General features: G+C 42.8%; 62 protein-coding genes, 1 tRNA gene and 1 rRNA gene. 34 read left to right on the top strand and 30 right to left on the bottom strand.

Going from position 1 to position 87018, the window contains the following annotated elements; all coding sequences use genetic code 11:
- Positions 1-212: 212 nt before the first annotated feature.
- The 4 genes from lgt to rppH are packed head-to-tail and all read right to left on the bottom strand — an operon-like array spanning position 213 to position 4707.
- Positions 213-1016: a prolipoprotein diacylglyceryl transferase gene (gene lgt, locus CTN07_RS15875; RefSeq protein WP_005301219.1), complete on the bottom strand. Its 804-nt coding sequence runs from the start codon at positions 1014-1016 to the stop codon at positions 213-215.
- A gap of 44 nt (positions 1017-1060) precedes the next feature.
- Positions 1061-1867, bottom strand: a complete 807-nt coding sequence (locus CTN07_RS15870) for a sulfite exporter TauE/SafE family protein (RefSeq protein WP_005301221.1) — start codon at positions 1865-1867, stop codon at positions 1061-1063.
- Positions 1868-1886: 19 nt separating this feature from the next.
- A complete protein-coding gene (gene ptsP / locus CTN07_RS15865; protein WP_005301223.1) occupies positions 1887-4145 on the bottom strand; it encodes a phosphoenolpyruvate--protein phosphotransferase in 2259 nt (752 codons plus the stop codon).
- Between the two features lie 40 nt (positions 4146-4185).
- A complete protein-coding gene (gene rppH / locus CTN07_RS15860; RefSeq protein ID WP_036764409.1) occupies positions 4186-4707 on the bottom strand; it encodes an RNA pyrophosphohydrolase in 522 nt (173 codons plus the stop codon).
- A gap of 625 nt (positions 4708-5332) precedes the next feature.
- On the opposite strand from rppH, the gene mutH reads away from it, so the two are divergent.
- The gene (mutH, locus tag CTN07_RS15855; protein WP_005301232.1) at positions 5333-6001 is read left to right on the top strand and encodes a DNA mismatch repair endonuclease MutH; all 669 of its coding nucleotides are present in this window, start codon (positions 5333-5335) and stop codon (positions 5999-6001) included.
- Here mutH and CTN07_RS15850 read toward each other — a convergent pair.
- A complete protein-coding gene (locus tag CTN07_RS15850) occupies positions 5998-6876 on the bottom strand; it encodes a LysR family transcriptional regulator (RefSeq protein WP_005301234.1) in 879 nt (292 codons plus the stop codon). The two genes, mutH and CTN07_RS15850, sit on opposite strands and share 4 nt — an antisense overlap.
- 100 nt (positions 6877-6976) lie before the next feature.
- Here CTN07_RS15850 and CTN07_RS15845 point away from each other — a divergent pair, with 100 nt between their 5' ends.
- Positions 6977-7420: a PACE efflux transporter gene (locus tag CTN07_RS15845; protein ID WP_036764411.1), complete on the top strand. Its 444-nt coding sequence runs from the start codon at positions 6977-6979 to the stop codon at positions 7418-7420.
- A 65-nt stretch (positions 7421-7485) separates the two neighbouring features.
- On the opposite strand, the gene CTN07_RS15840 is transcribed toward CTN07_RS15845, so the two are convergent.
- The 6 genes from CTN07_RS15840 to xerD form a co-directional block, all read right to left on the bottom strand.
- Positions 7486-8802, bottom strand: a complete 1317-nt coding sequence (locus tag CTN07_RS15840; RefSeq protein WP_005301236.1) for a sigma-54 dependent transcriptional regulator — start codon at positions 8800-8802, stop codon at positions 7486-7488.
- Between the two features lie 109 nt (positions 8803-8911).
- Entirely contained in the window at positions 8912-10414 is a 1503-nt protein-coding gene (lysS, locus tag CTN07_RS15835; protein ID WP_005301238.1) for a lysine--tRNA ligase, read from the bottom strand.
- Positions 10415-10446: 32 nt separating this feature from the next.
- A protein-coding gene (prfB, locus tag CTN07_RS15830; protein WP_099050445.1) for a peptide chain release factor 2 occupies positions 10447-11545 on the bottom strand; the annotation gives its coding sequence in 2 pieces (ribosomal slippage) (positions 10447-11469 and positions 11471-11545; 1098 coding nt in all).
- Between the two features lie 158 nt (positions 11546-11703).
- Positions 11704-13428 carry a single-stranded-DNA-specific exonuclease RecJ gene (gene recJ, locus CTN07_RS15825; RefSeq protein WP_005301240.1) on the bottom strand — a complete coding sequence of 575 codons (1725 nt, stop codon included), beginning with the start codon at positions 13426-13428 and terminating at the stop codon, positions 11704-11706.
- Between the two features lie 104 nt (positions 13429-13532).
- On the bottom strand, positions 13533-14264 hold the full coding sequence (dsbC, locus tag CTN07_RS15820; protein WP_005301241.1) for a bifunctional protein-disulfide isomerase/oxidoreductase DsbC: 732 nt from the start codon (positions 14262-14264) through the stop codon (positions 13533-13535).
- Between the two features lie 173 nt (positions 14265-14437).
- Positions 14438-15334 (bottom strand): site-specific tyrosine recombinase XerD, encoded by an 897-nt coding sequence (xerD, locus tag CTN07_RS15815; RefSeq protein ID WP_005301242.1) that lies wholly within the window; start codon positions 15332-15334, stop codon positions 14438-14440.
- A 173-nt stretch (positions 15335-15507) separates the two neighbouring features.
- Between xerD and fldB the strand changes: the two genes are divergently transcribed.
- The gene (gene fldB, locus CTN07_RS15810) at positions 15508-16032 is read left to right on the top strand and encodes a flavodoxin FldB (RefSeq protein ID WP_005301243.1); all 525 of its coding nucleotides are present in this window, start codon (positions 15508-15510) and stop codon (positions 16030-16032) included.
- 74 nt (positions 16033-16106) lie between these two features.
- Here the strand turns inward: fldB and brnQ are convergent, their stop codons facing one another.
- Positions 16107-17420 (bottom strand): branched-chain amino acid transport system II carrier protein, encoded by a 1314-nt coding sequence (gene brnQ, locus CTN07_RS15805; RefSeq protein ID WP_036764412.1) that lies wholly within the window; start codon positions 17418-17420, stop codon positions 16107-16109.
- A 376-nt stretch (positions 17421-17796) separates the two neighbouring features.
- On the opposite strand from brnQ, the gene CTN07_RS15800 reads away from it, so the two are divergent.
- Both CTN07_RS15800 and srmB read left to right on the top strand, forming a co-directional pair.
- Positions 17797-18510: a tRNA1(Val) (adenine(37)-N6)-methyltransferase gene (locus CTN07_RS15800; protein WP_005301249.1), complete on the top strand. Its 714-nt coding sequence runs from the start codon at positions 17797-17799 to the stop codon at positions 18508-18510.
- A 223-nt stretch (positions 18511-18733) separates the two neighbouring features.
- A complete protein-coding gene (srmB, locus tag CTN07_RS15795) occupies positions 18734-20053 on the top strand; it encodes an ATP-dependent RNA helicase SrmB (RefSeq protein WP_171027776.1) in 1320 nt (439 codons plus the stop codon).
- Positions 20054-20152: 99 nt separating this feature from the next.
- On the opposite strand, the gene yaaA is transcribed toward srmB, so the two are convergent.
- Positions 20153-20926, bottom strand: coding sequence for a peroxide stress protein YaaA (gene yaaA, locus CTN07_RS15790; protein ID WP_005301254.1), 774 nt, complete (start codon positions 20924-20926; stop codon positions 20153-20155).
- A gap of 171 nt (positions 20927-21097) precedes the next feature.
- A complete protein-coding gene (locus CTN07_RS15785) occupies positions 21098-22525 on the bottom strand; it encodes an alanine/glycine:cation symporter family protein (RefSeq protein ID WP_005301256.1) in 1428 nt (475 codons plus the stop codon).
- A 768-nt stretch (positions 22526-23293) separates the two neighbouring features.
- Here CTN07_RS15785 and CTN07_RS15780 point away from each other — a divergent pair.
- Positions 23294-23476: a DUF3545 family protein gene (locus CTN07_RS15780; protein ID WP_005301258.1), complete on the top strand. Its 183-nt coding sequence runs from the start codon at positions 23294-23296 to the stop codon at positions 23474-23476.
- 64 nt (positions 23477-23540) lie between these two features.
- Here CTN07_RS15780 and CTN07_RS15775 read toward each other — a convergent pair whose 3' ends face one another.
- From CTN07_RS15775 to nfo, 3 genes are all read right to left on the bottom strand, one after another.
- Entirely contained in the window at positions 23541-24071 is a 531-nt protein-coding gene (locus CTN07_RS15775) for a hemerythrin domain-containing protein (protein ID WP_005301261.1), read from the bottom strand.
- Positions 24072-24180: 109 nt separating this feature from the next.
- On the bottom strand, positions 24181-24840 hold the full coding sequence (gene ung / locus CTN07_RS15770; protein WP_005301262.1) for a uracil-DNA glycosylase: 660 nt from the start codon (positions 24838-24840) through the stop codon (positions 24181-24183).
- Between the two features lie 54 nt (positions 24841-24894).
- Complete coding sequence (nfo, locus tag CTN07_RS15765; protein ID WP_005301263.1) at positions 24895-25737, bottom strand: deoxyribonuclease IV; 843 nt, start codon at positions 25735-25737, stop codon at positions 24895-24897.
- Between the two features lie 365 nt (positions 25738-26102).
- On the opposite strand from nfo, the gene grcA reads away from it, so the two are divergent.
- Positions 26103-26480 carry an autonomous glycyl radical cofactor GrcA gene (gene grcA, locus CTN07_RS15760; RefSeq protein ID WP_005301264.1) on the top strand — a complete coding sequence of 126 codons (378 nt, stop codon included), beginning with the start codon at positions 26103-26105 and terminating at the stop codon, positions 26478-26480.
- Between the two features lie 167 nt (positions 26481-26647).
- Here the strand turns inward: grcA and thrC are convergent, their stop codons facing one another.
- Genes thrC through thrA form a run of 3 tightly spaced genes read right to left on the bottom strand, consistent with a single transcriptional unit; the run spans position 26648 to position 31364 of the window.
- Positions 26648-27946, bottom strand: coding sequence for a threonine synthase (gene thrC, locus CTN07_RS15755; protein WP_005301265.1), 1299 nt, complete (start codon positions 27944-27946; stop codon positions 26648-26650).
- Positions 27947-28903 (bottom strand): homoserine kinase, encoded by a 957-nt coding sequence (gene thrB / locus CTN07_RS15750; RefSeq protein ID WP_005301266.1) that lies wholly within the window; start codon positions 28901-28903, stop codon positions 27947-27949. It lies immediately after the preceding gene.
- Position 28904: 1 nt separating this feature from the next.
- Complete coding sequence (gene thrA, locus CTN07_RS15745) at positions 28905-31364, bottom strand: bifunctional aspartate kinase/homoserine dehydrogenase I (protein ID WP_005301267.1); 2460 nt, start codon at positions 31362-31364, stop codon at positions 28905-28907.
- A 371-nt stretch (positions 31365-31735) separates the two neighbouring features.
- On the opposite strand from thrA, the gene aceK reads away from it, so the two are divergent.
- Together aceK and CTN07_RS15735 are read left to right on the top strand one after the other, a co-directional pair.
- Positions 31736-33460, top strand: a complete 1725-nt coding sequence (gene aceK, locus CTN07_RS15740) for a bifunctional isocitrate dehydrogenase kinase/phosphatase (protein ID WP_005301269.1) — start codon at positions 31736-31738, stop codon at positions 33458-33460.
- A gap of 110 nt (positions 33461-33570) precedes the next feature.
- Positions 33571-34038 (top strand): hypothetical protein, encoded by a 468-nt coding sequence (locus CTN07_RS15735; RefSeq protein WP_036764418.1) that lies wholly within the window; start codon positions 33571-33573, stop codon positions 34036-34038.
- A gap of 7 nt (positions 34039-34045) precedes the next feature.
- On the opposite strand, the gene CTN07_RS15730 is transcribed toward CTN07_RS15735, so the two are convergent.
- A complete protein-coding gene (locus tag CTN07_RS15730) occupies positions 34046-34543 on the bottom strand; it encodes a putative 4-hydroxy-4-methyl-2-oxoglutarate aldolase (RefSeq protein WP_036764420.1) in 498 nt (165 codons plus the stop codon).
- Between the two features lie 663 nt (positions 34544-35206).
- Between CTN07_RS15730 and arcA the strand changes: the two genes are divergently transcribed.
- Positions 35207-35926 carry a two-component system response regulator ArcA gene (gene arcA / locus CTN07_RS15725; RefSeq protein ID WP_005301270.1) on the top strand — a complete coding sequence of 240 codons (720 nt, stop codon included), beginning with the start codon at positions 35207-35209 and terminating at the stop codon, positions 35924-35926.
- 78 nt (positions 35927-36004) lie between these two features.
- Here arcA and arcB read toward each other — a convergent pair whose 3' ends face one another.
- From arcB to mnmL, 3 genes are all read right to left on the bottom strand, one after another.
- The gene (arcB, locus tag CTN07_RS15720; protein ID WP_005301271.1) at positions 36005-38371 is read right to left on the bottom strand and encodes an aerobic respiration two-component sensor histidine kinase ArcB; all 2367 of its coding nucleotides are present in this window, start codon (positions 38369-38371) and stop codon (positions 36005-36007) included.
- Between the two features lie 140 nt (positions 38372-38511).
- Positions 38512-40323: a sensor domain-containing diguanylate cyclase gene (locus tag CTN07_RS15715; RefSeq protein ID WP_005301273.1), complete on the bottom strand. Its 1812-nt coding sequence runs from the start codon at positions 40321-40323 to the stop codon at positions 38512-38514.
- A 191-nt stretch (positions 40324-40514) separates the two neighbouring features.
- A complete protein-coding gene (gene mnmL, locus CTN07_RS15710; RefSeq protein WP_005301274.1) occupies positions 40515-41444 on the bottom strand; it encodes a tRNA modification radical SAM protein MnmL/YtqA in 930 nt (309 codons plus the stop codon).
- A gap of 643 nt (positions 41445-42087) precedes the next feature.
- Here mnmL and gltB (CTN07_RS15705) point away from each other — a divergent pair.
- From gltB (CTN07_RS15705) to CTN07_RS15670, 8 genes are all read left to right on the top strand, one after another.
- Entirely contained in the window at positions 42088-46635 is a 4548-nt protein-coding gene (gltB, locus tag CTN07_RS15705) for a glutamate synthase large subunit (protein WP_005301275.1), read from the top strand.
- Positions 46628-48094 carry a glutamate synthase subunit beta gene (locus CTN07_RS15700; RefSeq protein WP_005301278.1) on the top strand — a complete coding sequence of 489 codons (1467 nt, stop codon included), beginning with the start codon at positions 46628-46630 and terminating at the stop codon, positions 48092-48094. The genes gltB (CTN07_RS15705) and CTN07_RS15700 overlap by 8 nt, the downstream gene beginning before the upstream one ends.
- Positions 48095-48317: 223 nt before the next feature.
- A complete protein-coding gene (gene gltB, locus CTN07_RS15695; RefSeq protein ID WP_005301280.1) occupies positions 48318-52778 on the top strand; it encodes a glutamate synthase large subunit in 4461 nt (1486 codons plus the stop codon).
- An 11-nt stretch (positions 52779-52789) separates the two neighbouring features.
- Positions 52790-54208, top strand: a complete 1419-nt coding sequence (locus CTN07_RS15690; protein ID WP_005301281.1) for an FAD-dependent oxidoreductase — start codon at positions 52790-52792, stop codon at positions 54206-54208.
- A 126-nt stretch (positions 54209-54334) separates the two neighbouring features.
- Positions 54335-55033 (top strand): 5'-methylthioadenosine/S-adenosylhomocysteine nucleosidase, encoded by a 699-nt coding sequence (gene mtnN, locus CTN07_RS15685; protein WP_005301283.1) that lies wholly within the window; start codon positions 54335-54337, stop codon positions 55031-55033.
- A complete protein-coding gene (locus CTN07_RS15680) occupies positions 55033-55992 on the top strand; it encodes a cobalamin biosynthesis family protein (RefSeq protein ID WP_005301285.1) in 960 nt (319 codons plus the stop codon). The genes mtnN and CTN07_RS15680 overlap by 1 nt, the downstream gene beginning before the upstream one ends.
- On the top strand, positions 55993-56826 hold the full coding sequence (btuF, locus tag CTN07_RS15675) for a vitamin B12 ABC transporter substrate-binding protein BtuF (protein ID WP_005301287.1): 834 nt from the start codon (positions 55993-55995) through the stop codon (positions 56824-56826).
- A 116-nt stretch (positions 56827-56942) separates the two neighbouring features.
- Positions 56943-57557: a TRIC cation channel family protein gene (locus CTN07_RS15670; RefSeq protein ID WP_005301289.1), complete on the top strand. Its 615-nt coding sequence runs from the start codon at positions 56943-56945 to the stop codon at positions 57555-57557.
- Between the two features lie 83 nt (positions 57558-57640).
- On the opposite strand, the gene CTN07_RS15665 is transcribed toward CTN07_RS15670, so the two are convergent.
- Complete coding sequence (locus tag CTN07_RS15665; RefSeq protein ID WP_005301290.1) at positions 57641-58246, bottom strand: DedA family protein; 606 nt, start codon at positions 58244-58246, stop codon at positions 57641-57643.
- 100 nt (positions 58247-58346) lie between these two features.
- The gene (gene tyrS, locus CTN07_RS15660; RefSeq protein ID WP_005301293.1) at positions 58347-59534 is read right to left on the bottom strand and encodes a tyrosine--tRNA ligase; all 1188 of its coding nucleotides are present in this window, start codon (positions 59532-59534) and stop codon (positions 58347-58349) included.
- Positions 59535-59661: 127 nt separating this feature from the next.
- On the opposite strand from tyrS, the gene CTN07_RS15655 reads away from it, so the two are divergent.
- Positions 59662-60963, top strand: a complete 1302-nt coding sequence (locus CTN07_RS15655; protein WP_005301296.1) for a peptidoglycan DD-metalloendopeptidase family protein — start codon at positions 59662-59664, stop codon at positions 60961-60963.
- Positions 60964-61070: 107 nt separating this feature from the next.
- On the opposite strand, the gene erpA is transcribed toward CTN07_RS15655, so the two are convergent.
- Positions 61071-61412 (bottom strand): iron-sulfur cluster insertion protein ErpA, encoded by a 342-nt coding sequence (gene erpA, locus CTN07_RS15650; protein WP_005301299.1) that lies wholly within the window; start codon positions 61410-61412, stop codon positions 61071-61073.
- Positions 61413-61473: 61 nt separating this feature from the next.
- The gene (gene clcA / locus CTN07_RS15645; protein WP_005301302.1) at positions 61474-62874 is read right to left on the bottom strand and encodes a H(+)/Cl(-) exchange transporter ClcA; all 1401 of its coding nucleotides are present in this window, start codon (positions 62872-62874) and stop codon (positions 61474-61476) included.
- Positions 62875-63234: 360 nt separating this feature from the next.
- On the opposite strand from clcA, the gene hemL reads away from it, so the two are divergent.
- The 15 genes from hemL (at position 63235) to CTN07_RS15570 (ending at position 86702) form a co-directional block, all read left to right on the top strand.
- Entirely contained in the window at positions 63235-64527 is a 1293-nt protein-coding gene (gene hemL / locus CTN07_RS15640; RefSeq protein WP_005301305.1) for a glutamate-1-semialdehyde 2,1-aminomutase, read from the top strand.
- 373 nt (positions 64528-64900) lie between these two features.
- The gene (locus CTN07_RS15635; protein WP_005301309.1) at positions 64901-65989 is read left to right on the top strand and encodes an AI-2E family transporter; all 1089 of its coding nucleotides are present in this window, start codon (positions 64901-64903) and stop codon (positions 65987-65989) included.
- Between the two features lie 199 nt (positions 65990-66188).
- Entirely contained in the window at positions 66189-67208 is a 1020-nt protein-coding gene (gene rsmC, locus CTN07_RS15630; protein ID WP_005301311.1) for a 16S rRNA (guanine(1207)-N(2))-methyltransferase RsmC, read from the top strand.
- A 313-nt stretch (positions 67209-67521) separates the two neighbouring features.
- Positions 67522-70914: a hybrid sensor histidine kinase/response regulator gene (locus tag CTN07_RS15625; protein ID WP_005301312.1), complete on the top strand. Its 3393-nt coding sequence runs from the start codon at positions 67522-67524 to the stop codon at positions 70912-70914.
- A gap of 700 nt (positions 70915-71614) precedes the next feature.
- Entirely contained in the window at positions 71615-73291 is a 1677-nt protein-coding gene (locus CTN07_RS15620; RefSeq protein WP_005301313.1) for an ABC transporter substrate-binding protein, read from the top strand.
- A gap of 146 nt (positions 73292-73437) precedes the next feature.
- Positions 73438-74424 (top strand): ABC transporter permease, encoded by a 987-nt coding sequence (locus CTN07_RS15615; RefSeq protein ID WP_036764423.1) that lies wholly within the window; start codon positions 73438-73440, stop codon positions 74422-74424.
- A gap of 2 nt (positions 74425-74426) precedes the next feature.
- Entirely contained in the window at positions 74427-75452 is a 1026-nt protein-coding gene (locus CTN07_RS15610) for an ABC transporter permease (protein ID WP_005301317.1), read from the top strand.
- Entirely contained in the window at positions 75452-76423 is a 972-nt protein-coding gene (locus CTN07_RS15605; RefSeq protein ID WP_005301319.1) for an ABC transporter ATP-binding protein, read from the top strand. Before CTN07_RS15610 ends, CTN07_RS15605 begins: the two co-directional genes overlap by 1 nt.
- A 25-nt stretch (positions 76424-76448) precedes the next feature.
- Complete coding sequence (locus CTN07_RS15600; protein WP_005301321.1) at positions 76449-77450, top strand: ABC transporter ATP-binding protein; 1002 nt, start codon at positions 76449-76451, stop codon at positions 77448-77450.
- Positions 77451-77546: 96 nt separating this feature from the next.
- Positions 77547-79286, top strand: a complete 1740-nt coding sequence (locus CTN07_RS15595) for a glycoside hydrolase family 9 protein (RefSeq protein WP_005301323.1) — start codon at positions 77547-77549, stop codon at positions 79284-79286.
- Positions 79279-80172: a glucosamine kinase nucleotide-binding domain-containing protein gene (locus CTN07_RS15590; protein WP_005301325.1), complete on the top strand. Its 894-nt coding sequence runs from the start codon at positions 79279-79281 to the stop codon at positions 80170-80172. Before CTN07_RS15595 ends, CTN07_RS15590 begins: the two co-directional genes overlap by 8 nt.
- Position 80173: 1 nt before the next feature.
- Positions 80174-82111 carry a beta-N-acetylhexosaminidase gene (locus tag CTN07_RS15585; protein WP_036764425.1) on the top strand — a complete coding sequence of 646 codons (1938 nt, stop codon included), beginning with the start codon at positions 80174-80176 and terminating at the stop codon, positions 82109-82111.
- 32 nt (positions 82112-82143) lie between these two features.
- The gene (locus CTN07_RS15580; RefSeq protein WP_036764427.1) at positions 82144-84549 is read left to right on the top strand and encodes a glycoside hydrolase family 94 protein; all 2406 of its coding nucleotides are present in this window, start codon (positions 82144-82146) and stop codon (positions 84547-84549) included.
- A gap of 61 nt (positions 84550-84610) precedes the next feature.
- Positions 84611-86023 carry a phosphoglucomutase/phosphomannomutase family protein gene (locus CTN07_RS15575; protein WP_005301330.1) on the top strand — a complete coding sequence of 471 codons (1413 nt, stop codon included), beginning with the start codon at positions 84611-84613 and terminating at the stop codon, positions 86021-86023.
- Between the two features lie 295 nt (positions 86024-86318).
- Positions 86319-86702: a hypothetical protein gene (locus CTN07_RS15570; RefSeq protein WP_036764428.1), complete on the top strand. Its 384-nt coding sequence runs from the start codon at positions 86319-86321 to the stop codon at positions 86700-86702.
- Between the two features lie 79 nt (positions 86703-86781).
- Here the strand turns inward: CTN07_RS15570 and CTN07_RS15565 are convergent.
- A tRNA-Asp gene (locus CTN07_RS15565) sits at positions 86782-86858 on the bottom strand.
- 41 nt (positions 86859-86899) lie between these two features.
- A 5S ribosomal RNA gene (gene rrf, locus CTN07_RS15560) occupies positions 86900-87015 on the bottom strand.
- Between the last annotated feature and the right edge of the window lie 3 nt (positions 87016-87018).

Raw genomic sequence — 87018 nt, 5'->3', positions numbered from 1 at the left:
CATGCTATGGCTGAAAGTTTAATTCTTGAAGGGCGAAGGGAAAGATCTTTTCCAAGGGCAGTTAAGCCAAGACCCCAACGGTATCCCAAGAAAAAGAATGCCGTTCACTCTTAAGTGAACGGCATTACCCAATAATTGGTGTCCAACTATTGGGGGTCAGTTCACTAACGACTGCTTTTAAAATTAAACGATCTCTTATTTTATATGGCTATTTATGCAGCTGAACTTTCTGGTTTCTTTTTATAAGCCCAGATAAGGATTGCAGCACCTAGCAGAATCATTGGGGTTGATAAGATCTGTCCCATCGTTAACCAACCATCAAAGAAACCAAGTTGGGCATCAGGTTGACGGAAGAACTCAACAAAGAAGCGGAATGAACCATAGCAAAGTAAGAACAAGCCAGATACCGCACCTGTTGGACGAGGCTTACGAATAAATAGGTTCAGAATGATAAATAACACCACACCTTCTAATAAAAACTCATAAAGCTGTGATGGGTGGCGAGGAAGTGGACCGCCAGTTGGGAAGATCATCGCCCAAGGAACATCTGTCACACGGCCCCATAATTCGCCATTGATAAAGTTACCTAAACGTCCCATACCTAAACCAAATGGTACCAATGGTGCAATAAAGTCGGCAATAGAGAAGAAAGTACGGCCATTTTTATGCCCATACCAGAACATAGCTGTGATCACACCTAACAAGCCGCCGTGGAACGACATACCACCGGTCCAGACCTTAAATAGATAGAGAGGATTTGCGAGGAAAAGATCAAAGTTGTAGAACAGCACATAGCCAATTCGACCACCAATTACGACCCCAAGAAAACCTGCAAATAATAGGTCGCTAACTTGATCTTTTGTCCAGCCACTTCCTGGTTGATCTGCTCGACGATTTGCAAGCCACATGGCAAAGGCAAAACCGATCAAATACATCAAACCATACCAGCGAATAGCTAATGGACCTATTTGAACCAACACGGGATCAATTTGTGGAAAGGTTAAATACCCCTGCATTTACTTATCTCTTTATCTAGAAAAATAACCCAATGATTATCTTTTTATCCCAAAAACATTTTCACACTAATAAATAGGAGAAATACGGCAAAAATTTTCTTTAGTGTTACAGTGGGCAATCGGCTGACTAAAGCTGCACCATAACGTGTTGTTATCACAGATGTTGTTACTATACCTAATAATGCGGGTAAATAGACATAACCTAAGCTGTATGGCGGTAAAGATTCGCTTCCAACACCTGCTGTAATAAATCCAATCATGCCAGCAATAGCAATCATTGCTCCGGCAAAAGAGGCACAGCCAATCGCTTTTCGCATTTCAACACCGTGCCAGCTTAAATATGGTACTGTCAGTGATCCGCCCCCTATGCCCGCTAAGCTAGAGATAACACCAATCACAGCCCCACTACTTGCACAGGCAACAGTTGAAGGTAAACGTTGCTCTTTGCGACCTAACCGCATCGATAGCAGCATTTGGATTGCTAAAGTAAGTACTATTGTGGCAAATATTTTAGGTAATAGTTCAGTTGGAACAATTTCAGCGATAAAACTGCCACCAAATCCGCCTAAAACCACCCCAGGAGCCAACGCTTTAACAATAGAATAATCTACGTTGCCTAGGCGAATGTGGTTACGTGCCGATGCACCAGAGGTTAACACAATACTGGCAAGCGAGGTCCCTAAAGCAATATGCATCACTAAATTACTGCTAATTCCAGCATGAGGCAGTAACCAAACCAAAGCAGGAACAACAACTAGGCCCCCACCGATCCCCAGTAAACCAGCTAAGAAGCCAACGGAACTGCCTACCAGTAGACACATACCAAAGAGCCAAAGCGCATTTTCCAACATAGTTTGACCTAATAAAAAATTAAAACTTACCTGCGCGTACTAATCCACCCAAGCCATGATGCTCTAAAAATTGAACCGTTTGGGCCCGCACATCTTGGGCAAAATAAACAGAAAGGACAGACTGCGCTAAACTTTCCATATCCGCAATCGTTAAATGTTTCAGCATGTATTTTATTTTTGCCATGCTGCGGGTATTCATACTTAGTGAGCGGTAACCCATTCCAACAAGTAAAACGGCACCTAAAGGGTCTCCTGCAAGCTCACCGCACAAACTCACCGGAATCTGTAACCGATTACTGCTTTGCACAATATGGTGGAGTGCGTGCAATACCGCAGGATGAAGTGGGTCATATACGCTTGCCACCCGAGCATTATTTCGATCAACTGCTAACAAATACTGAGTTAAATCGTTACTTCCCACCGAGATAAAATCGACTCGTCCTTGTAGTGCATCTAGCTGATACAGCATAGACGGCACTTCGATCATAATGCCGATACGAGGATAAGATAATGACAGTCCCCGACCTTGAGCTTGCAGCAACACATCTTGGTAGGCTTTATCGATTAACTCTTTGGCTTCTTCAATTTCGCCAACGCTAGAGATCATCGGAAGTAAAATATCTAAGTTATTCAGCCCAATACTGGCTTGCAACATAGCTCGCACTTGAATCGTGAAAATTTCTGGGTGATCAAGAGTAAAACGAATGCCTCGCCAACCCAGAAAAGGATTATCTTCTTCTATTGGCAAATAAGGTAATGGTTTATCCCCCCCAATATCGAGCGTTCGCATCACCACAGGCATAGGAGCATAGGTTGTCAACATCGTATGATATTGGCTGCGTTGTTCATCTTCAGAGGGAAAACTGTGCTGTAATAAAAAAGGAACTTCGGTGCGATAAAGCCCAACACCATCGATGCCAGCTTTTAAATTTTGGCAAGTTTCAGAGTTTAGCCCCGTATTCAAATACGTTTGAACCTTACATCCATCTGATGTGATTGCTGGTCGAGCTAACTCTTCAGAAACAATTTGCGTCAGTTCTTGTTCTTCTTTAAGGAGGCGTCGATACTCTTTTAGCACTAAACGATTAGGCTGTACGGTAAATTCGCCCCGATAGCCATCAACAATAACTCGCTTGTTGTGCGCTGATTCAGGAACAAAATCGACCCCCATGATCGCAGGGACACCAAGAGTACGCGATAAGATAGCCGCATGAGAGTTAGCAGCCCCCTCTTGAGCAACAACAGCGGCTAATTTATCGGTAGGAATACTCGCTAACATGGCCGCGGTTAGCTCTCGCGTTAACAGGACAATCGGCTCATCCCATTTTTGCTCAACTACTTCATCATGAGAGAGAAAATAGAGCAGCCGCTGCCCCAATTCACGTAAATCTTGGGCTCGCTCTTTTAGGTACTCATCTCTCATTTGAGCAAAACGGGCTGAATAATCTTCAACGACTTGACGCACAGCCCATTCAGCTAAATCACCTGCGTTGATCTTGGCAAACAGATCTTTTCTCAACATAGGATCATTGAGTAGATGATTAAACAGATCAAAAATGGCTAGCGTCTCTTTTTGTAGCTCATTATCAAAACGTTTACGCAAGCGACGAAACTCAGCACTGGCTTTATCGATCGCAATAGAAAGGCGCTCTTGCTCTTGAATAATATCAGCGGCAAAAGCTGGCTGTACCGACTCTAACTGAGGTTGAGTGTCATCCCACCACGCTTTTGCAACGGCAATCCCAGTTGAAGCAACAACACCAGTATAGTGCATGCCCTGACGTTGACGAGGCCACATACCTTGCGCTTTCGCATGAGCAAGAATTGTGGCAATTTGAGCGGCCAAGGTGACCATAAAAGATTCTTCGCTCTCATCAAAAACTCGACAACAGCGTTGTTGAATCACCAAAACTCCAAGAACTTGGCGTTGATGAATAATTGGCGTACCAAAGAAAGAAGCAAACCTCTCTTCGCCAATATCAGGTAGGTGTTTAAACTCAGGATGATTATGAGCATCTGCTACATTAACAGGCTCAGCTTTACGACCCACAAGCCCAACTAAGCCCTCATCAAATTTTAGGGCTACATGAGCACTTTGCTTATGAAGGCCTTTGGTCGCCATTAAGGTATATTCTCGGCGGCCATGATCGGCAATATAGATAGAGCAACACTCTGCATCGAGCGCAAGACACGTTTGAATGACCAATTGATCTAGTGCATCAATAAGATTGGATGCACTGACTACTTTTTCAACAATTTCGCGTAACTGCGCCAGCATGCCAAATTAATTCCTTCTATCGCTATTGCCTCTTCCAAATTTAGTTGCGGCGGTTTTTGCGTTTAAACTTACGTTCTTTTCGCTCTTGAAAAGGCATCGCAAGAGCGGCAAATTCCTTTAATGCACGACGATACACATCACGCTTAAATGACACCACCTGACGCACCGGATACCAATAGCTGACCCAACGCCAACCATCAAATTCTGGTGTGTTTCCTCGCTGCATATTGACCTTGGACTCATCACATTCCAAGCTCAGCAAAAACCACTTCTGCTTTTGCCCGATACAAACAGGTTTTGAGTCCCAACGAACCAAACGCTTTGGTAATTTATAACGTAGCCAATGGCGGCTAGATGCTACAATTCTTACGTCCTTTTTCGTTAGTCCTACTTCCTCATACAGTTCGCGATACATAGCTTGTTCTGGTGTTTCACCATCGTCTATGCCACCTTGTGGAAACTGCCAAGAGTGTTGTCCATATCGTCGAGCCCAGAATACTTGGCCGCGGCTATTGCAGATAACAATTCCTACATTAGGACGGTATCCATCGCCATCAATCACTGGACGACCTCAATTATAAATATCTATTACCTCGATTTTTTCACATAATGTGGGTAAGGGTAAACAAACATTCTAATTAATAACTCTTTTTTCCTACATTCCCCGCACTTTCTGGATAACTTCACACTTCATATAACTTTATGAACATCCAAATGAGACCTATCCCACATTTATTCACTCTTTCTGTGGATAGATTTGTGTAGAAACTCAATTTCAAGCCAAAATTAACGACATCACCATTCAAGAAGCATGAATAAAAAACGCAAGAATACTTAATATTAAAGTTTAAAAACAAGACCTTACAACCACACCAGTCATCTAACTTGATTTAATTATAAAAGATCCTAACGAACAAAAAATAGATCGGTTAAAGATCAACCAACTTTAGCTTTATCCACAACAACACTAAACTTTTGAATAAAAAAAACACAACAACATGCTTAATAACCACGCAAACCACTGTTCAAACAGCCAGTATTCGTTTTTTAATGAAAATTTTTATTTTTGCCTGTGGATATCTTTTTCTTGGGATCTTGAGTCAACAATTCCAATATATCGTACCGTTATTTGTCAGTATCCTATTCGTGTTACCATTATGGTCTTATTTGCTACATAGATTTTTACCATGCGCCCCACCCCTTTGTCTGAAAATGAACTATTACAACGAGCCCAAGAGTTGGCAGGTCTGACCCTGGGAGAATTAGCATATCAAGCAGGAATTGTTGTACCTCCTGATCTTCGTCGAGATAAAGGCTGGGTGGGTCAACTGCTCGAATGGCATTTAGGAGCCAGTGCTGGCAGTAAGCCCGTCCCTGATTTTGCCGAACTTGGCATTGAGCTAAAAACCATCCCGATTGGCTATAATGGCAAACCGCTAGAAACCACTTTTGTATGTGTTGCACCATTAATTGGTGTTCAAGGCCTCAGTTGGCAGCAAAGCCATATTCGACACAAATTAGCGCGTGTATTGTGGATACCCGTTGAAGGTGAACGCGATTTACCTCTAGCAGATAGGCATGTAGGGTCTCCTTTGATTTGGAGTCCATCAGCACAAGAAGAAGCACAATTACAGCAAGATTGGGAAGAGTTAATGGATATGATTGTCTTAGGACAGGTAGAGCAGATCACCGCACGCCACGGCGAAGTTCTACAATTACGTCCTAAAGCAGCCAATAGCAAAGCATTAACTGAAGCCTATGGTGCTAATGGTCAGCCAATCAAAACACTGCCTCGAGGTTTCTATTTAAAAACCAATTTTACCGCTGCTATTTTAGAACGTTACTTTATCTGTTAACTCAGCCTAGCCTCGGTTAAATATAGCCGTAATTGACGTGCAGCTGGACCCGCTGGATGCAAACGAGTCCAAACAATATCAACACCTTGATGCCAAGTTTGCCCCTCAAAACTCAATGGAAGGCGTGTTAGCACATTTGCAGCAATTAGGTCTTTCACCATATCTAAAGGCACCACAGTCCAACCGATCCCTCCCATCACTAAGTTTACTGCGCTAATGGCACTTTCCGTACTCCATATTGAATCAGAAACTTGCCAACGCTTATGTTGATGATGACGACCAGATAGGACAATTTGGCGATGGGTAATAAGATCAGGCCAATCAATTTGTGACTTACGAGCTAATGGATGAGAAGGGGCTACAATACAGACCATAGCCAAGCTACCAATACCGTGCGCTTCAATTTCCTGAGGTAGTGTATCTAGTTGAAGTAGAGCCCCTATTTGCGCCCGACCAGAATTGAGTAAAGAGACAATTTCATCTTCAGTTGCATTTAAAATTTCAATCTCAACAAATGGGTAGTCTTGCTCAAATTTGGCTAAAGCTTGGGTTAGCGGCTGACTCATTGTCATCGACTGCAGCGCAATAGTTAGCTTTGATTCAACCCCTTGCTGTAATTCATCTGCATTGGCAACTAACTGTTGGCATTGAGATAGGATCCGTTTCGCTTTTACCAACAACGTATGTCCATGCTCGGTAAGCTGTGGCTTTCGCGTAGTACGATCAAACAAAGTCACATTAAGATCCAATTCCAAATTGGCTACCGCAGTACTGATCACAGATTGTGCTTTATTTAATTTTCGAGCTCCGGCTGAGAAAGAACCCGTTTCAGCGGCGGCGACAAAAGCCTCCAATTGTTCAATAGAAAACTGCATCTAAAGTATCCATAAAACCGATAGTAACTAACTTTGTATTATCTATTTTATACCTAAAATAACCATCAGAACGTCAACAATAGACAAATAAGGGTTAAAAATGCGTACTACATTGGATCGAATTCGTCATGCCATTGGTTTTGAAGTGATTGCTCTTACACTGATCATACTTGGCTTTAGTCTATTTAGTAGCATGGAAGTACATAAGATTGGAATTTTAGGCCTTGGCTTCTCTTTATTCACAACAGGCTGGAACTTTGTTTATAACATTCTGTTTGATAAAGGTATGCTACGCTTTACAGGCGGATTAGAAAAAACCTTTAAGCACAGAGTTATTCATGCGGTGTGCTTTGAAATCAGCTTGTTATGGTTAACATTACCCGTCATGGCGTGGTTTTTGGATATCACATTGTGGCAGGCTTTGATCATGGATTTGGGATTAGTGATCTTCTATTTCTTCTATACCTATGCGTATAACTGGGCTTATGATTTGTGGTTCCCTATTCCAGCGGTTTCTATTAGCACAAAAGTTCGCCCAATTTAATCACAAAGAGAGCAATATCCTAGCCCGTATATTAAAACCTTTTAGGTATAAGATACGGGCGATACTTATTTATTTTTATTGGGATGCAAATCGTATTTTTTCAGAAGACGATACATAGTTGCTCGCGAGATACCTAATTCTCTTGCTGATGCTGTGATTTGGTTATGATTATTTTCTAATACTTTGATAACGGCGGCTCTATCTGAATCGGCTCTTGCCTGTTTTAGGCTATGTGTATCCTCTTGTGACCCTGGCAATTCAAGTAACTCAGAACCAACACATTGATGATCTGCCAGTAATGCGACCCGTTTAAGCTTACTGACTAATTCGCGCACGTTACCTGGCCATGGATATTGACGTAAAGCATTGAGAGCATCATCGCTGAAACATTGAGCGACTCCATTATATTGACGCGAGTATTGCAACAACAATAGACGCGCTAAACTCACTATATCATCACCGCGCTCGCGAAGTGGTGGAACCGTGATAGAAACAATATTTAATCGATAATATAGTTCTGTCATTAGCTTGCCAGATACAAGCAACTCTTGATGAGAAACCGTGGTTGAAGCCATCATTCGAATATCAATAAATAAACGCTCTTGATCTGAATTCTGATAATACCCAAGCTCTAAAATCTGTAATAATTGAGCCTGATGCTCTAACGATAAGTGGACTATATCATCAAGAAATAACACCCCACCCTGTGCGGCCATTAAACAATTTTTAACACCATCAGCTGTTTCTATATTCCAACCGGCTAACAGTTCACGACAATTGACCCGGATAAACGGATATTTAGCCCGAATAGAGCCACGATGAATGGCTTGAGCGACTAACTCTTTTCCAGTACCAATTTCTCCCTGAATAAAGACGGGTAAATCAGATAATGCCGTTCGGGTAACCTGATTCTGTAATTTACGCATAACCGCACTATCACCCTGAAGCCCTATTTGCCCTAACTGTCGCAATTCAGGCCAAACATATCGCTCAAGAGCCAACATTCCGCATTGATGACCTATTGTTGTTAATAACTGAGGTATCGGAATCGGTAGTGAAAAATAATCAAAGCAAAAATTCACGATAAACTGGCATACGGCTTCATTATTCAGTTGTTTTTCATCAATCAAAGCAATCCAACGAACTTGCTTATGACGATTCAGCAACGAGGCAAAACTGTGCAAGCTAAAATATGATTGGCTTAAATCGACTAAACCTATGCATGGGCCTAATTCCAGTAATACGGATTCAGCCATTCGCATATCGTGACAAAAATGGCACTGCCACTCACTCTGCTCTAGTGCCGTTAAACAAGAGGATTCGATAGAACCAAAGACAAAAAGATGACTGACGTCAGACTCAAACCTAAATGATGTTCGCAATGACCTTACCCTTTACTGTCTTTTATACAACATACCCATATTTATATTTCAATCGATAAAAAAAAACCACCGTCAAAAACGGTGGCTTAGATTTATTCACACAATCAATTTATGCTTGTGGGCGCATTGCTGGGAATAAAATAACGTCACGAATAGTATGCGTATTAGTAAATAGCATAACTAGACGGTCGATACCGATACCCTGACCTGCTGTTGGCGGTAAACCGTGCTCAAGTGCTGTGATGTAGTCAGCATCGTAGTACATTGCTTCGTCATCACCTGCATCTTTTGCATCAACCTGAGCTTTAAAGCGCTGGTCTTGGTCTTGCGCATCATTCAGCTCAGAGAAACCATTTGCTACTTCACGGCCGCCGATGAAGAATTCAAAACGGTCTGTAATGAATGGGTTTTCATCGTTACGACGAGCAAGAGGAGAAATGTCTGCTGGGTACTCAGTAATGAACGTAGGTTGCATTAGTTGAGGCTCTGCAGTTTCACCAAAGATCTCTTCAAGAAGCTGACCACAAGTCCAGAAATCTTCCACATCAACGTGTACAGATTTTGCAATCTTAACCATAAGTTCACGATCCGCTACGCCTTCATAAGTTAGCGCTTGGATTTCTGCGTGATCTGGGTTGTAGTGTTTGATAGCGTCTAGCATGCTCATACGAGTGTAAGGGCCTGCAAATTCCACTTCAAAATCACCGTAAGGCATCTTAGATGAACCTAGAACTTCGATAGCAATGCTGCTTAGCATCTCTTCAGTTAGATCCATAAGGTCACGGTAATCAGCGTACGCCATATAGAATTCCATCATAGTGAATTCTGGGTTATGACGAGGAGATAGACCTTCGTTACGGAAGTTACGGTTGATTTCGAATACGCGCTCAAAACCACCAACCACTAGACGCTTAAGGTAAAGCTCTGGTGCAACACGTAGGTACATATCGATATCTAACGCGTTGTGGTGAGTGATAAATGGACGAGCCGTTGCACCACCTGGGATCACGTGCATCATAGGAGTTTCTACTTCCATGAAGCCTTTAGTTACCATGAAGCTACGGATTGCCGATACCACTTGAGAGCGGATCTTAAACGCTTTGCGAGAATCGTCATTTACGATTAGGTCAACGTAACGCTGACGGTAACGCATTTCTTGGTCAGTTAGACCGTGGAACTTCTCTGGTAGTGGACGAAGTGCTTTAGTTAGCAGCTCGTATTGATCCATATTTACATAAAGATCGCCTTTACCTGATTTGTGAAGCTCACCTTTAATACCGATGATGTCACCGATATCTAGACCTGAATATTTGTCTTTCAGCTCTTTTTGTACATCTTTAGATGCGTAAGCTTGAATACGACCCGTTACATCTTGAATCGCTAGGAATGGACCACGCTTAGCCATAATACGACCAGCGATAGCAACTACTTGCTTAGCTTCTTCTAGCTCTTCTTTAGTCATTTCGCCGAATTTAGCCTGCAGGTCTGCCGCTAGGCTATCGCGACGGAAATCGTTCGGGTGGCCGTTTGCTTTGCAATCTTTACGAATCATATCTAGCTTCGCACGACGTTCAGCAATTAGCTTATTCTCATCTTGTACTTGATCAGTCATAGGTTACCCTTAATTTTTAACCGCAAATCGGGTTAGAGACCTGATTTCAGGCTGGCTTCAATGAAACGGTCTAAATCGCCGTCTAGTACTGCTTGGGTGTTACGATTTTCCACCCCAGTACGTAAATCTTTAATTCGAGAGTCATCCAGAACATAAGAACGGATTTGACTACCCCAACCGATATCAGACTTAGAGTCTTCGTTCGCTTGTTTTTCAGCATTTTGCTTTTGCATTTCAAGTTCAAACAGCTTCGCTTTTAACTGCTTCATTGCTTGATCTTTGTTTTTATGCTGCGAACGGTCATTCTGACACTGCACCACGGTATTAGTCGGTATGTGAGTAATACGTACCGCAGATTCGGTGGTGTTTACGTGCTGACCACCAGCACCAGAGGCGCGGTATACGTCAATACGTAGATCAGATGGATTGATATCGATATCAATATTGTCATCCACTTCTGGATATACGAAGGCAGATGCAAACGAGGTATGACGACGGCCACCTGAATCAAATGGGGATTTACGAACTAAACGGTGAACACCAGTTTCTGTACGTAACCAACCATAAGCGTACTCGCCACTGATACGAATTGTTGCAGATTTTAGACCTGCGACGTCACCTTCAGACACTTCAATAACTTCAGTCTTAAAGCCCTTAGCATCGGCCCAACGCAAGTACATACGTAACATCATAGATGTCCAGTCTTGCGCTTCAGTACCGCCAGAGCCTGCTTGTAGGTCTAGGTAACAATCGGAACCATCATGATCGCCAGAGAACATACGACGGAATTCAAGCTTAGCCAGTTTCGCTTCAAGCTCAGCTAGCTCTGGTTCAATTTCGTCAAACGTTTCTTGATCTTCTGCTTCTACTGCAAGCTCAAGTAGACCTTCAACGTCATCAACGCCTTGATCTAGTTGATCGATGGTTTCAACAACCGCTTCAAGTGATGCACGCTCTTTACCTAACGCTTGTGCACGTTCAGGCTCATTCCATACATCAGGTTGCTCTAATTCTGCATTGACTTCTTCTAGACGCTCTTTCTTAGCATCATAGTCAAAGATACCCCCTAAGGACATCAGTACGTGCTGATACGTCCGCTAGACGGTTTTTAATAGGATTAATCTCGAACATTGCCACTCATCATCGTCGAAATGGACATAACCGCAGGATTCTATCGAATTGTAGATAGAATATACAGGGGGGAGAGATAGGAATCGGAAAATTATTACGAGAGTGGCGATAATTCAGGCTTTTTTCGCCACTCTAAGTTGAGATTAAGAGATGAAGTCTTATTTTGCCGCTAAATGCTCAATCATTAATTGCACACTGCGATTACCGCGAAATTCATTAATATCGAGTCGATAAACTAACTCAACTTGCTGAACTGAGGCGTCGGGCCAGCGTTTAAGATCCACGTTAAAAGCGATCGCATCAATAACACTGCCACCATGTAGCGGCTCAACCATCATTTTAAGATGCTTACCGCCAACCAGTTTTTGATGAAGCAATCGAAACGTTCCATCAAATGTCGGTTCCGGAAATTGCTGTCCCCACGGCCCGCCTGCACGTAACATTTCTGCGGTATCTAAATTAAATTCATTGGCTTCCAATTCACCGTCGGTGAGCAATACACCTTTTAGCTCATCTTCGCCCAATTCATTACGCACCGCTTGATCAAAGGCGCGACTAAAGGCATCCAATTGCTTGGTATCTATTGTTAAACCCGCTGCCATTGCATGTCCACCAAACTTAGCGATCATGCCTGGGTTTTGTGTATCAATAAGATCCAACACATCACGCATATGTAACCCAGGAATGGAACGGCATGAACCTTTGATTTGCTCATTACCCGCATCGGCAAAACAGATCACTGGACGATGAAATTTTTCTTTAATCCGCGATGCTAAAATGCCTATCACCCCTTGGTGCCAATCTTTTTGAAACAGCACTAAGCCATAAGGCATATCGTTGGCACTAAATTTTAGTCGCTCACAAATGGCTAGCGCTTCCTCTTTCATGCCTTGTTCAATCTCTTTACGGGTTTGATTTAACCCATCAAGTTCGGTAGCCATACGACGAGCAGATTGAATGTTGTCACATAAGAGTAGCTCAACACCAAAAGCCATATCATCAAGACGACCTGCGGCATTAATTCGAGGACCTAAAGCAAAACCAAGATCGCTGGTCACTATCTTTTGCGGATCGCGATTAGCAACTTCAATTAAAGCTTGAATACCTGGGCGACAACGACCAGCACGAATACGTTGTAGGCCTTGATGGACTAAAATACGGTTATTACCATCCAGTGCAACCACATCGGCAACGGTACCTAATGCAACTAAATCGAGTAATTCAGCTAAGTTTGGCTCAGGAATATTTTGTTGCGTAAACCAATCGGTTGCTCGTAACTGAGCTCGAAGAGCCAACATCAGATAAAACGCAACCCCCACTCCGCACAATGCTTTAGAAGGAAAACCACACTCATTTAAGTTAGGGTTAACAATTGCGTCGGCATTAGGCAGTATATCGCCAGGCAGGTGGTGATCGGTCACAACAACCGTTAAGCCTTTCTCTTTTGCGTAAGCAACTCCAGACAGTGAAGACACACCATTATCAACGGTCATGATCACTTCAACGCCTTTCGCCAGCGCTTGATCCACCACTTCAGGACTTAATCCATAACCATCATCAAAGCGGTTTGGTACCAAATAATCTACGTTTTGGCAGCCAAGCATCTTAAAGGCGAGCACCGATAGCGCAGAACTGGTTGCCCCATCAGCATCAAAATCGCTTACGATAATAATACGTTGATTATTACGTAAAGCTTGCTCTAATAAATCCACCGCTTGAGCCATACCATGGAGTTGGTTATAGCTCAACAAGCCTTTAGCTCCACGCTCTAACTCACCATCATGGGTAATCCCACGGCTGGCATAAATACGTTTTAATCGGGCTGGAATAGCATCGGAAAAGCCAGAAATATCCGCTTCTGGTCGGCGTTTTATTTCAATCATGAGCAAACTTCTTTTTAATCTTTATCTCGCCATCTTACTTGGTCTACCAGTAATAAAAAAGCCCAACAGTTAAGCTGCTGGGCTTCTATCAATATTACTACAAATTACTTTTTGCTCTGTTGTGCATCCAGCATCTGGCTTAGTGATGCCGCTGGCTGGTAACCAGGAATCATAGTGCCATCTTCTAGTACAATTGCAGGTGTACCATTCACACCCATTGCCACACCTAGCTCATAATGCTTTTTAATTAGATCGGTACGTGGAGTAATGCCTTTTGGATCAAATGAGCCATTTTTTGCATCATCCATCGCTTTTGCTCGATCTTTTGCACCCCAAATCTGAGCCATTTGCATAAAGTTGCCTGACTGCTCACCGCCACGAGGGAATGCTAAATAACGAACAGTAATGCCTTTGTCGTTATATGCTTGCATTTCATTGTGTAGTTTACGGCAGTAACCACAAGTTGTATCAGTGAAAACTGTAATGACATGCTTTTGATTCTTAGCAGGATAGATGATCATCTCATCTTCCATTCCTTGTAGCTTATCTTTATTGATCTTAGCCATTTTCTGCTCTGTCACATTAACAGGCTGAGCAGCTTGGTTGTCATAAAGATGACCAACAATGAAATAATTACCGTCATCTGAGGTGTAAACAATACCACGCTCAGTGACAACCTCATTTAGGCCTGCTACCTGAGAGGCCGTAATTTCTGTTGGCACTAAACCAATCGCGCTCAACTTTTTAGTAATTGCCGCTTTATTTGGCGCAGCAGAAGCAGAAAATGCAGTCGCTGCGATAACAGTTGCCAGTAGGGTCCGGCCGATAATGTGCATGCAATACATCCTTTTTAAATAAACAGTGGTCAATAAGACCGCACTAAAGTGCAAAAATTTCAATTAAGACCACAGAAAGCAGTGATAATTTCAAACTCATTTTGCGAAACTGGAGAATAATCGATCGTTATTCATTTCGCCAATACTATCATCACAATAGCATATTCAATTTATCAACCACGCGGGTGATGCTGTTCATGTAATTGCTTCAAGCGCTCCGTTGCAACATGAGTATAAATTTGAGTTGTAGATAAATCACTATGACCAAGCAACATCTGTACCACACGTAGATCAGCACCATAATTGAGCAAATGCGTTGCAAAAGCATGGCGCATTACGTGGGGTGACAATGTATCAGCGTCAATTCCTGCTAGTACCGCATAATGTTTAATACGGTGCCAAAATGTCTGCCGTGTCATTTGTTGGGCACGTTTACTTGGGAAAACCACATCTGAACTTTTCTCCCCCAACAACATAGGACGTCCTTGAGCAAGAAACTGTTCAATCCAATCTACGGCGTTTTCTCCCATCGGTACTAAACGTTCTTTATCCCCTTTACCGACAACACGAACCACACCTTGACGCAAACTGATATTTTCCATCGTCAGGCTAACTAACTCAGTAACACGAAGACCCGTTGCGTACAACAATTCCAACATGGCTTTATCTCGTAGCTCAATAGGATCATCGACATTTGGCGCATCTAATAACGCATCGACCTGAGCTTCACTGATATCTTTTGGCAGACGTTTAGGTAATTTCGGGCTAATTAACATCGCACTAGGATCATCGACACGTATTTTTTCGCGGTGAAGATATTGGAATACACGACGGATAGCTGACACCATCCGTGCACGAGATGTTTGTTTATAATCTTGGTCAAATAGCCACTGTTGGTAACGTTGTAAATCGTCAGCCGATATCGACTCTAATACCAACTTATGCTCTTTCATCCACATCATTAGCTTGGTTAAATCATTACGATAAGAGGCAAGTGTATTCTCAGATAGCCCTCGCTCCATCCACATTGCATCTAAAAAACGCTCAATAACAACGTCGTCGTTTTCCACAGAAACCTCTTATATCAAACCCAAACACATGGATATAAACACAGTATTTTTCCTATAGTAGTCGATTTAATCGCAAAAGTAACTTGCCAATGCGATCGCAACAAGCAAAGATCGGCGAATAATAATGGAATTGGTATCAGACCAATCGATCAGCATGCCCATAGGATCTCAGTATGAAAATCGGCTTATTTTATGGCTCAACAACCTGCTACACCGAAATGGCAGCAGAAAAAATTCGTGACTGTCTTGGCCACGATCTTGTCTCCGTCTTTAATATCAAAGAGACACCTATTAGTGAGATGAACTCATTTGATCTGTTGATTTTAGGTATTTCAACCTGGGATTTTGGTGAACTACAAGAAGACTGGGAAGCGGTATGGCAACAATTAGATGGTTTAGACCTTAACGGCAAAACCATTGCACTGTTTGGCCTAGGTGATCAAGAAGGTTATACCGAGTGGTATCTTGATGCGATGGGAATGCTGCATGATAAGCTATTACCAACCGGGGTTAATGTCATCGGTTATTGGCCTAATGACGAGAACTATCAGTTTACCGCTTCTAAAGCATTGACAGACGATGGAGAGTTCTTTGTAGGGCTGGCTCTTGATGAAGACAGTCAATATGAACTTAGCGATGAGCGTATCACCACTTGGTGCGGCCAAATTATGGCTGAGTATGCAGAAGCTCTAAGCTAACTCTGATTAAGAATCCAGAACAAAAAACGGGATGCCTAACTGCATCCCGTTTTTATTGTGCTTATGACTTTTTACTAAACCGTTCGAGTTTGATGCTCAGCACCGTTACCACCGATAAAACGAGTCACGACTAAGGCGATAAAGGTTGGTAGAACCCATGCCATACCATAGTCATACAGAGGTAGAACATTCAGTGCCGACATATCAAAACCAAGATACTTAGCCACATCGATTAAGCTAAACAGTAGAGAAACTGCAAGCACTACACGATAAGCCAGTGCAGGATTTGGTAACCAGCGACGGACAAAAGTTAACGCAACTAATGCAATAGCCACCGGATATAGAGCAAACAGTACTGGAATCGATAATGTAATCAGCTGATTTAGACCAACATTGGCAACAACAGCACAGATTACCGCTAAAATGACCGCCCACTTCTCATAAGAAAGCTTAGTTAATGAGCTGAAGTAATCCGAACATGCACTAATTAGACCGATAGCTGTAGTCAAACATGCTAGTAACACAATGGCAGACAGAATAATTTGCCCTGTTGAACCAAATAGTGCCTGAACATACGCAGTTAGAATTTCACCACCATTTGCTGCACCACCTGCAACAGTCGAGCTGGTTGCACCAAGGTAGAATAGAGAAACATAAACAAATGCTAAACCAGCGGCAGCAATCAAACCGGCATAGATAAGATAAGTACAAGTCTCTTTCTCATCAGTAATGCCTTTACTGCGGATCACATCGACAATCAGCATGCCAAACATCAGCGCGGCAAAAGTATCCATGGTGTTATAACCTTCAAGGAAACCTTTAGTAAATGGCTGAGTCACATAATCTGCTTGAGCTGCTTCAATAGCACCTTGAGGGTTAACAAAAACCGCAATCGCAAGAATGGCTAGTACCGCAAATAATGCTGGCGTTAAGAACTTACCGATCATGTCGATCAGTTTGCCTCGCGACCACGCAAAAAACAGTGCGACAGCAAAGAAAATAACCGAGAAAACTGTCAAACTTGTTTGGCCAGCATCGGCACCTAGAAACGGTTTTACTGCCATCTCATATGCTACAAGACCTGTACGCGGCGCTGCAAAAGCGGGACCGATAATAATGAAGATCAGCACTGCCATCAGGGTTGCAACAAATGGAGGAAGATCGCGGGTTAACCCTTTCCATCCACCACCAGCAAGCGCAACAGCAATAATACCAATTAGAGGTAAACCTACCGCCGTTACTAAGAAGCCAAACATTGCAGATCCCATATGTTCACCCGCTTGCAATCCAGCTAGCGGTGGAAAAATGATATTACCTGCACCTAAAAAGAATGCGAAAGTCATAAAGCCTAACGCAAAGATGTCCGTTGCTTTGAGTGATCTTTTCAAACTGCACCTTCCACTCTTAATCATTAATGTTGTTGTGTCTGTTTTGTAATTATTTAGTCTATGTCACAATTTAGATATTACTGGTTGTGACACATCTCTCAGCATAATGACTAAAAAGAGTTCGATAAGCAACAGGGTAGTGAAAAACACCATAATCTAAAGTGTAAAGATTAAAAAACTAGAATTAACTTCCAAATCAGAAAATCATTTCAGAGCTATAGTCTGGATTACATGGGTTTTCAGAAATATAACAAACAGAATTAATATCTATTTAACATTTTTTAAACAACACAAGCTAAAGTATTTGTTCCCTTTCTGACGCAAAATCCATATGGATATTGTGGTTTTGACAAAAATAACGTGATGAGACAGCACAATGAGCAGCGGATTTACTCTTAAACAATTTCATGTAAACCATGGTGGATGTGGTATGCCCGTTAGCACCGATGGCATTTTGTTAGGAGCCTGGGCCAAACTCGAGCAAACACAGCCAATCTTAGATATTGGAACAGGGAGTGGTCTACTGGCATTAATGGCAGCACAGCGAACCGGTGACGCTTCCATTACGGCAATAGAGTTGGATCCAACCGCAGCTCTGGTGGCTAAGGATAACTTTGGTCACTCACCTTGGTCAGCACGCCTTTCATGTATTGAAGCCAACTTAATTCATTGGTTTCCAACTATTTCTAAGCAAACATTTGGTTCTATTGTCTGTAATCCACCTTATTTCAATTTTGGTCAGCAGGCTCAGCGAGGGCAACGGGCACAAGCTCGTCATACCGATACATTAAGCCATAGTGCGTTACTCCAAGCGCTTAAACATTTACTGGCTGATAACGGTCAAGCAAGCCTAATTTTGCCCACTTACGAAGGCGAACAACTGATTAAAGCTGCGGCCGATTATGGCTTATCTTGTTGTCGACTCTGTCGGGTGCAATCTACAGCCAAAAAACCAATCTTTCGTTTATTAATGGCATTTACCGCCAGTGAAAACCGAAATTGTGAAGAGACAACACTTTGTATTCACGATGGAAATGGCTATTCCGCGGAATTTATTGCTTTGACACAATCTTTCTACCTGAATATGTAATATGCTTTTATCTTAAAGCTGGCTGCAACTTGCCTCAATTTGGGGATAATGACTTTTAATTTAGAGCCACTAGATCTTCAAATCGTTGCCTTGCCTGTAAACCAAATTATTCTCGCTGAACCTCGCATCTTGAGGTTACTTGGGTATATAATGCCGCCCCTTAAACTTTGGCTATCCTTAATGAGTCAAAGATCATACTGTTTTAAAGTCTTAGGAGACATAACTGGTGAGAGACTTTTCCGAATTAGAGTTAGATAGCGAACTGCTACGCGCGATTGAAGAGATCGGTTACAGCCGCCCAACCGTGGTACAGGCACAGGCTATCCCTCACGCCCTTGACGGTAAAGATGTCATGGCGTCTGCACCAACAGGAACCGGAAAGACCGCTGCGTTTCTTCTTCCTATGATTCAACACCTAATGGACTTTCCGCGCCGTAAGCCAGGTCCTGCTCGTGTTTTAGTCTTAACCCCAACACGTGAGCTTGCGATTCAGGTTGCAGATCATGCTCGTGCGCTAGCGAAATACACCGATCTGAAGATCTTTACGATTACAGGTGGTATCTCTTACGATGAACACGCAGAACTGCTAGGTAAAACCCAAGATATCGTGGTTGCAACTCCAGGCCGTTTGATGGAATACATTGAAGCAGAGCGCTTTGATTGTCGTGCTATCGAATGTCTGATCCTAGATGAAGCTGACCGTATGCTAGATATGGGCTTTGGTAAGATTGTTGAGCGCATTAATAAAGAGTGTCGCTGGCGTCAACAGAGCCTATTGTTCTCTGCAACATTAGAAGGTAAAGGTGTTCGTGAATTCTCGCAGCACATCTTAAATGAGCCGCTAGAAGTAAACGCAGAGCCATCACGTCGTGAGCGTAAGAAAATCCATCAGGTTTATCACCGTTGTGACAACATGGAGCACAAGTTAGCAATTCTTGAGCACCTACTTCGTAACGATGCTGAACGTACCATTATCTTTGTGAAAACCCGTGAGCGTCTTGCTGAACTGCGTGGTCAATTAGAGACTCGTCAGATCAAGTGTTGCTGGATCCAAGGTGAAATGGCACAGGCTGCACGTAGTAACACTATTCGCCGTTTCCGCGAAGGTGTGATTAACGTAATGATCGCAACTGACGTTGCCGCTCGTGGTATCGATTTACCTGATGTTAGCCATGTAATTAACTTTGACATGCCACGTACTGCAGATGTGTATCTACACCGTATTGGTCGTACTGCACGTGCTGGTAAAAAAGGTAGTGCGATCTCGCTTGTTGAAGCACATGACCAAGCAATGATGGAACGTGTTTGTCGTTACATTAAAGAAGAAGTGCCAGAGCGCTTTGTTGAAGGTCTACGCCCTGCAACTAAGAAAGCGGCAACGGTTAAGAAGAAAAAACCGAAAAATCTAGATAAAAAAGCCAAAGCTGAACTAGCGAAAAAGAAAAAGGCGAAAGCGAAAAAAGTTGCGAAAAAGGCAACTAAGAAAACAGCGCCTAAAACAGCGCCTAAAACAGCGCCTAAAACAGCGCCTAAAACAGCGTAATTTAGATTTTATTTCTTAATAATCAAATAACCAAAAAGCGGGAATATCAATATTCCCGCTTTTTTTATCAATGCTTACTCAACTAAACCCTGAGTATTTTTATTGCTCTTCGCGTTTAAATACCAACTCTGTTGCGGTCGATTCTGCTGCGACAAAATAATATCCTGCCGCATCAAACTCCTTCAGTTTTTCAATTGAATCTATTTGGTTATCAATAATATAACGAGCCATCAAACCGCGAGCTTTTTTGGCATAAAAGCTAATCACTTTGTATTGCCCTTTTTTAGCATCTTTAAAGACTGGGGTAATAATGGTTCCTTTTACCTGCTTAGGCTTAACCGATTTAAAGTACTCATTAGAGGCCAAGTTTACTAAAATATCGTCTCCTTGCTCCGCCAGAGCCAGATTGACCTTATCTGTAATAATGTTACCCCAAAATTGATATAGGTTTGCTCCGCGCGGGTTTTCAAGCTTAGTTCCCATCTCTAAACGGTAAGGTTGCATTAAATCCAATGGACGCAATAAGCCATACAGGCCCGATAACATACGAAAATGTTGCTGAGCATACGCTATCTGCTCATCAGTCATCGTTTCTGCGGCAAGACCTGTATACACATCACCTTTAAAGGCAAACATTGCAGGTCGGGCATTTTCAGGCGTAAATGTAGGGACCCACTCAGCAAAACGAGCAGCATTAAGTCCTGCAATCTTATCGCTCACTTTCATCAAACGAGCAATATCCATCGGCGTTAACTCACGACATACCTCAATTAACTGCTGAGAGTGCTCTGTTAGCTCAGGCAACGTATATTGTTCGGTCACCAATGGTGATTCATAGTCGAGTGTCTTTGCTGGAGAAACAACAATTAACATATTTTTTATCCCTTGAATTCTGACAGTTACACCAATCTTGGTTATTTATTATTAGAATTGGTCTTTTGGATCCACTTGGATATAAGACTATCAGGTTAAACAAAAAAAGCCACGCACTGCTGCATGGCTTTAAGTATTGTTCTAATAGGTAAAAGATAACAACATCAAGGATTAAGATTTACTCTGATCCCAAATACCTTCTTCTAGTTGGGCATGTAACTCAGGATAGTCATTACTATCAAACGTAGGGACTTTCCCTTGAGCCAGTTGGTGATTGTAGTCTTTTGCTAATTTCACCACAGTGCCAGATAACAGCACAATGGCAACTAAGTTGATCAAAGCCATCATACCCATCGACACATCAGCCATTGCCCAGACCGTTGGTAGATCAGCTAATGCACCAAACATCACCATACCTAACACCACAACACGGAAAATGTTCAGACCCATCTTATGGTTATGCTCTAAGAAAATCAGATTGGTTTCTGCATAAGAATAGTTAGCAACTAGCGAAGTAAAGGCAAAGAAGAATATCGCAACAGCAATAAATATTGCTCCCCAATCGCCCACCTGAGAACTCAGAGCTTGCTGAGTCAATTGAATACCTGTGACGTCACCATGAGGGACATATTCGCCAGACATTAAAATAATCGCAACCGTTGCCGAACAGATAACAATGGTATCCATAAAAACACCTAACATCTGCACATAGCCTTGAGAGGCAGGATGTGGTGGATATGGCGTTGCCGATGCAGCAGCATTAGGCGCAGAACCCATACCTGCCTCATTAGAAAACAGGCCGCGTTTAAGTCCATTGATCATACCTTGTGCGATAGTATAGCCAAGAGCACCCGATGCCGCTTCACCAAAACCAAAAGCATTACTGATGATCATCATAATAACATCGGGTAATTTTTCGATATTGGCAAACATGATAAATAGGGCGATGGCAAGATAACACAGAGCCATCGCAGGGACTAAAATCTCGGCTGTACGTGCAATCGCTCGCAAACCACCAAAGATAATAACACCTGTCATTACAACCAGAACTAACCCGACATACAGAGGATTCCAACCAAAGGCAACGTGCATCGCTTGAGTAATAGAGTTGGCTTGAACAGAGTTAAAAACTAGGCCGAAAGCAATAATCAAGAAGATGGAGAACACAATTCCCATCCAGCGCATCCCTAAGCCTTTTTCCATATAGTAGGCAGGACCACCACGGTAGTTACCATCATCATCACGGGTTTTATATAACTGAGCTAGTGTACTTTCAGCAAAGGCTGTTGCCATACCTAGCATCGCAATTAACCACATCCAAAATACCGCGCCAGGACCACCTAACGTCAAAGCAACCGCAACTCCGGCCATATTTCCGGTGCCAACACGAGCGGCCAAACTGGTACAAAGTGCTTGAAAAGAGGAGATACCAGATGGATCCGACTTGCGGCTATTTTTCATAACTTGGAACATATGTCCAAAGTGACGAAACTGAATAAAACCAAGACGATAAGTAAAATAGATTCCCACACCAATTAGGATGTAGATGAGTACAGAGCCCCATAGCAGATCGTTTAAAAAATTAATCTGGCTTGTCACAAACACCCCTTATACATTCAAAAAGCGCTCCTCCAATACGTACAAGTCGCATCGGATAAAACGCAAAACTGAGCCTTAATGGCAAATTAATGTCATACGCTGCTTGTTACTGTTATGTCATGATTATAGAAGTGGATTGAATAAAAAACCCAACTACAAGCAGTGAATAGCAAATGACTACATGTTGTTGCAACAACTCAAAGTGACCGTTATCACTCCGCTTTTGTTGTTATTAGAATTTGGTGAAATAACCCCAATTATTTCAGCCAATATTTGCAATTCATTGGAAGTTAGAACTGCAGATGGACGCTGATCATGCTGATTTTACCAACAAAAATCAATATGCAAACAGATGAACCAGACAGCAATAAAACGGCATAAATAATACAGCAACGATAATACTACCCCTCTTAATTGCAACCGTTTACGCCATCATAAGGAAGATTGGTTTATTTTTGAAAACAAGCAATTAGTTCTAATTTATAGGCTAAATATGTAAAGGCCCAATTTACCGCACATCATGTTTAAAACATTGTTTTAATCTCTAGATATTTCCTTTGTTAATCGCAATAAATTTTTCATATGCATCAAATATCAACCAATAAATTGCAGCTAAAGTGAACAGCCCCCTATTGAAGTGAGAGCAAAGTCAAAAAAGCTTAATTTGTTCATAACAAAGATGAAACACATCGATTCTATTTTGCTCAGTTATATGATATTTAATTGCGGTGGTGAAAGACTCACCCTGTTGTAGGATAGAGGTGCTATATGGATAGCTATGCATTTGATGATTATATGGATTTTGAACCTGCTCCACGTCGTTCACGCAGTAAGCCAGAAAAGCGTAAGTGGCGTGAGATAGAAGCCTTGAAAGATCGTCAAAGATTGAGAAAAGAGCTACAAGAGATGGATCTGCTCCACGATTACTCTCTTGATGATTTGGATTATTAACCTCGCAACAATTTAAGACACGCCTTCAAAGCAGCATCGAAGGCGTATCTTTCGTTTTCTACCATCAAATATCGATGTAATTATGTAAATTACGATAGCGATCGGCAACTTTACGCCCAAACAGTGGATCATCAATATCATCTTGATACTGCTCACTCACGCAGCGCCAGTCATAAGGTGAAAAATCACGACGTAGCAGCGGAAAAATTTCTCGCTCTTCTAACTGTAAATGTGCTTTTTGACGCATGGCAAAATTATGTAATTTCTGCAAAAAAATTTCTTGTGGAATAACCGAATCAAGCAGAATCATATCCACAATATCAGCAAACTCAGCAGTAAGTTGGGTCAATTCTATATGTTCTTGCTCTAAGTTTTTAATCGACTGATTTTCACCATAATGAGCAAGGTAGTAATGATAAAGAATATCTTCTTTCGGATGATGATAACGATCGGCTTGGTATTGCAAATAATGGATAATATCTTGAATAAGGTGATAATCAATTTTCCCCCCATCCTCAACCAAACGTGCTTTTTGCAATAATATCTCTAGCAACAGGTTGATATTTCCGTGCTCTATATGAATTCTATCTAACATAGCGACTCCTTGCCCTTGAGTTCTTCCTGAACCCATAGAATATAGCTAAAAGTCGCCTGTCATGGCATGATCCTGATTATATTTTATCCACACAAATCACGATAAAAGACTAAACTTGCCAAGTAATCGGAGTTTTATTCATCGCTTGCAGTAATGTATTGGTTTGCGAAAAATGCTGACAACCAAAGAAACCACGATAAGCAGAAAGTGGAGACGGGTGAGCTGATTTCAAGACATGGTGTTTCTGAGTATTGATCTTCTTACCTTTTTTCTGTGCGTGCGTGCCCCATAGCAAGAAGATAACGCCTTCACATTCTTGATCGATATGTTCAATCACTTTATCAGTAAACGTCTCCCAGCCGATCTTAGCATGGGAGTGAGCGTTACCTTGCTCAACCGTTAGTACTGTATTAAGTAACAATACCCCTTGCTCTGCCCAAGATTGTAAATAACCATGCTCAGGAATAGTAAAACCATCAATATCCGTTGCTAGCTCTTTATACATATTCGCTAAAGACGGTGGCGTTTTTACCCCAGGTTTTACGGAGAAACTTAAGCCATGGGCTTGGTCTGGGCCGTGATAAGGGTCTTGGCCTAAAATAACGACTTTAACCTGATCTAAAGGAGTGGCGGTGAAAGCACTAAAAACATCTTCTTCTGGCGGATACACCACTTTGCCTTGCTGACGTGCATTAGCAACATAGCTTTGAATCTGCTCAAAATATTCTTGTTGTTGCTGCTGTTGTAAAAAATTTTGCCAAGATTGCACCGAGCTATCTCCATCAATTAAGTCTGTTTATCGCCCTATTCTACCGTGCTTAGATCAGTTACAAAAGCTACGTAACTTAGCAATTTCTTGCTGCCAAATATCGGGATCAATTGTTTCAAGGACCAAAGGAATATTATCAAAACGCGGATCTTGCATTAAATAACGGAAGCAATCCCAACCAATTTCCCCTACCCCTAAACTGTTGTGACGATCTAAATGACTACCTAACTTTCCTTTCGAGTCATTTAAATGCATACCTCGTAAGTAGTGCATACCAACAATTTGGTCAAATTCAGCAAAGGTCTGTTCTGTTGCTTGCTCGGTACGTAAATCGTATCCAGCGGCAAAAGTGTGGCAAGTATCAATACATACGCCAACTCGGGTTTTATCTTCAACTTGCGCAATAATTTCTGCTAAGTGCTCAAAACGCCAGCCCAAGTTCGAACCTTGCCCTGCTGTATTTTCAATCACAGCCACCACATTTGGTACTGCTTGATGTGCCATATTGATTGATTCTGCGATCAAAGCAAGACAGTCACTCTCAGAGATTTTCTTTAAATGGCTACCGGGATGAAAATTCAATAGATGCAGCCCTAATTGTTGGCAACGATCCATTTCATCAATAAAAGCATTACGTGACTTTTCAAGTTTCTCTGCATCAGGGGAACCCAAATTAATCAAGTAAGAATCGTGAGGTAAGATTGCCTCAGGATGGAATCCGTATTGCTGACAGCGCGCTTTAAATGCCGTTATTGCAGATTGCTCTAAGGGTTTAGCAATCCACTGGCGTTGATTTTTCGTAAATAGCGCAAAAGCATTAGCACCAATATTATGTGCATTAAGCGGTGCATTATAGACACCACCAGCGGCAGAGACATGAGCTCCAATTAATTTCATTTTCACCTCTTTTTATATGTGACAAGAATCACACTTTTAGACATGTTTTTTTATAACAAGAATTACAACATAATCACGAAATAAGTCCCTCTTTCTCCGTAATACGCCCCATTATCCACCTGTAAAATGTAGTAAATTTACTACATTTATACTTATAAATTATTTTTTAAAGAATATAACATTCATTGAAGGCTAGTAAAAATGCACTTAATTTGATTTAACGCAAAGAAATAGCCCTATTGATTTTAATGTTTTTTGTGGTAAATTGATCTATATCAATACGTGAAACCACACTTACGGTTATATAATACGTAGCTCAAGACAAAAATTGAAAAAATTAACAACATCCCTGTGGAGAAAAAGTCATGATCACTGGTATTCAAATTACTAAAGCAGCTAACGAAGCACTACTAAATACTATCTGGATCCTAGATAGCGAAACAAATGAAGCGCGTTGTGTAGTAGCAGCTGCTGGTTTCGAAGCAGATCAAGTAGTTCCTGCAGCAGACCTAGGTGACATCGAGTACCGCGAACTAGCAATCGAAGCTCCAGCTAAGATTGAAGGCGGTCAGCACCTAAACGTAAACGTTCTTAAGCGCGAAACTCTAGAAGAAGCAGTTAAGCACCCTGAACTATACCCACAGCTAACTATCCGTGTATCTGGTTATGCTGTACGCTTTAACTCTCTAACTCCAGAACAGCAGCGCGACGTTATCTCTCGTACTTTCACTAACAGCCTATAATATTTGTTAGTTGAAAGCGCATTACTAAGATTGCGCTAATATAAATAGAAACGGCACCTTTCATTAGGTGCCGTTTTTTTATGTCTTTTTTATGCCATTGATAAAAAGTATTAATCAAAAATAGAGAAGCCAAATCGACCTCTCTACACTTGAATTTTACATCTACCCTACTCTTTTTTCTCAGGCTGGACGGAATATAAAATTGCCGCAATGTCAGCAAAATCATTACCACGCTCAAGAGAGAGCAAAGGTAATACATTATGTTTTGCTAGTGGTTCTGGTAGTGGTATATCTATCGCTAGGATATCATCAACAACTTCTTTAAACTTAGCTGGATGTGCCGTACATAAAAAGAGGCCTGTTTCTCCTGGCTGCAACTGCTCATTTAACACTCGATATGCAATCGCTCCATGAGGCTCACACAGATAGCCTAATTGCTGTAATTGATGCAAGGTTTCCGCACTTTGCTGATCAGTAACCGCACCATAACCTAAAGTTTCCAGTCCCCAACCTTGCTGTTGGCATAGCGCTTCAATCCGCGGCCAGTTATTTGGCTGACTCACATCCATTGCATTAGAAATCGTTGGTATGGTTGTTTTAGGCTGCCAAATTCCTGTTTGCAAATAACGGGGGACCGTATCATTGACGTTAGTAGCAGCAATAAAGCGTTTAACGGGAAGCCCTATAGCTTTAGCTAATAATCCAGCCGTCAAATTACCAAAATTACCACTTGGCACTGAAATCACCAGCTCTTGGCGCTCAGTTAGAGGTAATTGTGCGACCGCTTCAAAGTAATAACAGACCTGAGCCAACAATCGACTAATATTAATGGAATTAGCAGAGTTAAGCCCGATATCGGCTCGCAGAGTTGGATCATCAAATGCTTGTTTCACTAATGCTTGGCAATCATCAAAGGTGCCATCTATCGCCACCGTTGTAATGTTTTTACCTAGCGTACAAAATAGCTTTTCTTGTAATGGACTGATTTTGCCTTTCGGATACAAAATCACTACTTGGATGTTGTCCATACCATAAAATGCATGAGCAACAGCCGCACCAGTATCCCCAGAAGTGGCCGTTAAAATAGTAATCTTGCCATCATCCCCCGTCACAGCAGCCAAAGACTGCGCCATAAAACGACCGCCAAAATCTTTAAACGCTAAGGTTGGACCATGAAAGAGCTCTAGGGCATAGGTATTGTCACTGACCTTAGTAATTGGAGCTGAGAATTGAAAAGCGGCATCAACCAATTGACTTACCTGCTGTGAAGATAATTCCTCACCAATAAAGGCAGATAAAATCTTACTACTGCGAGTGACAAAATCGAGTTCAAGTAATGCGTCAATATCATCAAAAATCGGCAATGTATCTGGAAAGAAAAGCCCCTGCTGTCGACCAAGTCCATTTTGTACTGCATACGAGAAAGAAACCTGCTGCTGAGGTTCTTTTAAATTCACTAATTTCATTTATAAATCACTTCCTGTCATTTTTGAGCCTTGCTTATCAAGCCGACAAACATGGACAAATCCTTGTTCATTTTGCACATAATGTTCTTGTAACCACTTAGCAACTCGTTGAGCAACCTCAATATCGTCACAAATGCTAAACAGTGTGGGACCGGACCCAGATATACCACAAGCAAGCGCTCCGGCACTCAAAGCGTATTCCCGGGCTTGACTAAACCCAGGGAGCAAACGCTCTCGATAAGGTTCTGCAACCACATCTTTGATCATACTGGCTGCTAATTTCGCTTGTCCCGAATAACAACCATGGATAAAACCGGCTAAGTGTCTGCCATGAGCAATCACATCTTGGCGCCGATATTGTGCTGGTAAAATAGCTCGCGCTTCTGCTGTTGAAACCGTAATACCAGGATAGGCCATAACCCAATACCAGTGTTCAAAACAGGGAATACTCTGACTTATAATATCTTGGCTCTCTACCATAAATTGCAGACCGCCAAGATAACAGGGAGCCACATTATCATAGTGCAGACTGCCTGATATCTCCCCTTCCATCTCCCCCATTAACGCTAACAACGCTTCTTGATCGAGCGGGTTACCATGGAACTGATTTAACGCATCCAATGCAGCCACAATAGAGCAAGCACTGGATCCCAACCCTGAACCAATTGGCATATTTTTCTCAAGTGTCACAGTTACGGGAAGTAAAACTAGATTTCGTTTATCCAGTTCACGAGCAAACACTTGCCAACAGCGATAAACAATATTATCCGTTGCTTGCTGCGGTAATTTATCAACAAAGCGCCCAACACAATGTAATGCAAATGGCTGTTCCCCCTCAGTTACAGCCACTCTATCACCCAATAGAGTGCCATCAATGGGAGAAACAGCAGCCCCGAGTACATCGAACCCAACACTGACATTACCGATAGATGCAGGAGCATAAACCACGACACTCATGTTACACTCCTAACTTCCAGCCTAATGTACGCATCAAATCAGCAAAAACCCCAGCCGCTGTAACTTCAGTACCTGCACCATAACCACGTAATACCAGCGGAATTGGCTGATAATAACGACTGTAGAACGCCAGAGCATTTTCACCATCTTTAATCTTGAACATAGGATCATTTGGGTCGACTGCAGCGATTCTTACTTTGCAGTGACCATTATCAATTTCCCCTACATAACGCAGAACTTTATCTTCTTTTGCCGCTTCTAAAGAGAGCTGTTTAAAGTAATCATCGCCTTGCGGCAACCGAGCCATGAACTCATCAACAGAACCTGAATCATCAAATCCTGGCGGCAGCGCTTGCTCAACAACCACATCAGTTAGCTCTAAATCTAAGCCAGCTTCACGGGCAAGAATCAATAGTTTACGAGCAACATCCATCCCAGAAAGATCATCTCTAGGATCCGGCTCTGTAAAACCATTGTTTCGAGCAACGGTTGTCGCTTCACTAAAGCTCATGCCTTCATCAAGCTTACCGAAGATATAAGAGAGAGAACCCGATAAAATGCCATTAAAACGCTCTAGTTCATCACCTGCTGCAATCAGATTTTGTAAGTTTTCAATAACAGGAAGACCAGCTCCAACTGTTGTTTCATACATAAATTTACGACGAGTTGCTCGCGCAGCCTGACGCAATTGATGGTAATAAGCCATGCTTGCGGTATTGGCTTTTTTATTTGGCGTAATTACGTGGAAACCGGCAGCTAAGAAATCAACATACTGATCGGCAATACCCTGATCAGAAGTACAATCGATAATAACTGGGTTGATAATATGATTTCTTTTCACCAGCTGCGTCATACGACTTAAGCTCAATGGCTCAGCAACCGCGCCTAATTGATCTCGCCAATCCTGTAAATCCACACCACGACTGTTGAGCAATAAGCCTTTGCTATTGGCTAAACCACAGACTCGAATCACGATTCCACTGTCGGCCAATTTGGTTTGTTGGCGCGCAATTTGATCAACCAGCTCACCACCAACACCACCAACACCAATAACAAAAACATCCAAATAGTGCTGACTATTAAATAAATTCTCATGACACGCTTTCACCGATTCAGAGACTTTATCTTGTGGCACAACGGCAGAGATCGCTCGTTCTGAAGAGCCTTGAGCAATGGCAACAATATTGACTTCCACTTCAGCTAGCGCAGTAAAAAAGCGAGATGCCACACCACGAGAAGTTCGCATACCGTCTCCAACTAGCGTAACAATGGCAAGATCATCAATAAACTCAACAGGCTCTAGTAGCCCTTCTTTAAGTTCTAATTCAAACCCGCTACGAAGTGCTTGTTGTGCTGCCCGTTTATCCTCGGTTTCAATGCAAAAGCTGATGCTATATTCCGATGAAGATTGGGTGATCAGTACAATAGAAATACCCGCAGCCGACATGGTGCCAAAAACACGAGCCGCCATTCCTACCATACCTTTCATTCCAGGTCCGGAAACATTGACCATTGTAAGATCTTTTAACGTCGTGATACCTTTAACCGCTAAATTATCTTCACCATTATCTTGACCGATCAAAGTACCAGGAGCTTGAGGACGGAAACTGTTTTTAATCAGACAAGGGATATGAAATTGAGCAATTGGAGCAATGGTTTTTGGATGCAGAACTGACGCGCCAAAATAAGAGAGTTCCATTGCCTCTTGATAACTTAAAGAGTTCAATAAACGAGCATCAGGAACTAAACGAGGATCACAGCTATAAACCCCATCGACATCCGTCCAAATTTCACAGCAATCGGCACGTAAGCAGGCAGCCAAAACCGCAGCGGAATAATCCGAACCATTACGACCGAGCGTAACTAACTCACCTTTACTGTTACCGGCTGTAAATCCTGGCATGATATGTACAACACCGGCGACTAGAGGCTGTTTGACAAAACTTTGAGTCGACGCTTCAATATCAACACTGGCCTCTAAATAATCATCACTGGCTTTAAGATATTCAACAGGATCGATAAGTGCTGCTGGCTGACCTTTTGTTTCTAACACCGCCTGCATAGTTACAATAGAGAGCCGCTCTCCCTTGCTGATCACTTTGGCATACACATTATCCGGACACAGACCCAGTAATTGCATACCGTGAACATATTGCTTTAGCTGAGTTAAAGAACTGGCCAATTTGGCACGAAGCAAAGCAATATCAAGTTCTGGTACCAACTCTTTTAAGCCAATAAATAATTGTTCAAACGTAGCAATTAACTGTTCGATCTGCTCAGATGCATCCCCAGACTCAACCGTATTATCAATAATTTCGACCAGTTTATTGGTGACCTTCCCAGGAGCCGATAACACTACCGCGACATCCTCTTGCTGAGCATTACTGGCAATAATATCCGCAGCACGTAAAAACCGCTCTGCATCAGCTAACGATGATCCACCAAACTTCAATACTCGCATCAACTTACTCTCCCTGTCTGTAATCTATTTCTTAACAACTCATAGTGAGATGTCTTAAGTGAAGTCCATTTACAAAAAAGCCCGCGCCTCGGTTAAGAGTTGCGGGCTTGATGTTAAATTCTGCGTAAATCAGCCCGCACCGACACCCATTGTGTTAGTGGTAATCATGATTGTGATTGTGCTGAATACGTTAAACATGTTAGTTTTTCTTAACCAAATTGATTTATTCTTTTTACGTTTACCGAATTAATTCGCTTGAGTCAACATTGTTTTGACTTTGATGCAAAAATAATCGAGTAATCTCGTAGTTGGTATGTGGAGTAAATAAAACTCTAACTACACTAAAAATGGACAAGAATCAGGAGAGCGTCATGGCAGCTAAAATGGATTTACTCGCCGCACAAACCATATTGCAAGGTTTTGATGCCATGTACGGTCGCTTTCTCGATGTGACTGCTGGCGCTCAAGCTCGATTTGAGCAGCAACTGTGGCCTGATGTTCACCACGCATTAAAAGCTCGAATCCATTTTTACGATCATCATGTTGGGCTGGTTACCCATCAGATACAAGCTATGGTTGGCGAGCGTTATAATAATCAAAATTTTATTACTCAAGTCAAAGCGGCTTACGAAGACTTACTGATCGATTACCCAAGATACGATATTGCAGAAAGTTTTTTTAACTCGGTCTATTGTCGTATTTTTCAACATAAACATATCGCTCCCGATAAACTGTTCGTCGATAGCTCCCAACAGCAACGCATTCCTATTTATCCAACTAATTTAACTCGGATTTATCATTATCAAGACTCGTTAGAACAGTTATTACAACGCTTATTAAATGACACCCCCTTTACCTTATCATGGCGAGATCAAACCAACGATATCACGCTTTTAATCGAGCATTTACAACAAGAGTTTGGTGAGAGATTAACCTTGTTAAGTCACATAGAATTAATTCGTGAACCGTTTTACCGCAACAAAGCCGCCTATCTGGTTGGTCAGCTGCAATTTTCAGACCATACGACCTCTCCTATTGTTTTGCCAATCCTCAATCATCACGGCCAATCGCTCTATATTGATGCCTGTATTTGTGATGTTAATGATGTCAGTATTATTTTTGGTTTTGCTCGTTCCTATTTTATGGTTTACGCCCCAGCCCCAGCTGCTTTAGTCCGGTTCTTAGCGCAGTTAATGCCCAATAAAACCCTAGCAGAGCTCTACACTGCCATTGGCTGCCAAAAACACGCGAAAACTGAACTCTATCGCGATTTCATTCATCATTTAGCCCAATCTAATGATCAATTTATTCTTGCGCCTGGGGTAAAAGGCATGGTGATGTCAGTCTTTACTCTGCCATCCTATGATTTTGTTTTTAAAATTATTAAAGACACCTTTGCCCCACAAAAAGATATTCGTCATAACACAGTAAAAGAGAAATATTTACTGGTTAAAGAGCATGATCGAGTGGGGAGAATGGCAGATACCCAAGAATACCGAAATTTCAGCTTTCCTAAACATCGATTCAGTGATGAATTATTAGAAGAGTTACAAGAGGTAGCCCCAAGTATTGTCCATATTTGCGATGATGAAATCCTCATTGATCACCTGTATATGGAAAGGCGTATGGTGCCACTTAATCTTTATATTGAAACGGCAACAGAGGTCGATATCTACCACGCGATTAATGAATATGGAACGGCGATTAAGCAGCTTGCCGCAGCCAATATTTTCCCTGGCGATATGCTATTTAAAAACTTTGGTGTTACACGTCATAAGCGCGTTGTGTTCTATGATTATGATGAAATCAGTTATATGACCGAAGTTAATTTCCGTCGTATTCCACCGCCTCGATACCCAGAAGACGAATTAGCAGCTGAGCCTTGGTATAGCGTTGGACCTAATGATGTTTTTCCCGAAGAATTTCCAACTTTTCTGGTTCCTAACCCGCAAGTAAGAAAACTGTTTGAACTTTTGCATGGCGATCTCTTTGAAGCCAGTTTTTGGCAGCAACTTCAACAAAATATTAAACAAGGAAAACTTGAAGATGTGTATCCATATCAAAATCACCATAAGCTTTTACCGAAGTTAACTTAATCACAAAAAGCACAATTTAGTCATTATTCTCATAGTTAGAATTGCCGTTTCTCTCAAAATTATTCTAGTATGAAAAAAGACTGAAATATGAAACAAGGATGGTACTGACAATGCGCTATGGAATATTGCTCCTTTCGCTCTTATTATTTGCGCCATCCTTGAGTGCTGCTGAATTTGATGAATTTATTGATTACGATACAGGAGTGCATCAATCAACTCATGGTTGGTATTTATCCTCCCAATCTGGCGGGGCTAAACAGTTCGATGTGTGGCAAATAGAAAGCGGTTATCAATACCATCTAGGAGCTAATATCCAACTCTATCTGAGCTCTCGACTCACATCATCATCCAAACAACAGCAGGCATCCCACGGCCTACTCTCTGGCATTAAATATCATCTATCCCCGCGAATCAGTATTAATAGTGCATTAACATCGACCTCGACAGAGCAACAGACTCAATTAGGCATGGAACTATCGAGCCAATATCAACTTACAGAGCAGCTTAACTTAAATGCAACGGTTGATTATCAAGATATTGAACAGGTAGTGGCACTGGGATTAGGCTTTCGCTTTTGAGTGCGAATCATTGCTCAACAATATTAGGTAAAGGGTGAGGCGTAACAATGATTCCATTTTGATCCGCATATAAGTGATCACCAGGGAAAATACGACAATCGGCAAAAGAGAGCATCACATTTTCTTCACCACTTTGACGCTTTAACGTTTTTAGGGGACAAACACCAAGAGCTTTTATCCCTAAGTTTAAACCAGATAAAGTCACCACATCACGAACCGCACCATAAACAACAATGCCTTGCCACTCATTTTGCACCGCCAATAGTGCCAGTTGATCACCAAGTAGGGCTCGATTAACAGAACCGTGTCCATCAATTACTAAAACCTTCCCTTTACCCGGCCGCGACAAAATATCTCGAACTAAACTGTTATCCTCAAAGCAACGTAACGTTACGATCTGTCCAGAAAATACCGATTTTCCACCATAATCTTGCCAAGTCACAGGAAGCCACAATATTTTATCTTCATACGCATCACATAAATCAGGTAAGAGATCGTTGTCCATAATTACTTCTCCCATTCTGTTATCAAATTTCGATTACGCTCTATGACTAGCTTGCTGTAACTGCAACAATTTCATCTCTTTTTACGGAAAATTTTTGCCGTAATATCTTTCTAATTATGGCCAAATGTTGAAAATATGCACATTTCTCGTAGTTATCTGTGTTCTTATTTATCAAAAAAGCATTTCTTGCTAAAAAAATGTAAAATCATCGCGAGACAATATTGCAATAAATGATTTGATCGCAGCTCCAATTCCATACTTTTTTACACCAAGAAGCTTTACGGATTGGATTTTGCAGCATATTTTGTAGCGAATGTTAAAGGCTATGGAGAGAGATGAATATTCTTCATCCTGTTTGATATAAATCAAGAAATGCCTAAAAACCAGCCTCGAATTAAAACAGTTATATTGTTATCGAGCTGTTAAGTGAATACAATCGACGCCATCTAAGGGAAATTGTAGCCAGTAGCCCCATTTTTCTCGGGCATTCTAGGATTCTATCTTGTAACTCTAGAAACGGATGGCGTACCAAAACAGGCGAATAATTGCACATCAAGCAAGTTTTCTTTTTAAATACTTTGCCTGTATGTAAATTTTTTTCATAGAATTTAACTATTCTGTGTATTAACACCAGATTCAGTTTTTAAACTTAGGTACAGCCACATGCAAACCCCTCATATTCTAATTGTAGAAGACGAGCACGTAACACGTAATACACTAAAGAGTATCTTCGAAGCAGAAGGATACACTGTATTTGAAGCGAACGACGGCAATGAAATGCACCAGATGCTTTCAGAGCACCCTGTTCATTTAGTGATTATGGATATCAACCTACCAGGTAAAAATGGCCTACTACTTGCTCGTGAACTGCGTGAGCAAGGTGACATGGCACTGATGTTCCTAACAGGCCGTGATAACGAAGTTGATAAGATTCTAGGCCTAGAAATTGGCGCAGATGACTATATCACTAAACCATTTAACCCTCGTGAACTGACTATTCGTGCGCGTAACCTATTAAGCCGTGCAATGAATCAAGGTATGCCGGTTGAAGACAAGAAGCTTGTTGAGCGTTACAGCTTTAACGGCTGGTCTTTAGAAATCAACAGCCGTTCACTTGTTAGCCCAAGCGGTGATCAATTTAAACTGCCTCGTTCAGAGTTCCGTGCTCTACTGCACTTCTGTGAAAACCCAGGCAAGATCCAAACGCGTGCAGATCTTCTGAAGAAGATGACAGGTCGTGAGCTTAAACCACACGATCGTACTGTTGACGTAACAATTCGTCGTATTCGTAAGCACTTTGAATCTATTTCTGATACGCCAGAAATCATTGCCACGATTCACGGTGAAGGTTACCGTTTCTGCGGCGACTTAGAACAAGATTAATCTTTGATTATTCTTGATGCTACAAAGTAAAAAGGCTTCCGGATGGAAGCCTTTTTTGTGGTGGGATCATCAAATAAATTATTGTTTTTCGTACTGAGCTAACCAAGCTTTTAATACTTTTAAATCATCTTGGTAACCATATTTAATCTCATCAACCCAGTCATTTATATTTTCCCACCAAGTTGGCAATTCAGGAGATTGCGCCATCTGAGCAACTTGTTGAATGTGCTTTAAACCAATAGAGCCTGCCGCCCCTTTGATCTTATGGGCCTCAAATTTTATGCCGTCTTGATCTTTTGCCATCATATTCGAATCCAATATTTCCAAATATCCCGGCATCATCTCTTCAAACATCGCAATACTGTCTAATACTGGTTTTGGCCCTACAATCTCAACATAAGAGCTCAGCATCTCTAAATCCAGTAATTGTTCATACATCTGATCTTGAGAATTAGCACTAAATGGTAACGCTTCTTCTTGTTCATCATCTAACGAACAGGTTAAGACTAAACGTTGAATCACCTCAGTAATGGCTTTAACACTCAGCGGCTTACTTAAAGCTTCATCCATTCCTTGCTCTAAATACTCACTCTTATCTTTAATGACATTCGCAGTTAACGCAACTAAAGCTGGCAGGTGCTGATACCGCTCACGCAGTGTTTGAGCAATTTCAAACCCCGTCATATCAGGTAGCTGAATATCCAATAATACTAAGTCGTACTCTTCAGGATCAAACATCTCAAGAGCTTCATCACCACGCATAGCAACAGTTACATGGTGGCCTAAACTTTCAAGTAGCGATTTTGCCACCGTCACATTAAGCTCTATATCTTCTACCATGAAAATATTCAGACCCAATTGTGGCACAGAGGGTAGCTCTTCATCTTCTTCAGCAGAAACCGTATTACAAGCTAAGATTGGAACAGTAATATTAACGGTAAAAGTACTGCCTTCTCCCTCTTCAGAGCTCACAGTAATATCACCATTCATCAATTGCACTAACTGACGCGAAACAGCCAAACCAATACCCGTTCCAACCGCATGTAAATTATCATCTCCCTGTTGAACCTGATAATACATCGCAAAAATATTATCCAGCTCCCCAGCAGGAATACCAATACCACTGTCTTCCACTTCAAATTGGATATGAGCTTGATCGGCTTCAACCTCACAGCTGACCGATAAGATAACGCCTCCCTGTTTAGTGAATTTGGTGGCATTACCCATTAAATTCCACAGTACTTGACGTAAACGCGTGCCATCTACCTCAATCATTTTCGGCAGTTGCGTCAATTGCTCTAAGTCGAACCGCAACCCTTTTTGCTCGGCCATTAATGCTGAGATATTACCAATTTCAGTAATAAACTCAGGCAAATCTAGAGGCTTGGGTAATAATTCTAATCGGCGGCGATCAGACTTATCCAGATCAATAATATCGTTAAAAATGTTCCCTAACGTTATCGCACTGATATGAATAGTGCGGAGGTAATTACGCTGATCTTCAGTTAACTCGCTTTCAAGCAACATTCGACTTAAGCCGACAATACCATTTAATGGGGTTCGCAATTCATGGCTTATAGTAGAAATAAATGAGGTCTTATCTCGACTGGCTTTCTCTTGGGCCTCTTCATAACGTTTACGTTCGGTGATATCACGACCAAAGCCCATCAGACCTAAACGACGACCACTGCGACTATAAAAAGGAACCTTACGCAGTTCAAATACCGCCTTTCGTCCATCTGGATACTCCAACCATTGCTCGTAAGTTAGAGAGACATCTTCATCAAATACTCGCTGATCAGTTTTGGCTATTTTGGTCGCCAACTCAGGATTATAGACATCCCAAGGAGTAAGACCAACCAGCTCTTTTTCACTTTTACCGACCAATTCAGACATTGCCCGATTACAGCCAGAAAACTGATTTTTCTCATTTCGGTAATAAATCAAATCAGGCGAAGCATCCAAAAACGAGCGCAGCAACGCACTCTGTTCTGCCAGTTCTAATTGTGCCTTTTCACGATGGTAAACTTCATTTTCTAAGTCTTCCATCGCCAATTCACGAGCTTCTTCCGCTTTTTGGCGTTCATCGATTTCTTGATTAAGTTTGGTAATGTTCTCTTGCAGTTGTTTATTTAACTGCATATCTCGCGAACGCATCTCTTCAAGTTTAGTGACGAGCTTAGATAACCTCTGGCGCGAATCTTCTAGTTGCTCAACGACCACAGAAAGAAAATAGACTGCCCAAGGGGTGATTAATAAACCAAAGGCAACCGAGCGGGCAATATCAACATCTCGCACCTCGCCATGTAGGACTAAAGTCACACCCACTTGTACTAAAATAGCCAGCGCAACCAAACCTAACGCTAACAATAAACTGAATCTTACTATCCCTAATTTAACCAGCAAGTCGACATAAAACTGGGCTAATACTTTGATTTGCTTCATCAATGAATACCATTACTTAACAGTCAGAGAGAACATTTTCTAATAACACCATAATATACTGAAACCTTAGGAAATGATTGTTTCAGTTAAAAAAGTCAAAAAAAAGCTCAGGAATCAACCTGAGCTTTTCAATACGGTACTTACTGGAAATGTCGATAACAATTACGCCCTGCGGCCTTTGCTTGATATAGTGCTTTATCGGCCTGCTCTAAGAAGTGTTGGAATCCCTCATTAGGTTGAGGAATAACCGTTGTAATACCGATACTTAAGGTTAACGTAGTTGGAATGTCACAAAAAGGCACTTCTTGGGCACGTAGTGCTAATGCCTTTTGCAATTTCTTCGCCACATATTCGCCTCCCTTGCTATCGGTAGTCGGTAATAAAATCGCAAACTCTTCCCCACCATAACGAGCCACTTCGTCCGTTTCACGCTGAATAACCGAGCTTAAAACAGCGGCCACTTCTCTTAACACTGTATCTCCAATTTGATGACCGTAGCTGTCATTAAATGCTTTGAAATAATCAATATCACAGAAAATCAACGTTAAGGGTTGTTGTAAACGAATATGACTGTGCCACATACGGTGCAAGCTATCATCAAAGCTACGACGGTTTGCGATGCGTGTTAGACCATCAATAAAGCTTAGTGCTTGAAGTTCCATGATCGCATCGGCCAACTGTTGCTCTGCTTTTTTGCGTTCAGTGACATCACGAGCAATAATCAACATGCCGCGAGCACCATCGGTAGGATCAATAAAAGGAGACTTCTGCACTTCATACCAGACTAATGTGCCATCATTTTTTAATACGCAATCTTCGGTTTTTGTCGAGCGGCCTAACTCCATCACTTCGCGATCACTTTGGCGAAACATCTCCCATTTATCGGAGGAAATCACCTCTTCAGCACTTTTACCCAACAAGGTTTCTTTGGTGTAACCGAGCGACTGGGCAAATAACTCATTACAACCGATATAAACCCAATACTGATTAACTAAACCAATCGGATCGGTACTGGAGTTAATAATGGTATCTAATAAATTATTTTGTTGGGCTAAGGTTTGTTCCGTCTCTTCTCGGCGCTCAATTTCAGTCCGTAAACTCTCTTGCATTTCATGCCACTCTGTTACGTCATGACTAATATTAAGCGTCCCCATCACATCACCTTTAGCATTAATCAGAGAAGTTTGGTTAGTTTCAAGTAAACGACTGGAACCTTCAGGGTTTGTAGTCCACCAATGGATCGAATTGGTTCCCAGACTATGCTCATGATCTTGCTGATAGTCTAAGACCCCTTCTTCAATTCTTCCTTGCCAGAAGCGATCAAAGGCCTTATTTGAGCCCATAATTCGACCTTGAGGATCTTGGAAATAGACCAACTCAGAAAGAGAGTTCAACACACTTTGAAACATCAATTGCTCTTGGGCTAACTGATTTTCGGAACTGTTATTTTGTGGTGTTTTGGAAATAAAAAGCATCCAGGTTGGATACCAATGATAACGAATTCGTTTACCCGTAATATCAAGCGATAATGACTTATTACCAGGCATTGGCACACTTTCAGACCATTGTTGAAATGAGTTTTGCCCGTGAAAAGTTTGCAGAAAATCACATACGGTCGCAGAAGATATATATTCAGGATAGAGATAAGAGTCGCCAATTTTTCGAATGCTAAGTAATTCCCGGCACGCTTTATTGCAATAGAGTAATTGGCCATCTTTTAGTCGCACTAAAGCGACAGGAAATGGCATTTTGGCCAATATTTGATGGGTTTTTTCAAGAGAGAGAGAGTCAATACTATAGATCAATAGCAGGACAAATACCCCACCGAAAACAATACAGAAAACAACAATTAAAGTCGCAAACTCAGCCATGGTTTCATCGGTTAAAAGAAAGCTCATAGTGGCAAGAACGAGACTGACCAGTGCTGTTAAAAGAAGTAAATATCGCCCCAAAACTACGCCTACTGTGATTATTTAAACCAAAAAATTCAAATTAGCCAATTCCTAAACCATCGTGAAAAAGCACAATTGCGCTACCAACTTCCTTAATTTAGAGGCCATTATACAATAACGGCCTCTATACCAAAGGAGATTTAAACAATCCCACTTAATATTTTATAAAATGCGCAAACATCTATACATTACTATGGCTTTTGGTAGACAAAAGGAGCGCCAACCCCACTACCTTGCGCACCAAACTGTTCTAAGTTTCGCCAAATCTCAGTCATCACTAACCAACGAGTTTCACACCAAGAAGGCGCTAATAGCGTCGGTTTTCGAGCACTAGCCGATACACGGTGATAAACCACATCCGGTGGCGTTAAACGGATCATTTCCGAGGCGATATCGCTGTATTGATCTAGACTAACTTCTTCAATTCGGCCGGCTTTCCAAGCTTGACCAAGCTTACTGCCTTCGACCAAATGGAGCGGATGCAATTTAATTCCATCCACGCCCACTTCTACCACACGCTTAATCGTTTCTAAATTATCTTGCTTTGTATCACCCGGCAAACCCACGATTAAATGAGTACAAACTTTAATTCCTAATGCACGGGCACGACGTGTGATCTCGGCATAACAGGCAAAGTCATGACCCCGGTTGATACGTTTTAAGGTTTTATCATTAGCCGTTTGTAGCCCCAATTCTAACCAAATTTCATAACCTTGCTCGCGATACCCCGCAAGTAAATCTAGAACAGCATCAGGCACGCAATCAGGGCGAGTTCCAACACATAAACCGACAATATCGGCTGCTTGCAGGGCTTCTTCATACATTTTTTTCAATGTTTGTACTTCAGCGTAAGTACTGGTGTATGCCTGAAAATACGCTAAATATTTCTTGGCTCTATTTACCTCACCAGCACGCTGAGTCAGCTGCTCATGAATCGGTAAAAATTGCGCTTTTTCATCTGCAAAAGAAGCTACATTACAAAATGTACAACCACCACGTCCAATTGTGCCATCACGGTTTGGGCAACTAAAACCGCCATGTAGAGTCAGCTTATGAACCTTTTCGCCATAGCGACGCTGTAAATCCTGACCAAAAGTATTAACTCGCTCGTGCAATTGCATGGTGTTACCTGATAAATAGCAAAAATAAGAACAGAGCTAGAGCTCTAATGAACCGCACAAATTAGCACACTTTAACCGTGGTTCTTTGTGTGAAAACAAGAAAACGCCGAATTTACCTGATAATTTCGGTTAAAAAATAACATGATTCGACTTAGTAATTAAAAAACAACAACATAAATATCTTTAACATTTTAAAAACCCGCAGTTATTGAGAATTCTTTTTTCCCATACCAATAAAAACAAGAAGATAGTAAAAAGAGAGAGGGACGTTCTGACATTATTCGTTGAAAAGCAACCCAAAGTGCTGGTATTCCCAACAAATCATGTTAATTTCTATTGGTAATTAATGTATCAAAACTGTAGGATAGTTACACTTGCGCGCAAAATATAAGCAACATTTTTGACATAAATTGGGCGTTTAATAGTGATATCTATCACTTAACTCGGGTGTAAGCAGTGTTTTTGCGTATTTCATCGCACACACCCAACATATCGTTTGCTACAGAACTTTATTTTCTCCCACAGCAAACACGCTTATGTAACCACGGGACATGATGTCCACATCGTCTTACATAAGACCACAATAAGATTAGGGAAAATCAAGCCATAGGATAAGGCTTGCGATAACTGGAAGGATGTATCTATGACGGATCAAGAGCGTAGTACTCAGGGCATGTACGTGCCTGAAATGGAACATGATGCTTGTGGTATCGGCTTCGTCGCCCATCTGAAAAACCGAAAATCTCATCAAATAGTCACTCAAGCTCTTGATATGCTTGCTCGAATGGAGCATCGCGGTGGTCAAGGGTGTGATCCCTGTAGTGGTGATGGTGCCGGTATTTTACTGCAAAAGCCCCATGAATTTTTATTAGAAGAGTCGGTAAAGCAAGGGATTAAACTGCCCTCTTTTGACCAATATGGTGTGGGCGTTGTTCTGTTTCCTAAAGATGAACACAAACGCCAACAATGCCGAGATATCTTAGAGCGTAATGCCAAACGACTCGACCTTGAAATTATCGGTTACCGAGTGCTTCCGGTTGATAATTCCATGATTGGAGAGGATCCATTAAGTACTGAACCTCAGTTTGAACATGTCTTTATTACTGGTGGTGCCAACCTAAAGCCTGAGGTATTAGAACGCAAACTGTATGTACTGCGTAACTATACCGTTCGAGTCTGCCTTGAGAGTGTTTCTAATATTGGAGACGATTTTTACATCAACTCCATGTCTTATAAAACGCTTGTATACAAAGGCCAGATAACTACTGAGCAGGTCCCACAATACTTTTTAGATTTGCAAAATCCAGCTATGGTGACGGCTCTCGCTCTGGTTCATTCGCGCTTTTCTACCAACACATTTCCAAAATGGCGTTTAGCTCAGCCGTTCCGTTATATTGCCCACAATGGTGAAATTAATACGGTTCGCGGTAACCTAAACTGGATGAAAGCCCGTGAAGCTATTTTAGAATCTGAGCTATTTAGCCCACAAGAAATCAGTATGCTACTGCCTATTTGCCAAGAAGGCAGTTCAGATTCCTCTAATTTTGATATGGCGCTAGAGCTATTAGTATTATCAGGGCGTACTCTGCCACATGCTCTTATGATGCTGATCCCTGAAGCTTGGCAAGAAAACAAAGAGATGGATCCTAAGCGCCGCGCGTTCTATCAATATCATGCCAACGTTATGGAGCCGTGGGACGGTCCGGCATCAGTGTGCTTTACCGATGGGGTACAAGTAGGGGCAACCCTGGATCGAAATGGTCTTCGTCCGTCACGTTATACTGTGACAAAAGATGACTTCTTAATTATGGCGTCAGAATCAGGTGTTGTTGAAATTGAGCCTGAAAATATTCAATTTAGAGGACGCCTCCAACCCGGTCGTATCTTTGTTGCCGATCTAGAACAAGGTCGTATTATTTCTGACGAAGAAGTTAAAGACAGCATAGCTCAAGCTCAACCTTATCAGGAGTGGGTGAAGAACAATCTTCTTAGCCTAAAGAAACTGCCTGATGCCGATAACATGCATCACCAGCCAACCCCAGAACGTCTGTTGCATCATCAGCAAGCCTTTGGTGTGAGCAGCGAAGAAGTCGATGAAATTATTGTACCTCTTGCCAGCACAGGTTATGAGCCTTTAGGTTCGATGGGAGTGGATTGGCCAGTAGCTGTTCTATCTCACCAATCACAGCATCTTGCCAACTATTTTAAGCAGCTCTTTGCTCAGGTGACTAACCCACCAATCGATCCGATTCGTGAACGTATGGTGATGTCGCTCAATACCTATATTGGTAAAGATCAAAACTTACTGATCGAAACCCCTCAGCACTGTCGCAAAGTTGAGCTTGAAAGTCCGGTACTCTCAAATGCTGAGCTAGAAAAACTGCGCGCAATTGATAACGAGCACCTCCAAGCCAAAACATTAGATATTGTATTTCGCGCTAGCGGCGAACCCGGCAAACTTGAGCGCGCACTAAAACGTATTTGCCAATATTCAGAAGATGCGGTGATTGACGGTTATTCGATCATCATCTTAACGGACCGTGCGGTCAACTCAAACCATGCGGCAATTCCGGCCATGCTAGCAGTAGGTGCTGTACATCACCACTTGATCCGTAAAGGTCTTAGAGCAAAATGTGACATTGTTGTCGAAACCGGTGATGCCCGTGAAACCCACCATTTTGCAACGCTTGTCGGTTATGGTGCTAGTGCCATCAACCCTTATTTGGTGACTGAAACCATTGTTGATCTGCAACGCAAAGGTAAGCTAGATCGTGAAAAAACCACAGAAGAGTTATTTAATAACTACCGTAAAGGCGTGAATGGTGGCCTATTAAAAATCTTCTCTAAAATGGGGATTTCCACTCTTCAGTCGTACCACGGTGCTCAAATTTTTGAAGCATTAGGGATCAGCAAAGCTGTAGTTGATAAATACTTTACTGGTACGGTTTCTCGTATCGAAGGTCTAACCCTAGATGACATTGCACGAGAAGTGGTAGTACGCCATCGTGTCGGCTACCCTACCCGTGAAATTCCAATCCAAATGCTTGATGTTGGTGGGGTGTATCAGTGGAAACAGCGTGGTGAAAAACATCTGTTTAACCCAGAAACTATTTCATTACTGCAGCAATCCACCCGCAACAAGGACTATCAACAATTTAAGCAATACGCCAATGCGGTTGATGCCCAAGGAGATAACGCAGTTACACTACGAAGTCAGCTCGATTTTATTAAAAATCCAGCAGGTGCTATTGCGATTGAAAACGTTGAGCCAATCGAAAGTATCCTGAAACGCTTTGCAACAGGTGCTATGAGTTTTGGTTCAATCTCATATGAAGCCCACTCAACCCTTGCCGTGGCAATGAACCGAATTGGAGCAAAATCAAACTCCGGTGAAGGTGGTGAAGACCCAATCCGTTTTGAGCCAAATGAAAATGGCGATTGGGAACGCTCTGCTATCAAACAGGTAGCGTCAGGTCGTTTTGGTGTAACTTCTTACTACCTCACGAATGCCGATGAACTACAGATTAAAATGGCGCAAGGAGCGAAACCTGGTGAAGGTGGTCAGCTGCCGGGGGATAAAGTTGATGATTGGATTGGCGCAACTCGCCATTCAACACCAGGGGTTGGCCTTATTTCGCCGCCGCCACACCATGATATTTACTCAATCGAAGATTTGGCACAGCTCATTTATGACCTTAAAAACGCCAACCGTCGTAGCCGGGTAAACGTAAAATTGGTCTCAGAAGCGGGTGTCGGTACCATTGCCTCTGGTGTGGCTAAAGCCAAAGCCGATGTCGTGCTGATAGCTGGATTTGATGGTGGTACAGGTGCCTCTCCTATCTCATCCATTCGTCATACTGGTTTACCATGGGAACTGGGCCTTGCCGAAACCCACCAAACACTACTGAAAAACGGTCTCCGTAATCGTATTGTTGTACAGGCCGATGGGCAAATGAAAACACCACGAGATTTGGCCATTGCAACTCTACTTGGCGCCGAAGAATGGGGCGTAGCGACTGCAGCGCTTGTGGTTGAAGGCTGTATCATGATGCGTAAGTGTCATAAGAATACTTGTCCGGTTGGTATCGCAACGCAAAATAAAACCTTACGTGAGCGCTTTGATGGTCGCGTAGAAGATGTGGTGACCTTCTTCCAATATATGGCACAAGGTCTACGTGAAATTATGGCAGAGCTTGGCTTTAGCACTATTGATGAGATGGTAGGTCAAGTTAATAAGCTGAAAGTTCGCCACAATATCGACCATTGGAAGTATCAAAATCTAGATTTAAGCCCAATTCTATTTAATGAAGCTGCACGTGCTGATGACGGTATCTACAACCAGAAACAGCAGCAACATAACTTAGAACAGGTTCTAGACAGACAGTTAATTGAACTGGCAGCTCCTGCGCTGTATGAGGGCAAAGCAGTCGAGGCTGAATTAGCGATTATCAATACCGATCGCAGTACTGGCACCATGTTGTCAAATGAGATCTCCAAAATCTATAAAGATCAGGGACTACCACAGCCACTGAATGTTAAATTTAATGGTTCAGCAGGCCAAAGCTTTGGAGCATTCCTGGCCAAAGGAGTTAAGTTTACCGTTGAAGGTGATGCCAATGATTACTGGGGTAAAGGTTTATCAGGGGGAACATTAGTTCTCTATCCAAACCAGCAGTCATCCATTATTGCTGAAGATAATATTGTCGTTGGTAACGTCTGTTTCTACGGCGCAACTTCAGGAGAGTCTTATATTCGTGGTATGGCCGGTGAGCGTTTCTGTGTTCGTAACTCAGGTGCAAAAGTGGTGGTTGAAGGTATTGGCGATCACGGCTGTGAGTATATGACAGGAGGCATCGCTCTTATTTTAGGTCAAACAGGTCGTAACTTTGCCGCAGGTATGAGCGGTGGTGTTGCGTATGTTTGGGATCAGTACGGTGATTTTGATAGTAAGCTCAACGCAGAACTTGTCGATCTCGATCCACTTGATGATGAAGACAAAGCTCTATTACTGGATATGTTAACAAAACATGTCGCATATACAGGAAGTTCAGTTGCCGAGCTCTTCTTATCAAACTTCGATCACAACCTGCAGCAGATCGTCAAAGTGATGCCGCGAGATTACAAGGCCGTATTAGAGAAACGTAAAGCAGAAGCTGAAAACAAGGAAGAGTTGGAGGCCATTGATGGGTAAGCCTACAGGATTTTTAGAGTTTGGCCGCGAGTTGCCAAAGAAAGTCGATCCAAGTGTTCGTATTCAAGATAACAAGGAGTTTGTACTTGATAACGAATTTGGTGACAAAATTAATCAACAAGCCTCACGTTGTATGGATTGTGGCGTACCGTTTTGCCACAACGCCTGTCCAATCGGCAACATCATTCCAGAGTTTAATGATGCGGTTTATCGCGATAGCTGGGAAGAGGCGTGGCACATTTTAAGTTCAACCAATAATTTCCCTGAATTTACAGGTCGTGTCTGTCCAGCACCTTGTGAAAGTGGGTGTGTACTTGGGATCAACCAAGATCCTATTACTATCTGTAATATTGAGAAAAATATTGTTGAACGTGCTTATAAAGAGGGTTACGCCAAACCGAAAACACCCCGTGCAAGAACGGGAAAAACGGTAGCAATTATCGGCTCAGGCCCCGCTGGACTGGCGGCGGCAGAGCAGCTCAATAGCGCAGGTCACACAGTAACGGTATTTGAGCGTGATGAAAAAGTGGGAGGACTGCTTCGCTTTGGTATTCCCGACTTTAAATTGGGTATGAACATCATAGATCGTAAGATTGATCTTATGGCCAAAGCTGGCATTGAGTTTGTCGTCAACGCCCATATTGGTGTCGATATCAACGCGCTACAACTGCGCCAAGACTTTGATGTTGTGCTACTTACCGGCGGCTCAACTGTGCCTCGCAATCTCCCAATCCCTGGTCGAGAGCTGACAGGGGTCCACTTTGCAATGGAGTTCTTAGCGCAAAATAATCGCCGAGCCAATAACATGGATCTAAAGGCGACCGAGATCCATGCAAAAGATAAACATGTGGTGGTAATTGGTGGCGGAGATACAGGTTCCGATTGTGTGGGTACCTCCAATCGTCATGGTGCAAGCAGCATCACTCAACTTGAAATCCTGCCTGTACCACCTGAAACACGACCAAGTAACCAACCTTGGCCGTCTTATCCAATGATCATGAAAACTTCAACCTCACATGAAGAAGGATGCGATCGGTTCTGGAATATCCTCACAAAAGCATTTATCGGTGATGATAACGGCAATGTTAAAGCCTTACGTATTGCTGATATCACTTGGGATGAAGCTAAAGAGGGAGAACGTCCAAGCTTTACTGAGGTTCCAGGATCTGAGCGTATTATCCCATGCGATCTCGCCTTTCTAGCAATGGGCTTTCTCCATCCAGAACCAACAGGTGTACTGGCTCAGCTAGATATTGCCTTAGATGATCGCGGTAATGTTGCTACCACAGGCTATGCCACAAACCAAGCTGGGATCTTTGCTGCAGGTGATATGCGTACGGGGCAATCGCTGGTTGTTCGCTGTATCAATGAAGGTCGAGAGTGCGCGCGAGCCATTGATAATTATCTTATGGGCAACAGTCAACTAGAGGCAAAAGCAGACTCGTTGATGCTCTCTTAACTCATCGTTTTATACATTCCTTCCTTAAACTTAAGCCAGTACTCTAGCGTGCTGGCTTTTTCCGTTTTATCTCCGTGAGATCTGGCAACTTAATTGCCCGAACTAGCACAAAACTCTGTGTGACTGCGCTAAATTTTGTTAGCAATATTTGATCTTTTTGTAAAAGCTGATTAACGTGAATTATTGCAGGAAGCAAAATGACTCAGTCAACAGGGAGTGTTTTATGTTGTATGACTCTTCGTTAGAAAAAGATAATTGTGGTTTTGGTCTTATCGCTCATACTCAAGGCGAGCCAAGTCACAAGTTAGTTCGCACCGCCATTACCGCCCTTGATCGTATGACTCACAGAGGCGGCATTGCAGCCGATGGCAAAACCGGTGATGGTTGTGGTCTATTGATGAAAAAGCCCGATAGCTTCTATCGTCATATCGCCGAAGAGTTACAATGGCATCTGGCCCGAGAGTATGCCGTGGGTATGATCTTTTTTAACCAAGATCCAACCCGAGCCAATCAAGCTAAACAGATCATTGAAGCCGAACTTAAAAAAGAGACCTTATCTATTGTTGGCTGGCGTAAGGTCCCGATTGATCCCACCGTTCTCGGCCCAATCGCTCAAGACTCACTCCCGACAATTGAACAAATCTTTGTAAATGCACCAGCGGGCTGGAAACCACGAGATGTGGATCGCCGATTGTATATAGCCAAACGTCGTATCGAACAGCAGTTAGTCGATGATTCCGAGTTTTATATCTGCAGTTTATCGACTCAAGTTGTGGTGTATAAAGGGCTATGTATGCCCGCTGATCTGCCACGATTTTACCGAGATCTGGGAGATATTCGCTTAGAGTCTGCAATTTGCTTGTTTCATCAGCGTTTTTCAACCAATACCCAACCTCGCTGGCCACTGGCTCAACCATTTCGTTATTTAGCTCATAATGGTGAAATCAATACCATTGCGGGCAATCGTCAATGGGCCCGAGCTCGCGGATACAAATTTGCATCCCCTTTACTGCCCGATCTACAAAGTGCCGCCCCTTTTGTCAATGAAACCGGTTCAGATTCGTCCAGTCTCGATAACATGTTAGAGCTATTTTTAGCCGGCGGTATGGATCTGTTTCGTGCAATGCGCATGTTAGTTCCACCAGCGTGGCAAAACCATCCCGATATGGATCCCAAACTGCGCGCCTTTTACGATTTTAACTCCAAGCATATGGAACCTTGGGATGGGCCAGCAGGGATTGTAATGTCTGATGGTCGCTATGCTGCTTGTAACTTAGATCGTAACGGTTTACGTCCTGCTCGCTATGTGATCACCAAAGATAACCTGATCACTTTAGCCTCTGAAGTGGGAATTTGGGATTACGCCGCCGATGAAGTAAAACAAAAAGGCCGGGTTGGGCCTGGTGAGTTATTAGTAATTGATACCAAGTTTGGTCAAATTTGGCATTCGGCAGATATTGACAATGAGCTGATGAATCGCCACCCCTACCAACACTGGATGGAGCAACACGTTCAACACCTTATCCCCTTTGAACAACTGGATGATGAGCAAGTAGGCAGTCGCGCACTCAATAACGAACAACTTAAGACCTATCAGAAGCTATTTAATATCAGCCGTGAAGAGCTGGAACAAGTATTACGAGTTATGGGAGAAAATGGGCAAGAAGCAACTGGCTCTATGGGTGATGATACTCCCATGGCTGTTCTCTCTTCTCAACAACGACCGATCACCGATTACTTCAGACAAATGTTTGCTCAAGTGACCAATCCGCCCATTGATCCACTGCGAGAAAACCATGTTATGTCTCTGGCCACCAGCATCGGGCGGGAGATGAATGTCTTTTGTGAAACCGATGGCCATGCAGCCCGAGTCAGTTTTCAATCCCCGGTACTGCTCTTTTCTGACTTTGAACAACTCAAACAGCTCGATCCAAGTCATTATGGTCATAGTCAAATAGAACTTAATTTTGATCCAACCAAACAGAGTCTAGAACAAGCGATTATCCATTGCTGCGATCAAGCACAAAACGCTATACAGCAAGGTAGCGTGCTGTTGATTTTATCGGACCGTAATATTCAACCGCACAGCTATCCAATTCCTGCTGCAATGGCTGTAGGCGCTATTCAACAGCGTTTAGTGGATACTCATTTACGTTGCGATGCCAATATCATTGTTGAAACAGCAACCGCGCGCGATCCCCATCAGTTTGCAGTACTGCTTGGCTTTGGTGCCACGGCTGTCTACCCCTATTTAGCCTACGAGTCACTGGCAGCTTTAATCGATAACAACACCATTACCAAGTCCTATCGCCAAGTGATGCTTAATTATCGTAACAGCATCAACAAAGGGCTATTTAAAATTATGTCGAAGATGGGGATCTCTACCATCTCATCTTATCGTTGCGCTCATCTTTTTGAGGCAGTGGGATTACACCAAAACATTATAAAACTCTGCTTTAACGGTGTGGTCAGTCGAATTCAAGGCGCTCAGTTTAGTGACTTTGAACAAGACTTGTATAACTTAAATCGTCGCGCATGGCTAAAACGTCAACCGCTCAATCATGGTGGCTTATTAAAATACGTTTTTGATGGTGAATTTCATGCCTATAACCCAGATGTGGTGACCTTACTGCAACAGGCGGTGAAGTCTGGTCAGTATTGCGACTATCAAGCTTACAGTCAGGCTGTTAATCAGCGCCCCATTGCTACCCTTCGAGATTTATTCACCTTAACCGAAAACACAACCCCGATAGATTTAGCTCAAGTAGAGCCGTTGGATGCACTCTATCCCCGCTTTGATTCTGCAGCAATGTCTATTGGTGCGCTCAGTCCAGAAGCCCATCAAGCTCTTGCCATTGCCATGAACCGCTTAGGAGGCTTTTCTAACTCAGGTGAAGGCGGCGAAGACCCAAGTCGTTTTCACTCAGAGCGCAACTCACGTATTAAACAAGTCGCTTCTGGTCGCTTTGGGGTTACTCCACACTATTTGGTCAATGCCGATGTGATTCAAATTAAAGTCGCACAAGGGGCAAAACCCGGTGAAGGCGGCCAACTTCCAGGCCATAAAGTCACGACAGAAATTGCCAAATTGCGCCATGCTGTACCAGGTGTCACCTTAATCTCACCACCACCTCATCACGATATCTATTCAATTGAGGATTTGGCCCAACTGATTTTTGACTTAAAACAGGTCAATCCCGCGGCTCTGATTTCGGTCAAATTGGTCTCCGAACCTGGAGTTGGCACTATCGCCACAGGGGTTGCCAAAGCTTATGCTGATTTGATCACTATTTCAGGCTATGACGGCGGTACAGGCGCAAGCCCTCTAACTTCAGTGAAATATGCGGGTAGCCCTTGGGAGTTAGGTCTGGTTGAAACTCAACAGGCCTTGGTAAGTAATGGCTTACGTCACAAAGTACGAGTACAAGTTGATGGTGGTCTTAAAACCGGGCTCGATGTGGTTAAGGCTGCGATTTTAGGGGCCGAAAGCTTTGGTTTTGGCACTGCGCCAATGGTGGCACTGGGGTGTAAATATTTGCGTATTTGTCACCTCAATAACTGCGCAACAGGTGTCGCAACCCAAGATGAACACTTACGGCAAAAGTACTTTAAAGGTCTGCCAGAACAAGTGATGAATTACTTTATGGGTTTAGGTCATGAAGTGCGTGAGTTACTGGCTCAACTGGGGGTAACTAAGCTGACCGACCTTATTGGGCGAACCGATCTGCTCACATGTTTACCAGGAACCACTCATAAACAAAGTCAGCTTGATCTCTCCGCTTTGCTTATCAGTGCACCAATTCAAGATGGCAAAACACCCTATTGTAGTGAAGAGAACCAGCCATTTGATCAAGGCAAATTAAACCAACACATTGTTGAACAGACCATTTGTGCAGTAGAACAAAAACAGAGCTTACAACTGCACTTTGCTATTCAAAATACAGATCGCGCAGTGGGAGCTCGTCTCTCAGGCGAAATCGCTAAACGCTATGGTAATGGCGGCGTGGCAACATCCCCTATTACTCTGAATTTTATCGGAAGCGCAGGGCAATCTTTCGGGGTTTGGAATGCCGGAGGCTTAACACTCAATTTGATCGGAGATGCTAACGACTATGTGGGTAAAGGTATGGCAGGAGGACGCATTGTTATTGCCCCACCACAAGGGTCGGCTTTTGCCTCACACCAAGCAACCATAATCGGCAATACCTGCCTTTATGGTGCAACAGGAGGAGAGCTATTTGCAGCCGGATGTGCAGGTGAACGCTTTGCCGTCAGAAATTCAGGTGCCATTGCCGTGATAGAAGGCGCTGGAGATAACGCTTGCGAGTATATGACTGGCGGCATTATTGCAATTTTAGGCTCAACTGGGGTTAACTTTGGCGCCGGTATGACAGGTGGTTTTGCTTATATTCTTGATGAAAAAGGCGACTTTGGTGGTCGAGTGAACTCTGAACTGATTGAGATTATAGAGCTCAGTCAGTTACCGATTCATCAAGAGCACCTTCGTGGTCTTATCGACAAACATTACCAACAAACAGGATCTGAGCGAGCTCAGCAGATTTTAAGCCTGTTTGACAATTGGATAGAGCGTTTTTATTTAGCCAAACCCAAATCGGCTGATGTTTCCACTTTACTGGGTCATCAGAGTCGTTCTTCCGCTGAACTGCGCATTCAAGCTCAATAGAAGGAGTCGTTATGAGTCAGAATATCTATCAATTTGTTGATGTGGCACGTATCGATCCAACCAAAAAGCCACTGAAGATCCGTAAAATTGAGTTTGTTGAAATTTATGAACCCTTTACGCAACTGCAAGCCAAAGCTCAAGCAGATCGTTGCTTAGACTGTGGTAATCCCTATTGTGAATGGAAATGCCCAGTTCACAACTACATTCCCCAATGGCTAAAACTGGCCAACGAAGGAAAAATCATTGAAGCTGCCGAGTTATCTCATCAAACCAATAGCTTGCCAGAGGTTTGTGGCCGAGTTTGCCCCCAAGATAGGTTGTGTGAAAGTGCTTGTACCTTAAATGACGATTTTGGGGCCGTGACTATCGGTAATATTGAAAAATACATCACAGATAAAGCGTTTGAGCTCGGTTGGAAACCCGATTTAAGTCATGTTGAGTGGAGCGATAAAAAGGTCGCCATCATAGGTGCCGGTCCCGCAGGTCTCGCTTGTGCTGATATTCTAGTACGTAACGGAGTGAAGCCAGTTGTGTTTGATAAATACAGTGAGATCGGTGGCTTACTGACCTTTGGTATCCCTGCATTTAAACTCGAAAAAGAGATCATGATTCACCGCCGCCAACTGTTTAGTGAGATGGGCGTTCAGTTTGAGCTCAATACCGAAATTGGCCGCGATATCGAATTCTCACACATTATGACGCAGTTTGATGCCGTATTTTTAGCCATTGGTACTTACAAAAATATCCGCGCAAATCTTACTAACGAAGATGCTGATGGCGTATTGGATGCTTTACCTTATTTAATTGCCAATACCGAGCACCTGCTCCAACCTAGCACTCGTCAACACGCCAAGCTATCGATGCAGGGTAAACGTGTTGTCGTTCTCGGTGGTGGCGATACCGCGATGGATTGCGTTCGTACGGCTATTCGCCAAAATGCTCATGATGTAGTGTGCGCTTATCGTCGTGATGAAGCCAATATGCCCGGCTCAAAGCGCGAAGTACAAAATGCCAAAGAAGAAGGTGTCCGCTTTCTTTTCAACCTGCAACCTATCGCCATTGAAACCAATAGCCAAGGTCAGGTTTCAGCCGTCACGGTCGTTAGTACCCAACTGGGCCAACCCGATAGTGCAGGACGCCGCCGACCAGAAATAATTGCTGGCAGTGAGCAACACCTTCCCGCCGATGCTGTCATTATGGCTTTTGGTTTTCAGCCTCATGCCACACCTTGGTTAGACAATTTTGCAGTAGAAAAAGATCCTCAAGGCTGCATTATTGCCCCAGCTGACGGTGATTTTGCTTACCAGACAACCAATCCGAAATTGTTTGCAGGTGGTGACGCTGTGCGAGGCTCAGATCTGGTAGTCACCGCCATTGATGAGGGACGAAAAGCGGCTCTGGGTATTTTGGACTATTTGGATCTGAACTGAATAAATCACAGATAAAAATCCTTGGTATAACTTGGTTGGTCGTTAATAGCTTGGTTATCGTTAATATCATGGGTAAAATAATGCCAAATGCCTTTGGGCTTAATTGAACAACAAAGAGAAATCACCATGAAAATCGGTATTATCGGTGCAATGGAGCAAGAAGTTGCGATCCTAAAAGATCAACTAACAGATTGCCAAACTCACAATAAAGCGGGCTGTACTATCTACACAGGTCGTCTAAATGGCGCAGAGATCGCCCTTCTTCAATCAGGCATCGGTAAAGTTGCAGCGGCAGTAGGCACTACGATTCTTCTTGAAGTATTCCAACCAGATGTTGTGATTAACACAGGTTCTGCTGGCGGTTTTGATTCAAGCCTAAACGTGGGTGATGTGGTTATTTCAACTGAAGTTCGTTACCACGATGCTGATGTGACAGCATTTGGTTATGAGATGGGTCAAATGGCTCAACAACCAGCGGCGTTTATTTCTGATAGCAATCTAATGGAAGTGGCAGAGCAAGCACTAGCAACCATGACTGATACTCATGCGGTTCGCGGCCTTATCTGTACTGGTGATGCTTTTGTCTGCACAGAAGAGAAGCAAAACTTTATCCGCACTCATTTCCCTACTGTAGTTGCGGTGGAAATGGAAGCGGCGGCTATTGCTCAGGTTTGTCACCAGTTCAAACTGCCATTTGTTGTTGTACGTGCAATTTCTGATGTGGCAGATAAAGAATCACCAATGAGCTTTGATGAGTTCTTACCGCTGGCTGCACAAAGCTCATCGGTAATGGTGGCAAAAATGGTTGAGCTACTAAATCAATAATGACCTCATCTTGGTTTGATTTAGCCATCAACAATAGCTCCCTACTGATTATGTGGGGAGCATTGCTATTACATTGGGTTCTCCCCATCCCAACAGCAATACATCCTCTTACGATCTGGCAGCGCCTAGCCGTTATGATCGCCGAAAAAGTCAATCATTCCAACGACAGCCCAAAGCAACAAACACTCGCAGGCTCTTTAGCATGGTTCACGTTGTGGGGGTTGGCCTTGATCTTTTTTATTGCCTTATATCAGTTAGTTCAACTCGACAGTGTCTTTCAACTGACCTTACTGTGGCTGGCTCTTGATTGGCGAAGTATTGATGAATTTGGTCAACGGTTTACTCAAGCTTATCAGCAAGAAAACAAACCACTGTGCCAACACTTACTTGCCCCTTGGGTTCATCGCAATGTTGCACCGCTATCTCTGTTAGGACTAGGCAAAGCAGGAGCTGAAACCTTATTAGTGGGGTATGGGCGTAATGTAGTTACAGTGCTCTTTTGGTACTGCATTGGCGGCGGGCTCGGAGCCCTCTTATATCGCCTAGCTTCAGGGCTTGCCCGAGCATGGTCACCAACTCGAAGTCAATTTCAATTTTTTGGTCAAACAGCCAGTAAGATAACCGCGTTACTGGATATTGTTCCGATGCGAATCTTCTCGCTGCTACTTTGCTTTGGCAATAACGGCAAACAGGCACTTCAAGGGTTGCAGCAACAAGGGGAAAACTGGCTCTCTCCCGGTCCGGGATGGCTTCTGATTGCCTCTGGACACAAACTCAGTATTGCCCTCGGGGGACCGGCTCTGTATCACGATAAAAAACGTGAACGCCCTCGAATTGGTGGCCGTATTGCTCCAGCTGGTTTCCATCTAGAACAATTACTGTTGTTATTACGCCAACGCCTACTGGTTTGGCTGCTATTACTCAGTATAACTTTAATTATTTTTCATTTAGGGGGTTAAGTGCGCCGTTTTGGTATCACCCTGTTATTACTTTTTAGCTCTATCTCTTGTTGGGCAAATTCATCCGTTCAGCGCATTATTAGTCTATCGCCCCATACTACTGAGTTAGCCTTTGCCGCAGGCCTTGGTGATAAACTCGTTGCGGTTAGTGAATACAGTGATTATCCAGCTCGTGCACAAAAACTCGAACATGTTGCCAATTATAAAGGGATCAAACTAGAACGCATCTTAGCGCTCAAGCCGGATCTGGTTCTGGCTTGGAAAGGGGGAAATCCACCGCGAGAAATGGAAAAATTGGCGCAACTTGGCATTCCAATCTTTTACTCAAATCCGGTTAAATTAGAAGATATTGCAAACAATATTCGTCTATTAGGCCAATATGCTGATAACCCCTCTCAAGCAGATCTTAGCGCTACCGCTTTCCAAAATCAGTTGGAGTTACTAAGAAAAAAATATCATAACGAAAAAAGTGTCAGTTACTTCTATCAGCTCAGTGACCAACCACTGATGACGGTAGCAAAAGGAGGCTGGCCAAATCAGGTCTTTGCTTTATGTGGCGGGAAAAATATTTTTGCCGATAGTACCGTACCCTACCCACAAGTAAATACAGAACAAGTGGTTGTGCGCCAACCTCAAGTAATTTTTGGCACCAGCCACTCCAATACCGACCTTAGCCGTTGGCAGCAGTGGCAAGGAAAAATCCCAGCGGTTGATCATCATGCTATCTATCGTTTAAACAGTGATTGGTTAAATAGGCCAACGCCACGCACATTGCTGGCAGTCCAACAAGTGTGCGATTACTTGGATCAGGTAAGAAATTCCTCACACCAATAAAATAGTAAAACCTGTGTGAAAAGCCTCACAAAGCAATCATTCTCGGTTGTACTCAAAAAATTAACTCGTAAAATCGTCACGCTTTTTTTACTAAATTTAACCTCGTAGGTACAAACATGCTTATCTATATCCTCGATATGTTTGGCACAGCTATTTTTGCTATATCGGGCGTATTACTGGCAGGGCGTTTACGAATGGATCCCTTCGGTGTGGTTGTACTTGCTAGTGTAACTGCTATTGGGGGCGGTACCATTCGTGATATGGCTTTGGGAGCAACGCCAGTATTTTGGATTCACGATACCAACTATTTATGGGTAATTTTTATTACCTGTATTGTTTCCATGTGGGCAGTACAACAGCCAAAAAAAATGCCATGGTACTTTTTACCGGTGGCAGATGCCATTGGCTTAGCAGTCTTTGTTGCTATCGGCGTTGAAAAGTCGCTACGTTTTGGTGCATCCCCAATGGTTGCGGTGATTATGGGTGTGATTACAGGCTGTGGTGGCGGAGTTATTCGTGATGTTCTCGCTCGTGAAGTACCAATGGTGCTGCGTACTGAAGTGTATGCGACTGCGTGTATTCTAGGCGGTATTATTCATACTTCAGCCTTAAGCTTAGGTGTTCATGCTGATGTTGCAGCATTTGCTGGAATCATCACCACGTTAACAATTCGACTTGCGGCAATTCGTTGGCATCTATCACTACCCGCTTTTGCTTTGCGCAGTAGCTAAAGACAAAACGCTGGGCTGACACAATAAATCTTTGGTGTTGGCTCCAGCGTTTTCGTTATCAGTAACAATGTATATCAGCTCGATTATTTCATGCTGCGACGACGATACAGTACAATCAGCGTAAAAATACTCACCAAAATAGCAGCAACTGCAACCCAGCATTGTGTTTGATACTTGTGATAAAACGCCAAAATAGATCCCATTTCATCGCGCAAATACGCAGGTGCAACGCCAAAGACTAATACCCACACGGTTACAGCAATAAAGTTACCTAAAAAGAACAATCGAGCTGGCATTTGGGCAATACCGCAGCCTAAACACATAAACTGCTTTATCCCCTCGACAAATCGACTGATCAATAACCCTAATACACCATACTTATCAATAAACTGATGAAGCTTCTCTAGGGTATTTGGCTTGATCCATTGTTTATGAACCAAGATATGGCCAAACTGACGACCAATCACATAACCTAAAGTATTACCAATAAAGCTACTCATCCAGCCAACCAGTAACACCACAGGAAGAGACATCTTGCCACTGGCTGCTAATAAACTCGCCACAATCAATAATGATTGCCCTGGCGCTGGGATCCCCATCCCTTCAATTGCTACCGCCAAAGCTAAAACAAAATAACCATATTGCTGCAGTAAAGGCGTTAGTTCAGTAATAATGTGCTCAATAGACATGCTTTATAACGATAAATAAGAGGTCATGGCTAGATACTAGCGGATAAAAAAAAAGAGTGCCATCACAGCACCCTTTTTTTCATTGTGTTAGCAACACGGATTATTTTAGTGTTACACGCGCAAATTTACGTTTACCAACTTGGTATACTGCTGTACCTGCCGCTGGTGTTAGCTTAGTATCTTCGACTTTTTCGCCATCGATCTTCACTGCACCTTGACGGATCATACGCATCGCATCAGACGTTGAGTTCACAAGCTCTGCATCTTTTAGCAAGTTAGCAATTGGCATACCTGCTTCAAACTCAAACTCAGGCATCTCTTCTGGCATATTACCTTTTTGGAAACGGCTGATGAATTCTTGCTCTGCTGCGTCAGCATCGGCTTCAGAGTGGAAACGAGCAATGATCTCTTTTGCTAGTAGGAACTTCACATCACGAGGGTTCTTACCATTTGCAACATCTTGTTTAAACTGTGCTAGCTCTTCTAGAGGACGGAAAGACAGTAGCTCGAAGTAGCTCCACATTAGATCATCAGAGATAGACATGATCTTACCAAACATTTCGCTTGGCGCATCAGCAACACCGATGTAGTTATGAGCCGATTTAGACATCTTCTTCACACCGTCTAAACCAACAAGTAGAGGCATAGTAAGAATAACCTGAGGCTTCTGACCGTATGATTTTTGCATTTCACGGCCCATTAGTAGGTTAAACTTCTGGTCTGTACCACCTAGTTCAACGTCAGTTTTCATTGCTACTGAGTCATAACCTTGTAGCAGTGGGTACATGAACTCGTGAATTGCGATAGGACGGTTTTCGCCATAACGCTTTTTAAAGTCATCACGCTCAAGCATACGTGCTACTGTTTGGTTAGATGCAAGGCGGATCATACCTTCTGCACCTAACTCAGATAGCCAAGAAGAGTTAAACTCAATCTTAGTTTTTGCAGGATCTAGGATCTTAAATACCTGCTCTTTATAAGTTTCTGCGTTTGCCAGCACTTGTTCACGAGTTAGCGGTGGACGAGTAACGTTTTTACCCGTTGGATCGCCAACCATACCAGTAAAATCACCAATCAAGAATGTTACTTCATGACCTAGTTCTTGGAATGTGCGTAGTTTATTTAGAATTACAGTATGGCCTAAATGAATATCTGGTGCTGTAGGATCGGCACCTAATTTGATTCGTAGAGGACGGTTTTCTTTTAATTTAGCAATCAGCTCTTCTTCAGGAATCAGCTCATCAACACCGCGTTTAATTTCCGCTAGTGCTTGTTCAATAGTGGCCATTCTTGTTCGCTCCCACAAAATTGGCAAAAAGTAATAAGATACCATCTTACTTGAATAGCGATGTATTTTGAAACCAGTTAGACTCAAGAGAGTTTATTTTTTCTATTCTGATGATAAAAAGACACGCATGTTAGGAACAACTGTTGCTCGTCTGCCAAGGATGCACAAAATTTTAATCGCCACTGTTGCTATCGGAATGGTGATCGTTGGTCTATGGCCTACCCCCTCAACCGAATCTCATTCTGCTAAAACCAATAAAGAAGCTAAGTATAAAGTTGGGCAACATTACCCGCTCTATATTGCCATCACCGATAATGACGATAGACCGACGACAAATTTAAAAAATCAACTCGACTGGCGATACCACACCATTCGTCGCGGGGAAACGCTGGCTATTGCTTTTGATAAGATGGGGCTATCAGGCCAAGAATTACATCGATTATTACAAGATGATAAAGGGGCAAAACAATTAACTGAACTTACCCCAGGCGATACCCTAGAATTTGGTTTTGAACCCAGCGGTCAATTGACTCATATAACCTTAAAACAGAGCCCAATTAAAACGTTAGTGGTTGAGAAACAAGATGATGGTCAGTTCGAATCGCGAATAGAGCAAAAGGCTGTTGATACCCACACCAATTTTGCTCAAGCAACTATTAGCTCAAGTTTTTGGAGCGCGGCCGACAAAGCTGGACTTACCGCAAATCAGATTATGGAAATTGCTGGAATCTTTGGCTGGGACATCGACTTTGCCTTAGATATTCGAGCTGGAGATAAGTTTGCCGTTCTCTATGAAGAGCATTTTGTTGATGGTGAAAGAATTGATCGCGGAAATATTTTAGCGGCCACTTTTACTAATATGGGTCAAACATTTACTGCGGTGCGAAGCAAAGACGGCAGTTATTACAGTCAAGATGGTGAAGCGATGCGAAAAGCCTTCTTACGCTCACCAATAAACTTTCGCTATGTAAGTTCAAACTTTAATCCGCGCCGACTTCACCCGGTTACAGGCAAAGTAAAAGCACATCGCGGCACCGATTATGTTGCCCCTATTGGTACTCCGATCTGGTCAGCCGGCGATGGTATCGTGATGGAATCAAGCTACAACCGCTTTAACGGTAACTATGTTTTTGTCCGCCACAGTTCCAAATATGTGACTAAGTATCTGCATATGACAAAACGCAGTGTTAAGAAAGGACAACGTGTTAAACAAGGTCAAGTAGTTGGTACATTAGGTGGGACAGGACGAGTAACAGGTCCTCACCTTCACTATGAATTTTTAGTAAATGGGATACACAAAAACCCAAGAACCGTACAATTACCGCAAGCAGAGGCATTACACGGTAAGAAGAAAGCCGAATTTAAGCAGATGGCGAACAAACGCATGGAGCAAATAAGCTTACTTAAAACTTTGTATGCTTATAACTAATCCAGCGCAATAAAGCCAACACAATGAAATAGATAAGAAAAATGCCGCTAAGAGTTACCCTAGCGGCATTTTTTTATTCGGTTATAACACCCAATATTAACGTTATCTTATACGCTAAATGATGCGCCACAGCCACAAGTTGTCGTTGCATTCGGGTTATTCACGAAGAAACGAGAGCCTTCTAAACCATCAGTGTAATCAACGGTTCCGCCAATTAAGTACTGTAGACTCATTGGATCGACAACCAAGGTTACACCACAGTTTTCAATAACCATGTCGCCTTCATTTACTTTCTCATCAAAAGTAAAACCGTACTGGAAACCACTACAACCACCGCCTGTAATATAGACACGTAGTTTTAGATCTGGGTTCTCTTCTTCAGCGATAAGCGTTTTCACACGACTCGCAGCAGCATCAGAAAAATTTAGCGGCAAAGCTGCTTCGCTCATTATTGTAACCTCTCAAACACTTGGTAATTACTGCCGATTATCTAATACCTGACTACAGTGTTCAAGTATTGACCGTATCAGATGCTGGATCTTGGCGTAATTTTTCTTTCTTAATGGTGCGATGGAGCAATTGAGAATAAATTGGCTGACCACCTAACATCTGGGCAACTAGAGTCGCACCAAGTGAGGTAATGATCAATGGTAAAATCAGATCATAGTTATGAGTCATCTCAATCACAAGCAAAATGCCGGTAATTGGAGCACGAACGGTTGCAGCAAATAAAGCCCCCATACCAGCAATAGCAAACATACCTGGGTTTAAACCCAACTCTGGATAGTAGCTTTGTGCAATCGTGCCGAAAAATGTACCGAACAAGGTTCCCAAGGCCAGCATAGGGGCAAAAATACCACCAGGAGCGCCAGAGCCAAAACACAATAATGTGGTCACCATCCGGGCTAAAAATAGCATCAGCAACATACCGATACCATAATCACCATTGGTTGCATTAGGAATGATACTGATACCACCGCCAGTCAGTTCTGGTAGATAAAGAAGCAGTAAACCAAATGAACCACCAAGCATTGCACCCGTTAATAAAAAGCGCGGGAAATTGTTGTGGTGCAGATGAGCAAACATATCTTGAGCTAAAGTGATCAGGCGATTAAAAATAACCCCAAATACACCAAAAACTAGCCCTAATACTAAGAATAGCCACAGCGCATGAATGGTGGGTGCATCATATTGTGGCATGGTAATAACAGCAGACTGACCTTTAATCGCACGAAATACGATGTCTGCCATAATAGCCGAAATCATCACACACTTAACCGAGATTAAGCTGTAGCGAAATTGAGGACGCATTTCCTCAACGACAAACATAATACCAGCCATCGGAGCATTAAATGCCGCGGCCAAACCACCTGCGGCACCGGCAGCTAATAATGCGTGACGTCCTTCTTTATCTTTAAGGCGGAAAATATCTGACACCATACGGCCAATATTACCACCCATTTGCACGGTTGGGCCTTCACGACCTAGCACCATACCCGATCCTAGCGCACCTAAGCCGCCAAAGAATTTAACCGGAATGACTCGCCACCAGCGTACTGGGCGAAGTTCATCCATTGCACCTTCAATTTCAGGAATACCAGAACCGCCCGCTTCAGGAGCAAATCGGATCACAAGGTAGTAACCAATCACAGCCAAAACCGCACTAACAATAAAAGCACTGAGCCAAAGCGGTAATGCACTGCTGATTTCATGACGTAACCATTCGGTTCTCTGCTCTGAAACCCAGGTAACCCCCATCTCAAATAAAGTGCCGATTAAACCGGCGAGTAGCCCCACAAGAGCTGAAAGTAATAGCACCGATACCGGTGTTTTATCACGATTGAGAAAGCGCCGTACTAAACCACTAGGTTGAAGACGCTCCGGAGTAATACCTTGCGTAGAATCAGACATTATTAAACCGTACTTTGAAAAGGTCACGCATATGCGAAAAAAACAGATAGGAAGTGACAAAAAATTGTCTTTATTAGGATAGTTGACTATGTGTTTTTTTTACACAATCAATGATGGAAAATAGCATTTCATCTGTGACTTATTTGGCAAAATAAACACAATTTGATCACATCATCTCAGGTTTAGGGCTAACACAATTTAAAGTCGCAAATTTGTGCAATATTTAGGTACAATAAACCCCAATATTGCACTTAATCGAGCGCAACCTAACTAAGTGATTCACTTAAGGTGTCGTGCTTAGACAGAACAATTTGATGGGCTAATAATAACCACGCCCGTTTCCAACAATAGGACAGCACAATGAGCAAATCATCAGATTTATTTGCTAAAGCGCAGCGCACTATCCCTGGCGGCGTAAACTCTCCTGTACGAGCTTTTGCAGGTGTTGGCGGTACTCCACTATTTATTGAGCGTGCAGATGGCGCGTACATTTTCGATGCTGATGGTAAAGCGTATATCGACTATGTTGGCTCTTGGGGTCCAATGATCTTAGGTCACAACCACACTGCAATTCGCGACGCTGTTATTGAAGCTGCTCGTAATGGCTTAAGCTTTGGTGCCCCTACCGAGATGGAAATCACCATGGCAGAAATGGTTTCTCGTCTTGTGCCGTCGATGGAAATGGTACGTATGGTAAGCTCTGGTACTGAAGCGACCATGAGTGCGATTCGTCTTGCTCGTGGCTTTACAGGTCGTGACAAAATCATCAAGTTTGAAGGCTGTTACCATGGTCACGCCGACTGCCTATTAGTAAAAGCAGGGTCAGGCGCATTAACACTAGGTCAACCAAGCTCACCAGGTGTACCTGAAGACTTTGCTAAGCACACTCTAACTTGTACTTACAACAATCTAGAATCAGTTCGTGAAGCGTTTGCCTCTCACCCAGATCAAATCGCTTGTATCATCGTTGAGCCAGTGGCAGGTAACATGAACTGTATCCCTCCAGTTGCAGGCTTCCTTGAAGGTCTACGTGAGATCTGTGATGAATTTGGCGCACTGCTTATTTTTGATGAAGTGATGACAGGTTTCCGTGTTGCAACAGGTGGCGCGCAAGGTCATTACAATATCAAGCCAGATCTAACGACTCTTGGTAAAGTGATCGGCGGCGGTATGCCAGTTGGTGCATTTGGTGGTCGCCGTGAAGTGATGGAATACATTGCTCCAACCGGTCCAGTATATCAAGCTGGTACTTTATCCGGTAACCCAGTCGCAATGGCAGCAGGTCATGCGTGTCTAACCGTACTAACTGAAGAAGGTAATGAAGCGCGTCTAGCAAACACCACTAAACGTCTAGCCGAAGGCTTTAAAGCAGCAGCTGATAAACACGGTATTCCACTATTGGTTCACCAAGTTGGCGGTATGTTTGGTTTCTTCTTTACCGATCAAGAGCAAGTGACTTGTTATGAAGAAGTCGCTAAGTGTGATGTTGAGCGCTTTAAGCACTTCTTCCACCTAATGTTAGATAAAGGTGTTTACCTAGCACCATCAGCATTTGAAGCCAGTTTTACATCACTAGCACACAACTCTCGTGAAATTGATGCAACACTAGAAGCGGCTGAACTAAGCTTTGCTGAACTGGCGAAAATGGCTTAATTCCATCTAACAGTTGTTGTCATTATATATGTATATAAATCCCTCTAGTACAGAGGGATTTTTTATTTATCAGTAAGTTAGAAATACAAACTTACTGCCAAAAGTAGATAGCCAGCAGAGCTAAAGCACCTAAGATAACCAAGGCCCAAGGCACCTTACGCTTTTTCTTACTATCACATCCACAGTCACAACAACCCATGTTTATCTCCTTTTTATGAGTCCTCAGTCGCTGAATTGCGCTGATTTATGGGGAGACATGCTCACTTTTATTCTACTTAAACTAATCAATGCTATTATAATGCACAACGTTTTGTAGATTATTATGTCTCGTCACTCATTTATGGTGGCGATTCTTTTGTTAAGGATACCAATAGTGTCTCAACCATTTAAAGTAGAATCGCGTCATTGGATGTTGGTTGTTGCCTTAGTTATCGCCGGTTATGCCAGTTATCGCATTATCGAGCCGTACTTAGGCCCAATCATTATGGCCGTTATTATTTCATTACTGTGCCACCCAATGCATGAGAAAATCCGAGGCAAGATGCCAGGCAGCCCAAATATTGCCTCCTTGCTCTCATGTACTCTGCTCACCTTTATCATCATGATCCCGATGCTAGTGGTGTTCTCATCTATTGTTCATCAGGGTACGACTTTCTCTAAAGAGAGCTACACTTGGTTGACTGACGGTGGTGCCAAAGAGCTATTTGCTCATCCATATGTACAAAAGTCTTTCGCCCTTATCGATAAATATTCACCATTTAAGAGTATTGATCCACAAGAAGTGCTACAGAAGATTGCATCTATCGCCTCTCAACTCGGTTCAACACTGTTGAATGTGAGTACCAAACTATTAGGTGATGTAACTAACTTCTTGATGAGCTTCATTTTAATGTTGTTTGTTCTGTTCTTCCTACTGCGTGACCACGACAAAATGGTTGCGACTGTGCGTAATGTACTGCCTCTATCTCGCAGCCAAGAAGATGCACTTTTTAGCGAAGTTCAAACTGTTGCAAAATCAGCGGTTCTCGGTTCATTTATGACCGCATTAGCGCAAGGTGTCGCTGGCGGTTTTGCTATGTGGTTGTGTGGCTTCCCAGGCCTGTTCTGGGGCTCAATGATGGCCTTTGCCTCTTTCATTCCCGTTGTTGGTACGGCACTTATCTGGGTTCCTGCAACCTTGTATTTACTGCTACTAGGTCAATGGGAATGGGCTCTATTCCTAACTGGTTGGGGAATTATTGTGGTTGGTTCAATCGATAACGTATTGCGCCCACTACTGATGCAAGGTGGTGATTCAAATATGAATACCTTGCTGATCTTCTTCTCAATTCTTGGTGGTCTACAGCTATTTGGTTTAATCGGCCTAATTTACGGTCCAATCATCTTTGGTGTGACTTTAGTGCTATTTAAACTGTATGAAATTGAGTTCAAAGACTTCCTTGAGCATCAAGATCGCAGCTAAAACATATTGAGGGATATTTTCATGATCCCCTTTGATAACTAGAGTATCTTTCAGACCTAGATATCTAAAACAAACAGCCAGAGTGTCACAACTCTGGCTGTTTTGATCTAACTCTAAGCCGATAGCTCGCTTTTCATTATGCGGAATTTGTGGAACAATTCGCGACCACATTTTCGCTGTTTTATTTAGAGGTCATCTCATGTCTTACTCTGCTGCGAGTCAAGTCGTTGCTCGTCAAACTGCCTTCTTTGAAGATCGCAAAGTTCTGGTTGTTGGTGAACTCAACGATAGTTACCCAGCTGAATTAGTTGGCGTGGCGCAATCTGTCGCTATTTTTACGACCAACTATGGCTACTACAGCGAAATGCAACGCTATCAAAAAGTAAGTAGTTACTTTGGTGCTGAACTGACAGCTGATCTCGATATTGACATGGTGTTAGTCTACTGGCCGAAGGCAAAAGCTGAAGCTGACTACCTACTGACTATGTTAATTGACAAATTTGGCGTTGATACAGAATTTTGTATCGTCGGTGAAAATCGCTGTGGCGTGCGTAGCGCAGAAAAGATGTTTGCTCAATATGGTCCAATCACCAAATATGATTCTGCTCGTCGTTGCAGTTTCTACTGGGGTAAATGTGACCAAAAAGGCAAACCTTTCGTTGTTGCCGAATGGTTCCGCAGTTACCCAATCTCCATTGCAGGGGTAGAACTAACGGTTCGTTCACTACCAGGTGTCTTTAGTCATGGTGAATTTGATAAAGGTTCTGAGCTACTGCTTAACAACTTACCGCAACTGCATGGCAAAGTATTAGACTTTGGTTGTGGTGCTGGCGTTATTGGTGCGGTAATGAAAGCCAAGTACCCAGAGATCGATGTTGAACTGTGTGATATCAGCGCTCTTGCAATCGAATCAGCTAAAGAAACATTTAAAGTCAATAACTTAACTGGTTCATTTACGGCAACAGATGTATATAAAACCTTAACGGGCCCTTATCAGTTTTTGATCAGTAATCCGCCATTTCATGCTGGTTTAAAAACATTTTACGCAGCAACAGAAAACTTCATTGCTCAAGCTCCTGAGTACTTAGCAGAAAATGGGCAGTTAGTGATTGTTGCCAACAGCTTTTTACAATACCCACCATTGATTGAACAAAGCTTAGGTCAATGTGAGGTTACAGCAAGCACCAATAAATTTAATATTTACAAAGCGGTACGTTAATTCTTACGCTAAATGTATTTCGAGAGCAGAGAAGTTCTGCTCTCGTCTAAATATACGTCAATTTTGCCAACCCTTTCCCCGTCAATTTCGTTAATTTTGTGCTATCACACGCGCTTCATCGGATCCAACCTTGATTCTGGTAGTATTCCTCGTAACACTATTCATATAAAGTTCAGCTCATATTCTATCGTTGTTAAAAACGTTAATTTACGTTCAGCTTTAACATATCTTAGATAACCAGCTGCATGATGAACCCGGCATAAGTAATTTTGCCGCTATTTACGTTTAATCAAATTCAGTTTCAGGCACAGGAATGCAAACAAAACAACGATTTAAACGTCTTCAGCATACATTAATGCTGGCTTTTCTTGTTCTTAGTATTACGCCATTAACTCTCTCCGCACTGTATTTCCTCAACTCACACTCCAAGGATTTGGCAGAGCAAAGCACATCACATTTGGCGTCTCTTCTCGAGAATAAGAAAAAACAACTAAGCCAATTTTTTGCGGCTAAAGAGTCTGAGGTGCAAAGTTTTGCTCGTTCAGAGCTTGCTAATGCCAGTGGTGGCCGCTTCTATGGGTTAGTAGGGGCTTACCATCAATTAGGTAATATCAATAACCTGTTAAATGGCCTGACGCGAGATCAGTATTTTAAAGAGATTCTCACGGCAAAAGGGCAAAAAAGTACCACCAACAGTGCCAGTTATGTCGGCCATGAGCGCTATCGTTTAATGTATAAGCGTTATAACTGGGCATTTGATGAATATCTTAAGCGCTCAGATTTTAGTGATATTTTATTGGTTGATTTAAAAGGTAATGTGGTCTATTCAGCGAAAAAACCACAGTACTTTGCTTTAAATCTTGCTTCAGGCAAGGGAGCCTTAAAAGGGTTACAGCCAACTTTCCAAGCCATTAGCACTCAAGCGCAACAGCTAAAACAAGACCAAGAAGTCGTCCCCGTTGCTTTTGCCGATTTTAACCTAGGAGGCAATAATCAGTCAGAACAAGCCTGGTTTGCCGCCCCTATCATTCAGCAAGGGTATTTACACAGCTACGTATTTTTCCAGCTCGATATCAATAAAATCGCAACCTTACTGGCCGATAAACCGCAAAATGGGCAAACGGTGCAAACCCTATTGGTAGGCCAAGATCATCACATGCGCTTACCCAATAGTGGAGATTTGCCACAACAATTGATCAGCCCAGCCATCAACCAAGCACTTGCTGGTAAAACTGGGGTAGGCAGTTTGCTTAACTACAATAATATTGCCGTACTCAGTGCCTTTACTCCGATTAAAATCTTTAACCACACCTGGGCATTGGTAGTTGAATTACCCGAAAAAGAAGCATTTGCTCGTATTCACCAACTCGAAAAAATCTTTTTTGCAGCCATGCTTACTGCCATCGTATTGGTGATTTTAGCCGCTCTTTGGTTATCAAACTCAATAACGGCTCCCCTATTACGCTTAACTTGGGCATCTGAGCGAGTCTCTGCAGGCGATCTAGAACAAAAAATCGAAGGAACAGAACGTAAAGATGAAATTGGTCGTCTTGCCACTAGCTTTGCTCGAATGCAATGTTCTATTCGGGAAAAAATGAGTTTAATTAGCAAGCAAAATCAAGAGCTTGAAAAAAACATTCACGTAATCAAACAACAAAATGATGATCTACAAACCGCCGATAAACTAAAAGATGAGTTCTTAGCGACGACTTCACATGAGTTGCGAACCCCTCTTCACGGGATGATTGGGATAGCCGAATCCTTACTTGCTGGAGCAAATGGACCAATGCAAGGAGCCCAACGCCGTCAATTGGAAATGTTGATCAACAGTGGGCAGCGTCTAACAAACTTAGTTGATGATTTACTTGATTATCACAAAATGCGTTATGGCGATCTCGATATTGATAAACATGCAGTCGATCTTGCCAGCGCTGTTCGGTTAGTCCTTGAATTATCAGGCCATTTATTGGGAACCAAACCGGTTCGAATCATTAACCAAATACCCGCTGATTTACCTTTAGTTCAAGCCGATGAACAACGCCTAGAGCAAGTGCTGTATAACTTGGTTGGTAATGCAATCAAATATACCTCTGAAGGTAAGATTGTGCTTTCTGCAACAGTATTGGAAAACCAAGTTCGCATTCAAGTGGTTGATACAGGACAAGGAATTCCGGCAGAACAACTTGAACACATCTTTGAACCATTAGTTCAAGCCAACACCAATCATGCTAACTATCGTCAAGGAGCGGGCCTTGGTTTAACCATTAGCCGTCAATTACTGGAGTTAATGGGTGGTCGCCTGTACGTCAGCAGTCAGCCAATGGTGGGAACTACCTTTAGTTTCACCCTAAACATCGCCTCCGACGAACAAATTCGCCAAAGCCATGATCACGGTAAAATTCATCACTTCCAAGCTCCATTGTGTGATGCCACTCCGATTGAAATGGCAAATTTACCTGAAAACTTAAATGGTGAACTACTACTCGTGGTTGATGATGAACCCGTTAATCTTCAGATACTCAATAACTTCCTAAGACTTGAAGGGTATCGAGTTCTCACTGCAGAAAGCGGAAAACAGGCCCTTGAGTTAGTACAAAGCCACAAACCCGCACTGATTTTACTCGATATTATGATGCCAGAAATGAGTGGTTATGAGGTTTGTAGCCAATTGCGCCAACAATATACCCCATTAGAACTACCGATCATGATGCTATCTGCATTGGGGCAAGTTAAAGATCGCGTTAAAGGTTTTGAATGCGGCGCCAATGATTACCTAACAAAACCTTTTAATAAAGAAGAGCTTACCGCACGTATAAAAGCTCATCTTCAAGCGGGGAAAACTGAATTTGAGCGAGAAAAAAATCGTCAATTAGCTCAAGAAATTCACCAACGTAAGCAAGTTGAGTTAAGTTTACTTGAGACCCAAACTCGATTACTTGGCCTATTAGAATCCACCACCGAAGCCATTTTATGTATTCAAAATAGTGGGCGAATTCGTTATGCCAATGACGCTGCGGCTAAATTATTTAAACGCACCCCAGAGCAATTGGAGCGCCACTCTATCGATGAACTACTGCTAACCCACCTACCTGATGAGTTACAAAATAATCATCATTACAGTGGTTCACTGTGTTTCAAAATTGGCGAACAACAACAAAACCTTGCTACCGATATCCTCAATTTGCCAGAAGAGTCTGGACTTAAGCAGATGTTTATCTTCGGCAATAGCGGGCCATCGCCACAGCAACGAGTACAAATGCTTGAAGAAGCTATTGATGTTTTATCGAGCTATGCTTTTGATGGTGACAAAGACAACTTACAACAATTGCGTGAGCTAGGTGGAGAATTCACCAGACTGGCAGACAAATTGGGTAATGATGCCCCTAATAAACAAGATATTTTGCGCGAATTGCTGGTTGATGCCATGCGTACAACGCTTGAGGTTTGGGAGCAAGATACGAAAAAAACCAAGTTTGATTTAGCCGAAGAGAGTGGATTATGGCGTGTTTATCTCGATCGCAGTACGCTACAAACTCGCACCTTAGATAAATATCTCCATGTTGAGACTCTTCCTAAAACGCCGCGTTGGCGCACGGTTATTAGCACCATAGACTATGTTCTTGATAAAGGCAGTGCTCAAAATATCCAACATCAACAGCTGAGCCAGATGCGAGATAAATTGCAGAACTTATTACGAGCAAGTTAAACCACAGCGATTTAATATCGCTCCAAACAGACGCTCTAGGATTCTCTCTAGAGCGTTTTTTTATATCCCTTCACCCTCAAAGTAATAGGCAGAACACCCACGTATTTAAGGGAACAGCTCTCTATATTTTTAACCGTGAAATTAGCTCTCGATAGAATAGGATTTAATAAAATAACAGGCCTCAGCACTGTGCAAAAAGGAAACAATTGCGAGAAAAAAAGAGCATTTCACGGTGAATTTATAAAAATGTTTTAGGTTATGCGAAGCCAATCACAACAAATTCGAGGATAAAATTTTCCACACGGAATTAAGGGACATAAAAACCATGCGTTACATCACAACCGTAAAACATCAAACAAAAACAACTTAAAATCAAATAATTAAAACAGAATAAAGTACTGCAAACATAAAAAGATCAGGGTTTATAAAGTGACATCAAGCCCAAGTGAGGTATGGGTCACGATCGTTCATTTGCCTGTTTTTAACGTTTTTACCAGCTTTGTAGTTAGTTTTAACGTTTTTAACGGGAATGCCAATTGACGATCTGCGTAAATAAACCAATCCTTAGGTCACTTGAAGGCTACAAGGCCATTTATTGTTACGCTTTACTCGGTAGCATTAAAGTAGCGTCAAGCGCTCCAAGAATGGAGCTCATTTATTTCATTTATAGTGAAACAAGAGCAAAGAGTAAGGAACAGCTATGCTTGCCAATATTAAGAAAACTAAGTTAGCGCTTGCAGTGGTTGCTGCAGCTACAGCATTTACCGCACCAACAGTTTCTGCTGCAGAAAAAAGTCAGCTAACAATCGTACCTGATTTTTACCCTACAATGGTACGTAACTTTAACCCATACCTTGCAACAAACCTTCGTACAACAACGGATTTCATTTATGAGCCGCTAGTTATCTTTAACCAAATGAAAGGTAACGAGCCGGTAATGCGTCTGGCTAAAAACTACTTTATGTCTGACGACCTAATGAAAGTCACTTTTGAAATTCGTGACGGCGTAAAATGGTCTGACGGTAAACCTTTCACAGCTGACGACGTTGTATACTCTTTTGAACTACTAAAGAACAAGCCTGAACTTGATCAGCGTGGTATCAACAAGTGGGTTAAAGGCGTTAAGAAAGACGGCAACAAAGTTATTTTTGATTTAACAGAAGCAAACTCAAACGTACCGTATGAGATCTCATTTGTTCCTGTTGTAGCGAAGCATGTATGGAGCAAAGTTAAAGATCCTACAAGCTTTACTAACGAAAACCCTGTTGGTACAGGTCCATTTACCGTAATTGAGACCTTTACCCCTCAGCTATATGTTCAATGTCGTAACCCTAACTACTGGGATAATGCCAACCTAGAAGTTGACTGTTTACGCGTACCTCAAATCGCAAACAACGATCAGCTGCTTGGTAAGATCATTAACTCTGAGCTAGATTGGACGTCATCTTTCGTTCCTGATATCGACAGCACTTATGCAGCAGCTAACCCTAATCATAAGTACTGGTACCCAGCGTCAGGCACACAATCTTTCATGTTGAACTTTAAGTCGCCAAAAGACGGTAACAAAGAAGCTATCAACAATGTAGATTTCCGCCGTGCATTCTCAATGGCTATCGACCGTCAAACTATCATCGACATCGCGTTCTATGGTAATGGTACGCCAAACGACTACGCATCAGGTCTTGGTAAAGTATTTGAGTTCTGGTCTGATAAACCAACTCACGATAAGTACAAAGCTTTCAACACTTATAGCGTGAAGGGTTCTAAAGATCTGCTAGCGAAAGCAGGCTTTAAAGACCTTGATGGCGACGGTTTTGTTGAATCACCAACAGGTAAGAAGATCGAGCTTGAAGTTCAATCTCCAAACGGTTGGACTGACTTTAACAACACAGTACAACTAGCGGTTGAGCAACTACAAGAAGTGGGTATTAACGCAAAAGCTCGTACTCCTGACTTTGCGGTATACAACGAAGCAATGCTAAAAGGCACTTATGACGTTGCATACACTAACTACTTCCACGGTGCAGATCCTCACCTATACTGGGACAGCGCATATAACTCTCGCCTACAACAAGGTGAAGGTATGCCACGTTTCGCAATGCACTACTTCAAGAACGCTGAGCTAGATAGCCTACTAAACAGCTTCTATAAGACTGCAGATAAGCAAGAACAAATCCAGATTGCTCACAAGATTCAAAAGATCATTGCTGAGAATCAAGTGACTGTTCCTGTAATGTCTGGTGCAGATATGTTCCAGTACAACGAAACTCGCTTCACTGGTTGGTGGAATGAGAAGAATCCTAAGGGCCGTCCAATGGTTTGGGCTGGTGTTCCTGAGCGTCTTCTTCAAGTTCTTGACCTAAAACCAAAAGCATAATTTCTACTTAAATTGCGGTGTACTTCGGTACACCGCCTCTCCCCCAAATCCTTTTCCTCAGTTAAAGGTATGGCGCCTTGCGTCAGGGGGTTTTACGTCCTGAATTCAGCTCAGGAAGGACAAGCTGGATGTGTAAGGTGTGAGTTATGGGATTCTTTCTTCGTCGTTTATCGTTTTATTTTGTCGCCCTTTTATTTGCGGCAACACTTAATTTTATTATTCCGCGTGCAATGCCTGGTGACCCAGTGACCATGATGTTTGCTAACGCAACGGTTCAGGTAACACCAGAACGTATTGAGGCTATGAAAAAGCTACTAGGCTTTGTTGATGGTCCTTGGTACGAGCAATACTGGACTTACATTCAAGGTGTACTGACATGGAACTTAGGTACATCCATTAAATTCTACCCACAAACTGTAAATGATCTGTTAGGTGGTGCAATTGGCTGGTCTCTATTTCTAGCTGGTTCTGCAGTAATCCTCTCATTTTGTATCGGCTCTGTTCTGGGTATCTTTGCTGCATGGAAACGTGGTAGCCGCTATGACTCTTTTATCTCACCAGGGATGCTAGTGATTCAGGCTGTGCCACCTGTCGTTGTAGCAATGTTAGTACTCTTTACTTTTGCTATCGGTTTACGTTGGTTCCCAACAGGTTACGCTTACACCCCAGGAACACTACCTGATTGGACAAGCTGGACCTTCTATCAAAATGTACTCTACCACGCAGCGTTACCACTATTTTGTGCCACCATCATTCAGATTGGCGGGTTCTTGATCAACATGCGTAACAACATGATCAACCTTCTAAGTGAAGATTACATCACGATGGCAAAAGGTAAGGGCTTAAGCGAAAACCGAGTGGTATTTAACTACGCGGCACGTAACGCCATGCTACCAAGTGTAACCGCTCTTTCTATGGCGCTAGGTATGGCTATCGGTGGTCAGTTAATTGTAGAAATCATCTTTAACTATCCAGGTCTTGGCACTACCTTGCTTAACGCAATTCATGGCCGTGATTACCAAGTACTGCAAGGACAGTTAATTATCATGACTCTGTTTATGCTGTTCTTTAACTTCTTAGCCGACATTCTTATCGTTATTCTTGACCCTCGCCTACGTAAGGGAGGCAAATAATTATGAAAGCTCTATTTAAACTGCTCACTGGTAACCCAAAAGCACTTTTTGGCCTAGGTATACTGACTGTCTTTATTTTCGGCGCTATCTTTGCACCATTAATTACCTCTTATGCTCCGGATAAACGCACAGGTAATCCGCATGAATACCCTGCGTTTGTAGTAAAAGCGGCACAAAACAATCCTGATGGCTGGGTAGCAGAAAACTTAGCCACCAGTAAGCGTACTTTGCTGTTATCGAAAAAAGCAGATCACGTACTAGGGACTTCTCGTATGGGGCGTGATATCTGGTCGCAACTGGTTTACGGAACGCGTACCTCACTTGCAGTAGGTTTTGGTGCCGGCATCATGGTGTGTTTCCTAGCAACCATTATTGGCGTATCAGCAGGTTACTTTGGTGGCCGTATTGATGATGTTCTTACCGCCGCGATGAATATCATGCTGGTTATGCCTCAGCTTCCCTTACTCTTTGTTATTGCAGCCTTTATCGGTCAGGCTGGCCCAATGACCATAGCCCTGGTTATTGCCGTCACCTCCTGGGCATGGGGGGCACGTGTGGTTCGAGCTCAAACCCTATCTTTGCGAGAAAAAGAGTTTGTCAAAGCCGCAGAAGTTCTTGGTGAATCCTCTTGGCGCATCATCTTAGTCGAGATTTTGCCTAACCTAATCTCAATTGTTGGCGCAAGCTTCATTGGCTCAGTCATGCTCGCAATTATGACAGAAGCAACCTTATCCTTCTTAGGCTTAGGTGATCCAAATACCGTGAGCTGGGGCATTATGCTTTACAACGTTCAAACCTCATCTTCAATGCTTGTGGGTGCATGGTGGGAAGTGTTGGCTCCATGTTTAGCGCTAACCTTTGTCGCAATTGGTTTAGCAATGCTTAACTTCGCTGTTGATGAAATCGCTAACCCTCAGCTTCGTTCTCACAAAGGCATGCGCCGCTGGAAGAACATGGCGAACCAGAACAAACAAGAAAATAAAGCTGTGGAAGCTCCTCAGCCAGCCCTTGAAATGGGAGAGAAATAATGAGTAACCCACAAATTTCAATTCGAAACCTATGTGTTGACTATATTACTGATGCTGGCGATGTTCGTGCCGTAAACAACGTAAGCTTTGATATTGGTAAAGGTGAAATTTTTGGTCTAGCCGGTGAATCTGGTTGTGGTAAATCAACGGTTGCTTTCTCACTGATGCGTCTTCATAAGCCACCAGCATTTATCACAGGCGGAGAGGTTATCTTTGACGGCCATGGCGATATTTTAAAATACAGTGACATGCAGATGGCAGCTTTCCGTTGGAGCGAAATCTCCATGGTATTCCAAAGCGCCATGAACGCCTTAAACCCAGTGTTGACGATGGAAGAGCAATTTTGTGATGTGATCATGCGTCATACCAATATGACTCGCCAACAAGCCATTCGTCGTGCTGAAGGTCTATTAGAAATTGTTGATATTCACCCTAACCGTCTGCGTGATTTCCCTCACCAATTCTCTGGTGGTATGCGTCAACGTTTAGTTATTGCCATCGCACTGGCTCTCAATCCTAAGATGATCATTATGGATGAGCCAACTACCGCGCTCGATGTGGTGGTACAGCGTGAAATTTTGCAAAAGATCTATGCGCTTAAAGAAGAATTTGGTTTCTCTATTCTCTTTATTACTCATGATCTGTCATTGATGGTCGAGTTTTCTGACCGCATCGGCATTATGTACTCAGGTGAACTCATTGAAGTTGCACCATCAAAACAAATTCTAGAAAACCCGTATCACCCTTATACCGAAGGTTTAGGAAGTTCATTCCCACCATTAACAGGTCCAAAAACTCACCTAACAGGAATTCCAGGCAACCCATTGAACCTATTAGAAATACCACAAGGCTGTCGTTTCCAAGCTCGCTGCTCAAAGGCGGTTGATGCTTGCTTTAAACAACCGACTCAGCTTTGTCAGATAGAACCAGGTCGTTTTTCAAACTGCCACCTATTTACCAAACGCAGTTAATTTATAAGGACATTTAGGAGGCGTTATGAGTACCCCAGCACCTATCGGTAATCCAATTTTAGAAGGGAAGAATCTGGTTAAAGACTTCCCGGTAAATAGTAACTCTTTGAAAAAATCTATGATGCGCGCAATCAACGACGTGTCATTTAAAATGTACAAAAGCCGCGGCTTATCAGTGGTAGGTGAATCAGGTTCTGGTAAATCAACAACCGCAAAGATGATTGCCAAAATGTATGCGCCAACCGCAGGCCATATTGAGTATTACGGTCGTGATATAGCTGAAATCGTCAAGCGCGATGACATGATGAAATATCGTGAAGGTATTCAAATGGTATGGCAAGACCCATTTGGTTCTCTGAACCCAACCCATACGATTTTCCATCATATTGCGCGCCCGCTATTGATTCACAAGAAAGTCACTCCGGGCAATAAAAAAGAGCTCGAAGAACGTGTTTACGATCTGCTAGAGCAAGTTGGCTTAATTCCACCAAAAGAGACGGCAGCTAAGTTCCCTCATCAGCTATCTGGCGGTCAGCGTCAACGCGTCAACCTTGCTCGTAATATTGCCGTTGGAGCTGAAGTAGTATTGGCCGATGAGCCTACCTCTATGTTGGATGTCTCTATTCGCGCCGGTGTATTGAACCTGATGGAAGAGATGAAGTTTGAGCGTGAAATGGCTCTACTTTATATCACTCACGATATTGCAACTGCCCGTTATATCGCAGAAGACCTTGCCGTGATGTATGTCGGTCATATGGTGGAATGGGGAGATACTGAAGACATTATTCACAATCCTCAGCACCCTTATACCCAACTGTTAGTTTCAGCTGTACCAGATCCGAAAAAATCGATCCATGAAAAACTAAAAGGGAATAAAGGTGAGATTCCGCTCTGGACTCCAGAGAGTGTTGGTTGCCCATTTGCTGGTCGCTGTACTCATGCAACAGCCAAATGTCGCGAGCAACTACCTAGTGTAACTAAGTTGTCAGAGAACCACTTTGTTCGCTGTTACCTATTTGAAAATTAATAAGAATTATCGTTTTATCGCTTAACACATGTTGCAGTAGTTATCAGAGACACTTGCCCCGATGAGTGTCTCTGATTTGCAACCCTTGGAGGAAGTATGCAGTTATTAACCAACCATCTCGGCTATGAGCGCTTAGGAAGTAAACAAGCCATTATTCTTACCCCAGAACCACTAGTCACACCTGGGAGTGCAGAATTGGTAAGTTACCCTAGTGGTCAAACTGTGATGACACTTCCTATTAAGGCGAATACACCGATAGCACAATGGCATATCGGCTTAACCTATCAAGTGGATTTTTCTGCTTGCCAACAAGTAGGCCAATACGCCATTCGTTATCAAGGCGTTTTATCGTCCTGTTTTACCATTGCTGAAGGTCTGCTATTTGAGCAAACATTTAGCGATGTAATCCACTATTTTAAATCACAGCGTTGTACCGGAATTTATCAACAAGCAGATAAAAGTATCCCTCTGCTTGGTACTGATGAGCGCGTTGATGTACATGGGGGCTGGTACGATGCCTCTGGTGATATTAGTAAATATCTTAGTCACTTATCTTACGGTAATTATTTAAATCCACAGCAAACCCCTATGGTGGTGTGGAACATGCTTAAAGCTTATCAATTACTGGAAGATGAAGCTGATGTAGCAAAATTTACGCGAGTTCGTTTACTAGAAGAAGCGTTATATGGCGCCGATTTTTTAGTTCGTATGCAGCACCCTGATGGTTACTTTTATATGACGGTTTTTGATCAGTGGAGTAAAGACCCTGCTCGCCGTGATATTTGTGCTTTTGCAACTCAACAAGGGGATAAATCCGCAGATTTCCAAGCCGCATTTCGTCAAGGTGGAGGCATAGCCATCGCGGCCCTAGCCTCTGCGGCTCGTATTCACCAATTGGCTTCAGTTCAAGAATCACCTTATTTAGGACAAACAAATCATCAAGAGTATCTTGCTTGTGCGGAGCGTGGATACTGGCATCTTAAAGAGTACAACCTCAATTACTTAAATGACGGCCACGAAAATCTGATCGATGAATATTGCGCCCTGATGGCTGCAGTGGAATTGTATAAAACCACGCAAAATGTTCGCTATATTCAAGAAGCTCGTACTTGGGCTCTGCGCGTAATGAGTCGTCAATGTAGCGATGAGCAGCAACAGTATTTTTGGGCTGCAAATTCTGATGGCTCTCGACCTTATTACCATGCAGCAGAAGCTGGATTACCCGCTATTGCCTTATTGCAATATGTTGCCATTGAACCTCAAGACCAAGAACGTTTAGCCGCAGAACAAGTGATCAAACAAGCACTACAGTTTGAGCTGACGATCAGTCAAGAAGAGAGCAATCCTTTTGGCTATCCGCGCCAATATATTAAAGCGATTGATGGCCAAAAGCAGAGCGCATTCTTTATGCCTCACAACAACGAAACAGGATATTGGTGGCAAGGTGAAAATGCTCGCTTAGGTTCGCTTGCCACTCTAGCTTATTTTGCTACAGCACATTTACCAAACGATACCTTAACTCAGCCGCTAAAGCGTTATGCTCATCAATTACTTGATTGGATTATCGGCCTGAACCCTTATGACATGTGTATGCTCGATGGTCATGGTCGTAATAACCCAGATTATCTACCAGAGTTAGGCTTTGCTAACGCCCCAGGTGGAGTCTGTAATGGTATTACTTCAGGTTTTGATAACGAGCAAGATATTGCCTTTAAACCGGCTAAGCAAAAAGACGATATGTTACAAAACTGGCGTTGGGGTGAGCAGTGGATCCCTCATGGTGCCTGGTATTTACTGGCAATTACCGCACAATATAAGGAGCGCCACCATGACTGAGATTCGTTATTTTGTCGGCATTGATGGCGGTGGCACCTCATGCCGAGCCCGTATCGTAGACCGTAATGGCAACGTACTTGGCGAAGCCAAAACAGGCAGTGCCAATATTTTATTAGGCGCAGATGTAGCAATGAAATCGATTCAAGATGCTATCGCTACAGCAGCAAGCCTTGCTCAACTTTCCGATAGCGATTTTGCCTTTATGTCGGTTGGCTTAGCGCTTGCAGGTGCAGAGCAAAAAGAGGCTTGGTACCACTTTATGTCCCAGCCACACCCTTATGCAGCAATAACGTTAAATACCGATGCGTATGGTGCATGCCTTGGCGCTTGGGCTGGCAAAGATGGCGCAATTTTAATTGCAGGAACGGGCTCTTGCGGCATTTTCTTACATCAGGGACAACAAATTGTCGTCGGTGGCCGTGAATTTCCGATATCCGATCAAGGCGGAGGAGCAATCATGGGCCTTCGCTTGATTCAACAAGTTCTATTAAGTGTTGATGGCATAGTGGCACAAACGCCATTAGCCAAAGAAATATTAGCGCATTTTGACCAGGATATTGATGCCATTGTCAGTTGGTCAAAAACTGCTCGCCCTTGTGATTATGGCCAGTTTTCACCACAAATTTTCGCTTATGCTAACCAAGGCGACAGCTTAGGGATCAGTTTATTGAACCAAACTGCGGCAGATATTGAAATGTGGATGCAAGCTCTGATTAACAAAGGTGCCAATAAAATCTGTTTAATGGGCAGCATTGCCGAACGCATTCAACCTTGGTTAGTTCCTCCAATGCAGCAACACATTGCCAAACCACAAGGCGATGCTATGGATGGCGCAATTGCTATGGCTCAAGGAAATCACAACCTCTACGCTTTGGAGGATCTGTAAGATGAGTTATCGCCTCGATTTTACCGTTCTAGAAATACAAGAGAGCCAATCTCGCTTTGCTCTAACACTTCATAATTTAACCGATGAAGCGCTACAAGGTTGGTCACTGCATTTCTTTATCAGCCGAATGATCAAGCCAGAAACCTTGGCTAATGCTTCCATTGAGCAATTAGGTAGCTATGTTATTTTAACGCCGAATACAGAAACCCCGATTCCTGCTAATGGCCATTTTTATTGTGAGTTTGTAATGGGAACAGCCCCATTTACGCTACATGATGATGGTATTCCAGAAGCCTTTATTTCTTGTATTTCTGACGGTGATACGATTGTTCCACGTCCAGTCGAAGTTACGACTATAGATTTAGGTCAAGCCGCAGTAGAGCGCTATACAACGCCGTTACCGGAACAAGCTGGTACCATTTCTATAGTGCCAAAACCTCACCATCTGATTGAACTGGGCGGTGTATTTATCATAGATCAATTCACCTCAATAAGCACAAAACTACCCGCACCAGCAGAAGGTGCTATCCGCTGGTTACAACATGAGTACCAACGTCATACTCAACAGGAACTCATCACATTAGCTAACGGAAATATTCATTATCAGTTACATGATGAACTCGCTCCTAGCCAATATCGGTTATTAGTCGAATCGGATCATATTTGGCTTCAAGCCAGTGATAAAGCAGGGTTTGTTCACGCAACAGCAAGCTTACTGCAGCTATTGCCAACAGAACCAAGTCATAATGCAGATGCCGCTTATACGATCCCTATGGTAGAGATCGAGGATCATCCTATTTACCATTATCGAGGCATGATGCTTGATTGTGGTCGCCATTTTCATCCGCTATCTCGCATTAAAACACTACTTGATCACTTAGCTCGCTATAAATTTAATACCTTCCATTGGCACTTAACCGATGATGAAGGCTGGCGTATCGAAATTGACGCTTTCCCAGAATTGACTCGAATTGGTGCATGGCGTGGACCAAATGAGTGTATCGCCCCGCAATTTACAACGATAGATAAGCGCTACGGTGGTTTTTATAGTAAAGAAGAAGTGCGTGAAATCATCGCTTATGCTGCTGACCGTGCAATTATGGTGATCCCTGAAATTGATATCCCGGGACATTGCCGCGCAGCGATTCGCTCTTTGCCACATCTTCTCATCGATCCTCAAGACAGATCGCAATATCGCAGTATCCAAGGCTACCCAGATAACGTGCTCTCACCTGCTATTGAAGGAACTTACACCTTCATAAAAACGGTACTTGAAGAGATCTGTGAGCTATTCCCTGCACCTTTTGTTCATATTGGCGCAGATGAAGTACCAAATGGCGTATGGACTCAAAGTCCTGGCTGCCAAGAGTTAATGGCAAAACACGGTTACCAAGATCCTAAAGAGCTTCAAGGGCATCTATTACGTTTTGCGCAAGAGGTACTCTCTCATCAAGATAAACAAATGATGGGATGGGAAGAGGCAACCCACGGCGAAAAAGTCAGTAAAGAGACCGTGATTTTTTCTTGGTTAAGTGAAGAAGCGGGACTGGCCTGTATCAAACAAGGCTACCCGGTTGTGATGCAACCGGCGCAATACACATACTTAGATTTAGCCCAAGGATTTTCTGCTGATGAAGCCGGTGTCGATTGGGCAGGAAAAGTGATCTTAGATAAAGTGTATAGCTATCAACCTCTTGCTGAGATTGCGGAAGATGATCCAACAAGAAAACAGATTTTAGGAATTCAAACGGCTCTTTGGTGTGAACTAATTAACAATCAAAGTCGTTTTGATTACATGATTTATCCGCGCTTATTAGCCGTTGCTGAAGTGGCATGGACAGCGCAAAAAAATCGTCACTGGGAAGACTTTAAAGCGCGCTTAAAAGGTCAACTCAACTACCTAGACAAGGCGGGCATCAACTACCGCCGCTGTGAATAACCACAAGTGAAACATTAAAAGGATTAGATACAATGAAATACGGTTATTTTGACAACGACAACAGAGAGTATGTGATTACACGCCCTGATGTCCCAGCGCCATGGACTAACTATCTAGGTACAGAAAAGTTCTGCACAGTCATTTCCCAAAACGCTGGCGGTTACTCTTTCTATCAGTCTCCAGAGTACAATCGTGTCACTAAATTCCGCCCTAATGCGACATTTGACCGCCCAGGACACTATGTCTATTTACGTGATGATGAAACAGGTGATTACTGGTCAATCTCTTGGCAGCCAGTTGCAAAAAGTTTAGATCAAGCCAGCTATGAAGTTCGCCATGGCCTCTCTTATTCTAAATTTAAGTGTGAATATAATGGTATTACCGCAACGAAAACCTTGTTTGTACCCAAAGGTGATGATGCACAAATTTGGGATGTTGTGATCAAAAATACCGGAGATACGCCTCGTACTATCAGCGCCTTCTCTTTTGTTGAGTTCTCATTTAGCCATATTCAATCTGATAACCAAAACCATCAGATGAGCCTTTATTCTGCAGGTACATCCTATGAAGATGGTGTACTCCTTTATGATCTGTACTACAACACATCAGAAAAAGATGGGTTCTATTTCTTAACATCCAGCTTTGATCCAGATAGCTATGACGGTCAGCGTGACACATTCTTAGGCGCATACCGTGATGAAGCAAACCCAATTGCCGTAGAAAAAGGTCGTTGTTCTAACCATGTACAAACCTGTTATAACCACTGTGGTTCACTGCATAAACAATTTACCATCGAACCGGGACAAGAAGTTCGCTTTAACCTGGTATTAGGTGTCGGCAAGCACGATGCCCGCCCACTTCGTGAAAAATACCAAGACTTTGCTAATGTTGACGCAGCATTTGCTGATATCAAACAGCACTGGGACACCCGTTGTGAAAAATTCCAGGTGAAATCACCAAACGAAGGCTTAGATACCATGATCAATGCATGGACTTTATATCAAGCAGAAACCTGTGTGGTTTGGTCACGCTTTGCCTCCTTTATTGAAGTCGGTGGACGTACCGGCCTTGGTTATCGAGATACAGCCCAAGATGCGATTTCTGTCCCGCATGCAAACCCAGCGATGACGCGTAAACGCTTAGTCGATCTTCTTCGTGGCCAAGTCAAAGCCGGTTATGGTCTCCACCTGTTTGATCCTGATTGGTTCGATCCAGAAAAAGCAGATGTAAAACCATCTAAGTCACCAACAGTTGTACCAACTCCTAGCGATGCCGATAAGATCCACGGAATTGAAGATACCTGTTCAGACGATCATCTGTGGCTCGTCCCAACAATCTGCCGTTATGTTCAAGAAACCGGTGAAGAAGCTTTCCTAGATCAAGTGATCCCATACGCAGATGGTGGTAATGCGACTGTGTATGAGCACATGAAAGCAGCTCTAGATTTCTCCGCAGAGTACGTCGGTCAAACGGGTATTTGTAAAGGTCTGCGCGCAGACTGGAACGACTGCTTGAACCTTGGCGGCGGCGAATCGGCCATGGTTTCTTTCCTACATTTCTGGGCTCTACAAGAGTTTATCAACCTTGCGAAATACCAAGGTAAGAGTGAAGATGTCGCGAAATATACCGAAATGGCAGCGAATGTTCGCGAAGCGTGTGAAACTCATCTGTGGGACGACGAGGGCGGTTGGTATATCCGTGGTCTAACTAAAAATGGCGATAAGATCGGTACAGCGCAACAAACTGAAGGTCGTATCCATCTAGAATCTAACACGCTTGCTGTTCTATCAGGTATGGCAAGCCAAGAGCGTGGTGAAAAAGCCATGGATGCGGTTGATGAGAACCTATTCTCTGAATACGGCCTACATCTTAATGCACCATCCTTTGCTACTCCAAACGATGATATCGGCTTCGTAACTCGCGTTTATCAAGGTGTGAAAGAGAACGGGGCGATCTTCTCTCATCCAAACCCTTGGGCATGGGTGGCAGAAGCAAAACTGGGACGTGGCGATCGAGCAATGAAGTTCTATGATGCCTTAAACCCATTTAATCAAAATGACATCATCGAAAAACGCATTGCTGAACCTTACTCTTATGTTCAATTTATTATGGGTCGAGACCACCAAGATCACGGTCGTGCTAATCACCCATGGTTAACCGGAACATCTGGTTGGGCTTATTTTGCAGTAACAAACTTTATGTTAGGAGTGCAAACTGGCTTTGATGGTCTAACAATCAACCCTTGTATTCCAACGGATTGGCCAGGTTTTGAGGTTACACGTCAATGGCGTGGTGCAACTTATAACATCACAGTAGAAAGCCCAGAGCATGTAAGTAAAGGCGTTAAGTCTATTACTCTAAATGGCGAAGTTATCTCTGGAGCGATTCCAGCTCAAGCAGAAGGTTCTGTTAATACTGTTGTTGTGGTAATGGGCTAATTACTATTTTGGGGGATGATTTGTCCCCCCTATTTAAATCGAGAGAAATAGGAGTTCCTCTATGATTCAGTTCGGAACAGGTGGCTGGCGTGCAATTATTGGTGATGAATTTACCAAAGATAATGTTCGCTTGGTGGCTCAAGCTCTAGCTAACATCATGACAGCAGAAGCAGTAACAGATAACGGTTTTGTCATTGGCTTTGATCGCCGCTTTTTATCCGATAAAGCGGCAAAATGGTTCGCTGAAGTTTTAGCTGGTAATGGGATTAAAGTCAGCTTTATCAATAAGTATGTCCCAACCCCTATTGTCATGTTTAAATCACGTCAAATTGGCGCAACCTATTCAGCTTGTATCACGGCATCTCATAACCCAGCAGATTACAACGGGATTAAGGTCTTTATTGAAGGTGGCCGAGATGCAGACGAGATCATTACTCAAAAGATTGAACAACAAATTGCAACTCTTCAGTCAGATCAGATCCAATACGTTGATTTTGAACAAGCAGAACACGATCAGCTGATTGAAATCATCAATCCAATGAACGAATTTGTTGATAGCATCATTGATTTTATCGATATTGAAGCGATCAAAAAAGCGAACTTACGCGTACTGATCGACCCGATGTTTGGTGTAGCTAAAAATGCGCTGCAGACAGTTTTAATCTCAGGCCGTTGTGATGTTGATGTTATTAATGATGGTCAAAACCCATCCTTTGGTGGTCTGATGCCTTCACCAAGTGCTGCAACTCTATATCGTTTGAAGCACCTTGTTGCCCATGAAAGCTATGATATCGGTATCGGTACAGATGGCGATGCGGATCGTCTAGGGATCATCGATGAAAAAGGAAATTTCATTCATCCAAATGAAGTTCTACTGCTACTTTATTACTACTTATTAGAATATAAAGGCTGGCAAGGCTCTGTAGTTCGTAATATTGCAACCACTCACCTACTTGATAAAGTTGCCGCCGCTTATGGTGAAAAATGTTTTGAAGTACCTGTTGGCTTTAAACATATTAGTGCGCAGATGGAAGCAGATGATTCACTGATTGGTGGAGAAAGCTCTGGTGGCTTAACGATTCGCGGTCATATTAAGGGAAAAGATGGCGTATTTGCATCAAGCTTACTGGTCGAAATGATCAGCGTTACTGGCAAAAAGCTCTCTGAATTACTTGATGAAATCTATGGCAAATACGGCTATACCTATACCGCAGAAGGCGATTGTACTTTTAAAGCCTCTGATCGTGAGCGTCTATACAACAAGATTTATGTTGAAAAAGCTCTACCTGAATTTGCCTATGAAGTAGAAAAAGTCAGCTATGCCGATGGTGCAAAAGTTTACTTTAAAAATGGCGGTTGGGCTTTGGCTCGATTCTCTGGTACAGAGCCTCTACTTCGCTTATTTGTTGAAATGGAAGATAAAGATCAAGCAGAAGCGGTACTACTGCAACTGAAATCTTTCCTTCATGTGTAATTTGTTTTACCCCGATATTCATTGTTGAGTCCTATCGTAACATGCCGCATAGCTGTTACATTGCGCAGACTATATGTCTTTGCGTTCAAGGTAGTTAAGTGAGATTAGCTACCTTTTTTCTTTTCCCCTTTCCTTATTTTCTCACTCATTTTTATCACTAAAACTGCATATCGATCACACTCTTCATTGTTTAATAAATGCACAATAGTTAAGCAGTCATCATATTGGTTCTGTTATCTAGCGTTGTTGGCTTGCAGCAATAGAAAACAGAATGGATATCACTAAGGAGTTAGCTATGAAAAAAGTTATTTTACTTGGCGTTATCTTACTCTCTGCCGTTCTTTTTACCGAACATACTCACTCGTTTATTGTTGGTTTTAGCTTAGCAATTATTGCAGTTGGAGTCGGCTATTTCATCGCTTACCAAGCCATTTTACAGCCTCACTATGTTATGACTTATCTCGTTTGTGCTCTTATGACGAAGCTTATCATTACAATTGCTGGTGTTATTTGGGTTTTCAGTGCTGATATCATCCACTCTCCTATCACTTTTTTAGTGGCTTACAGTCTATTTTCAGTAATGATGACTTATTTAGCATCAAAGTATCATGCGTATAGAAAAGATAAATCGGAGCAGACTCAACATCAGCTATGGCAAACGGGATTATACCGAGGGTAAACGGTAGGAAACAAAAAGAGGGAATTTATATAGATGAAAAAAAGCCTGACTCTTTCGAATCAGGCTTTTTCTAAATAAGTGGCGGAGCGGACGGGACTCGAACCCGCGACCCCCGGCGTGACAGGCCGGTATTCTAACCAACTGAACTACCGCTCCACTCAAACTACCGTGTGTTCAGTACGATAGTTTAAATTGGTGCTTGGCGATGTCCTACTCTCACATGGGGAGACCCCACACTACCATCGGCGCTGCTGCGTTTCACTTCTGAGTTCGGCATGGATTCAGGTGGGACCACAGCGCTAAGGTCGCCAAGCAA

The organism is Photobacterium damselae (genome assembly GCF_003026815.1).
Classification (GTDB): domain Bacteria; phylum Pseudomonadota; class Gammaproteobacteria; order Enterobacterales; family Vibrionaceae; genus Photobacterium; species Photobacterium damselae.
Note: the sequence above shows the minus strand (reverse complement) of the source record. Positions and strands in the feature narration are given on the sequence as shown.

Bases quoted from the DNA above. Each gene is read 5' to 3' on its own strand.
- arcA (WP_005301270.1), top strand. From the start codon at position 35,207: ATGCAAACCCCTCATATTCTAATTGTAGAAGACGAGCACGTAACACGT.
- CTN07_RS15690 (WP_005301281.1), top strand. From the start codon at position 52,790: ATGAGTCAGAATATCTATCAATTTGTTGATGTGGCACGTATCGATCCA.
- CTN07_RS15870 (WP_005301221.1), bottom strand. From the start codon at position 1,867: ATGTTGGAAAATGCGCTTTGGCTCTTTGGTATGTGTCTACTGGTAGGC.
- grcA (WP_005301264.1), top strand. From the start codon at position 26,103: ATGATCACTGGTATTCAAATTACTAAAGCAGCTAACGAAGCACTACTA.
- mtnN (WP_005301283.1), top strand. From the start codon at position 54,335: ATGAAAATCGGTATTATCGGTGCAATGGAGCAAGAAGTTGCGATCCTA.
- CTN07_RS15595 (WP_005301323.1), top strand. From the start codon at position 77,547: ATGCAGTTATTAACCAACCATCTCGGCTATGAGCGCTTAGGAAGTAAA.
- mutH (WP_005301232.1), top strand. From the start codon at position 5,333: ATGCGCCCCACCCCTTTGTCTGAAAATGAACTATTACAACGAGCCCAA.
- yaaA (WP_005301254.1), bottom strand. From the start codon at position 20,926: ATGTTAATTGTTGTTTCTCCAGCAAAGACACTCGACTATGAATCACCA.
- CTN07_RS15585 (WP_036764425.1), top strand. From the start codon at position 80,174: ATGAGTTATCGCCTCGATTTTACCGTTCTAGAAATACAAGAGAGCCAA.
- recJ (WP_005301240.1), bottom strand. From the start codon at position 13,428: ATGATTGAAATAAAACGCCGACCAGAAGCGGATATTTCTGGCTTTTCC.
- CTN07_RS15570 (WP_036764428.1), top strand. From the start codon at position 86,319: ATGAAAAAAGTTATTTTACTTGGCGTTATCTTACTCTCTGCCGTTCTT.
- CTN07_RS15780 (WP_005301258.1), top strand. From the start codon at position 23,294: ATGGATAGCTATGCATTTGATGATTATATGGATTTTGAACCTGCTCCA.
- CTN07_RS15615 (WP_036764423.1), top strand. From the start codon at position 73,438: ATGGGATTCTTTCTTCGTCGTTTATCGTTTTATTTTGTCGCCCTTTTA.
- arcB (WP_005301271.1), bottom strand. From the start codon at position 38,371: ATGAAGCAAATCAAAGTATTAGCCCAGTTTTATGTCGACTTGCTGGTT.
- lgt (WP_005301219.1), bottom strand. From the start codon at position 1,016: ATGCAGGGGTATTTAACCTTTCCACAAATTGATCCCGTGTTGGTTCAA.
- CTN07_RS15625 (WP_005301312.1), top strand. From the start codon at position 67,522: ATGCAAACAAAACAACGATTTAAACGTCTTCAGCATACATTAATGCTG.
- nfo (WP_005301263.1), bottom strand. From the start codon at position 25,737: ATGAAATTAATTGGAGCTCATGTCTCTGCCGCTGGTGGTGTCTATAAT.
- CTN07_RS15735 (WP_036764418.1), top strand. From the start codon at position 33,571: ATGCGCTATGGAATATTGCTCCTTTCGCTCTTATTATTTGCGCCATCC.
- thrA (WP_005301267.1), bottom strand. From the start codon at position 31,364: ATGCGAGTATTGAAGTTTGGTGGATCATCGTTAGCTGATGCAGAGCGG.
- CTN07_RS15680 (WP_005301285.1), top strand. From the start codon at position 55,033: ATGACCTCATCTTGGTTTGATTTAGCCATCAACAATAGCTCCCTACTG.
- CTN07_RS15665 (WP_005301290.1), bottom strand. From the start codon at position 58,246: ATGTCTATTGAGCACATTATTACTGAACTAACGCCTTTACTGCAGCAA.
- thrB (WP_005301266.1), bottom strand. From the start codon at position 28,903: ATGAGTGTCGTGGTTTATGCTCCTGCATCTATCGGTAATGTCAGTGTT.
- gltB (WP_005301275.1), top strand. From the start codon at position 42,088: ATGACGGATCAAGAGCGTAGTACTCAGGGCATGTACGTGCCTGAAATG.
- gltB (WP_005301280.1), top strand. From the start codon at position 48,318: ATGTTGTATGACTCTTCGTTAGAAAAAGATAATTGTGGTTTTGGTCTT.
- thrC (WP_005301265.1), bottom strand. From the start codon at position 27,946: ATGAAATTAGTGAATTTAAAAGAACCTCAGCAGCAGGTTTCTTTCTCG.
- CTN07_RS15575 (WP_005301330.1), top strand. From the start codon at position 84,611: ATGATTCAGTTCGGAACAGGTGGCTGGCGTGCAATTATTGGTGATGAA.
- CTN07_RS15590 (WP_005301325.1), top strand. From the start codon at position 79,279: ATGACTGAGATTCGTTATTTTGTCGGCATTGATGGCGGTGGCACCTCA.
- clcA (WP_005301302.1), bottom strand. From the start codon at position 62,874: ATGTCTGATTCTACGCAAGGTATTACTCCGGAGCGTCTTCAACCTAGT.
- CTN07_RS15620 (WP_005301313.1), top strand. From the start codon at position 71,615: ATGCTTGCCAATATTAAGAAAACTAAGTTAGCGCTTGCAGTGGTTGCT.
- dsbC (WP_005301241.1), bottom strand. From the start codon at position 14,264: ATGCACATTATCGGCCGGACCCTACTGGCAACTGTTATCGCAGCGACT.
- CTN07_RS15845 (WP_036764411.1), top strand. From the start codon at position 6,977: ATGCGTACTACATTGGATCGAATTCGTCATGCCATTGGTTTTGAAGTG.
- fldB (WP_005301243.1), top strand. From the start codon at position 15,508: ATGAAAATCGGCTTATTTTATGGCTCAACAACCTGCTACACCGAAATG.
- CTN07_RS15610 (WP_005301317.1), top strand. From the start codon at position 74,427: ATGAAAGCTCTATTTAAACTGCTCACTGGTAACCCAAAAGCACTTTTT.
- CTN07_RS15580 (WP_036764427.1), top strand. From the start codon at position 82,144: ATGAAATACGGTTATTTTGACAACGACAACAGAGAGTATGTGATTACA.
- rsmC (WP_005301311.1), top strand. From the start codon at position 66,189: ATGTCTTACTCTGCTGCGAGTCAAGTCGTTGCTCGTCAAACTGCCTTC.
- lysS (WP_005301238.1), bottom strand. From the start codon at position 10,414: ATGACTGATCAAGTACAAGATGAGAATAAGCTAATTGCTGAACGTCGT.
- CTN07_RS15730 (WP_036764420.1), bottom strand. From the start codon at position 34,543: ATGGACAACGATCTCTTACCTGATTTATGTGATGCGTATGAAGATAAA.
- hemL (WP_005301305.1), top strand. From the start codon at position 63,235: ATGAGCAAATCATCAGATTTATTTGCTAAAGCGCAGCGCACTATCCCT.
- CTN07_RS15800 (WP_005301249.1), top strand. From the start codon at position 17,797: ATGAGCAGCGGATTTACTCTTAAACAATTTCATGTAAACCATGGTGGA.
- aceK (WP_005301269.1), top strand. From the start codon at position 31,736: ATGGCAGCTAAAATGGATTTACTCGCCGCACAAACCATATTGCAAGGT.
- CTN07_RS15850 (WP_005301234.1), bottom strand. From the start codon at position 6,876: ATGCAGTTTTCTATTGAACAATTGGAGGCTTTTGTCGCCGCCGCTGAA.
- erpA (WP_005301299.1), bottom strand. From the start codon at position 61,412: ATGAGCGAAGCAGCTTTGCCGCTAAATTTTTCTGATGCTGCTGCGAGT.
- ptsP (WP_005301223.1), bottom strand. From the start codon at position 4,145: ATGCTGGCGCAGTTACGCGAAATTGTTGAAAAAGTAGTCAGTGCATCC.
- tyrS (WP_005301293.1), bottom strand. From the start codon at position 59,534: ATGGCCACTATTGAACAAGCACTAGCGGAAATTAAACGCGGTGTTGAT.
- CTN07_RS15700 (WP_005301278.1), top strand. From the start codon at position 46,628: ATGGGTAAGCCTACAGGATTTTTAGAGTTTGGCCGCGAGTTGCCAAAG.
- CTN07_RS15655 (WP_005301296.1), top strand. From the start codon at position 59,662: ATGTTAGGAACAACTGTTGCTCGTCTGCCAAGGATGCACAAAATTTTA.
- CTN07_RS15600 (WP_005301321.1), top strand. From the start codon at position 76,449: ATGAGTACCCCAGCACCTATCGGTAATCCAATTTTAGAAGGGAAGAAT.
- CTN07_RS15605 (WP_005301319.1), top strand. From the start codon at position 75,452: ATGAGTAACCCACAAATTTCAATTCGAAACCTATGTGTTGACTATATT.
- CTN07_RS15670 (WP_005301289.1), top strand. From the start codon at position 56,943: ATGCTTATCTATATCCTCGATATGTTTGGCACAGCTATTTTTGCTATA.
- mnmL (WP_005301274.1), bottom strand. From the start codon at position 41,444: ATGCAATTGCACGAGCGAGTTAATACTTTTGGTCAGGATTTACAGCGT.
- CTN07_RS15775 (WP_005301261.1), bottom strand. From the start codon at position 24,071: ATGTTAGATAGAATTCATATAGAGCACGGAAATATCAACCTGTTGCTA.